The sequence below is a fragment of the Streptomyces sp. NPDC091292 genome, assembly GCF_044757265.1.
In the GTDB taxonomy this organism is placed as follows: domain Bacteria; phylum Actinomycetota; class Actinomycetes; order Streptomycetales; family Streptomycetaceae; genus Streptomyces.
In genome coordinates, this window is record NZ_JBIVUQ010000006.1 from 225,574 (window position 1) to 309,034 (window position 83,461).

Below are 83,461 nucleotides of genomic sequence, written 5' to 3' on the forward strand. Positions count from 1 at the left end.
CGACCTCCGGCGCGTCGAGCCTGACCGGGAGGATGCTGCTGTTGAAGCAGTTGTTGTGGAAGATGTCCGCGAAGCTCGGGGCGATGACGCAGCGGAAGCCGTACTCCCGCAGCGACCAGGGCGCGTGTTCGCGCGATGAGCCGCAGCCGAAGTTCTCGCCGGCGACGAGGATGCTCGCGTCCGCGTAACCGGGCTGGTTGAGGGGGAACTCGGGGTGGGGTGTGCGGCCGTCCTCCAGGTAGCGCCAGTTCGCGAACAGGTGGTCGGCGAAGCCGGTGCGGCGGATCGACTTGAGGAAACGGGCGGGGACGATGTCGTCCGTATTGACGTTGGAGCGCATCATGGGCACCGCGGTGCCCTGATGGGTGATGAATTTCTCCACGGAAGTCCTTTCTCTACACGTCGCGGACGTCGGCGAAACGGCCGGCCACGGCCGTGGCGACCGCTGTCACCGGACTGACGAGGTGGGTACGGCCGCCCTGTCCCTGGCGCCCCTCGAAATTGCGGTTGCTGGTCGAGGCGCAGCGCTCGCCCGCGGAGAGCCGGTCGCCGTTCATGGCGATGCACATGCTGCAACCGGGTTCACGCCACTCGAAGCCCGCCTCGCGGAAGATGTCACCCAGGCCCTCTTCCTCGGCCTGGCGGCGCACGCTCATCGAGCCGGGCACGACGATGGCGCGTACGCCGTCGGCGACCTGCTTCCCGACGGCGTACCGGGCGGCCTCGCGAAGGTCCTCAAGGCGCGAGTTGGTGCACGAACCGATGAAGACGGTGTCGACGGTGATGTCCCGGACGCGCTGTCCGGGCTCCAGACCCATGTACTCCAGAGCCTGTCGCATCGCGGCACGGACCGTGGGGTCGCTCTCGGCGGCCGGGTCCGGGACCGTGCCCGTGATGTCGGCGACCATGCCCGGGTTGGTGCCCCAGGTGACCTGCGGCACCAGGTCGTCCACGGTGAGGTGGTGTTCGGCGTCGAAGCGGGCGCCCGGGTCGCCTGCCAGCGCCTTCCACTGCTCGGCCGCGCGGTCGAACAGCTCTCCGGAGGGGGCGAAGCGCCGGCCGCGTACGTACTCGATGGTGACGTCGTCGGGGGCGACCATGCCCGCCCGTGCGCCGGCCTCGATGGCCATGTTGCACAGTGTCATGCGGCCCTCGATGGTGAGGGACCGCACGGCTGAGCCGCTGAACTCGATGACGTGGTGGGTTCCGACGTCCGTGCCGAGCCGGCGGATCATGGCCAGTGCGATGTCCTTCGCGGTCACCCCGGGTGCCGGTGTGCCGTCGATGCGGATGTTCATGGTCCTGGGCTTCTGCTGGAGCAGGCACTGGGTGGCGAGGACGTGCTCCACCTCGCTGGTGCCGATGCCCACCGCGAAGATGCCGAGCGCGCCGTGCGTGGAGGTGTGCGAGTCGCCGCACACGACCGTCATCCCGGGCAGCGACAGGCCCAGTTCGGGGCCGATGACGTGCACGATCCCCTGGTCGGCGTCGTTCATGCCGAGGAGCCGCACCCCGAACTCGCGGGCGTTGTCCTCCATCGTCTCGATGCACATGACGCTCTGGCTGTCCACGACGTCGATGAGCCGGCGCCCCGGCACCGTGGGCACGTTGTGGTCGATGACGGCGACCACGGTGTCGGTGCGGTGCACGGGAAGGTCGCGCTCCCTCAGCCCGGCGAACGCCTGCGGCGAGGTGGCCTCGTGGGTGAGATGCCGGTCGATGTACAGCATCGGTATCTCGCCGGGCTCGTCGCGCACCACGTGCGCGTCCCAGATCTTGTCGAACATCGTCTGTGGCATCGGGCGGTCTCTCTCCTGGGTGCGTGTCATGCGTGTCGTCATGGGGAAGGGGCGCTCGGGCGCTCAGGCTCCGTGCGGTGCGTGTGCGTGTACGTGTGCGTGTGTCTGCGCCTACGCCTGCGCCTGCGCCTGCGCCCGCGTGAAGGTCTCCTCCAGCTCCTGCGCGGTGAGTTCGCGGCCCAGCTCGTTGGCGCGGGCGAGCAGACCTTCGACGGTCTCCGGGGAGAGCGCGCCCGGGTCGCGTCCGCTGAGCATGCAGGCGAGCTTCACGGAGCTGTGTCCGCTCCACGGGCTGACGGCCACCGACGGGGCACCGCCGATGGCGGCCGGGTCGACGGCGGAGTACACGGTGCGGGACATCTCCCGCAGCGTGGCCTCCAGTGCGGGGTTCGACGCGGCACGTGCCCGGTCGGCGAGGTGGTGGGCCTTGAGGATGGCGTCGGTGTGGATGCCGGACGAGGTGTGGCTGTAGCGCTTGCCGAGCACACCGTGCTCCGGTGGCTCGACGCCGACCATCTCCTCGTAGAACGTGATCAGCTTCAGCAGTTGGGACATGTCCCAGGAGACGGGCAGGCCGGCCTCGGCCTCGATCGCGGCGAGGTTGAGGACGACCTCTTCGAGGGACGCGTTGCCGGAGCGTTCGCCGACGCCGCGTGACACGACGTGGATACGGTTGGCGCCGGCCGCGATCGCCGCCATCGCGTTGCCCAGGGCGTTGCCGGTGTCGCGGTGTCCGTGCCAGTCCACCGGGATGTCGGGCACACCCAGGGCGGCGCACTCCTCACGGATGAACCGGACCATGCGGTAGGTGCCCAGCGGCCGGATGACGCCGATGGTGTCGGCCATGGCGACGACATAGGCGCCGCTCTCGACCTGGGTGCGGGTGATCGCCCGCAGGTCCTCGGGCGAGGTCTGCGTGGTGTGTTCGGTGCCCGCGATGACGGGAATGCCCATCTCCACGGTCTTCTTGATGAACGTTTCCAGCCTGTGCAGGATGAAGTCGAGGTCCCAGCCCTGGACGAGGCGGCGGGAGGGCGCGCTGCCCATGAAGACGACGGACTCCAGGCCCGGGTGGATGTCCTTGCAGTCGCCGGTCCACTTCAGTGACTCCTCCGTGCACAGCGAGAGCACCGAGGGCACGATGCCGGGGAGTTCGTCCCGCATCCGCGCGAGGAGTTGCTTGATCGTCGCGTCGATCCGGTCGGCGTTGCCCGGGTAGATCCCGACCGTGGCGTTCTGAACGCCGAAGTCGTGGAGGATGCGCAGGTAGTCCATCATGGCGTCGACGGTCGGATATCCCGCGATTCCCTGAAGACCGTCGCGCAGACACTCGGAGAGTATCTGTGTTCTGACGACCTGTTGGGCCGATGGCTCACCGGGGATGTTCGCGGGTATCGGCGACAGCGGGCTCTCGTCCCTGTTCCAGTTGAAGTTCACCGGGACATCGAGGGAGTTGATGTCCGTCCCTGTGTTCCCTGTGATCCCTGTGTTCCTTGTGTTCTCCGCGGCTGAGTGCGTGTCCTTCTGCATGCTCTCTCTCCTTGTCGGAAGAGCCGAAAGAGTCGGAAGATGCGTCGTCTCGACGGCGCGACCACTGTCAGTCCAGGACGACCGGCAGAATGCCGACCGAGAAGCGGATGTAGTCGTCGGAATAGCCGAAGGTGGACCCGGGAATACCGGCGATCCCGGTCTTTTCGAGGACCGTGAAACAGTCCTTTCCGTCCTTGAGCCGGCTCCAGTTGTAGATCGTCGCGTCGTCGTCGAGATAGACGTGTGCGAAGAGGTCGTGCTCCTCGTTCACCCGCTCCAGTTGGTGCCGGAGCCGTGAACGGCGCAGCCCGTACAGGCCGCGGATCTTCTCGATCAGTTGAGGGTTCTGGCGGAAGAGGGCGTGGTAGGCCATGAAGCGGAGCTGCCATTCGCCGGGCAGACAGCTCACGCTGTTCATCCAGCTCGACCGCATGGCGACGGAGAACGCGGTGTCGCCGAAAACGGCCCAGCCGAAGCGGTCCCCGGTGAGGGTGTAGATCTTGGAGAAGCTGTTCACGTAGATCATCTGTCCGGCCACGTCGGTGGCCGCCGCGAGAGCGCGCATGCGCGCCGCGTCGTCGGCGGGCCGTCCGGTGCCGATGTACGCGAGGTCGGCGAGGACGTGGACGCGGCGCCCCTGGTCGGCGAAGCGTGCGACGACCGCCATCAGCGCGGAGAGTTCCGCGGGTGAGTAGGCGAAGGCCGTCGGATTGTTCGTCGCCGTGAGGTAGACGACGGTGATGTCCGGGTTCTCCTCCAGATGCCGGGCGAGGAGCGTGTCGGTGAGCTTGAACTGCTCCTCGGCCCGGGTCCGTACGCGGTGCGGCCGATAGCCGTGGGTCACGGCCTGAAGCTCCGGCATGTTGAATCCGGGAGCGGCGAACAGGACGGCGCCGGGCTGCTCGTCGCGGCGCCGGGCGAAGTGCGCGAGGCCACGGAAGATCTTGTCGATGCAGTCCGTCGCGCCCAGGCCGAGGGCCACCTGGTCCGCGGTGACGGTCAGTCCCCACTGCCGCATGTCGTCCGCGAGCCAGCCGCGCAGGACCGGGTTGCCGACGCCCTGGATGTCGTAGATACGCGGGTCGTAGCCGTCCGCGAGGAGCTGGCGTTCCGCTTCCGTCATACGGTCGCGGATCCAGTGGTAGCCCTTGCCCGACGCGGTGTAGCCGTTCAGGTCCTCGCCGGGCAGCGCGATCCCGAGTTCGTCGCCGAGGAGCCGGTAGTCGCCGGGGCCGCCCTCCTCCCCCTCGCACTCGGTGATGAGCCGCACATTGACGTCACCGATGGTCCGGTTCACGATTTCGAGCCGCGTCGCGGCGCGGTCGAACCGGCGGGCGGTGCACTCGCGTTCCAGGTCGTCCACCAGCCGTGCCATGACGCGGATCGGCGGCTCCGCCGTGTCCCCCCGCTGCGCCTGGTGGCGGCGCACCATCTCTCTGCGGGCTTCGCGGACGAGCAGACGCTGCTGTTCGAGGCCGGTGGGCGTGCCTGGTGAGGCACTCGATGAACGCGGTGACGTCATGCGCGGACAACCTCCAGTTGTCGATGGGTCGTGGGGGCGCGCGTGTGGGCGGCGGCTTGCTGCGGCTCGTGGGGAGCCGGTTCCCGTGGGGTCAGGTCTGTCGCAGGCGGTCCACGACGCGTCGGCCCATCTCCCGGGTGCCGACGACGGTGTGTCCCCCTTCGTTGACGTCCACCGTCCGGTACCCCTCGCCGACGACGGCCTCGACGGCCTCCTCGACCAGCGCGGCCTCACGGCCCAGGCCGAGGGAGTGGCGCAGCAGGAGGGCGGCGGAGAGGATCGCGCCGACGGGGTTGGCCAGGTCCTGGCCCGCGATGTCCGGGGCCGAGCCGTGGATGGGTTCGTACAGGCCGAACTTGCCGCCCGGAGTGCGGCGGGTGCCGAGGCTGGCCGACGGGAGCATGCCGATGGAGCCGGTCAGCATCGACGCCTCGTCGGTGAGGATGTCGCCGAACAGGTTCTCGGTGACGATGACGTCGAACTCCGACGGGGTCCTGATCAGCCGCATGGCGCAGGCGTCGACGAGCATGTGCTCGTACGTGACGGTGGGGTGCTTCGCCGCCACCCGCTCCACGACCTCGCGCCACAGCACGGAGGAGCTGAGCACATTGGCCTTGTCGACGGAGGTGACCTTCCGCTCGCGGTCGAGGGCGATCTCGAACGCGGCCCGCACCACCCGCTCGATCTCCTCCTCGGTGTACAGGAGGGTGTCGATGGCCTCCGTGCCCTCGGGGCCGCGGCGGATCTCGCTGGGTTTGCCGGGTACGGATTCCAGGCGCCCGTAGTAGAGGCCGGCCGACAGCTCCCGTACGAAGATCATGTCCGTGCCCTTGAGGTACTCGGGCTTCAGCGAGGACGCCGCGTACATCGACGCGGAGGGGCGTACCGGGCGCAGGTTGGCGTAGAAGCCGAACTCCTTGCGGAGGCGGAACAGGGCCTGTTCGGGGCGGGGGCCGGTGGTGCGGCGCTGGCCGGCGGGCAGGCTGCCGATCGCGCCGAAGAGGATGGCGTCGCTCCGCGCGCAGGTCTCGAAGGTCTCGTCGGAGATGGCGACGCCTTCGGCCGCGATGGCGTCGAGACCGACGCGGCCCTCGTGGATCGTGAAGTCGTGGTGGAACTGCTCCGCCACGGCGCGCAGCACGTGCAGGGCCTGGGCCGTGACCTCCGGGCCGACGCCGTCCCCCGGTAGCACGGTGATGGTGGCTTCACTCATCTGACTCACTCACCTCTCGCCAGGCTGTGGTGATGCTTTCTTGGGGTGGAAGGAGAGCAGCCGGTCGACAAGGGTGCCGCGCCAGCAGATCATGTCGTGGCCGCCCATGTATTCGCGGTAATCGACCTCGTATCCCTTTTCCACGAGGACGTCGCGCATGTTCTGATGGGTCGTCATCGGGTCGTAGTCGACGATGGCGCGTTCCAGGCTTCCGATGTCCATGGAGAATCGGAGGGGAAGCTTGGGATGCTCCTCGAACCGCCGGGTGAGCCATTCGTCCTCCAGGTCCGGGACATGGTTTCCGGGCCACCAGTACGAGCCTGACTGGGAAATCACGTTGCCGAACCTTTCGGGCGCCCGGAAAGCGGCGAAGGCCGCCGCCAGACCACCGAAACAGGAGCCGCCGACGACGGTTTTCCCGGGATCCGATGTGATGTGGTAATTCTCGTGGACCCACGGCATCAGTTCCTTGTTCAGGAATTCGCTGAAGGGCTCGTGGCAGGGCAGTTCGCGGGCGCGGACGTCCTGGTCCTCATTGGTGTGCATCACCAGGACGTACGGCGGAATGCGGCCGGTGTACATCAGGTTCTCCATCACCGTCGTGATGGCGGCGAAGTTGTGGTACGACCAGCCGTCGAAAAGCAGGAACACGTGGTACGGGTCGCCGTCTGTGCGGTATCCGGGCGGTGTATGGACGGAGACGTGGTGCCGGGTCCCCAGGATCGCGCTGTCCATGGTGTGCATCCGGCTCCGGCCCTTCGGCACCCCCTTGCGCGGGATGTTCCACGGCTGCCTCGGTGCGTTGGGCAGTTCCAGCACCGACACCTTGAACTCGTTCGGATTGCCCATGAGCGTGTAGTCGCGGGGGTTCAGCGGGTCGGTCCGGTACTCCGGGAGGCGGCGCAGCACCTCCGCGTACGACGTGACCGGCACCATCGAGTCGTTGACGGAGAACAGGTATGTCGTCCGGAGTTCCGACGGCAGGTCGAAGGAGCGGTACCAGAGGTCGGTGCCCGGCAGCCGCTCCATCCGGAAGTCGCCGAAGTCGCCGCTCGGTGCGCTGCAGAAGAGCACGATCACGTTCTCGGTGTCGCCCGGATCCCGCCACAGGAAGGTGACCAGGGTCCGCGACGCGTCGTCCCCGACCGGTTCCATCAGCGGTGTCCCGGACTCCGCGACCTCCTTCCACAGCGCGTCGACGGCGCCGGGCCGTCCCGCTTCGACGTCCGCCGCGACGCGGGCGATACGGGGGCTCGTCAGGGGTGTCTCCGTAGCGAACATGGCCTTCTCTCCTCGCTCTTCTCTCCTCGGCCTTCTCTCCTCGCGCGTCTCAGAGCAGGTCGAACAGCTCCGCCGCGTCCAGTTCCTCGCTGTCGCCCTCGTCCACGGTCTGCTCGATGACCTGGGCCAGCGCCTCGATCGTCCGGTTCTGGAACACCGTCGTGAGCATGAGCGAGATGCCCCAGCGGTCCTGGACCTCGGTCGCCATGGAGGCCACGAGGAGCGAGTGGCCGCCGAGGTGGAAGAAGTCGTCGCGGATCCCCACCCGTTCCAGCTCCAGAAGGCGCGCCCACAGCTCCGCGAGGACCGTCTCGGTCTCGGTCCGGGGAGCGACATGGGTCTCGCTTGCCTGTGCCTGCTGGACGATGTCCGTCAGCGCCGGGAGCGCCTTGCGGTCCACCTTGCCGTTGGCGCTGAGGGGAAAGGCGTCCAGCGGTACGAAGTAGCTGGGCACCATGTACTCGGGAAGCCGCTCCAGGAGATGCGCCCGCAACTCGTCCTGGGACGCCTCCCGCCCGGACTCCCAGGTGAGGAAGGCCGTCAGCCGTTTGTCGGCGGACGTGACCTCGTGCACGACGACCAGACACGACGCCACGGCCGGATGCTCGGCGAGCACCGCCTCGATCTCCTCGATCTCGATGCGATAGCCGCGGATCTTGATCTGGTGGTCCTTGCGGCCCGCGTACTCGATGACACCGTCGGCCCGGTACCGGGCCAGGTCACCGGTCGCATAGAGCCGGCCAGGGCCGAAGGGGTCGGCGACGAAACGCTCGGCGGTCAGGTCGGGGCGGGCCAGATAGCCGCGCGCCAGTTGGACGCCGCCGATGTACAGCTCGCCGATGACACCGTCGGGCACCGGCTCCATCGCCTCGTTGAGGATGTACAGCCGGGTGTTGACCACCGGGCGGCCGATGGGGACCGTGGTGGCGCCCGGGTCGTCCCCGCACTCCCAGAAGCTGACGTCGACCGACGCCTCGGTCGGCCCGTACAGATTGTGCAGCCGGGTGCCCGGCAGGGTCCGCCGGAACTGTTCCTGCACCTCCAGTGGCAGCGCCTCACCACTGCACACCACATGCCGGACGCCCCGGCACTGCGCGGCCACCGTCTGCTGCCGCAGCAGGGTCTGCAGCATCGAGGGCACGAAGTGCAGCACGCCGATGCCCTGACGTGCGATCAGCTCGGCGAGATAGGCCGGGTCCCGGTGCCCGTCGGGCCGCGCGACATGCAACTGCGCGCCGGCGATCAGGGGCCAGAAGAACTCCCACACGGACACGTCGAAGCTGTACGGGGTCTTCTGCAGGACACGGTCGTCCTCCGTCAGGCCGTACGCGTCCTGCATCCACAGCAGCCGGTTGCAGATGCCGCGGTGGGACAGCATGGCGCCCTTGGGCCTGCCGGTGGAGCCGGAGGTGTAGATCACGTAGGCCAGGTTGTCCGGGCCCACGGCGGCATCCAGTGTGTCCGGTGTGTTCGGTGTGCCTGTTGCGTTCAGTGGGTCGGGGCTCGCGTCCAGCCAGGAGGTGTCGTCACCGTCGAGTTCGATGAACGGGATGCCCCGGTCGCCCAGGCCGGCGACCGTTTCCCTGGTCCCGGGCTGTACGAGGGCGAACGCGACCTGCGCGTCCTCGGCCATGAAGGCGAGCCGGTCCTGCGGGTAATCGGGGTCCAGGGGCAGATAGGCGCCTCCGGCCTTGAGGACGGCGAGCAGGCCGGTCACCAGGTCGAGTGAGCGGTGCATGCAGACACCGACGCGGGTCTCAGGACCCACCCCGTGGTCGCGGAGGGTCCGCGCCAGCCGGTTGGCACGACGGTCCAGTGCGGCGTAGCTGAGCTGCTGGTCCTCGTAGGACAGGGCGATCCTGTCGGGTGTCCTGCGGACCTGCTCGGCGAAGAGTTCGTGCAGGCACACCGGGCGCAGCGCGCTGTCGTCGCGGGTGGCGTTCCGGGTGTCCATGATGCGTGTGCGGTCCGCGTCCGGGAGCAGCGGGAGCCGGGCCACGGGGGTGTCCGGGGCGTCCAGGGCCGCCCGGAGCAGGGTGCGCAGGTGCTCTCCCATGCCGGCGACGGTGTCCCGCTCGAAGAGGTTGGTGCTGTACTCGAAGATGTACTGCACCTCGCCGCCGCGCCGCTGGATGCTGAGGCCCAGGTCGAACTTGGCGACGCCGATGCCGTCGCCGGTCACGTCATGGATCCAGTCGGGCTCGTCCCGCGACCCCGGCAGATCCTCGAAGAGTTTGTCGAGGCCGGTGAACATCACCTGGAACACGGGACCGTAGCTCAGGCTGCGCTCGGGCTTCAGCTCCTCGACGATCCGGTCGAACGGCACCTCCTGGTGGCTCTGCGCCTCCAGGAGCCGCCGGCGGACCTGCTTCAGCACAGCGGAGAAGTCCGGGTTGCCCGCCAGGTCGACGCACAGCGCGATCGTGTTGACCAGGAACCCGATCATCGGCTCGGTCTCGATCCGGCTGCGGTTGGCGACCGGGATACCGATGACCACCTTGTCCTGGCCGCTGTAGTGCGAGAGCAGCACGGCGAACGCGCTCAGCAGGGTCACGAAGTCCGTGGTCCGGTGCTCACCGCTCACGGTTCTGACGCGCTCGGCGATCTCCGGCGGCAGCGAGCAGGTGAGGTTGGCGCCCTGGTAGTTCTGCACCGCGGGCCGGGGGTGGTCGGTCGGCAGGGAGATCAGCGCGGGCGCGTCCGCCAACTCCTCCTTCCAGTACTGGAGATGGGGCCGCAGCCGGTCCTCGTCGAGCCATTGCTGCTGCCACACCGCGTAGTCGGCGTATTGGACGGCCGGCGGCGGCTCAAGTGTGAAGGAGTCGTCCTCGCCGAGGGAGCCGACCTCGGCGAGTGTGTCGTCCGCTCCGAGTGTGTCGTAGATCCGGAGCAGTTCCTCGTTGAGGATGCGGACCGAGTAGCCGTCGAAGACGGCGTGGTGGGCGCTGAAGGCGAGCAGCGCCTCGGTGTCGGACAGGTGGACGAGGAGGGTGCGGAAGAGGGGTCCCTCGGTGAGGTCGAAGTTCCGCAGCCACAGCTCACGGGTGGCGGCCTTCACCGACTCCGTCCGCCGCTCCGCCGGCTGTCCCGACAGGTCGGCCTCGCGGAGGTCGACGGTCCCGGTCGCCGCGATCTCCTGCCACACGCGCCCGTCCCGCTCACGGAACGTGGTCCGCAGGATCTCGTGGCGCGCGATCAGCGCCGCGAGCGCGCGCCGCAGCCGCGCCGGGTCCACGGCGGTGGGCCGGTGCAGGACCCAGCCGACCGTGTAGAGGGAGCTGTCCGGGTGCAGCCGGTCCATGTACCAGAGCCGCTGCTGGTCGAACGTCGCGGGGATCGGTGCGTCGCGCGGTACGGGGACGAGCGGGACGACGGGGTACGGCTGCTGTGCGCGCAGCAGACCGTCGAGTTCCGTCGCGACCTGGGAGAGGGCGGGCTGCTCGAACAGCACCCGGACGGGCATCTCCACACCGAACGTCTGCTGGATGCGCGCCACCACCTTCACCGCGAGCAGCGAATGCCCGCCCAGGGTGAAGAAGTCGTCGAAGACACCGACGGGGCCCTGGCCCAGGACCTCTTCCCAGATCTCGGCGAGCCGCGCCTCGGTCGCCGTCCTCGGCAGCCCGTTCGCGGCCAGGGCGGGCGTCGCACCCTCCTCGGGCAGGGGAAGTGCCTTGCGGTTCAGCTTGCCGTTGCCGTTGAGCGGCAGTTCGCCGAGGTGCACGAAGGCCGAAGGCACCATGTAGGAGGGCACTTGTTCCCGCAGGTGTGTCCGGAGTACGTCGGTGGCATCCGGAGTGCCGTCGTCACCGCGCAGCACCACATACGCGACCAGGCGTTTGCTCGGGCCGTCCGGCTGGGCGAGCACCGCGCACCGGTCCACGAGCGGATGCTGTTCGAGTACGGCCTCGATCTCGCCCAGCTCGATCCGGAAGCCCCGGATCTTCACCTGGCCGTCGATGCGCTCGATGAACTCGATGTTCCCGTCGGGAAGGTGCCGGACGAGGTCCCCGCTCCGGTAGAGGCGGCTGCCGGGCTCGCCGCCGAACGGGTCCGCGACGAAGGATTCGGCAGTGAGGTCGGGGCGGTTCATATAGCCCCGGGTCACCCCGACACCACCGATGTACAGCTCGCCGGGGACACCGGGCGGTACGGGCTGGAGGTACGGGTCGAGGACGTAGAGCCGCACATTGGTGATCGGACCGCCGAGGTGGATGAGGTCCAGGTGCTCGTCTGTGTGCGTGCCGGTGGCGAAGATCGTGGACTCGGTCGGGCCGTAGACGTTGAAGAAGGTGCGGCCCGGCGCCCAGGTCCTGATGAGGTCCGCCGAGTACGCCTCGCCGCCGACGACCAGGGTGCGCAGGTGCGGCAGCGGGTCGTCCGTGGGCAGGGTGGCCAGGGCGCCCGGAGTGAAGTTCAGGCTCTCGATCGCCCGCTCGGACAGCATGCGCTGGAGGTCGGTGCCGATCATGCGGACGCCGGGGGCGGGTATGTGGAGGGTGCCGCCGGTGACGAGCGGGAGAAGGATCTCCCAGACGGAGAAGTCGAAGCTGGTGGAGGCGACTTGGAGGACGTTCTGCCGTCGGTCGAAGCATGTGTTCCGCCGGATCCACGGCACCACGTGCTGAAGGCACCGGTGGGCGACCATCACCCCCTTCGGCCGGCCCGTCGATCCGGAGGTGTAGATGATGTACGCGAGGTGCTCCGGGGTGAGGTCCGTCGTCGTGGGCGCGGTCCTCGGCTCGGCGGCGACCTCGGACCACTCGGTGTCCAGGCAGAGGGTCTTCAGATCCCCGGCCGGCAGCCCTCGCGGATTCGGCACCTTCGGCAGCAAGTGCGACTGCGTCAGCATCAGGTGCATCCGCGCGTCCTCGACCACGTACGTCATACGGTCGAGGGGGTACCGGGGGTCGATCGGGACGTACGCCCCGCCTGCCTTGAGGATGCCCAGCAGGCCGACGATGCCTTCCAGGGACCGATCGAGACAGAGCCCGACCATGACCTCGGGTCCGACGCCACGACCGCGCAGCCAGTGGGCGAGCTGGTTGGCCCGGCTGTCGAGTTCGGCGTAGGTGAGGTGCTGGTCCTCGTGGACGACCGCGACCGAGTCGGGGGTCTTGCGCGCCTGCTCCTCCATGAGCTGGTGGTAGAACGCGGGCTCGACGGGTGCCGTGGTGTCGACGCTCCACTCGTCCAGCGCCCGCGCGCGTTCGGCGTCCGTGAGGACGGGCACCTGGGCGAGGGACCGCCCCGGATCCGCCACCAGCGCACGGCAGATCTGGCGCAGATGCGCGAGCATCGCCTCCACGGTCGGGGCGTCGAACCGCCGTGTGTCGTAGAGGATGTTGATGCCGATCCGCTTGCCCACGGTGATCGCGGTGTTGATCGGGTAGTGGGTCTGCTCCCGCGACCCCAGCGCCTCCAGGCGCAGCGCGGCGTCGCCGTTCTCGTCCTCCGGGTAGTTCTCGAAGACGAAAAGGCTCTCGAAGAGGGGCGCGCCGGCGGGCAGTCCGCTCGCCCGCTGGACCGTGCCGAGCGGGCTGTACTCGTACTGCCGCATCCGCACGCTCTGCTCCTGGAGTGCGTGCAGCCATGCCAGTACGGGGCTGTCCTCGGGCATGCGCACGCGGAGGGGAAGTGTGTTGATGAAGAGACCGATCATCCGCTCGACGCCCTCCACCTCGGAGGGGCGCCCGGACACCACGGTCCCGAAGACGACGTCGTCCCGGCCGGTGTAGCGGCCGAGCAGGATCGCCCAACAGCCCTGGAGGACGGTGTTGAGGGTGAGCCGGTGCCGCTGGGCCATGTTCTGGAGTTGCGCGGTCTCCGCCTCGGTGAGGAGGGTGTCGGCCCAGGCGTAGGAGGCCGGCTCGGCCGTGGTGGCGTTCGCGGGGTCTTTGCGTGTGCCGAGGTTGAGCGGGGTGGGCTCCTCGAAGCCGTCCAGTGTGTCGCGCCAGTAGGTCTCGGCCTGTTCCAGGTCCTGCGCCTTCAGCCAGGACACATAGTCGCGGTAGGGCCGCGGGGGTGTGTGCTCCAGATGGCGCCCCTGGGTGAGGGCTCCGTACTCCTGGACGGCGTCGTTGAGGATGAGGCTGATGCTCCAGCCGTCCAGGATGCTGTGGTAGGCGCTCCAGACGAGTTCGTATGACTCATCCGCTGTGCGGGCGAGGAGCATGCGCCACTGGGGTGTGTCGTGAGGGGCGAAGCCCTGGGTGCGGTCGTCCTGGAGGTGGGTGTCCAGGAGGTTTCGCTGTTCGGCGGGGGTGTGGGAGCGCCAGTCCTCGTTCTGGAGCGGGACCGGGAGGTCGGCCCAGACCAGTTGAAGAGCTTCGTTCTCCTCGGTCGTCCAGAAGCTGGTCCGCAGGATCGAGTGGCGCCGCATGACCCGCGCCCAGCTCTCCCGGAACGCCTCGACGTCCAGCTCCTGATCGATCCGCAACACGTTCTGGACGTGGTACGTACCCTCGCCGGGTGCGTACTGGCTCTGGAACCACATGCCCTGCTGGACGGGTGTCTGCGGATAGCAGTCCTCCAGCGGGCGGGGGTGGCTGCCGGACTGCCAGGCGGGGAGGGTACGCAGGCGGCCCACGACGTCGTTGATCTGGTCCTGGGTCAGACCGCTCAGGGGGAGGTCGGAGGGGCTGTACCCGATGGTGTCCGGGCGCTTCGCCTCGTCGGCCAGCCGCCGGAGGACATCGAGTGTGTCCTCGGCGACCCGCCGGATCGTCGCCTCCTCATGGACGGCACCGCCGTACGTCCACTCCATGTGGAGTTCGCCGTCCTGGACGTGACTGACGATGTCGATGAGGTACGGGCGTGTGTTGGCGGGGTCCCAGTCGGCACCGGCGCTGCCGGAGGACGCGGCGAAACTGCCGGAGAGGGAGCCGTCGAACTGGCCCAGGTAGTTGAAGCTGACCTGGGCGGAGTGGCTTGGCGATGGGCCGGTGGTGATATCGGTGCTGGTGCCGGTGCCGGTGGTGGTCCTGGTTTGGGGGTTGTGGGCGAGGAGGCCGTATCCGATGCCGTCCCGGGGGCGCGCCCGCAGCAGCTCCTTGACCTGCTTGAGGCCGTCCGCCAGACCTTCGGGCGACGGAACCGGCAGCCGCAGCGGGGAGATCGTGGTGAACCAACCCGTCGTGCGGGACACATCCACGTCGTCGAAAAGGTCCACACGACCATGGCCCTCGACATCGACCCGCACATGACTGTCGCCCGTCCACGCGCCGAGCGCCGACGCGACACCCGTCAGCAGGACGTCATTGATACGAGTGTGGAAAGCCGCCGGAACATCCCGCAGCAACCCACGTGTCTCCTCCGCCCCTAGCACGGCGCGGTGGACACGGCTGGCCCTCACGGTGTTGTCGCCATGCGGGCTGTCACCCGAGGCGTCCAGGGGCAGGGCCAGAACCGGGGCTCCGGCCTGCTCACTCCAGTACGCCTCTTCGCTCGCGGTCGTAGCGCCGCGTGCTTCCTCGTCCAGCCGAGCGGCCCACTGCTGCCAGGAACTCGACTTGGCCGGCAGCACCAACTCCCGCCGCTGTTGGGCCTGTTCGGCCAGCGTGCCCAGGTCTTCCAGAAGGATCCGCCACGACACCACATCGACCACGAGGTGATGCGCCACCAACAGGAGGCGGTCCTTGTCGCCGCCCAGCCCGGTGAACAGCACCGCCCTGAACAACGACCCCTCCGCCAGACTCAAACTCCGCTGCGTCCGCTCAGCAACCTCCAGCAACCGCGCCTCACGCTCACCCGGCGCATGCGACGACAGGTCACACACCTGCCACGGCAGCGTCTCCGGCATACCGCAGAGTTCCGCGCGCCACTCGGCACCCTCATCCCGCAGGAACCGCGCCCGCAGACCGTCATGCTGCTCCAGCAACCGACCCACCACCCCCTCCCACAACCCCGACCCCAACCCCGCAGCCACCTCCACCACCACCGACTGATTGAAGTGATCCACCCGCACCAACCCCTGTGCGAAGAACCACCGCTGAATAGGCGTCAACACCACCGGCCCCGTCACCAACCCCTGCTCCGCCACCACCCGCGCCACATCCCGCCGCTCCACCACCCCCGCCAACTCACCAATCGACTGACACTCGAAAAGCTGCTTCACCGTGAAATACAAACCCACCTGCTTCGCCCGGAAAATCACCTGAAGACTCAAAATCGAATCCCCACCCAAAGCGAAGAAGTTGTCCCGCACACCCACCGGACCATCCACACCCAACACCGCACCCCAAATACGCGCCAACTCCACCTCCACCTCCGAACGCGGCGCCACAAACTCACCCTCACCCACCGCCGCAAAACCCTCCCACGGCAACCCCGCCAAAGCCCGCCGATCCACCTTCCCATTCGGACTCAACGGCAACACATCCAACGGCACAAAAACACCCGGCACCATATACACCGGCAACCGCTCCCCCACAAACGCCTGCAACACCTCCCCCGCCACCACCCCACGACACACCACAAACGCCACCAACCGCTTCCGCCCACCCACCTCATGCACCAACACCGCCGCACCCCGCACCAACGGATGGGACATCAACACCGACTCCACCTCCCCCAACTCCACCCGAAAACCACGAATCTTCACCTGATCATCGACCCGCCCCAACACCTCCACATTCCCATCCGGCAACAACCGCGCCAAATCCCCCGACCGATACAAACGACTCCCCCCACCACCAAACGGATTCGCCACAAACACCTCAGCAGTCAAATCCGAACGCCCCACATAACCCCGAGCCAACCCCACCCCACCAATGAACAACTCACCCGCAACACCAACCGGCTGGAGTTGGAGGCGTGAATCGAGCACGTACAGTTGCGATCCGCCGATCGGGCGGCCGATGTGGACGCGTTCCAGTTCGGGCCCGTATCGGGCGACGCTCACGGCGATGGTGGCTTCCGAGGGGCCGTAGCCGTTGAAGAACATGCGGCCGGGGGACCAGACACGGACGAGGTCGAGGGGGCATGCCTCACCGCCGACGGAGACGCAGCGCAGGTGCGGCAGGGATTCCTCGGGGAGGGTGGACAGTGCGGCCGGCGTCAGGTTGATGCTCGCGACGGCCTGCTCGATGAGTAGGTCGGCGAGATCGGTGCCGATCATTTTGAGGTCCGCGGGCGGCAGTACCAGCGTGCTGCCGGACAGGAGCGCCGCAGAGAATTCCCAGACAGAGATGTCGAAGTTCAGGGATGTGCCCTGAAGGATGCGCTGAGGAGTGTCCAGGCCGTAGTTCTCGTGCTGCCACCGGGCGATGGCGCGGAAGCCGCGGTGGGAGATCTGGACGCCCTTCGGCCGACCTGTCGAACCGGACGTGTAGATGACGTAGGCCAGGTCGTCGCAGGTGCCGTCCGACTCCGGAGCCGTGTCGGGCCACCGGTCCAGCTCGGACCAGACGTCCTCCACGGCCAGCACCACCGCATCCGTCTCCGGCAGCGCCCGGACCGCCGAACGCTCACCCAGGACGACCGTCAGCCCCGCGTCCGACGCCATGTACGCCAACCGGTCCGCCGGATACTCCGGATCCAGCGGTACGTACGCCCCGCCCGCCTTCAGAATCGCGAGCAGGCCGACGACCATCTCCAGGGAACGTGACACGCATAGACCGACCAGACACTCGCGCCCCACACCACGGTCCCGCAGCACATGGGCGAGCCGGTTCGACAGACGGTCCAGACCCGCGTAACTCAGCTGGGCGTCACCGAATGCCACCGCGACGCGGTCGGGACAGCGATGAACCTGCCCGGCGAACAGCTCGTGAAAGGGCGCCGGCTGGTCCGCCTGCTGCTTGATCTGCTGGAGTCGAAGGCGCAGGAGCGCTTGCTGCTCCGGGGTCAGGTTCTCAAGCTGAGGAAGCAGTTCACTCATGGTTCTCACTCGTCTCGATAGCCGGTGACGCACTCGGATCGACAGCCGGTGACGCACTCAGAATCTGGTCCTGGAGATCGCTGGGCGACATGCCCTGAACTTCCGCGACGAGTCGCGCCAGCAGCTCGCGCTCTTCCGCGGTCCTGGCCCCGGCCGCGAAGGCCGACAGGTCGAACTCACCTGCTTCCGACGCCTGTTGAGGCGCGGGATCGCTCTGCCGGAGGATCTGCTGACGCTCCTCCTGGGTGAGGACGGTGATGTCGCTCAGCCGTGTCTCCGGCTCCCGGGCGAGCTGGGAACAGACGCTGCGAAGATGACCGAGCATGCGCTCGACCGCATCCTTCTCGAAGCGTGCGGTGTCGTACTGCACCGTGATCTGGAGGTGTCGGTCCGGAACGGTGGCCACGATGCCGAGGGGATAGTTGATCCGCTCCTCGGAACGGGTCAGGTCGAAGCGCAGCGCGGCGGAGTCGTCCTTCTCCACGGGGTAGTTCTCGAAGACGAAGAGGCTTTCGAAGAGGGGCGCGCCGGCGGGCAGTCCGCTCGCCTGCTGGACCGTGCCGAGCGGGCTGTATTCGTACTGCCGCATCTGCACGTTCTGCTCCTGGAGCGCGTGCAGCCAGGTGAGGGCGGAGCTGTCATCGGGCATCCTCACGCGGAGGGGAAGTGTGTTGATGAAGAGGCCGACCGTGCCCTCGATGCCCTCGACCTCGGAGGGGCGCCCGGACACCACGGTCCCGAAGACGACGTCGTCGCTGCCGGTGTAACGGGCGACCAGCAGAGCCCAGCAGCCCTGAAGGACGGTGTTCAGCGTCAAGTGGTGGGTGTGGGCCAGTTGGTGCAACCGTTCGGTGTCCTCGTCGCTGAAGAGGACACTGAACTCCGCCTGACCGCCACCACCCAGCCCACCGGGTTCACCAAGTCCACCGAGCCCACCGACCGGAACGGCCCCGGCGGAGGTGTGCCGCTCGATGCTCAGAGGGGTGGCCTGCTCGACACCCTTCAACGTGTCGCGCCAGTAGTCCTCGGCCTGTTCGAGATCCTGCGCCTTCAGCCAGGACACATAGTCGCGGTAGGGCCGGGTCGGCGTCTGCTCCAGGTGCCGACCCTGGATGAGGGCTCCGTACTCGCGCACGGCGTCGTTGAGGATCAGGCTGATGCTCCAGCCGTCCAGGACGCTGTGGTGCGCGCTCCATACGAGTTGGTGCCGGTCGTCGGCGGTGCGGGCGAGGAGCATGCGCCACTGGGGTGTGTCGTGGGGGGCGAAGCCCCGGGTGCGGTCCTCCTGGAGATACGTCTCCAATCGGCTCCGCTGTTCCGTCGCGGTGTGTGAGCGCCAGTCCTCCGTCCGGAGCGGGAGCGGAAGGTCGGCCCAGACCAGTTGAAGGGCTTCGTTCTCCTCAGTCGTCCAGAATCCGGTCCGCAGGATCGAGTGGCGCCGCATGACCCGCGCCCAGCTCTCCCGGAACGCCTCGGCGTCCAGCTCCTGATCGATCCCGAGGATCAGTTGTACGTGGTAGATGCCCTCGCCCTGCGCGAACTCGCTCTGGAACCAGAGGCCCTGTTGGACTGGAGTCTGGGGGTAGCAGTCCTCCAGGGGGCGCGGGAGGGTGGTCGACTGCCAGGCGGGAAGCGCACGGAGCCGGCCGATGACGTCGTTGATCTGTTCCTGCGTCAGACCGCTCAGCGGCAGGTCGGAGGGGCTGTACCCGATGGTGTCCGGGCGCTTCGCCTCGTCGGCCAGCCGCCGGAGCACGTCGAGCGTGGCTTCCGCGACCCGCCGGATCGTCGCCTCCTCATGTGCTGCGCCGCTGTACGTCCACTCCATGTGGAGTTCGCCGTCCTGGACATGGCTGATCACATCGAGGAGGTACGGGCGCCGGGTGCCGGGATCCCAGTCGGGCCCGGCCCGGCCCGACGAGGCGGCGAAACTGCCGGAGAGGGAGCCATCGAACTGGCCCAGGTAGTTGAAGCTGACCTGCGCGGACCGGCCTGGCGAAGTGCCCGTACCCATGTCAATGCCGGAGGTAGCTTCGGGTCCGCCATAGGCCAAGAGGCCGTACCCGATCCCCTCCCGAGGCCGTGCCCGCAGCAGCTCCTTGACCTGCTTCAACCCGTCCGCCAGACCCTCGGGCGACGGAACCGGCAGTCGCAGCGGGGAGATCGTGGTGAACCAACCCGTCGTGCGGGACACATCCACGTCGTCGAAAAGGTCCACACGACCATGGCCCTCGACATCGACGCGGACATGGCCGTCGCCCGTCCACGCACCCAGCGCCGACGCGACACCCGTCAGCAGGACGTCATTGATACGGGTGTGGAAGGCCGCCGGAACATCCCGCAGCAACCCACGTGTCTCCTCGGCTCCGAGGGCAACCCGCAGGACACGGCTTTCACCCATCGTGTTGTCGTCACCCGTACCGTCCAGCGGCAGCGCGCGAGCCGGTGCTCCGGCCTGCTCGCTCCAGTAAGCGAGTTCGTCCGCCGTCGCAGTACTCCGTGCCTCCTCGTCCAGCCGAGCGGCCCACTGCTGCCAGGAACTCGACTTGGCCGGCAACGCCAACTCCCGCCCCTGCTCGGCCTGTTCGGCCAGCGTGCCAAGGTCTTCCAGGAGGATCCGCCACGACACCACGTCGACCACCAGGTGATGCGCCACCAACAGCAGACGGTCCTTCTCACCGCCCAACCCGGTGAACAGCACCGCCCTGAACAACAACCCCTCCGCCAGACTCAAACTCCGCTGCGTCCGCTCAGCAACCTCCAGCAGCCGTCCCTCACGCTCACACGGCGCGCACGACGACAGGTCGCACACCTCCCACGGCAGCGTCTCCGGCATACCGGCCAGCTCAGCCCGCCACTCGCCCGAGGACTCCCGCAGGAACCGCGCCCGCAGACCGTCATGCTGCTCCAGCAACCGACCCACCACCCCCTCCCACAACCCCGACCCCAACCCCGCAGCCACCTCCACCACCACCGACTGATTGAAGTGATCCACCCGCACCAACCCCTGCGCGAAGAACCACCGCTGAACAGGCGTCAACACCACCCGACCCGTCACCAACCCCTGCTCCGCCACCACCCGCGCCACATCACGCCGCTCCACCACCCCCGCCAACTCACCAATCGACTGACACTCGAAAAGCTGCTTCACCGTGAAATACAAACCCACCTGCTTCGCCCGGAAAATCACCTGAAGACTCAAAATCGAATCCCCACCCAAAGCAAAGAAGTTATCCCGCACACCCACCGGACGATCGACCCCGAGCACCGCACCCCAAATACGCGCCAACTCCACCTCCACCTCCGAACGCGGCGCCACAAACTCACCCTCACCCACCGCCGCAAAACCCTCCCACGGCAACCCCGCCAAAACCCGCCGATCCACCTTCCCATTCGGACTCAACGGCAACACATCCAACGGCACAAAAACACCCGGCACCATATACACCGGCAACCGCTCCCCCACAAACGCCTGCAACACCTCCCCCGCCACCACCCCACGACACACCACAAACGCCACCAACCGCTTCCGCCCACCCACCTCATGCACCAACACCGCCGCACCCCGCACCAACGGATGCGACATCAACACCGACTCCACCTCCCCCAACTCCACCCGAAAACCACGAATCTTCACCTGATCATCGACCCGCCCCAACACCTCCACATTCCCATCCGGCAACAACCGCGCCAAATCCCCCGACCGATACAAACGACTCCCCCCACCACCAAACGGATTCGCCACAAACACCTCAGCCGTCAAATCCGAACGCCCCACATAACCCCGCGCCAACCCCACCCCACCAATGAACAACTCACCCGCAACACCCACCGGGACGGGCTGCATATGTCCGTCGAGGACGAATACCTGCATGTTGTCCAGGGGCCGGCCGATCGGTATCACGGCCGGCAGTTCCGCGTCGGGCTCGATGCGGTAGCTGGTGGCGAAGGTCGTGGTCTCGGTCGGCCCGTAGCCGTCCACGACGACCAACCCGGGGCAGGCCGCGCGTACCTGTCGGACCGCCTCGGCGCGCACCGCGTCCCCGCCGGTCCACACCTCGCCCAGGCCGGCGAAGCACCCCGGGTCCTCCTCGGCGAAGAGATGGAACAGGGCCGCCGTCAGCCACACCGCCGAGACTCCGTGGGCCGCCACGCTCTCCCGTAGCACCCCGGGGGTCACCGACCCCTGCGGGGCGATCACCACGTGGCCCCCGGAGAGGAGCGGCGCCCAGAGTTCGTAGGTGGACGCGTCGAACGCCTGCGGGGAGTGCAGCAGCACGCGCTCGTGGCCCTGGGCGAAGCGGCTGTCCAGCGCCAGTGCCGCGACATCGGCCAGGGTCACGGCCACGCCCTTCGGCCGGCCCGTCGAACCCGAGGTGTACATCACGTACGCGAGGTCGTCACCGGTCCCGTCCGACTCCGGAGCCGTGTCGGGCCACCGGTCCAGCTCGGACCAGACGTCCTCCACCGCCAGCACCACCGCACCGGTCTCCGGCAGCCCCTCGACCGCCGAACGCTCACCCAGGACGACCCGCAGCCCGGCATCCGACGCCATGAACGCCAGCCGCTCGGCCGGATACTCCGGATCCAGCGGTACGTACGCCCCACCCGCCTTCAGAATCGCCAGCACGGCGGCGACCATCTCCAGGGAGCGCGGCACGGACAGGCCGACCGGACACTCCCGCCCCACACCACGGTCCCGCAGCACATGGGCGAGCCGGTTCGACAGACGGTCCAGACCCGCATAGGTCAGCTCCGATTCGCCGAAGGTGACGGCCACGTGGTCGGGGTTCCGGCGTACCTGTTCCCGGAACAGCTCGGTCGGCAGGGCCGGTTCGAGTGTCGTCTCGTCGCGGGTCCCGAAACCTGTCGCGACGAGGTGGGCGCGCTCGGTCTCGTCGACCATCGGCAGGTCCTGGACGCGCTGTCCCGGTGCCGCGAGCGCGGAGCGCACCAGCATGTCGAAGTGGTCGGCCATGCGCTCGACCGTCCGCGCCCGAAACAGGTCGGTGCTGTACTCGAATCCGTAGTGCAGGCCCTCCGGGGCGGCCTGGATCATGAGGGTGAGGTCGAAGCGCGAGACGCCGACGCTCATGCCCTCCGCGATGAGGCTGTGCATCCACGGCCTGGCCTGGACGAGCGCGGACGCGTGGTCCAGGAGGGGCAGGCTCTCGTCGGCGAACATGGCCTGGAACACGGGGTTGTGGCCGAGGCTGCGGGTCGGCCGCAGCGCGTCGACCAGCCGCTCGAAGGGGACCTCCTGGTGGCTCTGGGCGTCGAAGAGTTGCTTGCGGACCTGGAGCAGCACGTCCTCGAAGGTGGGGTTGGACCGCAGATCGACCTGGACGGCGACCGTGTTGACCAGGAACCCGATCATGGATTCCAGTTCGACACGGTTGCGGTTGGCGATCGGCACACCGATCACGACGACGTCCTGTCCGCTGTAGCGCGAGAGGAAAACGGCGTAACCGCTGAGCATGGTGATGTAGTTCGTCACCTGGTACTCGCGGCTCACCTGGACGAGCTGCCGGGTGTCGTCGGGTGTCAGTTGCCGCCGCAGGAAGTCGCCCTTGAGGCTCTGCTCGTCCGGGCGCGGGAAGTCGGTGGGGAGGGTGAGGAGTTCCGGTGCGCCGGAGAGCCGCTGCGTCCAGTAGTCCAACTGGTAGCGGAGACTGTCCTCCTCAAGCCAGCTCTGCTGCCAGACGGCGTAGTCGGCGTACTGGATCTCCAGGTCGGGCAGCGGGCAGCGCTCGCCGTCGGCCAGGGCCCGGCAGATCTCCAGGTACTCCTGGCCGAAGAGACCGATCGAGTAGCCGTCGAACACGAGGTGATGCGCGCTCAGCGCGAGGACCTGCTCGGCCCCCGACCACTGGACGAGCCGGGCCCGCAGCAGGGGGCCCGCGACGAGGTCGAAGGGCTGGTCCCACCACTGCCGGATCTCGTCCTGCGCCTGCTGCTCGCTCTGCGCCTCGGGGAGCCCGGAGAGATCGACCATCGACATGTCGACCTGTCGTGGTTCGCCGACGACCTGGAAGACCTGCCCGTCCTCCTCGCGGAAGGTGGTGCGCAGCGTCTCGTGGCGGCGCACCATCTCGCCGAGCGCGTCCTGAACCACCGTGGTCGGGACGGAGGTCGGGAGGGGGATGAGCCAGTTGACGGTGTAGGACGTGTTTCCGGGGCTGAGCCGGTCGATGAACCAGAGGCGTTGCTGGTCGAAGGTGGCCGGCAACGGGCCGCCCCGGGGAGCGGGGGTGAGGGGGCGCGCCTGCGGCTGGAGTTCTTCCTGGCGGCGCTGCACCTCGCGCGCGACCTCGGCGATCGTCGGCAGGTCGAAGAACAGGCGGACCGGCACCTCAAGCGAGAACACCTGGCGGATCCGGGCGACGAGTTGCACGGCGAGGAGCGAGTGTCCGCCCAGCTCGAAGAAGTTGTCGAAGACACCGATGGGCGCGCGGGACAGGATCTGTTCCCACATCGAGACGAGCAGCGCCTCGGTGGTGTTGCGGGCGGGTACGCGGGGCGCCGACGACGTGGACTCGGTGGTCTGCGGCAGCAGCGCGCGGCGGTCGAGCTTGCCGCTGGAGGTGACGGGCAGGGCATCGAGCGCCACCAGGTCGGACGGCACCATGTAGGCGGGCAGGCGCTCCGCGAGGTAGGTGTGGAGCTGGGGCAGCAGGAGGTGTTGGATCTCCGCCTTGAGAGGTTGATTGGCGTAGTCCGACCAGGCGGGCGTCTCGTGCTCGGGCCCGGCCTCTTGTGTGTGCTCCTGGTCGGGCAGGCGGATGAACTCCTCGTCGTCCGGGCGGAGTTCGAGCCCGGCGCGGGTCAGCAGCACCCCGTAGTGACCGTCTGCGCCGTGGCGGCTCCAGTCGAGGGTGGCCCGGTAACCGGCCTGCTCGGCGAGGTCCCGTACGTCCTCGGGGTCGATGCCCCGCGCCCTCCGGTCCAGGGCGCGCCACGCCTCGACCGTCTCCACCCCGGAGGCGCCCTTCAGCCAGCGGAGGGTGCGGACGGCGTCCTCGACGCGCGCGTTGGGGAGGTCGCGGAGCCGGAGCCGGTCGGGGCGCTCCCCGGTGAGCAGGTCGCGCAGCTTCGCCGGGGTGAGCCGTTCGGCGGTCCAGTCCAGCTCGGGAGTGTGCGGCGCCGGGTGGTCGGCGGCCGGTGCGGGGCGTCCGACGTGCAGCACCACCTGGTAGCGGAACATCGACATCTCGTTGAGGTGCCGGCCGCCCTTGGGCCGGATCTCGACCCGGGAGACCCGTCCGGTACGGGCGGCCCATTCGCGGAAGAACGCCGGGTCGAGGGTCAGCTCTTCTTCCTGCCGCACACTCTGCTGGACCCGCTGCCAGAGCTGCTGCCGACCCATGGCCCCGGGAGCGCGGTCCGCCTCGACGTCGGCGTGGAAGGCGTCGAGCAGCGGGAAGCTCCGTACGTCCCCGACGATGATCCGTCCGCCGTCGGCGACCTGGCACACGGCGCCTTCGAGGACGCGGAGCAGATAGTTGATGTCGGGGAAGTACTGGACGACCGAGTTGACGACGACCGTGTCGACGGGCTGGTGGTCGAGCCCGTCGAAGGCGTCGGCCGCTTCCCTCTGGTGCAGGACGACCGTGTCGCGCAGCTCCGCGTGGGCGTCGAGGCGGTCCCGGACGGCCTCAAGTGCCGATGCGGAGAAGTCCGTTCCGTAGTAGCGGCGGCAGGCGGCGGCGAGCGGGAAGAGCAGCAGGCCGGTACCGCAGCCGATCTCCAGGATCGTGCGCGGCTCATAGCCGTGGATCAGCCGTACGGTGTCCTCCTGCCAGGCCCGCATCTCGTCGAGCGGGATGGGCAGGCCGGTGTAGCTGCTGTTCCAGCCGGAGAAGTCGTTGCCGTCCTCGGAGCCCCGCGCGGCCGTCGGGTCGAACGCGTCGTACACCTCGCGCCAGCGGTCGATGCGCTTGCCCGCCAGGGAGTCCCCGTCGGACTGCACCGCCGAGCGGGCGCGCTGCGGGTGCAGGACCACATGCGAGACGAGGGTCCGGTCGCCGGTCCTGTCCTCGCGGACGATCGTCGCCGCGTCCTGGACGGCGGGGTGCTCGCTCAGGATGCTGTCGATCTCGCCGAGTTCGATGCGGTAGCCGCGGATCTTGACCTGGGAGTCGGTGCGTCCCAGGAACTCCAGGTTCCCGTCCGGCCGCCAGCGCGCCATGTCGCCGGTCTTGTAGATGCGTTCGCCGGGGGTCGCGGTGAAGGGCGAGGGGAGGTATTTGCCCGCGGTCAGCTCGGGTTCGTTCGCGTAGCCGGAGCTGAGGCAGAGGCCGCCGATGTAGAGGTCGCCCGGCACGTCGATCGGGCACGGGCGCAGGCTTTCGTCGAGGACGTAGTAGCGGGCGTTCTGGATGGGCTTTCCGTACGGGATGCTCGTCCAGGCCGGGTCCACCGTCCCGATGGGGAAGAAGTTGGACCACACGGTCGCCTCGGTCGCACCCCCCAGGCCGACGACCTCGACCTCGGGGAACGCCGCCCTCATCACATCCGGCGAGTGGACCGGGATCCAGTCCCCGCTCATGAAGATCAGACGCAGCGAACGGGAGACGGTCTCGTACGTGCCGTCGCCGCCCGTGGGCAGGAAGGGTACGAGCTGCATCAGCGCGGCGGGCGCCGAGTCCCAGAAGGTGATGGGTTCGTCCGCGAGATGGCGCAGCAGGTTGGCGGGTTCCTGGATGTCCTCGCCGGTGGCCACGCGGATCGAGCCGCCGGCGGCCAGGATGCCGAACACGTCGTACACGGACAGGTCGAAGGTGAGCGCGGTGACGAAGAGGACGCGGTCGTCGGCGCCCACCGAGAAGGTGTTGTTCACCCACTCGATCAGGTTCACCGCGGGGAAGTGCGCGACCTCGACACCCTTGGGCGTGCCGGTGGAGCCGGACGTGAAGATGATGTACGCGGGGTCCTCGGGGGTGCCTCGGAGGGGGAGGTTGTACCGGGGCATCGTCGCGAGGTCGGCGGGGGTGTGGACGGTGTACGGGGCGTCGGTGGCGGTTTCCGGACCGGTGGGGGTCGCGGTGGTGTCCGTCGGGTCCAGGCACACGAGGTGGGCGAGGTGCGGCAGCGGGTCCGTGGACAGGACCCGGGGTACGAGGGCCTGCTGAGTGAGGACGCAGGTCACCTTGAGGGAGTCGAGGATCCAGTGCCGGCGTTTGGCGGGGGCGTTGACGTCCAGCGGGATGTAGGTGGCGCCGGCCTTCAGGATGCCCAGGAGCGCGGGGATCATCTCCGCTGAGCGCTCCATCAGGATCGCGATCTGGTCCCCGCGGCCGAGCCCGATGCCCGTGAGACGGTGGGCCACTTGGTTGGCCCGCTCGTTGACCTCGCGGTAGGTCCAGCGCTCGTCCTGGAAGAGCAGGGCCAGGGCGTCGGGGGCTTCCGCGACGCGCTGCTCGAAGAGTTGGTGGATGCAGAGGTCGCGTGAGTACGGGGTGTCGGTGTCGTTCCACTCCTGGACGAGCTGCGTGAACTCCGCGGGCCTCAGCAGGCTCAACTCCCCCAGCGGGGCGTGGGGTTCGCGGGCCAGTTCGGTGACGGTCCTGCGGAGGTGGCCCGCCATGCGCTCGACCGTGTGGGCTTCGAAGCGGCGGGTGTCGTAGTGAAGGGTGAGCGTGAGGCGTTCGCCCGGGGTGACGACGACGCTGAGCGGGTAGGCGGCGTGGGTCTCTTCCCCTGTCCGGACCATGTGGAGGGAGTTGGCCGGGGAATCGTCGTCCTCGTCCTCGACCTCGTCCCCGGCCTCGTCCTCGACCAGCACGACGCTCTGGAAGAGGGAGTCACCGGAGCTGATGCCGCTCCACCGCTGGACCTGGAGCAGCGGGCTGTATTCGTGCTCCTGGATCCGCGCGTACCGCTGTTGCAGGTCGCGCAGCCAGTCCGCCCGGCCCATCGCGGCGGGTACGGGGACGCGCAGGGGAAGGGTGGTGATGAGGAGCCCCACCATGTCCTCGATACCGGGAAGTTCGGCGGACCGGCCCGGCGTGGTGACCCCCATGACGATCTCGTCGGCGTTCTTGTAGCGGCTCAGGAGGAAGGCCCAGGCGCCCTGGACCAGGGTGGCGAGCGTCAGGTCGTGCCGGTCGCCGGTGGCCCGTAGCGCGGCGGTCTCCTGGTCGTCCAGGACGACGGACAGTTGCTGGTACGCGACGGTCGCGGCGTCTGCTTCTGTGTCCGCCTCCTCGTCGGCGGGGATTTTGCGTTCGACGGGAAGGGGTGCGTCAGGGGCGACCGCGTCCAGTTCCGCGCGCCAGAAAGCCTCGGCCCGGTCGTCGTGCGGATGTCCCTGACCCAGCCAGTCGATGTAGGTGCGGAAAGGCGCGACCGCCGGCAGATTCAATGGCTGACCCGAGGTCAGACTCGTATAGATCTGCTCGACTTCGCGCAGGACCTTCGCCTGGCTGCGGCCGTCCATCAGGATGTAGTGGCGGCTCCAGAGAATCCGGTACCGCTCCTCCTCCAGACGGGCGATGTGGAGGCGCCACAAAGGCGCGTCGTCCACGGTGAAGCCCCGTGCGCGGTCGTCTTCGAGGAGAATCCGGTGCCGCTCGGACCGCTGGGCCTCGTCCAGGGTCCGCCAGTCCTCGTCCACGACGGGGACGTCCACGCCTTCCCAGGCCGTCTGGACGGGCACCTCACCTGGGGAACCCGTCTGGTCCGGGAAGCTCGTGCGCAGCGCCGCGTGCCTCCGCGTGACCTGCTCCCAACTCCGGCGGAATGCGTCGACATCGAGTTCCCGCGCGACCTCAAGAACCACCTGTGTGTGGTAGAACCCGACCCTTTCCCCATGCCGAGCCTGGAACAGAATGCCCTGTTGCGCGGGTGACATCGGGTAGGAAACCTCGACCCTCCCGTCCTCCGAGAAGGCAGGGAGGTCTTCTGCTGAGTCACGAGAAATACTCAAGGCCGCAATCCCCTGAAGTCATGAACAATGATGTGCGTTTCCGGCGCAGCCCAAAGGGAACGAACGCCCGCCGAACGGGGGGTTGTATTCCCTTTGTCCGGTGACAGTCGCGGGCGACTGTTCCGGAGCCGTGCACGTGGGCGTGGTCGATCAGTTCGGACCGAATCGAACCGGGCGAATACCTCGTCAGCCGCCGATGGGAGCCAGTCGGCGGACGTACCGCGTCTCCCGGGTCACAGCACCCCTCGTGGAAGGCTCTGACCTGGGCGGAGCGGTCGCATGGAGGCCGGCAGGAACGGTGGGGACACGATGGCGTACAAGGCCATGGCACACGGCTTCGACTTCGACCCGACTTCGCATATCAAGTCCCCCGGACAAGAACAGCTGAATCTGCACCTCGCAACGAGCGGGTATCTCTTGCGTACCCCTCTGATCGGGGGGCCTCGCTCGTTCACACCTTCGACATCGATCGGTATGCTCATGCACCCCGTCAGGCACTGTCAACAGCTTGTCTCAGGGCCCCCGTTGCGCGATCGGGTGTTTTACGGGACGGCCACCGCGCTTTGACCTGCAAAAAGACTCATGGAACCACCACACGTCCCCCGGGTGACCAAGGACCGGAACCCGGAGGACTAGGAAATCGCCCATTCTTTTGAAACCGGCCGAAGAGTTCGGGCGTACGTTGACGAGGCTGGACGGGTCGCCATACTTGACTACGGCGACGGCCCCGAGCACCGCGCGGCACCCCCTACGGACGGAACCCCACCGACATGGCCCTCCTGCTTCTGAACGCCGCCCTGATCCTCGCCGTACTGGCCACCGCCCACTGGTATGTGTTCCGACGGCTGGTCAAGGACGTCTCCCGCGAGGGCGGCCCGTGGCGACGCGTCGGCACGGTGCTGGTGTGGCTGCTCGTGGCGGCCACCGCCCTCGTCCTCACGGCCGGCCCCGCCGAACTGTCGTACGAGGTCCTCCGTGTGTCCTCCTGGACGGCGACCACCTGGCTGCCTCTGCTGATGTACCTGACGCTCGCACTACTCCTGGGCGAGCTGGCCCGCCCGGTGCTCCGCAGGACCCTCGCCCACCGCACCGCCCGTTCACCGGCCGAGGTCCCCGGTGCGTCCGTCACGCCCGGGACCGCCGGTGCCGACGCCTCGCGCCGGCTCTTCGTCGCACGCGTCGTCGCGATCGGCGCCACCGTCCTCGCCGCCGGAGCCGCCGCCCTCAGCAGGTCCGGCGGTTCATCCGCGCAGCGTCCGGGAGAGCAGGGAGTGGAGGTCGCCTTCCCGTTCACCGGACTGTGGCGCGCCAGGAACAGCCCGGCCCGACGGGTCCCCAGCCATGGCACCAACCTCCTGGGCGGTCGCTACGCCATCGACTTCATCGCCGTCGACGACCAGCACAGGACGACCCGCACCCGCAGTTGGCGGACGTTCTTCGCCACCGAACCGCCGCAGCTCTTCCGCGCGTTCGGCCTCCCGATCCTCGCGCCCGTCGGCGGCACGGTCGTCGCGGTCCACGACGCGGAGTCCGACCACGACGCACGGCGGTCCCAACTGGCCCTGGTGCCCTACACCTTGGGCCAGGGCGCACGACTGCGCGAGGGCGTCAACGCCATCGCCGGGAACCACGTGATCATCGCGCTCTCGGAGCAGGGGCCCTACGTCGCTCTCGCGCACTTCAAGGCCGGTTCCGTGCGGGTCTCCGTGGGTCAGAAGGTGGTCGAGGGCGAGCACATCGCGGACTGCGGCAACTCGGGCAACTCGACCCAGCCGCATGTGCACATCCAGGCCATGGACAGCGCGGACATCTCGGTCGCCCGGGGGGTGCCGATGCTGTTCCGCCGCTTCCGCGAATGGCCCTCCGGGCCGGACCGGGCACGGATCAGGGAGCGGACGGTGCCGCAGGAGGAAGCGGTGGTCCAGCCGCTGCCCACCGCACGTTCATAAGGCGTTCAGAGGCCGGCGAAGAGGTCGTCCTCGGGGAGGTCCGTGTCCACCAGCGACTTCGCCAGCTCGTACTCCTCCGTCGGCCAGCACTCCCTTTGAATGTCCAGGGGTACGTGGAACCAGCCGGCGTCGGGGTCGATCTGGGAGGCGTGGGCGGCCAGCGCCTTGTCGCGGATCTCGAAGTAGTCGCCGCAGGTCACGAAGGTCGTCAAGGCTCGATCCCCGTGCTCGAACGGCGCCATGGCGGCGAGCCAGTCGGCGCCGAGCGACCGCAGCCCGCGGGCCAGCAGTCCGTCGTGGAGCGCGCGGGTGCGGCGGGGGTTGAAGCCCTGGTTGTAGTAGATCTTCCGTGGCTGCCAGACCGGCCCTGCCGCCGGATACCGCGCGGGGTCGCCCGCGGCTTCGAAGGCGGCCATGGAGATGCGGTGGCTCATGATGTGGTCGGGGTGCGGGTAGCCACCGTTCTCGTCGTACGTGATCATCACCTGGGGGCGGAACGCCCGGACCAGCCTCACCAGCGGCTCGGTTGCCGTAGCGACGTCCTGGAGCGCGAAGCAGCCGTCGGGCAGCGGAGGCGGTGGGTCGCCCTCGGGGAAGCCCGAGTCGACGAAGCCGAGCCATGCCTGCTCGACGCCGAGAATCGCACGGGCCTCGTCCATCTCCCTGCGGCGCACTTCCCGGATGTTCTTCTCGACGTACGTGTCGCCCTGGAGCCGGGGGTTGAGCACGGTCCCGCGTTCACCTCCGGTGCAGGTCGCCACCAGTACGTCCACCCCTTCGGCCACGTACTTCGCCAGGGTGGCCGCGCCCTTGCTCGACTCGTCGTCGGGGTGGGCGTGCACGGCCAGCAACCGTCGCCGCCGGCCCACGGCGCCCGCGCCACCGGCATCGGCATCGGCATCGGGCTGAAGGAAAGAAGACATGAGGAAACCCCCGCTTCTTCATGCGTCGGGAAAGGGAAGGCGCGCGGCAGGGGCGCCGGGCGCGTGGCGCTGACGCGGCTTGACACGGCGACGCTCCTGGCCGAGGGGTCGGTCAGGAGCGTCGCCCCGGTGTCGGGTGGTGTCGGGTGTCGGTGATCCGGTGTCCGCTCGCCCGTGCGGGAGGCTCAGGGCCTGCGGGACATCATCCGGTAGGTGATGAGGAACCCGACGAGGGACCAGACCGCCAGGACGGCGAAGGGAAGGCCGGAGACGCCGTCCGGCGGGGTGTTGAGGGTGTCCCGGACGGACTCGGCCATGTACTGGAACGGGAGCACCTTGTGCACGGACTCGAACCAGTCGGGCAGCCGGGACGCCGGGAAGGTGATCGGGGAGAACATCAGCGCGACGAAGACGACCAGTTGCGACATCATGCGGGCGGCCGGCGGTGCCATCCCGTAGCCGATCCCGTAGCCGAGACCGATGGCGGTGAACGCCGTCAGGAGGATGGCGGGGACGACCAGCGGGCTGATGTGCAGGGTCAGGTCGAAGCGCAGACCTGCGACGACGAGCGCGGCCAGCATGCCGGGCAGTGCGGTGATCAGCGCGACGGTGGCGTCCGACGCGATGAGGGCGCTCCTGGGCACCGGCAGTGAGCGGTTGAAGTCGAAGATGCCCTCCTGTTTCGAGGAGGCGACCTCCTGGGGACCGATGACCATGCCGACGGTGATGAGTCCGAGGACGGGCGCCCCGGTCGCGAAGTAGAGCGCGGTGGCGTCGTCCATCTCGGGTACGAGGTAGGCGAAGCCGACGATGATGCCCACGGCGAGGCAGGTCTGGATGATGAGGTTGAGGGGCAGGGTCGCGCGGCTGCGCAGCGCGGTCCAGCCCAGCAGCAGGCCGTAGCTACGAAACCAGTGGCTCACCTTGCTCCTCCTTTCCGGTGTCGGTGTCGGCGCCACGGTGCGTGTCGGTGCTGGAGCCCGGATCGGTGTCTCCGCCGACCAGTTGGAGATAGACGTCCTCCAGGCCGACCGGCAGCAGCGCGAACTCGTCGATGTCCCCCGCCGCGCGGAGCTGTTGCGCCCAGGCAAGCGCCACCGACGCCGCGTCGGAACCGATGGGCACCACGATGCGCCGGGAGCTGCGCAGGGGCGGTCCCGCGGTGTGGAGGTGGGCGGGCAGCTCCGGGAGGCTGTCGGCGGTCGCCGCCGTCAGCTCCAGGCGGAGTTCGCCGACCGCCCGGGAGCGGAGCTGTGCCGCCGTGCCCTCGGCGAGCACCTTGCCGGCGTCCATCACGACGATGCGGTCCACGCTGCGTTCCGCCTCGATCACGTTGTGCGTGACGAGGAGTACGGCGCAGCCCCGGTTGGCGAGTGCGCGGATCTGCTCCCACAGCAGCCGGCGGCGGACGGGGTCCACGTCGTTGGTGGGTTCGTCGAGCATGACGACCCGTCCGGGCTCGGCAGCGGCCATGCCGAACGCGGTCAGCCGCCGGACGCCCCCGGAGAGGCGTTCCCCGGACGTGTCGGCCCACTCGCCGAGGTCGAGCGCGTCGATGATCTCCCGGGTCCGTACCACGGCGGTCTGCTTGCTCATGCCGCGGATGCGGGCCATCGTCCGGATCGCCTGCTGGGGTGTGACACCGGCCAGCGGTGCGTGGGCCTGCGGCATCACCGACACCATCCGGCGTACGCGGGCGGGTTCGGCGACCGGGTCGCAGCCGTCGACCCGGATCGTGCCGGAGGTGGGGAGGGCGAGCCCGGCCACCTGGTTGATGAGGGTGGTCTTCCCGGCGCCGTTGTGCCCCAGGAGGCCGACCACCTCGCCCGCCTTGACATGCAGGCTGATGCCGTCGTTGGCGCGGGTGCCGCCCCGGTAACACTTCACGAGATCTTCGGTGATCAGCAATTTCTCACCCGTCGGCTCGGCGGAGAGTGGGGGTTCCTCGGGTTGCCCGGGTGCTTGCCTGGTGGTGTCCCGGGTGGCTTCCCTGTTCGTGTCCCCGGAGCCTTCCCTGTCCGGCGGTGGTTCACCGGACCACCTGGATCAGCTTGTTGGGGCTGCCCGCCGGTACGCCGGTGAGCGCGCCCTTCACGGAGGCGCCGTCCAGGGCCTTGCCCACCTTGGCCGGTGTTGCCTTCGGATGCTGTGCGAGGTAGAGCGCGGCCACTCCGGAGACGTGCGCCGCGGAGACCGACGTACCGGAGTCGGAGTTGGTCCCGCCGCCCGGCCAGTCGGATGTGATGTCCACGCCGGGCGCGTAGAGGTCCAGTCCGGGGCCGTAGTTGCTGAATCCCGCGACCTGGTCGGCGCAGTCGGAGGTTCCGACGGTGATGCCCTCGCTGACGTGCGCGGGCGAGGAGTTGGCGACGTCGTCGGAGCTGGCGCCCGCCGACATCGCGTACGTCACTCCGGCGGCGATGGAGTTGCGTACGGCCTCGTCCAGTACCTCGCTGACGGGGGAACCGACGATGAAGTTGGCGACGGACGGTCCCTTGGCGTGTGCGGTGACCCAGTCGATACCGGCGATCACTCCGGCGAGGGTGCCGCCGCCCTGCGCGTCGAGCACCTTCACCGATATCAGCCTGGCCTTCTTGGCGACGCCGTACTTGGTGCCGCCGACGATTCCGGCCATGAGGGTGCCGTTGCCGTGCTGGTCGCTGCCGTCGCCGCCGAAGGCGTCGAAGCCGGGGGTGGCGCGGGGCCGGAGATCGGGGTGGCCGTAGTCGATACCGGTGTCGATCACGTAGACGTCGACTCCGGCCCCGGCACCGGCCGGGTAGGTGTAGGAGCCGTCGAGCGGAAGCCTGCGCTGGTCGAGGCGGTCGAGACCGCAGGACAGCGGGCCGCGCTGGGTCGCCTTGCGGTGGGAGGTGCGGTGCACCAGGGTGTTCCGCTCCACGACGCGGACGGACGGGTCGGCGGCCAGTCGCTTCGCCTGTGCCTCGCTGCCTTCGACCAGCATCCCGTTCAGTGCGTGGTCGTATCGCTCAAGGACCCGGACGCCGTAGGCGGCGGCGACATCCGTATGCGCTCCTTCTTCGAGGACGACCAGATAATTCCCGTTCGCCGCACGGGCCTGCGCGGCATTGGCATCGGTCCCGAAGTCCTGTGCGTGGCCCGGAGCGGCCGTTGTGCCGACGCTGAGCAGAATGCCCAAGGACAAAGCGGTGACGGCTTTTCCACGGCCATTGTTTGACCGGACTGGTCGCACTATTCCTCCTCGCGATGAAATGCTGGGTTTCGCCTGTGTGACCGTGCACCAGGCTGCCCGGCGGGAACGGCGGGACAAGCCTCCGTGGCTTGATTCCTGCGGTCCCGGGGCCGAAGCGCGGCTTCGCCGACCACCACGGTCCCGTTGGCGCGGGAGATCCGCTGCCCGTATCGCTCAGCACTACAAGAATTCCCAGAATTTCGGCGCCGGGGTTGCCTTGTTCGGCCGCCGGAAGGTCAGCGGTCGCGCGGACCCGGGACCGACAGCCGGTAGCCCTCGCCGTCGACGGTCTCCAGGAGTGGGGACAGACCGCGCCGTTCGCGCAGCGACGCGATGCCGCGCTGGAGCGACTCCGTCAGTGCGGCCCGGTGCGTCCGCAGGACCTCGTCGACGATCTGGTCCACGGGCAGCGTCTCGCCGGGCCGCCGGGCCAGGGCGACCAGGATGCCGAACTCGTCGTCGGGGAGTTCCGTCGGGACACCGTTGACGAGTACGGCCCGCTCCTTCAGGTCGATCCGCACCGGCCCCGCCAGGAGGAGATCGCCGGGCGGATCGGCGGCGGGCGCCGGTTCTGCGGGCCGGCTGCGGCGCATCACCGCCCGCACCCGGGCGAGGAGTTCGGCCAGGTTGTAGGGCTTGACGAGATAGTCATCCGCTCCCATGTCCAGGCCTCGGACGCAGGAGGCGTGGTCCCCGCGCGCGGTGGTGACGAGGATCGGGACGGAGCTGATCGCGCGCATCCTGCCGCACAGGGTGAAGCCGTCGCAGTCGGGGAGCCCGAGGTCGAGCAGGACGACATCGGGGCGGGCCCGCTGAAGGAGGTCGAGCGCGGCCCTGCCGGTGCTCGCGCACACGGCTGCCAGGCCCTGTTGGACCAGTGCCGCCTGGAGGGCCGCCGATACCGGCTCGTTGTCCTCGACCACGAGTACCTTCACATCGCCCCCGCAGTAGTCGGAGCCGCGGCGCGTCACGTCGCCGCCGCGGCTCACCTCACGGCAGTCGGCCACTATAACGACCGTGGTGGACCGGCTTCCAGGGCCGCGGGGAGCCCGTACGGGCGTCGCCCGCGCGACGGCTATGAGCCCTGGTGGTCGGGGCGGACGAAGTCGGGGAGGATCCTGGGGGGCCAGGAGCCGATGCTGAACATGCCCATCGAGTACGCCTTCGCGGCGAGCGCGGTGCGGTTGGGCACCTTGAACTGCCTTAGCAGCATGCTGACGTGGTACTCGATGCCCTGGCGGCTGAGGAACAGCTTGGCCGCGAGGCGGACGGTCGGGTTGCCGGCCGCCACGCCCTCCAGGACCTTCGCGCTCAGCGGCGCGAGCTGCCAGGGGGAGCCGGCGAGTGCCTGCTGGTCGTCGGGGGTCTCCTCGGGCGTGAACTGGACCATGATCATGGCGACTTGGCCGTCGTCCTCGACGGGGAACGCGGTGAGCTTGCCGGAGACCGCGGTGCGGTGGAAGCACATGACGACGGACCGGCCGACCAGCCGGGCCTGGTGTCCCTGGACGAGCCGGCCGAACTGGCGCAGCACGTGCTGCCGCACGCTCGGATGCAGGAACTCGGCGAAGTCGCGGTGCCGGATCTCCTCGGGGCGCCGGCCGCACTGGGTGCTGAGGACGCTGTTGACCGACCGCACGCGCAGGGCCGGGTCGAGGGTGGCGAGACCGATTCCGGAGCGTTCGAAGAGGGAGAGGAAGAGGTCGCGGGAATCGCCGCCGCGCATCTCCGTCTCGAAAAAAGATGAATCTATGTCGTCTAATGAGTCGAGAGTACGTACCATGTTTCCAGGAACGAAAGTTCCTCCCTTGGTTGCCTGTCGTATCTCGCTTTCCGCACCGATCTTGGCATTGACCATCTAGCCCAACCCCCGTTGTTTCTGCGTTTCTCGGCTTGGCCGTCGAGCAGCCTAATGAGGCCGTATGCCGACAGGCAATGGGGTCCGGTCGTGCCCCGCAAGACTGTGGTCGGCTGCGTGCGGTTCGGAGAGTGCGGTGCGGGAAAGACCGGTGCTTCCCCCGAGGTGACGGGGAGAGGTCGGCCGTACACCGCGCGCAGGCCCGAAGTTAACCGCAGAACCCCGGAAATGCCGCACACTCCTCAAGGCGGCCCGCACCACCAGCTGACTTACTGGTCAGTAGCCCGTTCGGTGCGCCGATCGGCCACCGAAGCCGTGCGGCCCGCCTGCGGGGGACGGGCCGGGGCGACAAGGGCGGTGATGGGCGGATACGTCCAACGGGCCGGTTCCTGGCGCGATGTCACAGGTTCCCGGCGAGCGCTCCCGAGCGGAAGGCGGCCTTCCCGGCCATCCGGCGCACCACCGGGATCAGCCCGGCCCGGCCCTCGACGTCCAGCCGCTGGTACAGCCTGGTCAGGATCTTCTCCACGGCCCGCCGGGTGACGCCCAGCGCGTCCGCCGCGTCCTGGTTGGTGTGGCCGAGCGCCACCAGTGCGGCGACCCGGCGCTCGGTGTGGCTGAGCAGTCCGCCGCCGAGCAGGTCCGCTCCGCGCGGCTCCCCTCGGTGCGGCCCGGTCCAGCACCGCAGCAGCGACTCGCCCGTCGCGTCGGCGATCCGGTCGGCCTCGGCGAGGACGTCGGCGGCGCCGGGCCGTCCGGCGGCGCGCAGCCGGTTCCCGTACGCCGTCAACGACCTGCCCAGCTCCAGGGCGTTGGCGCCCTCCCTGAGCACGGCGACGGACTCGGCGAGCAGGGAGAGCGCGTAGCGGCCCCGCAGGGCGGTGCCCCAGATGCGCAGGATCCGGCCGAACACGGCAGGCGAGCCGAACCCCCGGGCCCGGTCGCAGGCGCGGGCCAGGAGTCCGAGCGCGACCTCGGGTTCACCGAGGCGTTGCAGCAGGGGCACGCACCACAGGTCGACCGGGAACAGTGCCCGGTTCCACCAGCCCGCCGATTCGGCGCGGTCGGCGGCGTCCAGCAGGTCGGCGACCAGGGCGGCCAGTTCGGGTTCCGGGGTGAGGGGGATCCGCAGCACCCGCAGGGCGAGATCGCGTACCGGCATCCCGGTGCCTTGCTCCTCGCACAGCAGGACCCGCAGCCGGTCGGCCAGCCAGGGATCGCCCGTCTCGACCACCACGGACGTCAGGGCGAGCACGGTCATCCAGTCGTCGTCGCCCAGCGGGCCGCGTGCCGTCGCGCAGACGTCCAGCGCGTCCGACCAGGCGTCCGCGAGGCGTCCCGCGTGCAGGGCGGTCAGCGCGCGCCAGCCCAGTACATGGGTCTCCAGGCGTTCGTCACCGCGCTGCCGGGCCGTGCCGAGCGCCATGTCCAGCCAGCCGCGTACGGGTTCGTCGGCCAGGGACGCCGTCGCCGCGCAGGCGATCATCAGCGCGGGGGCCGCGTATCCGGAGGTGGCCGACGCGGGTTCGTGCTCCAGCATCCAGCGCACCAGCGGGGCGACTTCGGCGGAGGGCAGCCGGCCGCCGAGTGCACCGGCGAAGGTGAGGACCGACACGAGTTCGCGCTCCGCCGCCGTGGCGGGGCCGGGCCCGGGGTCCAGGGCGCGCAGGCGCGCGACGGCGGCGTCGGGGGCCGCCGGGTCGCTGAGCCCGAACAGCCGCACGCGGGCCTCCAGCCGCAGTCCGAGTTCTACTGCGGCCGGGTCGTCGGCGGGCGCCGGGGGCAGTGGCCCGATGTGGTCGAGCACGTCCGAGGCCGCCTGCCGGGCGGAGAGGAACAGGGTCAGCGGGACGCAGGCCACGACGGCGGCGCGTTCCCCGGCCGAACTCAGCAGGGGCAGCGCCTGGTTGACGTGGCGCAGCATGGCGGAGGTGTCGGCGTCCTGCTCCGCGTCGGCGAGTGCGGCCAGGAAGTCGCCCCGCTGCGGGCTGTCTGGCGGGAACTCGCGCAGGGCCCGGCGCAGACAGCGGATCGCGAAGGCGGAGTCCCGGCGGCGCCACGCGTCGCACGCCGCCTCACGCAGTACGGACGCGGCATCGGTCCACTCGCCGGGACCGATCTCCAGGAGGTGCGGGACGATCAGCTCGGCCGGAGCGCCGGTCTCGTGCAGCAACTCGGCCGCGCGGCGGTGGAGTCGGGTGCGGTCGGCGAGCGGGAGCGCGTCCTCGGCGATCTCCCGTACGCAGTCCCACAGCACGGGCGGCGACCAGCGGTCGGCCGCCCAGCCGAGCCGGAGCAGGGTGTGGGCCGCCGCGGTCTCCTCGGCCGGGTCGAGGTCCGCGAGACGGGCGAGGACGCGGGTCCCGGCCACCCCGCCGAGGAGGGCGACCCCGTGGGCGAACCGTCGTACGGGCTCCGGATGGCCGGCCAGGGCCGCGGCGACGCGGGCCCGCAGGGTCCAGGGCGCCGGCAGGGCGCGGGCGAGGTCGAGCAGTCCGGCGGGGGCGAGGCGGTGCGGCGTGGGCACCCGGTCGAGCAGGGAGGTGATCAGCGCCGGGTTTCCGCCCGTGGCGCGGGTCCAGGCCCGGATCGCCGTGTCGGTGAGGAGGACGCCGTACTCCTCCAGGAGCGCGCCCACGTCCTCCTCGCCGAGCGCGCCCGTCCTCATCACATGGTCCGCCGCCGTCAGGAGGTCCTGTACGCCCGGTCGTTCGGCGGTCGCCTCCCCCTCGCACACCGCGACCACCAGGAGCAGCGGGGCGGGTCTCGGATCGGCGAGGAGCCGGGCCAGCCAGGTCAGGGACGCCTCGTCGGCCCACTGCAGATCGTCGGCGAGGAGCGCCACCGGGGCCGCGGCGCCCGCCTGTTGGGCCGCGCGGGCCTCGCCGACGACCGCGTGCCGCCGTACGGCGGAGGCGAGTTCGACCCGGACGGGCACCTCGGCGTCGAGACCGGCCTGCGGAAGGAGCTGGCTGGGGACGCCGAGGGGAAGCCCTTGTTCGAGGCGGCTGCCGCGGGCCCTTCGTACGACGAAGCCGTCCTTCGCCGCGCGTTCCGCGAGGGTGTCGAGGAGTGCGGAACGGCCCATGCCCGGCGCGCCTGTGACCGTCACGAGAACGGTGTCGCCCTCCTGCGCACGGTCCATGGCCGTACGCATTGTGGCGAAGTCGTGTGTCCGGTCACGGAGTAGCACAGGTGCCCTCGTTCGGGGACGAAGCCGGGCAATCGCGGGGTGTTCCATAACAGTTCGTCCCGGTCCGCCGCCTCGGCGGCTCCATGGCCGTCCCACCAAGGAACACAGAATTATCGTATCGTAATGATTATGAGTTCGAGCCGATCAGGGCACGTGCGTCCCCCTCTCTCGTGCCCGGCTTCTCGATCCATCTCCCCCACCGCCTCCCCCGCCACGGCCCCCTCCGCCCCTGCCGCTTCGGACAGGTCCGCGCCGTCGGGCGCGTCGGTCTCCCCGGTTCCCGCCGACTGCTTCGAAGCGCGCTGCGTGGTGCTGCTCGACTCCCCCGCCCCCACCCCCTCCGCACCGCTTTCTCCCTCCTCCTGTTGCTCCGCCGTGGACGCGATCGTGCGTCATGTCGGCGACAAGTACGGGCGGGAGGTGAGTCTGCGCCGTGTCGCCTGCCGCCGCGACGAGGCCCGTGTCGAACACTCCGCGCTGCGGCGGCTGCTCACCTCACCCCACACCTCACCCCACGGCTCACCCCACGGCGAACCGCTCCCCGCCCACCAAATAGCCGTCGCGGCCCGCGAGTTGGTCGACGGGCTGCTGACGCGCGGCCCCCTGGTCATCGCCATCGGCGACGCGCAGTGGTGCGACGACGGGACACTCCGCTGTATCGACCGGGTGCTGCGCGAGGCGGCCGGGGAGCCGCTGACCGTCCTGCTGAGTCTGTCGCCCGGCCTGCTGGCCGTCGCCGCCGCCGGTTTCCACGGGCTCCTCGCGCGCGACTACTGCTCGGTCGTCGACACCGCCGACCTCTGGCCCGCCGACACTCCGCGGCCGGCCGCCGGGAGCCTGGACGATCTCGGCCGCCGCGAGCCCGGACTGCTGCGGGTCGCCCAGGCGGCGGCGCTGCTCGGCACGTGCGACGCGGACCTCGTCGGCGCCCTCGCCGGATTTCCCTCCGGGGTGGCGGGCCAGCTCCTGGAGTCCGCCCGGGGCCTCGGGCTGGTCCCGGGACCCGTACCGGCACAGGGTGGCGCGCCGCATCTGGAGACGCTGCTCGACGCGTTGCCGGGGGCAGGGGACGAGCGGATGCGCGCGCAGGCCGCCGAGATCCTCAACGACGCGGCACGCCCGGCCGGTCAGGTGGCCGACCTGCTGCTCGGACAGTCCACGCTGGACCGGCCGTGGATGCGGACCATCCTCAAGGAGGCCGCCACCGCCGCGCGGCTCGACCGCCCGGCGTCCGCGGTGTCCTATCTGACGCGGCTTCATGAGGCCGACCCCGACGACGCCGCCGTCCGCACGGACCTCGCGACCGTGCTGCTCGACATCGATCCGACGGCCGCCGGGACGCACCTCCGGGGCGCGCTGTCCCGCACGGACGACCCGCCGACACGGGCACGCGCCACAGGGCCCCTGCGGCTCACCGCCCTCATGACCCACCGCTCCCCCGACACACCCGACGCACTCGGTGCGCTGCTGCACGAACTCGATCCCGGCCGGCCGGAAGACCTGCCCGGCGACCGGTCGCGGCCCGCCCAGGTCGGCGCGTCGCCCGTGCCCGGCGGCGATCCCACCGAGCACCTGGTCCTCGCGGCCCGCGCCCTGCGTACCGCGCTCACCGGCACCGATACCCGCGCGGCCGTTGTCGACGCGCGTCACGTCCTGCGCTCCTACCGGCCGCCCCACGCCTGGGCCAGGGTCGCATCGGCCCGGGTGCTCGCGCTGGCCGACGACACGACGACCGCGCTCGACCAACTGCGCCGGACGGTCGCGGACAGCCAACGGCGCGAGGAGGTGTGGGCCGAGCGGCACGCCGGAGCGGCGCTGGCGCTGCTGCTGCTCGAATCCGGTCGGGCCGCCGACGCGGCCGATGCGGCGCTCGCCGCGTCCCACCTCACCGGGGGGCGGTCGGGGCAGCCGGGGCAACGGGCGGGACGGCCGGGACAGGACTGGGCCGGGCGGACCCGTCTGGCGCCGATCGCGCTGGCCCTGGCGCTGGTGGCCCGCGCCGATCTCGACCGCGCCGAGGACGTCCTGCGCCGGGTCGACGGCCACCGCCTGGAGGGTTGCGTCTGGGAGTACCACCATCACCTGACGGCCTGCGCCCTTGTCGCACACGGCCGTGGCCGCGCCGAACACGCCCTGGCCCTGCTGGAGCGGTGCGGGGCGAGTCTCGCCGCCGCCGGTGTGCGGAACCCGGTGTTCACGACCTGGTGGGTGCACAGTACGTATCTGCTCATGGAGTTGGGCCGGGTGAGCGCCGCGACGGAGCGGGCCGAACTCGGCCGGGAATTGGCCGAGCGGTGGCCGACGGCCCGCAGCACCGGACTGAGCCTGCTGGCCCGGGGCCTGGTGGCCACCGCCGCCGACCGGGTGGAACTGCTCACCGAGAGCGTGCGCGTGCTGGCGGACAGCTCCGACCGGTACGCCCACGCCCTCGCCGAACTCCGCCTCGGCACGGCGCTGTTACGGCTGGGGGACGAGAAGGCGGCGCGGAACCGTCTGCACGCCGCACGGGCCACGGCCGTGCAGGGCGGTCTCACGATCGTGGCCGAACAGGCACGCATCGCCCTCGGCGCGGCCGGCGGCAGGCCCGCGCGTGCGGCGCTCAGTGACGCCGAGCGCCGCGTGGCGGAGATGGCGGCGGCCGGCGCGACGAACCAGGCCATCTCGGACGCCCTCTGTCTGACGGTGCGTACGGTCGAGTACCACCTGACGAAGGTGTACCGGAAACTCGGCCTCGCCGGGCGCGCCGAACTGGCGCACCGGGTCTCGTCGCGGGGGTGGCTCCCGTCCGGGTGCGTGCCCGGCGAGGCACGTTGACCCCGCCGCCCGCCCTCGCCCCGGCCGCTCCACCGTGCGGGCTCCTTGAACGGTCGCGGGAGCTGGGGCTGTTGGAGCTGGCGGTGCGTGAGGTCGCGGACGGCGGCTCGGCGACCGTCGTCGTGCACGGGCGGCCGGGCACCGGGCGCAGCGCCGTACTCGCCGAGGCCGCCGCGCTCGCCCGGCGGGCCGGACTGCGGGTCGTCACGCCGCCCGTACGGCCCGATCCGGCGGAGGCGGCGCGCGGGCTCCGCGACACGCCCGTGGCGGTCGTCGTCGACGATGCCCGGGGCGCGCCCGTGGTGGACCCGTCGGGATCCCTGTGCTGCCGCGCGGACCACCCGCCACTGCTGCGGGTGATCGCCGTCACCGGCCCGGACGTGCTCGTGGGCCCCACCGCCACCGTCCCTTCGGCGCGCTCCGCCCGGTCCGGCCGCTCCGCCCGCGCCGGCCGGTACGAACTGGCCCTGCGCCCCCTGAGCGCCGACGCCGTACGGGTGCTGCTCGCCGCCGCGTACGGCGAGGACGCCGCGGAGCCGCTGGTGCCGACCGCCGTCGCCGCCACGGGCGGCAACCCGGCGGTCCTGTGCGCCACGCTCCGACGGTGGCCCGCTCCCGCGCCCTCTCCCGACGCGCTCGCCGCGCTCGCCGACCAGGTGGGCCGGCATCACCTGCGGAGCGCCCTGGCCCGGACGTCGGAAGGGACGGTCGCGCTGGTCGCGGCGAGCGCGCTGGCGGCGGGGGACCTCTCCTTCGGCCAGGTCTGCGAACTGGCCGGGATCCCCTCGGCGCGGCGCGAGTGGGCCCGCGCGGAGTCGGCGGGTACGGGGCTGCTCGCCCCGGGCGCGCTCGCCCCGGACAGCCGCCCGCTGCTGTACGACCCGCTGGTGGCCGAGCGGGTACTCGGGCTTCTGGACGACGGCCGGCGCCGCGAACTCCATGAGCGCGCGGTACGCCTGGCGCGCCGCGACAGGCTCCCGGAACCGGTCGTCGGCCGGCTCGTCGCACGGACCCGGCTCACCGGCCCCTGGGTGCCCGGCGCCCTGTACGCGGCAGGCACGCATGCCCGCCGGTCCGGCGACGCCGCCGCCGCGGTCACGCTCCTCGAACAAGCGGTGGACCGCGGAGCGGATGGCGGGCTGCGCTCGGACGTACTCCTCGAACTCGCGAGGGCGCAGTCGTCGCTGCGGCCCGAGGCCGCCGACCGCGGGTTCCGCCGCGTCCTGGCGGAGACCTCCGCCCCGGACCGGTCGGCGGCGCGGCTGCTCGCCGCCGACCTGCTGACCCTGCGCGGCGGCGGAAGCGACGTGGCGACGGCGCTCGGGCCGGCGGCGGCGCGCGACGGGATGTGCCCGGCGGAGAGGCGCGCGTTGCTCGGTCTGCGGGAACTGGCCCTGGAGTCCGGTACGTCGGCTCCTGGGGCCGTGACATCCGCCGTGGCGACATCCGGCACTGTGGCATCCGGTGCCGCGGATTCCGGTGTCCTGGCACCGGGCGACGCGGTCGAGGCCGCGGCCGTCGCCTGGCGGCACTGTCTGGCCGGGCGGGGCATCGACGAGGCGCGTCGGCTCGCCGGCGCCGTCCTCACGGGGACCGAGGCGGGGTTGTTCACCCCGCGCCTCGTCGCCGCGAGGGTGCTCACCGTGACCGAGGACGTGGACCTGGCGCGGGACGGGCTCCGGCGGGTCGAGGCCGAGGCCCGGCAGCGGGGCGTGGGCTCGGCGATCGGGCAGGCCCTGCTCAACCTGGCCGAACTCGCGCTGCGGACGGGCGCACCGGACGAGGCCGGTGACCGGCTGGCCGAGGCCGTCGCGGAGGTGCCCCGGCGGCACTGGCATCCCCGGATGCTGCCCCGGCTGACCGCGCTGGAGGCGCTGGTCGCCCTGGAGTCCGGGCGGCCCGACCTCGCCGAGCGCACGGTGTCGGGGGCGCCGCCGGACCGGCACGAGCACAGTCTCGGACGGACCCAACTCCAGTTCGTCCGGGGCGTCGTCGCCCTGCGCGCCGGGCGGATCCCCGAGGCCACGGCCCAGTTGCGCGAGTGCGGCCGGATCCTGCCGGCCCTCGGCTGCGCGAATCCCGCCGTCCTGCCGTGGCGCCCGCTGCTCGGCCTGGCACAGGCCGCCGGGAACCCCGAGGCAGCAGCCCATGACCTCGCCGAGAGCCTGGCGGCGGCTCGGGCCTGGGGCGCGCCGGCGGCGATCGGCGCGGTCCACCTCTGGACGGGCCTCGCCCTGGGCGGCCCGACGGCGCTGGGACATCTGCGGTCATCGGTGCGTGTGCTCACCGGTACGGGCGCCCGCCGGCAGCACACGCGTGCCGTGGCGGAGCTGGCCGCCGCGCTGCTCGACGCCGGGCGGTCGGCGGAGGGGAGGCGCCTCCTGGACGAGGCCGTCGCGGCGGGCCGGGCCGCCGGGGACCGTCCCGTGCCGCGCGCCGATGAGGTCGCCGCCCGGTTCGCCGCGCTGCCCCGGTCGAGCCGGGCGCTGCTGAGCCCGGCCCAGCTCCGGGTGGCGCTGCTGGCCGCCGACGGCCGGTCGAACAAGGAGATCTCCGCGGAGCTGTCGGTCAGCGTGCGCACGGTCGAACTCCGGCTGACCCATACCTACCGGGCCTTGGGCATCGGCGGACGGGCCGACCTCGCGGTGGTGCTGGGGCACGGATAGGACGGCCGCCCGACCCGCGCGGCCCTCCCGACCGCGTACGCAGCACGCCCCCCTCTACGTACGCGGCACACCCCTTCTACGTACGCAGCGACTCCCCCGTCCCCACCAGCCCCTCCCGCAGGGCGACCGCGACGGCGTAGGTGCGGTTGGGGCAGTTCAGTTTGGACAGGACGAGTGCCACCGTCCGCTTCGCGGCGTGTTCGGAGACGCCGAGCGCCTGGCCGATCTGACGGTTGCTCAACCCGCCGACCAGCAGCTCAAGGACCTGCCGTTCGCGCTCGGTGAGCAGCCCCGCCACGGACCCGGCCCGCGCCCCGGTGTCACCGTCCCGGAGCTGGGGCGGCATCACGCGCGGAGTCTGCTTCGGCAGCAGCCGCTCGCCGTGGGAGATCCGGTGCAGCGCGTCCCCGAGCCCCTGGGTGGTGAGGGCGTCCTGGTCCAGCACGCCGTCCCAGTGGACGCCTCCCTCGACCGCGATCCGCTGTGTCTCGGCACCGGGCAGCACCAGCAGGACGCGGATTCCGTTCCTGCGGACGACCGCCGCCAGTTCGGCCGCCCACGCGTCCTCGCCCCTGCCGGAGCCGTTCACGCACCACAGCAGCAGGACGTCGCAGGAGAGGATGAGCAGTTGGATGGCGTCCTCCGGCGAGGCCGCCGTGAACTCCTCGGGGTCGAAGACGGCGAACTGCCGCACATGGTCGGCGTCCGCCAGGAGGGCGGCAAGGCCGGCCCGCGCCACCTCTCCCCGTGCCACTACCACGACTCTGACCGATCCCGTGTCCATGCGGCTCCCCCGTTCGTCGAAACGACCGACTGCGATTATGTCCCCGCGGAGTCCATTCCCGGCCACTCCTGCGCAGCCGCGGACGGTCATGTCGGTGTCCGGTGCAGGGAACCTCCGGCACGCGGCCCGGACTCGCACACCGGCAGCCACCCGTGCGTCCCGCACCCCGCTCGCATCCGGTACTTCTGCGGGGCGTAGCAAGCAGAAGGAGCAGAAGAACGATCTACGGTCTTTTGCCGCGACGGCGTGGCCCGGTGGGGCGGCCTGAATCTAGCGTCCCGGACGGCAACACGGCACAGCGCGGTGCGCGGCTCCTCCCCGGGCCCGTGCCGCGTGCTGTGCCGTCCGGATCCCCTCGGGAGAGCATCGATGAAACGCACGGTTCGCGCAGTGACCGCACTGGGCATCGCCGCCGCGCTGGCGACGGCGGGAACCCTGACGAGTACGGCCAGTTCCGACCACTCGGCCGACGCCCTGACCACCTGGGCCGTCGCGCCGCAGCACAAGGTGGTCCCGCAGACCGCCGAGCAGGACGAGTACAACAAGGCGCACGGCCGCCCGCTGCCCACGCCCGAACTCCTTCAGCCGTCCCTCGATCCCTCGCTCGCGAACTACCGTGCCCGGCCGAAGAATTCACTGCGCGGCGACTACCAGTGCGGGGCGTCCGACGTGCTCGCCGACCTCTCCAAGCGGTGGATCAAGGAGTTCGAGAAGCAGTACCCCAAGGTCCATATCTCCGTGAACCCGCCGTACGCGGGCAGCCTCGGCGCGCTGGAGCTGATCAAGGGCAACCTCGACTGCGTCTTCGTCTCCCGGGAGCTGAAGCCCAGCGACATCGACGGGTTCCACGACGCGTTCGGCTACGACCCGCTCAGCATCCCCATATCGGGGGGCAGTTACCGGCACTTCGGCTTCCTGGACTCGGTCGGGTTCGTCGTCAACAAGGACAACCCGATCGACAAGCTCTCCTTCGCCCAGCTCGACGCGGCCCTGTCCACCACCCGCAACCGGGGCGGCGCGGCGGCCACCACCTGGGGTGATCTGGGCGCGAAGGGCGAGTGGGCGGACAAGCCGATCCACATCGTGGGTCTTCAGCCGTGGAACGGGTTCGAGGAGTTCGTCCGGCAGCGGGTGCTGGGCTCCGACGGCAAGCGCGGCGAGTGGCGCCCCGGCGCGGCCGACGGTTCGACTCCGGCCGACCCGGACGTGCGCTGGGAGAAGACGGTCTTCAACATCGCCAAGGACGTCGAGGAGGACCCGTACGCCATCGGGTACACGGGCATGGCCTATGTCGACCAGGCGGTCAAGGTCCTCTCGCTCAGCCGGGACGCCAACGGCCCGGCATACGCCCCGACGTACGAGAACGTCGCATCGGCCGACTACCCGCTCAGCCGTCTCACGTATCTGAACGTCAACAAGCGGCCGGGCAGGCAACTGGACCCCGTCATGGAGGAGTTGGCCCGGTTCCTGCTCAGCAAGCAGGGGCAGCGGACGGTCGGCGGGCAGCAGACGTTCCTGCCGCTCCGCGCCGACCAGGCCGCCGCGAGCCGCCGGGCGCTGGACAGCGCCCCCTGACGGGCCCGGTCACTTCTGGCTCCCCAGCAGCGCCGCGCCGAGCGGCGTGAGCGCGTGCAGGACCGCGCCGCCGATCCGTGTCGTCGACACCAGGCCCGCGTCGCGCAGGACAGCGGTGTGTTCGCTGGCCGTCGACGGGGAGACGCCGACGCGTTCGGCCAGCGCGGTCGTGCCCGCGGGGTGGCGCAGACCCGCGAGGACCCGGGCCCTGGTGCGTCCGATGAGCGGGGTGAGGACATCCACGGAAGGGCTCGGTCCGGCCGCCTCGGGCATGGGGTAGAACAGCACGGTCGACGCGGCCGGCCGGTACATGAACAGTGCGGAGGACGCGAAGTACGAGGGCACGAGCAGGAGCCCGCGTCCGCACAGCTCCACGTGGTACGAGCGGGGCGACGGTATGAGCAGGTCGGGCGGCTGCCACTGCCAGCGCGGTCCGAGGGTGGCGAGCAGGGCGTCGACCCCGCCGCGTAACAGGGTCTCGGCGCGCAGTGCGCGGTCGGCGACCCCGGTGGCCCGGATGCGGGGCCACAGGGGCGCGACGGCCGTCCGGTGGTAGTGGTGAAGGTCCCGGGCCAGCTCGCGTCGGGCGTCGGTGCCGCCTTCCGCGAGGTCCCGGGCCCGTGGCCCCGAGGTCACCACCGTCCCCAGTTCGGTCAGGTCCTCGGCGATCCCGGCGTCCGGCGTGAGCATGGCGAGGTCCACGGCCGAGCCGAAGTCGTCGGTGGACAGCTGGAAGAGGAAGTCGGGGACGAAGGTGTCCGCGGACACCAGGTCGTACAGGATTCCGGCCCGCCCGGCCAGTCCCGTACGCATCGTGCGGCGCCAGGTGCCGAGCCCCGGTCGGGTGCGGTCGGCCGGCTGCCGGTCGCGCAGGTGGCGCACGCTCAGCGCGGTCTCGCCCAGGGCGTCGGGTGCGGGCGCCAGGGTGATCCGGCGCAGATCGGCGGCGGTGAAGCGCAGTCTGATCACCCGCCGATTATCCGGGGCCCCCTCCCCTTTCGGCCAGGACCGAAAGGGGAGGTGAAGGGGGCGGGCACTGAGGCAGGCTGCACGGGACGGGCGCGGCCCCTGTGCTGCCGGCCCGCGGGAACGGGGGTTCCGCGGGCCGGTCCCGTACCACCGGCGTACCACCGGCGCACTCCTGGCACCACGGCGCACTCCTGCCGACGCACTCCCCGCCACCCCCGCCACGGCTCGCTCCCCCCGCCATAGGGCCACCCCGCACTTACCCCGGAGGACAGGCTCGCGGTATCCAGGAGAGAGGCTGTTTGTCCAGTGATGCCTGGATTGAGCCGATCTCTGGATTGAGCCGATCCCCAGGAGTCCCTAGGAGTGCTCATGGACGCCCCGACCGCCACCACGGCCGACACCGCCGTGCGGGACGAAGCGCAGGAGGAGCCGACCGTACACATTCTCTGGATCAATGCGGGGCTGAGCTGCGACGGGGACTCGGTGTCCCTCACCGCCGCGTCCCAGCCGAGCATCGAGGAGCTGGCACTCGGCGCACTGCCGGGGCTGCCCAAGGTCGCCGTGCACTGGCCCTTGATCGACTTCGAGTGCGGGCCCGTACAGGGCGCCGACAATTTCGTGGACTGGTTCTTCAAGGCCGACCGCGGCGAGCTGGAGCCCTTCGTCCTCGTGGTCGAGGGCTCGATCCCGAACGAGCGCGTCAAGCCCGAGGGCTACTGGTGCGGCTTCGGTGACGACCCGGAGACGGGCCAGCCGATCACCACCAGTGAGTGGCTGGACCGGCTGACCCCCAAGGCCCTGGCCGTCGTCGCCATCGGCACCTGTGCGACGTACGGCGGCATCCACGCCATGGCCGGCAATCCGACCGGGGCGATGGGGGTGCCGGACTATCTGGGCTGGGAGTGGAAGTCCAAGGCGGGCATCCCGATCGTGTGCATCCCCGGCTGTCCGGTCCACCCCGACAACGCGTCGGAGACCCTGCTGTATCTGCTGTACCAGGCGGCGGGCGCGGCGCCCATGATCCCGCTGGACGAGGAGCTGCGTCCGACGTGGCTGTTCGGCGCGACGGTGCACGAGGGCTGCGACCGTGCCGGGTACTACGAGCAGGGACAGTTCGCCGAGGAGTACGGATCCCCGCAGTGCCTGGTCAAACTCGGCTGCTGGGGCCCGGTGGTGAAGTGCAACGTCCCCAAGCGCGGGTGGATCAACGGGGTGGGCGGCTGCCCCAATGTGGGCGGTATCTGCATCGCCTGCACGATGCCGGGCTTCCCCGACAAGTTCATGCCGTTCATGGACGAGCCGCCGGGCGGGCATGTCTCGGCGGCGGCGAGCGGTGTGTACGGCTCCGTCGTGCGGCGGCTGCGGCACTACACCGAGAAGACCGTGGAGAAGGAACCGAAGTGGCGCACCAAGGGCGATCTGCTGAAGACCGGCTACCGGCCCCCGTGGTGACCCCGGCTCCCGACCCGGGCTCCCGGCGGGTGGTTCCGGTTCTCCGCTGAGGTCCACACTCGACAGGAAGGCGGCGCGACACCATGGCGACGGTGACGGACAAACCGGCGAGTGTCGGTCTCACGGAGATGTCGTGGGACCCGATCACCCGCATCGTGGGCAGCCTCGGCATCCATACGAAGATCGACTTCGCCGCGAAGCGCGTCGCGGAGTGCTACAGCACCTCGTCCGTGTTCCGCGGGTACAGCGTGTTCATGCGCGGCAAGGACCCCCGGGACGCGCACTTCATCACCAGCCGGATCTGCGGCATCTGCGGCGACAACCACGCCACCTGCTCGGTGTACGCGCAGAACATGGCGTACGGCGTCGCGCCCCCGCACCTCGGCGAGTGGATCATCAACCTCGGCGAGGCCGCCGAGTACATGTTCGACCACAACATCTTCCAGGAGAACCTGGTCGGCGTGGACTACTGCGAGCGGATGGTCCGCGAGACCAACCCCGGTGTCCTGGAACTCGCCGAGCGCACCGAGGCCCCGCACGCCGGTGACCACGGCTACCGCACGATCGCCGACATCATGCGCTCACTCAACCCGCTGGAGGGCGACTTCTACCGCGAGGCCCTTCAGGTGAGCCGCTACACGCGCGAGATGTTCTGTCTGATGGAGGGCCGCCATGTGCACCCCTCCACGCTCTACCCGGGAGGCGTCGGCACGGTCGCGACGATCCAGCTCTTCACGGACTACCTGACGCGGCTGACCCGCTATGTGGAGTTCATGAAGCGCGTCGTACCGCTCCACGACGACCTGTTCGACTTCTTCTACGAGGCGCTGCCGGGCTACGAGGAGGTTGGCAGGCGCCGCGTGCTGCTCGGCTGCTGGGGCGCGCTCAACGACCCGGAGTACTGCGACTTCCAGTACGCGCACATGGAGGACTGGGGCCGCCGGATGTTCGTCACGCCCGGCATCATCGTGGACGGCAAACTGCTCACGAACAGCCTGGTCGACATCAACCTCGGCATCCGTATCCTGCTCGGCTCCTCGTACTACGAGGACTGGGCGGGCCGCGAGAAGTTCGTCGAACAGGACCCGCTGGGCAACCCGGTCGACGAGCGGCACCCGTGGAACCAGCACACCATCCCGGCCCCGCAGAAGCGGGACTTCGAGGACAAGTACAGCTGGGTCATGTCGCCGCGCTGGTTCGACGGGACGGATCACCTCGCCCTGGACACCGGCGGCGGACCGATCGCCCGGCTGTGGTCGACGGCGCTGTCGGGCCTGGTCGACATCGGCTATGTGAAGGCCACCGGACACAGCGTGCGGATCAATCTGCCGCGCACGATGACCAAGCCGGAGATGGCCCTGGAGTGGAAGATCCCGGCGTGGAGCAACGCCATCGAGCGCAACCGGGCCCGTACGTACTTCCAGGCGTACGCGGCTGCCTGCGCGCTGCACTTCGCGGAGCAGGCGATGGAGGAGGTGCGCGCCGGACGGACCCGGACCTGGGAAAAGTTCGACGTGCCCGACGAGTCGATCGGCTGCGGCTTCACCGAGGCGGTGCGGGGTGTCCTCTCGCACCACATGGTGATCAGGGACGGCAAGATCGCCAACTACCACCCGTATCCGCCGACGCCGTGGAACGCCAGCGTGCGCGACAGCTACGGCACACCGGGCCCGTACGAGGACGCGGTGCAGAACACACCCATCTTCGAGGAGAACCCGCCCGACGACTTCAAGGGCATCGACATCATGCGGGCCGTCCGCAGCTTCGACCCCTGTCTGCCGTGCGGTGTGCACATGTACGTCGGCGGCGGCCGGACCATCGAGGAGACCCATCTCCCGACCGGGCTGAGCGGACTGGCCGGCTGACTCTTCGTACGCGCACGAGTCCGAGGGGTCCCGCACAGGAGAGGGCGCGCCGATGGCCGGACAGGAGACGGGCGAGCGGATCGCCACGCTGCTCGACGAACTGGAGCGGCAGGCAGGACCCGGGGCACGCGACACGGCGGACGAACTCGTGCGCAGTGTCGTGGAGTTCTACGGCGAGGGCCTGGCGCGGACGGTGCGGCTGCTGAAGTCCGCGCCGGCCGGGGCGGATCCGGTCGCGGTGCTCGTCGCCGACGAGCTGGTCGGCGATCTGCTGATCCTGCACGACCTGCACCCCGAGGACACGCTGACCCGGGTGGGGCGGGCGCTGGACAAGGTGCGCCCGTACCTCGGTTCGCACGCGGGTGATGTCGAGGTCGCCGGGCTCGACCTGGACGCCGCCGACGGGCCGGCGCTCCGGCTGCGCTTGCGCGGGAGCTGCGACGGGTGTCCCTCGTCCACCCAGACCGTGCGCTGGACCATCGAGGAGGCCGTCGCCCGGCTCGCCCCCGAGGTGGCGCGGATCGAGGTCGAGGGCGTCACCGAGGACACCCCTCAGGAACAGCCCCTGTTGCAGATCCTGCCGCACCGGCCGTCCGACGCCCCGGGCGGACCGGACGTACCTGAAACACACGGGCCCGTCCAGTGGCACACCCTGAGCCCGCAGTCGCTGCCGCCCGCGGACCGCTCCACCAAAGTCGCCGAGGTCGGCGGACATCCGCTGCTGCTGATACGGCTGCCGGGGAACCTGTACGCCTACCGCGACCACTGCCCGTCCTGCGGCGCGGGGCTCCGTACCGCCGTGCTCGAAGGTGAGTCGCTGCGGTGCGCGCGGTGCGCGGCGGAGTTCGACGTCAGGCGGGCGGGGCACGGGGAGAGCGGGCACCTGGAGCCCGTACCGCTGCTTGAGGAGGGCGGGGCGGTACGGGTCGCTCTGCCCGGGGAGTTGCTGGGGGCGCGGCCATGACGGCGGACGTGCTGAAGCAGTTCACGCGCCGGCCGCCGCCTCCGGGTGAGCGGTGCGAGCTGTGCGGGGAGCCGCTGCCGCCCGAACACCGGCATCTCGTCGACACCACGCGGCGCTCCCTCAAGTGCGCCTGCCCGCCCTGCCATCTGCTGTTCACCCGGCCCGGCGCGGGGCAGGGCCGCTTCCGCGCGGTGCCATCCCGCTACCTCACCGACCCGGGCTTCACCCTCGACGCGTCCGACTGGAACCGGCTCCAGATCCCCGTGGGCCTCGCCTTCTTCTTCCGCAACTCCGCGCTCGACCGGCTCGCCGCGTTCTACCCGAGCCCGGCGGGCGCCACCGAGAGCGAACTCGACCCGGAGACCTGGGACGCGGTGATCGGCCGCACCCGGCTCGCCGGGCTCCTCGAACCCGATGTCGAGGCGCTGCTGCTGCACTACGAACGCGGCACGCCCGTGACCTGCACGCTCGTCCCGGTCGACGTCTGCTACGAGTTGGTCGGCCGGATGCGGCTGCACTGGAAGGGGTTCGACGGCGGCGCCGAGGCCCGTACGGATCTCGCGGAGTTCTTCCGGCGGATCGACGCGGCGGCCCGGCCCCTGGCCCCGGAACCGGTCCCGGACCCGGGAGGCACCGCGTGACCGATCTCCACTTCACCTGCACCGGCGTACGGCCCGAGCCCTTCGGTGCCGGACCCACGCTGCTGTTCGGGCTGCGGATCGAGGAGTCCGACCACCAGCCGGTGCACGCGATCGCGCTGCGCTGCCAGATCCGTATCGAACCCGCGCGCCGCGGCTACGCGCCGGAGGAGGTCGGCATGCTCGGTGACCTGTTCGGGGAGCCGAGCCGGTGGAGCAGCACGCTGAAGCCGCTCCAGTTCGCGCACGCCTCGATCACGGTCCCCGGCTTCACGGGCACGACCCACGTCGATCTGCCGGTGCCGTGCACCTATGACACCGAGGTCGCGTCCGCTTCGTACTTCCGTGCCCTGTCCCGGGGCGAGATCCCGCTGCTGCTGCTGTTCTCCGGCACGGTCTTCACCGGCCGCGCCGGCTTCCGCGCCGAGCCCATCCCCTGGCACAAGGAGACCCAGTACCTGATGCCCGTGGACGTGTGGCGGAGCATGATCGAGGAGTACTTCCCGGGTACGGGCTGGCTGCGGATCCGGCAGGACTGTCTGGAGTCGCTGCGCCGCTACCGTTCGGCGCGCGCCCTGCCGTCCTGGGAGCGGGTCTTCGAGGAGCTGCTTTCCACGGCGGACTCTGCGGACACGGCGGACGCCAAGGGCGGTGACTGAGATGACGCACCCCCGGCGCCCCCTGAACCCCTTGGCCGACGGCTTCGACCGGGCCCGCGCGGTCGCCGACGCGGTGCTGTTCGAGGGGTACGTCCTCTACCCGTACCGCGCGTCGGCCGCCAAGAACCAGGTGCGGTGGCAGTTCGGCGTCCTGGTGCCGCCCGCGTGGGCGGGGACGGGCGGCGAGCACGACGTACAGCGCACGGAGTGCCTCCTTGAGCCGCGCGACGGGGACCGGCTCCATGCCGAGCTGCGCTTCCTGCGGGTACGGCGGCGTACCGTCGAACGGCTCGCGGACGACGGCACGTACACCGAGGTGCCCGACCTTGAGCTGCCCGACCGGGTGCTCGTGCCCTGGGACGAGGGGACCGAGGAGCGCGTCCTGATCCACACGCCCCTCGCCGAGCTGACGGAGGATCAGGCGCACGCGCGGGCCGTGACCTTCGACCTGCCGCCCGCCACCTCCCACGAACCGGTGGTGGACGAGGCGGGTCGCACCGTGGGAAGACTGGTCCGGCGCGCGGCACGGCTCAGGGGTGAACTCCGGCCGCTGGTCGAGGAGTTGCCCGGTCCGTACCGGGTGGTGCGGCTCACCGTGACCGTGCACAACACCACCCCGGTCCCCGGCACCGTCGGCGCCGGGCGTGAGGCGGCGCTCCCGCACAGCATGGTCGGGACGCATCTGCTGCTCGGGGTGCCCGGCGGGCGGTTCCTGTCGATGACCGATCCGCCCGAGTGGGCGCGCCCCGCCGCCGACGCCTCGCACAACGACGGCGCCTGGCCCGTCCTGGCGGGCGAGCCCGGCGACGACGACATCGTGCTGTCCTCGCCGATCATCCTGGAGGACCACCCGGCCCTCGCCGACGAGAGCCCCGGACCGCTCTACGACGCCACCGAGATCGACGAGATCCTGTCGCTGCGCACGGCGGCGCTCACCGAGCGCGAGAAGCGCGAGGCACGGGGCACGGACGCGCGGGCCGCCGAGGTCGTCGATCTGGTCGACAGCATGCCGGAAGCGGTACGGGAGCGGCTGCACGGAGCGATCCGGGGGCTGCGCGAGGTGACCGGCGGCGACGCCCGCGCGGACGCCCCGGCTGCCGGGCTGAGCCTGCCGGACGGCTCCGGGCACCCCTGGTGGGACCCGGCGCAGGACTCCGAAGCCGACGGGACAGCGGTGACGGTCGTCATCGACGGCGAGACCGTCGGCGCCGGAAGCCGCGTCCTGCTCACGCCCGGAGCGCGCCGCACCGACGCGCAGGACGCGTTCCTCCTCGGCCGCCACGCCACCGTCGAGACCGTGGTGCGCGACCTCGACGGCGAAACTCATCTCGCGGTCGTCGTGGACGACGACCCCGGCACCGATGTCCGCCGCGACCAGGGCCGGTTCCTCTACTTCAAGCCCGACGAGGTGGCCCCGCTGAAGGAGGCGCCATGACCACCCCCGACGAGCCGCGCCGGGTCCTTGTCGCCGGTGTCGGCAATGTCTTCCTGCAGGACGACGGTTTCGGTGTGGAGACCATCCGGCACCTCGCCCGTCTGGACGCCTCACGGCTGCCGCCCGGCGTGGAGCTGATGGACGCGGGAATCCGCGGGGTGCACCTCGCCTACCGGCTGCTCGACGGCTACGAAACCCTCGTCCTGGTCGACATCGTCAACCGGGGCGGCCCGCCCGGCACCCTCTACACCATCGACGTCGGCCCGGAACGGCCTGGCGCGCGACCGGCGGAGGATCCGGAGGAGCAGGGCGCGGGACCGCTCGAAACGGGACCGCTCGACACGCACGCCATGGACCCGGCGAGCGTCCTCGGCCTGCTGCACGATCTGCACGCCGGAGCGGGCGGCTCGCTGCCCGACGAGGTGTACGTGGTCGGCTGCGAACCCCGTGCCACGGACGAGGGCATGGGCCTCACGCCACCCGTGGCGCAGGCCGTGGAGACAGCGGCGGACCTGGTCCTCGACCTGGTGCGCCAGGGCTCCTCCGTACCCCGGAGAAGCTGAACCGATGGAGGCAGGCATGGAATGGACCTGGATCGGCGTCGCCGCGGGCCTCGCCGTGGCCTACGGAGTCGCCAGGAATCTGCCCGACGTACGCCGCTATCTGCGCATGCGCCGCATGTGATCGAGGTACGCGGGGCCGCGAGCGGCACCGGGGTCGGCGTCGGGCCCGAATCCGTCGCCGCCGCCGATGGCGTCGAGCTGGAGATACCGCTCAAGGAAGAGATGGAGGGTGCCGTGCAGCTCCCCCAGCCGCACGAACCAGAGGGCGAGGTTCATCGCGCCCTGCTGCGTGATCACGTAGACGCGGCGCGCGGGGCCGCTGTCCGACGCGTCCCAGTGCGAGGTGACCTCGCCGCAGCTCTCCATCCCCCGCAGCAGCCGGTACACATGGGCCGACTCGGCCTCCGCGCAGCCGAAGGCGCCCAGCCGCTGCACCAGTTCGTACCCGTGGCCTTGGCGCTCGGCGAGGAGCAGGAGCAGCACCGGGTTGAGCAGAGCGCGCCGCTCGACCTCGTGACCAGTCATGGTTCTCCCAGCGTAGCCAGCCTGGGCCCGCCCGCACGTCCGGGCGGTGATCAGCGTGCATGAGCTGTCCCTCGCGATGGCCGTCGTCGACCAGGTCCAGGAGGCCGTCGGCGCGGACGGGCGGGTCACGTCCCTGACGCTGCGCATCGGCGAGCTGGCGGGGGTGGTGCCCGAGGCGCTGGACTTCTCTTTCGACTTGGCGGCGGACGGCACCGCGCTGGCGGGGGCGCGGCTGCTGATCGAGACTGTGGAGGGACGGGCCCACTGCGACGGCTGCGGCCGGGACGTCCCGACCGGAATGCCCCCGGTCCTCTGGTGCGCCGACTGCGGCGCGAACCTCACCCTGCTGGCCGGCCGGGAACTCGACATCGTCAGCGTCGTACTCGACGAGGAGACGAGCCATGTGCCGAACGGTTGACCTCCATCAGGCCGTCCTCGCCAAGAACGACGAGCACGCACTCGCCCTGCGCCGCTATCTGGCCGCGCGCGGCACGGTGGCCGTGAATCTGCTGTCCAGCCCCGGCAGCGGCAAGACGGCCCTGCTCGAACAGCTGCTGACCAGGGCGGTCGCGGCCGGGACGCCCGCCGCGGCCGTCACGGCCGACCTGGCCACCGAGAACGACGCCATGCGGCTGGCCCGCTCCGGCGCCCCGGTCCGGCAGATCCTCACGGACGGGCTCTGCCATCTGGAGGCGGGGATGCTCCAGCGGCGGCTGGAGGGCTGGCTGCCCGAGGGCACCCGGCTGCTGTTCGTGGAGAACGTCGGCAATCTCGTCTGCCCGGCCTCCTACGACCTCGGCGAGACCGTGCGGATCGCGCTCGCGTCGGTGACCGAGGGTGAGGACAAGCCGGTGAAGTATCCGACGGCCTTCGGTCTCGCGCAGGTCGTCGTGATCACCAAGACCGACCTCGCGGACGCCGTGGGCTTCGCGCGCGAGGAGTTCCTGCGCGGGGTCCGGCAGGTCAACCCGGGTGTGCCGGTCCTGGAGACGTCCGCCCGCACCGGGGACGGTGTGGACGCGCTGCTCGCCCACCTCATGCGGTGCGCGGACGGAGCGGAGCCGCACACGCCCGTCCTGGCGCAGGAGCACGAACGGTATCTGCACAGCCATGAGCACGCCGAGGGGCATACGCACGACCACGAGCGGGTGCCCGTCCGCGACCAGGGCGCCCATCACCGGGACGCCGTGTCATGACCGGGGCCACGGACGTCATGACCGGGGCCGCGGACCGCGCGCGCCGGCACGTCACCGTGCGGGGCGTGGTCCAGGGCGTCGGCTTCCGGCCCTTCGTCTACACCCTCGCCGAGGAGTTCGGTCTGACCGGCTGGGTCACCAACAACGCCCAGGGGGTCGAGGCCGAGGTCGAGGGCCCGGCGCGGGCCGTGGCGGAGTTCTGCGCGCGGATCGGGACCCGGGCGCCGCCGCTCGCCGTCGTGGAGTCCGTCGAGGAGCGCGGTGTGCCGCTGGAGAACGACGGTTCGGGGTTCACCATCCGGCCCTCGTCGGGCGGCCCGGGACGCACCCTGGTGTCGCCGGACACGGCGACCTGCGCGGCCTGTCTGGGCGAGCTGGCGGACCCGGCGGACCGGCGCTTCCGGCACCCGTTCATCACGTGCACGCACTGCGGCCCCCGGTTCACCATCGTGACCTCGCTGCCGTACGACCGGGACCGCACCACGATGGCCGGCTTCCCGATGTGCCCGGACTGCGCCCGTGAGTACACGGACCCGGCGGACCGGCGCTTCCACGCGCAGCCGGTCGCCTGCCCGCACTGCGGCCCCCGCCTCACCCTGCGCACCGTCCCGCACGGAGCCGAGGCTCCCCGGGACGCGGAGGCCCTGGCGCTGGCCCGGCGGATGCTCGCCGAAGGGGCCGTCGTCGCGGTGAAGGGCATCGGCGGCTACCACCTGGCCTGCGACGCGGGCGACCCGACGGCGGTACGGACCCTGCGCAAGCGCAAGAACCGGGGCGGCAAGCCCTTCGCGGTGCTGGCCGACGGGCTGGAGACGGTGGAGCGGGTCGCCGTGGTCGGAGATGCGGAGCGGGAGCTGCTGCTCGGCCCCCGTAAGCCGGTCGTCCTGCTGCGGCGGCGGGCCGCTTCGGCTCCCGAGGTGGCCCCGGGTGTCGCGCCGGGCAGCCCCGATCTCGGTGTGATGCTGCCGTACACCCCGCTGCACCGGCTGCTGCTCGGGCTGGACGGGGATCCGCCGGGCCCTGCCGTCCTGGTCATGACCAGCGGCAACCGCTCGGGTGAGCCCATCGTCACCGACGACGCCGATGCGCTGACCCGGCTCGAAGGGCTGGCGGACGCGTGGCTCGTCCACGACCGGCCCATCCACGTGCCGTGCGACGACTCGGTGGTACGGATCTGCGCGGGCGCCGAGCTGCCGGTGCGCCGCTCGCGCGGGTACGCGCCCTTCCCGGTCGCGCTGCCGGTGCCCGTGGTCCCGGCGCTCGCCGTCGGCGGCGATCTGAAGAACACGTTCTGTGTCGGCGACGGCCGCTACGCGTGGCTGTCCGCGCACGTCGGGGACATGGACGACCTCGCCACGCTGACCGCGTTCGAGAAGGCCACCGCGCATCTGACGGACCTCACCTCGGTCGATCCCGGGCTGCTGATCGCCGACCGGCACCCCGGTTACCGCTCCACCCAGTGGGCCCGCAGGACCGCCGAGGCCCGCGGGCTGCCGCTGCGGCAGGTCCAGCACCATCACGCCCATGTCGCGTCGGCCATGGCGGAACACGGTCTGGACGGCTCGGCGCCGGTGATCGGCGTGGCCTTCGACGGGACGGGATACGGCGACGACGGGACCGTCTGGGGCGGTGAGGTGCTGATCGCCGACTACGACGGATACCGCAGGTTCGCCCATCTGCGGCCGGTGCCGCTGCCGGGCGGTGACGCGGCCGTCCGCAACCCGTACCGGATGGCCCTCTCCCACCTCGGCGCCGCGGGCCTGCCCTGGTCGGACGACCTGCCGTGCACCGCCGCCGCCACACCGGAGGAGCGGCGGCTGCTGCGGCGCCAGCTGGAGCGCGGGCTCGCGTGCGTGCCGACGTCCAGCATGGGCCGCCTGTTCGACGCGGTGTCGTCCCTGGCGGGCGTCTGCCACCGCGTGGAGTACGAGGCGCAGGCCGCGATGGAGCTGGAGAACGCGGCCCTGTCCGAGGCGCCGGGACCGGTCGGTGACGACGCGCGGAACGGTGCGTACGGGTTCATCCTGGGAGCGGAGCCCCAGGGTTCCGCGGCGCCACCGAGGGACGATTCCGCGCCCCTGATCGCCGATCCGGCGCCGGTCCTGGCCGCCGCCGTCGCGGACGTCCGGGCGGGTGTTCCGGCCGGGGTCGTGGCCCGCAGGTTCCACGGGGCCGTGATCGCCCTGGTCCAGGAGGTGTGCGCGGTGGCACGGAACCGTACCGGCCTCACGACGGTGGCCCTGAGCGGCGGGGTGTTCTGCAACGCGCTGCTGACCGAGGGCTGCACCGCCGTCCTCGAAGGCGACGGCTTCACCGTGCTGCGCCACCGCAGGGTGCCGCCGAACGACGGCGGGCTGGCCCTCGGGCAGCTGGCCGTCGCCGCGCGGGACACCGCGTCCCGAGCCACCGATTCCCTGTCCACGGGGTGAGCGAGGAGCGAGCCATGTGTCTGGCCGTACCCGGCCGAGTGCTGGAGATCGAGGAACGTGACGCGACGCGGATGGCCAAGGTGGACTTCGGTGGCGTCGTCAAGGACGTGTGTCTGGAGTACGTACCGGACATGCGGGTCGGGGACTACGCGATCGTCCATGTCGGGTTCGCCTTGCAGCGGCTGGACGAGGAGTCCGCGAAACAGACCCTGGAGCTGTTCGAGAACCTGGGCGTCCTGGAGGAGGAGTTCGGGGACGCCTGGTCCAGGGCCGCCAGGGACGCGGGCGCCGAACGCCCCGCAGGAACCGGGCTCCCGGGGGACAAGGAGGCGCGCTCATGAAGTATCTCGACGAGTTCAGTGATCCGGCACTCGCCAAGCGGCTCTTCGACGACATCCGGGCCGTCACCACACAGCCCTGGTCGCTGATGGAGGTGTGCGGCGGTCAGACCCACTCGATCATCCGGCACGGCATCGACCAGCTGCTGCCCGACGAGATCCAGCTGATCCACGGGCCGGGCTGCCCGGTCTGTGTGACCCCGCTGGAGATCATCGACAAGGCCCTCGACATCGCGTCACGGCCCGACGTGATCTTCTGCTCCTTCGGCGACATGCTGCGCGTGCCCGGCAGCGGGCGCGATCTGTTCAAGGTCAAGAGCGAGGGCGCGGACGTACGGGTCGTGTACTCGCCGCTGGACGCCCTGCGGATCGCGCAGCAGAACCCCGAGCGTCAGGTCGTCTTCTTCGGTATCGGCTTCGAGACCACGGCGCCGCCGAACGCGATGACCGTGTACCAGGCGAAGAAGCTCGGCATCTCCAACTTCAGCCTCCTGGTCTCGCACGTCCGGGTGCCCCCGGCGATCGACGCGATCATGAACTCGCCGGACTGCCGGGTGCAGGCGTTCCTCGCCGCGGGCCATGTCTGCACGGTGATGGGCACCAACGAGTACCCCGAACTGGCCGAGCGGCACCGGGTCCCGATCGTCGTGACCGGCTTCGAACCGCTGGACATCCTGGAGGGCATCCGCCGGGCGGTACGGCAGTTGGAGGCCGGGGAGCACACGCTGGAGAACGCGTACCCGCGCGCGGTCCAGGCCGACGGAAGCCCCGCGGCCCGCGCCATGCTGGCGGACGTCTTCGAGACGACCGACCGGGCCTGGCGCGGCATCGGCATGATCCCGCAGAGCGGCTGGCGGCTCTCCCCCAAGTACCGCGAGTACGACGCGGAGTACCGCTTCTCGGTGACCGGCATCGACACCCAGGAGTCGACGGTCTGCCGCAGTGGTGAGGTGTTGCAGGGCCTCATCAAGCCGCATGAGTGCGCCGCCTTCGGCAAGGAGTGCACCCCGCGCAATCCGCTCGGCGCCACGATGGTGTCCAGCGAGGGCGCGTGCGCCGCGTACTACCTGTACCGGCGTCTGGAGGCACCGAACAAGGAGGCGAGTTCCGTTGGCTGACACCGCTTCGGCCCCCGCTTCGGCCCCCGTCGACTTCTCCAGTTGGACCTGCCCCGCGCCGCTGCGCGACCACGACAGGATCGTGATGGGGCACGGCGGTGGCGGCACGCTCTCCGCCGAGCTGGTGGAGCATCTGTTCGCCCCGGCCTTCGGCAGCGACGTCCTCGCCGAGCTGGGCGACTCGGCCCATCTCACCCTGGGCGGCGCCCGGCTGGCGTTCTCGACCGACTCCTTCGTCGTACGTCCCCTGTTCTTCCCGGGCGGCAGCATCGGTGACCTCGCCGTCAACGGCACCGTCAACGACCTGGCGATGGTGGGGGCCGTGCCCTCGTACCTGTCCTGCGGTTTCATCCTGGAGGAGGGCGTCGAACTGGCCGTCGTGGGGCGGGTCGCCGAGGCCCTGGGCGCTGCGGCGCGGACGGCCGGCGTGGTGGTGGCGACCGGCGACACCAAGGTCGTCGACGCGGGACACGGTGACGGAATCTTCATCAACACCGCCGGGATCGGCCTGATCCCGGACGGGATCGACCTCCGCCCGCAGCGCGCGGCGCCCGGTGACGTGGTGCTGGTCAGCGGCCCGATCGGGGTGCACGGCGTGGCGATCATGAGCGTGCGTGAGGGGCTGGAGTTCGGGGTCGAGATCCAGAGCGACACCGCGTCGCTGGCGGGTCTGGTCGCCGACATGCTCGCCGCGCACCCCGGCATCCACGTACTGCGCGACCCCACCCGTGGCGGCCTGGCGACCTCGCTCAACGAGATCGCTTCGGCTGCCGGTGTGGGCATCACCCTGGACGAGCGCGCCCTGCCCGTCCCGGACACCGTCGCGAACGCCTGCGCCTTCCTCGGGCTCGACCCGCTCTATGTCGCGAACGAGGGCAAGTTGGTCGCCTTCGTCCCGCCGGAGCACGCCGACGCGGTTCTGGAAGCGATGCGTGCCCACCCGCTGGGCAAGGAGTCGGTGCGGATCGGCCACTGTGTCCCCGACCATCCGGGCATGGTGGTCGCGGCCACCGGGCTCGGCGGTACGCGGGTGGTGGACATGCCGCTCGGCGAGCAACTGCCGCGTATCTGCTGACGATCGCCCACCACGCTCCTCACCCACCGCCCGCTGCAACCTTCTCGCAACCTGACGCGTGCTCGACTGGTTCCCATGGACCGTCACGAGACCACGGACCGGGACAGCGGTGCCGCGAAGGTGGAGCTGACCCCGGCGGCGGCCGAGTTGCTGCGCCGGCTGCGCGAGGCCCACGGGCCGCTGATGTTCCACCAGTCCGGCGGCTGCTGCGACGGCAGCGCGCCGATGTGCTACCCCGAGGGCGAGTTCCGCACGGGCGCCTCCGACGTGCTCCTCGCGGAGCTGGCCGTGGACGGCGTGGCGGAACCCGTCACGTTCTGGATGTCGAAGAGCCAGTACGCGGTGTGGAGCCACACCCGGCTGATCGTCGACGTCGTCGAGGGCCGCGGCAGCGGTTTCTCGCTTGAAGCACCCGAAGGGGTACGTTTTCTGATCCGTTCCCGGCTTGTCGGCACGTAGCCACTGCCACGGCCACCTCCGTCTGATGGACTCTCTCCTTCTGAACTGCGCGCCTTCCGCTGCCGGTTGACCATCGGCGGGGCGGGCGGCGGCAGCCGGCCGGAGCGGAGAGGGCGGGCCCTGTGGTGGCAGGTGCGGCGGTACGCAGACGGACACTGGCGTCGGGGACACCGACAGAACGGGCGTCGGAGGGACGGGCGCCACGACGACGGGCACGGGTGGGACGCGGACAGCTCAGAGCGGCACTGACCGTACTGGGGGTGTCCGGCGCGCTGGCCGGTGCGACGCTGACGGGGGCGGCGCCCGCCACCGGTCTGGAGCGTCAGGCCGGGCCGCCGGGGGTGCGGGTCGCTCCCGGGGTGACGTACCGCGAGTTCGACATCGCGGCGGCGAAGGGACCGACCCACGCGCATCTGCTGACCGTCGACCTGCGCGACCGGCGCGTGAAGGTGGATCTGCTGCGGCCCCCGGCCGTGGGCGCGCGCGCCACGATCTCCTCGCTCGCCGACTCGGCGGGGGCGGTCGCGGGTGTCAACGGCGACTTCTTCAACGTCAGCGAGGCCCAGCACCCCGGCGTGGCGGCGACCGGCGCGGCCGTCGGGCCCGCGATCGGCTCGGGGCGCGCCCTGAAGGCCGCGGTCCCGAACGGGCAGCGCTTCGGCCCCGCCCTGCCGCCGGGCACGACCACCGAGGACGTCCTCGGTGTCGGTGTCGACGGCCGCGCCCGCCTCGACCGGATCGCGCTGGACGGCTCGGTCACCACGCCCACCACTCGGCTGCCGCTGCGCGGGCTCAACCAGTACGCGCTGCCGGTGGGTTCGGTGGGCGCGTTCACCAAGGACTGGGGCAGCGTGTCGCGCGTGCGCGCCACGTGCGGTACGGACACCGACCGGGCGGCGCCGTGCAGTACCGACACGCACGAGGTGACCGTGCGCGACGGAAAGGTGGTCGCGTCTTCCGACACACCGGGCAGCGGCGCGGTTCCGGCCGGTACGACGGTGCTCGTGGGCCGTGAGGCGGGCGCCCAGCAGTTGCGGAAGCTGTCGCCGGGCGACAAGGTGCAGGTCCGGCACCAACTGGTCGCTGCCGGTTCCCGGGTCGCGTACCGCTTCGCGATCGGTGGCTTTCCGGTGCTGCGGGGCGGGGTGCCGCTGCCGGGTCTGGACGCGCGGACGTCGGCCGTGCGGACGGCGGCGGGCATCGCCGACGGCGGACGGCGGCTGCTGCTGCTCGCGCTGGACGGCGCCCCTTCGTCCCGCACCGGGTTGAGCGTCGCCGAAGTCGCCGACGTCATGCGGGGGTTGGGGTCGCAGGACGCGTTCAACCTGGACGGCGGCGGCTCGTCGACGCTGGCGGCGCGCGCACAGGGTGCGGCCACCGTGTCGGTACGCAACCATCCGAGCGACGGCACGGAACGAGCCGTGGCGAACGGCATCGGGGTCTTCTCCCAGAGCTGATCTCCCGGCGCCCCGGCAGAACACCGACCGAACGGATCGTCGTACCGCACCATCACGGCACTCGCCTACGATCGACCGCGTGTGCGCATACGTCATGGTGGCCGAGGACGACGACAAACAGGCCGAGCTGGTCCGTCGCTATCTGGAACGCGAGGGGCACTCCGTCGCGGTGGTACGGGACGGGCTCGCCGTTCTGGAGCAGGTCCGGCAGAGAGAGCCGGACCTGCTCGTGCTCGATGTGATGATGCCCCGGGCCGACGGTCTGGACGTGGTCCGGGTGCTGCGGGCCGAGGAACGGGAGCTGCCCGTCCTGATGCTGACGGCCCGCAGCACGGAGGACGATCTGCTGCTCGGGCTCGATCTGGGCGCCGACGACTACATGACGAAGCCGTACAGTCCCCGCGAGCTGATGGCGCGCGTACGGACGCTGCTGCGGCGGACCCGGCGGACGGGCCGGACCCCCGAGCCCGCGGAGCCGGCGGCACCGTCCGAGATGACCGTGGGGGCGCTCGTCGTGGACCCCGACCGGCACGAGGTGCGCCTCGGCGGGGAGCCCGTCGACTGCACGCCCGGTGAGTTCCGGATCCTCGCCGCGATGGCCGCCGAACCGGACCGCGTGTTCACGCGGCAGCGGCTCCTGGAGGAGTTGCACGGATTCGACCGGTACATCAGCGGGCGGACCGTCGACGTCCACATCATGAATCTGCGGAAGAAGGTGGAGCCCGCGCCGCGCAGTCCGGTGCGGCTGCTCACGGTGTTCGGGGTCGGCTACAAGCTGACGGATCCGGACCGGGCGCGGTTGGCAAGGCTTCCGGCGCGGGGCGGGCGCGATGCGTCGCGGTGACGCGGACGGCCGCTCCGGCTCCCGCCTCCCGTTGCGCAAGAGCCTGCTGGGCCGGTTCCTCGCCGTGTCGGCGACCGCCGCGGCCTGCTCGGTGGCGGCGACGGCCTGGATCGCGGCGCAGACCACGTCCGGGGCGATCCGGCAGGAACAGGGGCAGAACCTCGCCGACGACACGCACATCTACACGACCCTGCTCGGGTACGCGGCCACGCATCCGGACTGGGACGACGTCGGGAGCACCGTCGAGAAGCTGGCGGACCGGACCGGGCGCCGGATCACGGTGACCACGCAGAACCGCCGGCCGCTCGCGGACTCCGGCGCCGAAGCGACACCGTCCGCCCTGCCGCGCCGGGTCTCGGCGGTGGTCGACCCGCTGTCCGTGGACACGGCCCTGTCCGCGTCGGGCGCAGAACTCTCCGATCCGCCGGCCGGCGTCTCCTGGGCGGCCGGGGCGTTCAAGTCGGCGACACCGACAGTGGCGCCGCAGCCGGTGGCGAGCGCCCCGCCGGCCTCGGTCCCCGGCTCCCGTGGGCCGGCCGCCCCCGCAGAGACCCCCGATATCCGGAACAGCCCCACCACGCCGCCCTCCGACGCACCGGGCACACCGCCCGCCGACGCACCGGTCACCTCGACCGACCGTATCGACCCGCGTGCCGTGGGCCCCTTCAAGTTGCCTGCGGCGGAGCGGAAAGCTCTGGGCCTGGTCGCGAAGCGGGAGGCGGAGTGTCTGAGGGGCAACGGCGTGGCGGTGGACGTCGTCGCCGCCCCGAACGGGCGCCCCAGACTGCGGACCGCCGACGACTCCCCCCGGGTGTCGGAGGCGGTCCAGTCCCTCGCCTACCAGTGCGCGGTGGCGGACGCCGACAAGCCGACCCGGACCGAGGCCAAGGCGCTGACCGCGCTCACCCATCTGACGAACCTCTGTCTGGCGCGCGGAAACCATGAGGACATCAAGCTCAACCTGGACCTGACCTGGTCGACGCCGGGCGCGGCCTATGAGGTGCGCTCCGAGGCCGACGGTTCGGCCGTGGCGTCCTGTGTCGGCACCGCCCGCCGGGAACAGCTCAGCACCTATGTGGCCGCGCCCGCACTGCTGTTCATCGCGGATCCGGGCGGCGCCACCGTGCCCGGCTTCGACCTGTCCCCCGGCTACGCCGCCCAGATCGCGGGCGCCACCGCCCTGGTGCTCGCCCTCACGGTCGGTGCGTCGGTGCTGGCGGGCAGGCGGCTGGTCCGGCCGCTGCAAGCGCTGACGGGTGCGGCGCAGCGGATGAAGGACGGCCTGGACACCCAGGACACCGTGCCGGTGGCGGTGGCCGCGGACAACGAGATCGGGCGACTCGCCGCCGCCTTCAACGACATGGCCGAGCACCGCGCCCGCCTGGAGCGGCAGCGGAAGGTGATGGTCAGCGATGTCGCACACGAGCTGCGCACGCCGCTGAGCAACATCCGGGGCTGGCTGGAGGCGTCGCAGGACGGCATCGCCGAACCGGACGGCCCGTTCGTGTCCTCGCTCCTGGAAGAGGCCGTCCAACTCCAGCACATCATCGACGACTTGCAGGACCTGGCCGAGGCCGACGCGGGAGCGCTGCGGCTGCACCCCGAACCGGTACGCGTCGACGACCTCGTCGGACAGGTCGCGGCGGCGCACCAGGCCCAGGCGGACACGGCGGGGGTCACCCTCACGGTGTCCGTCCCGCCCGCCGACGACCTGCCCGTCCTGACGGCGGACCCGGTCCGGCTGCGGCAGGCGATCGGCAACCTCCTCTCCAACGCGGTACGGCACACGCCGTCCGGCGGCGAGGTCACACTGCGGGCGGTACGGGACACCGGAGGCGACGGTGAGCAGGACAGGACCGGTGTCGTCGTGGAGGTGCGGGACACCGGTGTGGGCATTCCGGAGGCCGATCTCCCGTATGTCTTCGACCGGTTCTGGCGGGCCGAGAAGTCCCGCAGCCGACGGACCGGAGGCAGCGGTCTGGGGCTGGCGATCGTCCGCAAACTCACCGAGGCGCACGGGGGAAGCGTGCGGGTGTCGAGCGAGGTGGGCGTGGGCTCGGTGTTCTCGCTGCGCCTCCCGGCCGACGGGACCGGCACGGGCGGGGACGTGGTCGGGGATGCCGACGGATCCGGGGAGCGGGAGCGGTCCGGGGCTGATGCGATGACCACAGCGATCTGACAGGTTCTTCATAACTTCACGCCAGCCTTGCGGTCATGCCCGAGGCGGCGGTTCACGCCGGTCGCGGGCGCCCCACATTGCCCAGCTGGAATGGAGCCACCGTCATGTCCCACCGCCCGTCCCTGCGTACCATCGCGCTGCTCAGCGCGACGGTCGGCGGCGTGCTCGTCCCGTCCACCGCGGCCTTCGCCACGGACTCGCCCAGCCCGACGGTCACCGAACGGCCGGAGGCGACCCCGTCGAACGCGCCGACGGACGCCAAGCAGTCGAAGGCGACCCCCTCGAAGGCGCCGACGGCCAGTCCTTCCGTCCCCACGGACCGCTCCGCGGCGCCCGCCCCGGCCGTCACCGCTCCGCGCGGCGGCGTGGCCGCCGGTGAGCGTCCGGCCGACACCGGGTCCGCCACCGGAGCGCTCGCCGGTACGGCGGCGGGGGCCGCGCTCCTCGCGGGCGCCGGCACCTTCGTGATCCGCCGCCGCTCGTCCGCCGCCCACCGCAACGGCTGACGTTCCGACCGGGTGGCGCCGTCCGGGCCGTCCGCGCCGGGCGGCGCCACCCGACCGGCCACCACGTCTTCTGGAGATCCCGAGAACCGATGCCCACGCCTCTCACCGCAGCCCCCGCAGGGCGCTTCGCGGGTGCCGCAGTGGCGGCGCTCCTGCTGCTCACCGGCTGTTCGTCCAGCGCCGCCGACACATCCGCCGCATCCAATAGGTCCAACGGGTCCGACAGCTCCAACGGGTCCGGCGGGTCCGCCACTTCCGACGCGCCGCCGGCGCCCGAGCGCGAGAAGGAGTCGGGCACCTCCGAGTCCCCGCCCCCCGCGGCCGACCCGGCCCATGTCGCCATCCCCTCCCTCAAGGTGTCGAGCACCCTGATGCCGCTGGGGCTCAACAAGGACGGCACGGTCGAGGTGCCGCCGGCGGAGAAGGGCATGACCGCGGGCTGGTACACGGGCGGGGCCAAGCCCGGTCAGCGCGGGCCCGCCGTCATCATCGGCCACAACGACACCCGGTACGGACGCGCCGTCTTCCACGACCTGAAGAACATCGCCAAGGGCGCGGACATCGCCGTACGGAACAAGAAGGGCGCGACTCTGCACTTCACGGTGGTGGGGACCGAGACGGTGAGCAAGACGGCGTTCCCGACCAAGAAGGTCTACGGGGCGACGGAGGGGCCCGAGTTGCGGCTGGTCACGTGCGACGGCGCGTTCGACGCGCAGGGGCATCCGGTGGACAACCTGATCGTGTACGCGACGCTCAAGTCCTGAGACTCATTGGGACGTGACGCCGCTTCGGGTCTCATCCCGCCTCAGGGTTTCAGGCTGCTGACGATTTCGGTGGTCGTCGTCAGGCCCTCGTGGATGGTCGGCGCCATGCTCGAACTCGCGAGGTAGAAGCCGAGCAGGACGCAGACCAGGGCGTGCGAGATCTTGAGTGCGCCGTTGCGCAGGAAGACCACGGCGAGGATCAGCAGAAGCAGCACCACAGAGATGGAAATGGCCATCGGTCACCCTCCTCCGCCACGTCGGCACCCGTGGCTTTCGGCCGCAAGTGTGGCGTAGCGGAGGGCTCGTCCGGGCGAGTGGCGTGTCCGCCGAACGTGTGTTGACTGGGTGTGACCGTCCGCCAGGACAGAGGCCCCGGCGGGATGTGAGAGGGCGGGGCCCGGTCGGCTACCGCTTGTCGTGGGTGTCGAGGAACGCCTCAAGGCCCGCCAGGTCGTCGGTGTTGAGGAAGTCGACGTCGGCGGCGAGCAGTTCGGACCAGAGGGCGTCGCGGGCCGGTCCCGCGAGGTCGGGCGTGGCCCAGAAGCGGACCTGCTGGCCGCGCCGGTGGGCGTCGGAGACGATGCCGTGCAGCTTGGCGCGCTCGGCGGCCGGGAAGGGCCCGGTGCCCTGCCAGGTGAAGTTGTTGCCCCAGTTGTCGCTGATCAGCGACACGAAGGAGGCGGGCGCCGCGGTGCCCAGGTCGGCGAGACGGCCGTCGTAGAAGGCGTACCGGGTGCGCTGCGCCTCCATCGGGGCGCGGGCGGCGCGGTCGCCGGAGATCACGGCGGTGACGGCTCCCTGGCGTACCCGGCTGTTCACGTAGCCGGTGAGGATGTGCCGGTACGGGCGCAGTCTCCGGTCGAGTTCGCGGTAGGTGGACGCGCCTTCGGTCTTGATGTCGATGAGGAGTTGCAGCGGGGTGCGCGAGCCCCGGTACACCGAGCCGTGGTGGGCTCGTATGCGGGCGGCGAGCGGGTCGAGGTAGAGCGATTCGAGGGTGCGGGCCGGGTCGAGGTCGACCGCGTCGTGGGCGACGAGGAGTTCGCCGTCGACCAGCCAGATGTCCGCCTCGACGCTGCCGAAGCGGTGGTCGAGCGCGTCGAACAGGGGCCGGGTGTGCTCGTAGTCGTTGTGGGCGTGCGCGCGGCGCAGCGGACGGGGTCCGTGTCCGTGCCCGGGTCCTTGTCCGCTGCTCTGGGCGAAGGCGGTGGGCGCGGCGAGGGTTCCGGCGAGTGCGGCGCCGAAGGTGGTGAGGGCGGCGCGGCGGGTGGTGAAGGCCATGTTCTGCTCCCGTGGGGGTGCCGTACAGGTCGCCAGTGAGTATGCGGTCACCGGCCGCCGATCGGGGCGTCCGCGGCAAGGAGTTGGCGTGATCGCCACCCTTGATTCACCGCGCCGCCCCGAGTGCACCGCCCCCGTTCCCGCTCTCGCCCGTGAGTTCCGCCCAGTGCGCCGTCCGCCCGCACCAGCGTTCCAGCAGGGTGCGGTCGTGGCCGACGGCGAGGAGGGCGGCGCCCGTCGCGCTCCGGTACTCCTCGACGACGGCGACCAGCGCGGCTGTGGTGGAGGCGTCGAGCATGGCCGTCATCTCGTCGCAGATCAGCAGCCGGGGCCGCAGGACGAGGGCGCGGGCCAGGCAGGCGCGTTGCAGCTGTCCGTCGCTGACCTCGTGGGGCCGGCGGCCGAGCAGGTCCTCGCCCAGGCCGACGGTGTGCGCCAACTCCCTTGCCCGGTCGGCGACTTCGGAGGAGCGGCCGGTGGCGCGCAGAGGTTCGGCGATGAGGTCGGCGAGCCGCAGGCGCGGGTCGGCGGAGAGGCGGGGCTGCTGGAAGACGACGCCGATGGCGGTGCGCCGGGCGCGGGGCGCGCGGTGGCGCCAGCCCAGGACGGGGGTGCCGTCGAGGACGACGTCGCCGGAGTCGGGGCGGTGCAGCAGCGCCGCGACGCGGGCGAGCGTGGACTTGCCGCAGCCGCTGGGGCCGAGCAGCCCCACCGACTCGCCGTCGCCGACGCGCAGCGAGACGTTCCGTACGACGGGGGCGCGGCGGTCGTATCCGGCGGTGAGGGAGCGGAGTTCAAGCACCGGGCACCTCCGACGCCACGGCCGCCTCACGGGCCACCAGGGGATGGTGGCAGGCCACGTCCTTGAGGACCGGCAGGGTCTCGCAGATGTCCGTGGCGCGGGTGCAGCGGGCGGCGAAGGCGCAGCCGTCCGGCAGCGCCGACAGCTCCGGCGGCATCCCCGGTATCGGCACGAAGTCCCGCTCGGGCAGCGCGTTCAGCAGGCCGCGCGCATAGGGGTGCCGGGGGCCGGGCGTGCCGAAGAAGGCGGGCGCGTCGGCGATTTCCACGATCCGGCCCGCGTACATCACGGCGACCCGGTCGGCGATGCGTGCGGCGGCCGACAGGTCATGGGTGATGAGGAGCAGCGCGCGGTGGTCGCCGGTGTGGCGGCGCAGTTCGTCGACGGTGCGGTCCACCAGGTCCCGGTCGAGGCCGGTGGTGGGTTCGTCCGCGAGCAGCAGCGGGGCGTCACCGACCAGGGCGAGCGCGGTGGCGGCCCGCTGGGCGAGCCCGCCGGAGAGTTCGTGCGGGTAGCGGTCGAGGTGGTCGGCGGGGAAGGCGGTCCGCGCCGCCGCCGCTCCGACGGCGTCCCGCAACTCCGCCTTCGGGACGCGCGCCACCTCCCGCAGTGTCTCCGCGAGATGCGACCGCACGGTGCGTACGGGGGTGAGATGCGCGGCGGGGCTCTGCGGTACGAGGCCGACGCGGCGCCCTCGTACCGTACGCGCCAAGGTGTCTTCGCCTGCGGTGAGCAGGTCGGTGCCGTCGCCGATGAGGGCGGAGCCGGTGGCCTCGGCGTTGCCCGGGAGCAGCCCGAGCAGGGCCGATGCGAGGACGGACTTGCCGCAGCCGCTCTCGCCGACGAGGGCCAGGCACTCCCCCGCCGCGAGGTCGAACCGGGCGTCGGTGACGGCGCGCACGACGGCGCCCTCGCGCATCCGGAACCGTACGGAGAGGTCCCGTACGGACAGGACCGGTGGCGCCGGGGCGGTGGGTCTGTCGGTGGAGGCGGTGGTCACAGCATCAGCTCCGATCGGCGCCGTGGGTTGAGGCGTTCCCGCCAGGTGCCCGCGAGGCCCGCGATGGCGAGGGTCGGCACGATGATGAAGAGGCCGGGGAAGAGGGTCGGCCACCAGTCGCCGGCGAGCAGGGAGCCGCGCGCGGACTGGACGAGGCCGCCGAGGCTGGCCTGGTGGGTGGGGAGGCCGAGGCCGAGGAAGGACAGCGCGGACTCGTGCCAGATGGCGTGCGGCACCATGAGGACGGCGGCGAGTCCGGCCTGCGGCAGCACTCCGGGCAGCAGATGGCGCACGGTGACGCGCCACCGTGACGCGCCACCGGAGATCGCCGCGTCGACGTAGGGCCGGGCGCGCAGGGACAGGACTTCGGCGCGGACGATCCGGGCGGTCGACAGCCAGTGCGTGAGGGCGACGGAGACGACGACGGGCCAGACGCCGGGCCGGAACATCGCGACGATGAAGATGCCGAGCAGCAGATGCGGCACCGAGGCGAACGCGTCGACCAGTCGCATCACGAGCCGGTCGACCCAGCCGCCGCAGGCCGCGGCCGTCGCGCCGACGGCGGTGCCGATGACGGTGGCGACGACGGCGGCGACCACTCCGACGAGGAGGGACACGCGCAGCCCGTACACACAGCGCAGGAGCAGGTCGCGGCCCACGTCGTCGGTGCCGAACGGGTGGGTCCAGGACGGTGGTTGGAGCTTGTCGGCGAGGTGGACGGCCTGTTCGTCGAGGTCGGCGAGTGGCGGCACGAGCAGCACGGCGAGGAGCACGGCGGCCACGATGACGGCCGAGGTGCCGACGCGCCACGCGCGCGGGGTGCGCGGGACACGGATCGGAGGGGGAGTGCGGCTCGGACGGGGAGTGGGGCGGAGTGTGTCAGCCATCGAAGCCCACCCTCGGGTCGGCGAGTCCGTACAGGAGGTCGGCGAGCAGGTTGCCGACGAGGACGGCGGCCGTGGCGAGGACGGTGAGCGCGGCGAGCAGCGGGAAGTCGACGGCGGTGGCCGCCTCGACGGTCGCGGCGGCGATGCCGGGCCAGCTGAAGACGGTCTCCACCAGGAGGGCGCCGGTGATGAGTTCGGGCACGCGGGAGCCGATGAGCGTGAGCACGGGCAGCATTCCGGAGCGCAGGGCGTGTCCGATGAGGACGGTGCGTTCGGCGAGGCCGCGCGCGCGGGCGCCGCGCACCGGGTCCTCGTCCAGGGCGTCACCGACACCTTGGCGGACGTACAGCGCGAACCAGGGCAGTTGGGAGATCGCGAGTACGGCGGCGGGCAGGATCAGATGGCGGGCGACCTGTCCCGCCGTGACGGTGTCGCTGCCGGTGTCGGTGAGTCCGCCGGCGGGCAGGACACCGAGCTTGAGCGCGAACAGCCAGACGGCGAGGAGCCCCAGCCAGAACGGGGGCGCCGCCTCCAGGGTGTAGGCGAGGGAGCTGACGGCGCGGTCGACGAGGCCACCGCGCCGGCGGGCGGCGAGCACGCCGAGGAGGGTGCCGAGCAGGATCGCGGCGGCGAACGCGGTGGCGGCCAGGAGCACGGACCAGCCGGCGCGTTCGCCGATGACCTCGGCGACCGGCTGTCGCAGGGTGCTGGAGTCCCCGAAGTCGCCTCGGACCGCCGAGGTCAGCCAGTCCCACCAGCGGGCGACGAGCGGCTGGTCGACGCCGAGGTTGGCGCGCAGTTCGTCGAGGTTCTCCTGCGAGGCGGTGAGCCCCGCGGTCCCGGCGTACGCCTTCACGGGGTCGAAGGGGGACACGGCGGCGATGGCGAACACGCCGAAGGTGACAGCCGCCAGGACGGGCACGGCGAACAGGGCCCGCCGTCCCGCGAGGCGGCCCATGGGCCCCCAGGGGAGCCCACGGACACGGGAGTTCACGGCTTCGGCTGCCAGTGCTCGATGTTCCACCAGGGACCGGACGCGAGCCCGTGGTCGTGCGGCTCGACCTGCGTGGTGAGCGAGCCGAACCGCTTGTCGGTCACATAGAGGTGGTCGATGTGGGTGAGGAAGGTGTAGCCGGGGTTCTTCACCAGCTCGCGCTGCACGGTGTCGTACGCGGCCTTCCGTGCGGCCTTGTCGGCGGTGCGGCGGGCGTCGTCGAGCGCGCGGTCGACCGCCGGGTTGTCGTACCAGGCCATGTTGTTGAAGCCGTCGCCCGCGAGGTCGGACTTGAGGAGCGTGTACTGGTCGAAGTCGGGGTCGGCCGGTGAGCCGCCGCCCGCGAGGACCGCGTCCTTCGGCATGCGCGGTTCGATGACCTCCCAGGTGCCCGCCTGGACCTTGATCTCGATGCCGAGCTTCTTGGCGTCGGACGCGTAGGCGAGGGCGTGGTCCTGGCGGAGCTTGTCGCCGGAGACGTACCAGAGGGGGAAGGCGGCGCGGACGCCGTCCTTCTCGCGGATGCCGTCCTTGCCGGGCCGCCAGCCCGCACCGTCGAGGATCTTCTTGGCGCGCTCCGGGTCGTGGGCGCGTTCGGTGCCGGGCGTGAACCACTCGCTGTCGGTGGGGACCGGGCCGTAGGCGGCCTTGCCCGCGCCGTTGAGGATCGAGGCGACCATGGCCTCGCGGTCCACGGCGAGGTCGAGGGCGCGCCGCACGGCCGTGTCCCCGGTGGTCCTGTTGCCGGTGGGGAGGGTGACGACGCGGTAGTCGAAGGTGGTCGCCGCGTACGTCTTGCGGTTGTCGTCCTTGGCGAAGGTGCCGGCGAGCGCGGGCGGCAGGATCGCGGCGTCGAGGTCGCCGGAGCGCAGCCGGGTGGCGCGGATGTCGTCGTCCTTGATGATCGCCATGGTGAAGTTCTTGATGTCCGGCGCGCCGCCCCAGTACTTCGGGTTGGCCTTGAAGACCAGCTTCTCGCCCTTGGACCAGTTGACGAGCTGGTAAGGGCCTGTGCCGACGGGCTTGGTGGTGAACGGCCCGGTGTTGACGTCCTGCCTGCCCGCTATGTGCTCGGGCGCGATGGGCAGCACGGTGCGCTCGGCGAACGGCGCGTAGGGGTAGGCGAGCCGGAAGACCACGGTGTCGTCGCCGTCGGCCTCGACGCTCTTCAGGGCGTCGAGTTCGGTGCGCGAGGCGTTGTTGGTCTTCTTGTCGAGGATGGTCTCGTAGGTGAAGACGACGTCCTTGGCAGTGAACGGCTTGCCGTCGCTGAACTCGACGCCCTCGCGCAGCTTGTAGGTGTAGGTGCGGCCGTCCTTGCTCACCTCGGGCAGCTCGGCGGCGAGCGCGGGCCGCAGGTTCATGTCGGCGTCGCGGGTGAGCAGCCCGTCGAAGATCTTCGAGTTGCCGTCCTTGCCGTAGCCGAGCAGCGGGCTCAGACTGTCCGGTTCGTACGCGATGCCGACGACCGCCGAGTCCTTCGCGCCGTCGTCGCCGTCGCCGGGCGCCGAACACGCCGTGGCGGCGACCGTCAGGGCGACGGCCGCCGCCACGGTGCCCGTTCCCCGTATCGCTCGGGCCTTGCTGCCGGCTCGGGCCTTCATGCCAATCCACCCCTACTGAAGATCACACGTTATTGCGAACGGATCGCAATTATGCCTCATGTAATAGGTGAGTAAAGCCCCTGGTCCGTACGGCACGGAAGATCGGCCGCGTAAGAAACAGGAGGTGGCGCGGTATGTGCCGGGGGGTGACGGTCAGGGTGCCGCGATGTCGACCAGGTCGCCCACCGCCTCCCGGTGCCGCCCTGCCGTGCCGAGCGCGATCGAGTCGGCCTTCGCGCGCTTCAGATACAGGTGCACCGGGTGCTCCCACGTCATCCCGATGCCGCCGTGCAGTTGAAGCGCCTCTTCGGCGGCGTGGACGGCGGCGGGCGACGCGTACGCCTGGGCGACGGCCACGGCGAGCGCGGTGTCGGCGCTGTCCGTGGCGAGGGCGTCGGCGGCGGCGCGGGCGGCGGCCCGGGTGCCGACCGTGTCGAGCCACACCTGCGCCATCCGGTGCTTGAGCGCCTGGAAGGAGCCGACGGGACGGTTGAACTGGTGGCGTTCGCGGGTGTAACGGACGGTCTCGGTCAGACACCACTCGGCGATCCCGAGCTGTTCCGACGCGAGCAGTCCGGCGCCGGAGCGCAGCGCCCGCCGCACGGCCCGGTCGGCGTCGTCGGTCAGGAGCCGCGCGGGCACCGCGTCGAACCCGATGTCGGCGAGCGGCCGGGTGCGGTCCAGGGAGGTCCGTGGGGTCACGGCGGGTCCGGTACCGGCCGATGCGCCCGCGTCCACCGCGTACAGACCGCCGTCCGCCGCCGGGACGAGCAGCACATCGGCGGCCTCCGCGTCCGCGACACCGGTGACCCGGCCGTGCAGGGCGCCGCCCTCGTACCGGACGGTGGCGGCCACCGGTCCCGGCGCGGTCGGCAGGGGCACGGCGAGGGCCGCGACGGTACGGCCCGACGCGACGGCGGCCAGCAGTTCACCGGCCGTGTCGCCCCCGCAGGACAGCAGCGCCTCGGTGGCGATCACCGCGCTCGTCAGATACGGCACCGGCGCCACCGCGCGGCCCAACTCCTCCAGTACCACGGCGGCTTCGCGGTGCGTGGCGCCCTGGCCGCCGAGCGCTTCGGGCACCAGGAGTCCGGCGAGGCCCATGCCCTCGGTGAGCGCCTTCCACAGCTCACGGTCGTGCGGTGTGCCGGACTCGGTGCGGGCGAGTACGGACGCCGTGTCGCAGTGGTCGGTGAGGAGATCGCGTACCGCCGAGCGCAGCGCCTCCTCCTCTTCCGTGCAGAGGAGGTCGGGGGACGTGTCGGCGGGGTCGGGGGCGGTGCTCATCGGGCCAGGTCCTTCCAGGCGACGTCCTTGTCGGTGCGTGGCTCGGGCGGCAGGCCGAGGACGCGTTCGGCGACGATGTTCAGCAGGATCTCGCTGGTCCCGCCCTCGATGCTGTTGCCCTTGGAGCGCAGATAGCGGTAGCCCGCCTCGCGCCCTGTGAAGTCGACGAACTCCGGGCGGCGCATCGTCCAGTCGTCGTACAACAGCCCTTCCTCGCCGAGGAGTTCGACCTCCAGGCCGCTGATCTCCTGGTTGAGGCGGGCGAAGGCGAGTTTCATGCCGGAGCCCTCGGGTCCGGGCTGTCCCGCGACGAGTTGCTGGCGCAGCCGCTCCCCGGTGAGCCGGGCCACCTCGGCCTCCACCCACAGGGTGAGCAGCCGGTGCCGCAGTTCGTGGGTGCGCAGGTCGGGGCGTTCGCGCCAGAGCCGCGAGACGGGGCCGATCATGCCGCCCTCGCGGGGGATGCGGGCGCCGCCGATCGAGACCCGCTCGTTCATGAGGGTGGTCTGCGCGACGCGCCAGCCGTCGCCGACCGCGCCGAGCCGGTGGCGGTCGGGGATACGGACGCCGGTGAGGAACACCTCGTTGAACTCGGCCTCGCCGGTGATCTGCCGCAGCGGTCTGACCTCCACACCGGGGTCGGTCATGTCGCAGATGAAGTAGGTGATGCCCTGGTGCTTGGGGACGTCCGGGTCGGTGCGGGCGATGAGGATCGCCCAGCGGGCCAGGTGGGCGCTCGACGTCCACACCTTCTGTCCGTTCACCACCCAGTCGTCGCCGTCGCGGACGGCGCGGGTGCCGAGCGCGGCCAGGTCGGAGCCCGCGCCCGGTTCGCTGAACAACTGGCACCACACCTCCTCACCGGTCCACAGCGGGCGCAGGAACCGGTGCTTCTGCTCGTCGGTGCCGAAGCCGAGGATCGTCGGCGCGGCCATGCCGAGGCCGATGCCGATCCGGCGCGGATCGTTGTCGGGGGCGTCGGCGGCGGCGAGTTCGGCGTCCACGACGCCCTGAAGGGAACGCGGCGCACCGAGGCCGCCGAGCCCTTCCGGATAGTGCACCCAGGCGAGTCCCGCGTCGAACCTGGCCTTGAGGAAGTCGGTGCGGTCGGTGTGCGCGGGCGGATGGGCGGCCAGCAACTCGGCGGTGCGGCGGCGCAGTTCGGCGGCGTCCGTCATACGGTTGCTCCTTCCGGTACGGAGGCGGTGTCACCGGTTCCAACGGATTCCGGGACCACGACGACGCGGCCCGTGGTGACCCCGTCCGCGACCCGCTGGACGGCGTCGGCCGCACCCTTCAGCGGAACACGCTCGCTGACCAGCGGCTTGATCGCTCCGCGCGCGGCGAGTTCGGTCAACTGCGCGTGACAGCGCGCGATCGATCCCGGGTCCTTGGTGGCGTACAGGCCCCAGTGCAGGCCGAGGATCGAGTAGTTCTTCAGGAGTACGTGGTTGAGGGGCGGCGCCGGTACGGTCCCTCCGGCGAAGCCGACGACGACGATCCGTCCCTCGAAGGCGACGCACTTCGTGGACTTGGCGTACGCGTCCCCGCCGACCGGGTCGTACACGACGTCCGCGCCCCGGCCGCCCGTCGCCTCCTTCACCACGGCGACGAAGTCCTCCGTACGCCGGTCGACCACCACGTCACAGCCGAGGTCGCGGGCGACCCGGGCCTTCTCGGGCCCGCCGACGACTCCGATGACCCGGGCGCCCGCCGCCTTGCCCAACTGGACGGCCGCGCTGCCGACGCCGCCGGCCGCCGCGTGCACGAGCAGCGTCTCGCCGGCCTGGAGGTGCGCCCTGCGGTGCAGGCCGAACCAGCCGGTCTGGTAGCCGATGTGCAGGGCAGCCGCCTCGGCGTCGTCCAGGGCGTCGGGCGCGGGGAGCAGGGCCGCGGTGTCGGCGAGCGCGTACGCGGCGAAGCCGCCGTGCGGGAGCGCCGGGTTGGCGATGACGCGACGCCCGTCCTGTGTCTCGCCGCAGATCTCCACGCCCGGCGTGAACGGCAGCGGCGGCCTCATCTGGTACTGACCCCGGCACAGCAGGGCGTCCGGGAAGTTCACACTGGCGGCCCGCACCCGGAGGAGCGTCTGCCCCGCGGCGGGTACCGGAGGCTCGATCTCCACCAGACGCATCACCTCGCCCGGTTCGCCGGTCTCGCTTACCTGCCATGCCTGCATGTGCCCTCCAGGGACCGGGGAGTCGGTGCGGGGTTGGTCCGGTGTTGGTCCGGGGTCGGTGCCGGGTCTCCTTCCGCATACTAAGCGGTTGCTTTGACTGGAGGGAACAGGCCCCACGCCTCGTTCGCCTTCAGCCAGGACCCCGCGTCTCTGGAAGTTTGCGGGTCCGGGCGGTATCGAGTGCGGCATGACGGACGACGACGAGTACACGACGACGCCCTGCCCCGGACTGCCCGCCCCTCCCCCGCCGGGCGCGAGCGCGCTGCCGCCCGGCACCTTCGACGGAACCGCGGTCCTGGTCACGGGCGGAGGCACCGGTCTGGGCAAGGCGGTCGCCGCCGAATTCGCCCGCCTGGGCGCCGACTTGGTGATCGCGAGCCGGTCGCCCGAGCATCTGGACGCGGCACGGCGTGACCTGGCGGACGTGGGCCCCGGCCGGGTGGTCGTCGCGCCCTGCGACATCCGTGAGCCGGAGCGGGTCGCCGAGGTCTTCGACGTCGCCGAGCGCGCGGTCGGCCTGCCCGGGGTCCTGGTGAACAACGCGGCGGCGAACTTCCCGGTGCCCGCCGAGGACATGTCCCCGAACGCCTGGCGCGCGGTGGTCGACACCACGCTGACGGGCACCTTCTTCATGACGCGTGAGTTCGGCCGCCGCCATCTCGCCGCGGGCACCCCGGCCTCCGTGATCGACGTGGGCGCCTCGTACGCCTGGACCGGCGGTCCCGGCTTCGCCCACAGCGCCGCCGCCAAGGCCGGAGTGGAGAGCCTGGTACGGACGCTGGCCGTGGAGTGGGGCCCGTACGGCATCCGGGTCAACGGGCTCGTGCCCGGTCTGATGCCGCACGACGACATGACGGCCGACATCCGGGGCGCCCTCGACCGGGCCGACGACCGGGACGCCCGGCAGCCGGCGCTCCGGGTCGGGGCGCCGCGTGAACTGGGCTGGGCGGCGACCTTCCTGGCCTCGCCGTACGCCCGTTTCATCAGCGGTCACACACTGGTGGTGGACGGTGCGAACTGGCAGCGCCGGGGTGTGGTGAGCCCGCCGGTGGAGACCGTGCGGGAGCAGTTGGGGCGGGGGCCCTTCACGGGCTGAACCAACCTGTCGCGCGCGGTCGGGGTCAGTGCCCTTCGAAGCGCGGTGCCCGCCGTGCGGCCTTCGCCGCGTACCCCTCCCGCGAGTCGTCCGATGTGAGGGTGATCGCGGTGGCGAGCGCGGCGCGGTCCAGGGCTTCGGGCATGCCCCGGTCCGCGTAGGCGTCGATGTCGCGTTTGACGCCCTGGACGGCGAGGGGCGCGTTGGCCGCGATCTCGGCGGCGATCGCACGTGCCGTGGCCTCCAACTCTCCTACGGACGTGACGAGTTGGACGAGGCGGAGGCGTTCGGCGGTGGCGGCGTCGATCCGGCGGCCGGTGAGCGCGAGCAGCTTCGCCCAGCCCGCCCCGGCATCACGGGCGATCCGCATGTCGCCGCCCGCGTCCACGGCGGCCCCGACGCCGGTCTCCGGCAGGGCGAACACGGCGTCGTCCGCGGCGACCCTGATGTCGGCCATGAGCGCCAGTTCGAAGCCGAAGCCGAGGCAGTGGCCCTGCACGGCGGCGACGACGGGCTGCGGCAGGCCCGCGACGACACGGAAGCGTTCGTGGACCCAGCGGATGCCCTCGTAGTAGTTGCGGACGCGTTCCGCGCCGGAGCGGCCGGTGATGGCGCCGCCGGGCGCGGTGACGTCGATGCCCGCGCAGAACGACCGCCCTTCGGCGCGCAGCAGCACGGCCCGCACCCGGTCGTCGAAGCGGATCCGGTCGGCGAGCAGGCCGAGTTGGCGCGTGGACTCCCAGCTCCACGCGTTGAGCTTGTCGGGGCGGCAGAGGGTGAGGACGGCGAGCCCGTCCGCACCGACGTCGAGCCGCAGCCGCTCCTCGCCCTCCGCGATGTCCGTGCTCGTGGTGTCGATCACCGGACCCCCTCAGCCCCACCGGCAGCCATCTGACGTACCGTCAGAATAGTTCAGAGTGGCAACCGGATTCCAGCTAAGGGTGGTAGCTGGGATCCAGCCGGTAGAGCGTGATGCCCACATCCGTCATCCGGGTGTCCGCCGAACCCTCGCAGGCGGTGGCGAGACCCGCCTCGAAGCGGGTGCTTCCGTCGTCGGGGGCCCGTCCCGTCGCCCCGTCCTTCTCTCGCGCCTCGGTCAGCAGGTCGGATGCCATCACCCACCGCTGATGGTCGCTCATCTTCGTCAGGAAGTCCGCGCAGGGCGTATCGGCGTACGCGGACTTCCAGGTCTGTTCATAGGTGCCCGCACTGCTGCCCGCCTTGGGCGAGGGAGGTTCGGTACGGGTCGGACTGGTGTCGGCCGCCGGTGCGGTGGTGTCGGACTGGACGGTTCCGGAACCGGTACCGGAGCCCGTGCCGCCGCACGCGACGACTGTGGCGGCGAGTGCCGCGACGGCTAGCAGAGCGGGACTGATGCGCATGACGCCCCCCAAGGACGGTGCTGTGATCCGTCATTGTGGAGGGGAGGTGAAGGCACGGTCATCATGCCCGAACGCTTCGTGTCCGACCCGTAACGGATCACGCCGCCCGGGACGGATCAGGCCACCCGTGACCGGTCACGCCTCGTCGCGGGTGAGGGCGAGCAGCCGGTCCAGGACGCGGGGGCCGCTCGCGCGTACGCCGTCGTGTTCGTACTCGTCCGTGACCCAGGTGCGCAGCCCCCGGATCGTGCGGGCGGTCTCCAGGGAGTGCGCGGTGTCCACGTACATGTCGTCGTGGTACACGGCGGCGGCGACCGGGACCTCGTTGTGGGCGAGGCGCGCCGCGTCGTACAGCGGGGCCCAGTCGGTGCGCTCGGCGAGCAGGTCCGCGGTCTCGCGCAGCGGGCGCAGCGCCGGGTCGCAGTCGAAGGTCCAGGGGTGCACGGACTCGCCGGTGAACAGCAGCGGCCCGTCACCCTCCAGGGTGCGCGCGGCGTCGAACTGCGGGAACTCGGCGCGCACCCGCTCGGCCGACCAGGCGGTGGGCTGCGCGCCCTGGGCGTAGCAGGCCTCGTGGACCAGGGCGTAGAGGGGGTGTCCGGCGTAGGAGAGCGCGGCTTCGGTGTCCTGCTGGAAGGCGTCCGACAGGGCGGTCCCGGCGGGGGTGCGGACGAAAGCGTTCTCCAGGAGGTAGTGGAGCCGGTGGCTGCCGTCGCCGCCGCCGAGCATGGCGCCGAGGGACTGGAACGCCTCGACGGTGAGCCGGTAGCCGCCGGGCAGGACGGTGTCGTTCTCGGCGAGGTGGGTGGCGATGCGCCAGGCGCGTTCGACGTCCATCGGGTAGCGGGCGTAGTGCGCGGCGACCTTGCGCTCGATGCGGGGGTACGCGGCCCGGTAGACGTCGTCCGCGTGGCCGTCCAGGCTGGGCAGGCCGCCGGTGATCACGGCCGCACGCAGGCCCTCGGGCGCCGTCGACAGATAGTGCGTCGTGCAGAAGCCGCCGAAGCTCTGGCCGAGTACGGTCCAGGGCGCGCCGCCGGTCAGGGCGGGCCTGATCCACTCGCAGTCGCGGACGATCGAGTCGGCGCGGAACCTGGCCAGGTAGTCGGCCTGCTCGCGGGCCCCGCCGCGCAGCGGGAGCGTCTGCCGGTTCGCCGGGGTCGAGCGGCCCGTGCCGCGCTGGTCGACCAGGAGCACCCGGAACTCCTGGAGGGCGCGGCCGAGCCACGCGGCCTTGCCGGCGAACCGGTTGGCGCCGAAGCCGGGGCCGCCCTGAAGATAGACGAGCCAGGGCAGGTCGGCCTGCTCCTTGCCGGTCGCGACGGCCTCGCGCGCGTACAGCTCGATCTGCTCCCCCGACGGGTCGTCGTGGTCGAGGGGCACGGTGAAGTGGTGGTCGGTGAGGACGACGCCCGGCTGGCGGTACGAGACGGTCAAGGCTGCTCCTGTGCCGTGTTCGGTATGCGGACTCGGAGTGTCAGTTCAGCACAGGGATCGCGGCGCCCGGCACCCGAGGTCACCTGGGTCGCAGGGTGGTCGAGTTGCGTACCACCAGCTCCGGCTGGAGCACCACGCGCCGGTGCTCATGGGCGCCGGGCCGCGCCGCCTCCATCTCCTCCAGGAGGAGTTCCGCGGCGAGGGCGCCCATGGTGACGGCGGGCTGCCGCACCGAGGTGAGCGGCACGGCGGCGGCCGACGCGAACTCGATGTCGTCGTAGCCGACGATCGCCAGTTGGTCGGGGACGCTCACCCCGGCCGCGAACACGGCCTGGAGGACGCCGAGGGCGAGCAGGTCGTTGGCGCAGAACACGGCGGTCGGCCGGTCGGCGAGGCCGAGCAGCCGGGCGCCCGCGTCCCGGCCCGCGGCGACGTCGAGACGTTCGGTGGGCAGCTCGCGCAGCGTGCTCTCGGGCAGTCCCGCCTCGGCGAGCGCCCGCAGGGCGCCGAGCCTGCGGTCCCGCACCTGGTGGAGTCCGGCCGGGCCGCTGACGTACGCGATGCTGCGGTGCCCGGCGTCCACGAGGTGGCGTACGGCGAGCGCGCCGCCGTTGACGTCGTCCACGGAGACGGAGCACTCGGTGGTGCCCTCGGCGACGCGGTCGACGAGGACGAAGGGGATGTCGTGGCGGCGGAACGCCTCGATGTTCTGGCCGGTCGCGTCGGCGGGCGTGAGCAGGACGCCGCGGACGCGCTGTTCGGCGAAGAGGGCCAGGTACTCGGCCTCCTCGGCGGGGTTCTGGTCGCTGTTGCAGACCATGACGCCGAGCCCCGCGTCGCGGGGGGGGGGGGGGGGGGGCCCCGCCCCCCCCCCCCCCCCCCCCGCGCCGCCCCCCCCCCCCGCCCCCCGGCCCCCCCCCCGCGCCCCCGCCGCGCCCCCGCGCCCGCC

56 protein-coding genes and 1 pseudogene (1 of these 57 cut by a window edge) are annotated in these 83,461 nt (G+C 71.1%); 25 read left to right on the forward strand and 32 right to left on the reverse strand.

The window, feature by feature from the left end:
* The 8 genes from leuD to ACIQNU_RS19495 all read right to left on the reverse strand — a co-directional run.
* Positions 1–382, reverse strand: partial view of a 3-isopropylmalate dehydratase small subunit gene (leuD, locus tag ACIQNU_RS19460; RefSeq protein WP_401367645.1) — the 5' portion only. The gene continues 233 nt to the left of window position 1, outside the view; 382 of the gene's 615 nt are visible here — the first part of the coding sequence; it begins with the start codon at positions 380–382; its stop codon lies off the left edge, out of view.
* A 13-nt stretch (positions 383–395) separates the two neighbouring features.
* On the reverse strand, positions 396–1,799 hold the full coding sequence (leuC, locus tag ACIQNU_RS19465) for a 3-isopropylmalate dehydratase large subunit (protein ID WP_401367647.1): 1,404 nt from the start codon (positions 1,797–1,799) through the stop codon (positions 396–398).
* 111 nt (positions 1,800–1,910) lie between these two features.
* Entirely contained in the window at positions 1,911–3,329 is a 1,419-nt protein-coding gene (locus tag ACIQNU_RS19470; RefSeq protein WP_401367650.1) for a hypothetical protein, read from the reverse strand.
* Positions 3,330–3,396: 67 nt separating this feature from the next.
* Positions 3,397–4,851 carry a pyridoxal phosphate-dependent aminotransferase gene (locus ACIQNU_RS19475; RefSeq protein WP_401367652.1) on the reverse strand — a complete coding sequence of 485 codons (1,455 nt, stop codon included), beginning with the start codon at positions 4,849–4,851 and terminating at the stop codon, positions 3,397–3,399.
* 91 nt (positions 4,852–4,942) lie between these two features.
* Entirely contained in the window at positions 4,943–6,064 is a 1,122-nt protein-coding gene (gene leuB / locus ACIQNU_RS19480) for a 3-isopropylmalate dehydrogenase (RefSeq protein ID WP_401367655.1), read from the reverse strand.
* Between the two features lie 9 nt (positions 6,065–6,073).
* The gene (gene fes / locus ACIQNU_RS19485) at positions 6,074–7,345 is read right to left on the reverse strand and encodes an enterochelin esterase (protein WP_401367658.1); all 1,272 of its coding nucleotides are present in this window, start codon (positions 7,343–7,345) and stop codon (positions 6,074–6,076) included.
* A gap of 49 nt (positions 7,346–7,394) precedes the next feature.
* Complete coding sequence (locus ACIQNU_RS19490; protein ID WP_401367661.1) at positions 7,395–17,225, reverse strand: amino acid adenylation domain-containing protein; 9,831 nt, start codon at positions 17,223–17,225, stop codon at positions 7,395–7,397.
* Positions 17,218–28,077, reverse strand: coding sequence for an amino acid adenylation domain-containing protein (locus ACIQNU_RS19495; protein ID WP_401367663.1), 10,860 nt, complete (start codon positions 28,075–28,077; stop codon positions 17,218–17,220). The genes ACIQNU_RS19490 and ACIQNU_RS19495 overlap by 8 nt, the downstream gene beginning before the upstream one ends.
* A gap of 845 nt (positions 28,078–28,922) precedes the next feature.
* Between ACIQNU_RS19495 and ACIQNU_RS19500 the strand changes: the two genes are divergently transcribed.
* Positions 28,923–30,101: a M23 family metallopeptidase gene (locus tag ACIQNU_RS19500; protein WP_401367666.1), complete on the forward strand. Its 1,179-nt coding sequence runs from the start codon at positions 28,923–28,925 to the stop codon at positions 30,099–30,101.
* 5 nt (positions 30,102–30,106) lie between these two features.
* Here ACIQNU_RS19500 and mca read toward each other — a convergent pair whose 3' ends face one another.
* The 7 genes from mca to ACIQNU_RS19535 all read right to left on the reverse strand — a co-directional run bounded on the left by mca (position 30,107) and on the right by ACIQNU_RS19535 (position 39,337).
* Positions 30,107–30,949: a mycothiol conjugate amidase Mca gene (gene mca / locus ACIQNU_RS19505; RefSeq protein WP_401368068.1), complete on the reverse strand. Its 843-nt coding sequence runs from the start codon at positions 30,947–30,949 to the stop codon at positions 30,107–30,109.
* A gap of 260 nt (positions 30,950–31,209) precedes the next feature.
* A complete protein-coding gene (locus ACIQNU_RS19510; protein WP_401367668.1) occupies positions 31,210–31,947 on the reverse strand; it encodes an ABC transporter permease in 738 nt (245 codons plus the stop codon).
* Positions 31,928–32,932 carry an ABC transporter ATP-binding protein gene (locus ACIQNU_RS19515; protein WP_401367670.1) on the reverse strand — a complete coding sequence of 335 codons (1,005 nt, stop codon included), beginning with the start codon at positions 32,930–32,932 and terminating at the stop codon, positions 31,928–31,930. Before ACIQNU_RS19515 ends, ACIQNU_RS19510 begins: the two co-directional genes overlap by 20 nt.
* A gap of 121 nt (positions 32,933–33,053) precedes the next feature.
* Complete coding sequence (locus ACIQNU_RS19520) at positions 33,054–34,184, reverse strand: S8 family serine peptidase (RefSeq protein WP_401367672.1); 1,131 nt, start codon at positions 34,182–34,184, stop codon at positions 33,054–33,056.
* 290 nt (positions 34,185–34,474) lie between these two features.
* Entirely contained in the window at positions 34,475–35,245 is a 771-nt protein-coding gene (locus ACIQNU_RS19525; RefSeq protein ID WP_401367675.1) for a response regulator, read from the reverse strand.
* A gap of 68 nt (positions 35,246–35,313) precedes the next feature.
* Positions 35,314–35,964 carry a LuxR C-terminal-related transcriptional regulator gene (locus ACIQNU_RS19530; RefSeq protein WP_401367676.1) on the reverse strand — a complete coding sequence of 217 codons (651 nt, stop codon included), beginning with the start codon at positions 35,962–35,964 and terminating at the stop codon, positions 35,314–35,316.
* Between the two features lie 532 nt (positions 35,965–36,496).
* Entirely contained in the window at positions 36,497–39,337 is a 2,841-nt protein-coding gene (locus ACIQNU_RS19535; RefSeq protein WP_401367679.1) for an AAA family ATPase, read from the reverse strand.
* Positions 39,338–39,676: 339 nt separating this feature from the next.
* Between ACIQNU_RS19535 and ACIQNU_RS19540 the strand changes: the two genes are divergently transcribed.
* Positions 39,677–42,103: a LuxR C-terminal-related transcriptional regulator gene (locus ACIQNU_RS19540; protein WP_401367681.1), complete on the forward strand. Its 2,427-nt coding sequence runs from the start codon at positions 39,677–39,679 to the stop codon at positions 42,101–42,103.
* Entirely contained in the window at positions 42,100–44,769 is a 2,670-nt protein-coding gene (locus ACIQNU_RS19545) for a LuxR C-terminal-related transcriptional regulator (protein WP_401367684.1), read from the forward strand. Before ACIQNU_RS19540 ends, ACIQNU_RS19545 begins: the two co-directional genes overlap by 4 nt.
* Positions 44,770–44,845: 76 nt before the next feature.
* Here the strand turns inward: ACIQNU_RS19545 and ACIQNU_RS19550 are convergent, their stop codons facing one another.
* A complete protein-coding gene (locus tag ACIQNU_RS19550) occupies positions 44,846–45,523 on the reverse strand; it encodes a response regulator transcription factor (protein ID WP_401367687.1) in 678 nt (225 codons plus the stop codon).
* A gap of 420 nt (positions 45,524–45,943) precedes the next feature.
* Between ACIQNU_RS19550 and ACIQNU_RS19555 the strand changes: the two genes are divergently transcribed.
* Entirely contained in the window at positions 45,944–47,128 is a 1,185-nt protein-coding gene (locus ACIQNU_RS19555; protein WP_401367690.1) for a PstS family phosphate ABC transporter substrate-binding protein, read from the forward strand.
* Between the two features lie 9 nt (positions 47,129–47,137).
* Here the strand turns inward: ACIQNU_RS19555 and ACIQNU_RS19560 are convergent, their stop codons facing one another.
* Entirely contained in the window at positions 47,138–48,097 is a 960-nt protein-coding gene (locus ACIQNU_RS19560; protein ID WP_401367692.1) for an ArsR/SmtB family transcription factor, read from the reverse strand.
* A 369-nt stretch (positions 48,098–48,466) separates the two neighbouring features.
* Between ACIQNU_RS19560 and ACIQNU_RS19565 the strand changes: the two genes are divergently transcribed.
* From ACIQNU_RS19565 to ACIQNU_RS19600, 8 genes are all read left to right on the forward strand, one after another.
* Positions 48,467–49,549 (forward strand): hydrogenase expression protein HypE, encoded by a 1,083-nt coding sequence (locus ACIQNU_RS19565; protein ID WP_401367695.1) that lies wholly within the window; start codon positions 48,467–48,469, stop codon positions 49,547–49,549.
* A gap of 83 nt (positions 49,550–49,632) precedes the next feature.
* On the forward strand, positions 49,633–51,414 hold the full coding sequence (locus tag ACIQNU_RS19570) for a nickel-dependent hydrogenase large subunit (protein ID WP_401367698.1): 1,782 nt from the start codon (positions 49,633–49,635) through the stop codon (positions 51,412–51,414).
* A gap of 52 nt (positions 51,415–51,466) precedes the next feature.
* The gene (locus tag ACIQNU_RS19575; protein WP_401367701.1) at positions 51,467–52,378 is read left to right on the forward strand and encodes a NifU family protein; all 912 of its coding nucleotides are present in this window, start codon (positions 51,467–51,469) and stop codon (positions 52,376–52,378) included.
* A complete protein-coding gene (locus ACIQNU_RS19580) occupies positions 52,375–53,019 on the forward strand; it encodes a DUF5947 family protein (protein ID WP_401367704.1) in 645 nt (214 codons plus the stop codon). Before ACIQNU_RS19575 ends, ACIQNU_RS19580 begins: the two co-directional genes overlap by 4 nt.
* The gene (locus ACIQNU_RS19585) at positions 53,016–53,675 is read left to right on the forward strand and encodes a DUF6084 family protein (protein WP_401367706.1); all 660 of its coding nucleotides are present in this window, start codon (positions 53,016–53,018) and stop codon (positions 53,673–53,675) included. Before ACIQNU_RS19580 ends, ACIQNU_RS19585 begins: the two co-directional genes overlap by 4 nt.
* Position 53,676: 1 nt before the next feature.
* The gene (locus tag ACIQNU_RS19590; protein WP_401367709.1) at positions 53,677–55,110 is read left to right on the forward strand and encodes a hypothetical protein; all 1,434 of its coding nucleotides are present in this window, start codon (positions 53,677–53,679) and stop codon (positions 55,108–55,110) included.
* Positions 55,107–55,673 (forward strand): hydrogenase maturation protease, encoded by a 567-nt coding sequence (locus ACIQNU_RS19595; RefSeq protein WP_401367712.1) that lies wholly within the window; start codon positions 55,107–55,109, stop codon positions 55,671–55,673. The genes ACIQNU_RS19590 and ACIQNU_RS19595 overlap by 4 nt, the downstream gene beginning before the upstream one ends.
* 16 nt (positions 55,674–55,689) lie before the next feature.
* Positions 55,690–55,794 (forward strand): DUF6893 family small protein, encoded by a 105-nt coding sequence (locus ACIQNU_RS19600; RefSeq protein WP_401367715.1) that lies wholly within the window; start codon positions 55,690–55,692, stop codon positions 55,792–55,794.
* Here ACIQNU_RS19600 and ACIQNU_RS19605 read toward each other — a convergent pair.
* Complete coding sequence (locus ACIQNU_RS19605; RefSeq protein WP_401367717.1) at positions 55,770–56,198, reverse strand: helix-turn-helix transcriptional regulator; 429 nt, start codon at positions 56,196–56,198, stop codon at positions 55,770–55,772. The genes ACIQNU_RS19600 and ACIQNU_RS19605 overlap by 25 nt on opposite strands.
* Before the next feature lie 55 nt (positions 56,199–56,253).
* Here ACIQNU_RS19605 and ACIQNU_RS19610 point away from each other — a divergent pair, with 55 nt between their 5' ends.
* The 12 genes from ACIQNU_RS19610 (at position 56,254) to ACIQNU_RS19665 (ending at position 68,563) form a co-directional block, all read left to right on the forward strand.
* The gene (locus ACIQNU_RS19610; protein WP_401367720.1) at positions 56,254–56,616 is read left to right on the forward strand and encodes a hydrogenase maturation nickel metallochaperone HypA; all 363 of its coding nucleotides are present in this window, start codon (positions 56,254–56,256) and stop codon (positions 56,614–56,616) included.
* On the forward strand, positions 56,600–57,394 hold the full coding sequence (gene hypB / locus ACIQNU_RS19615; protein WP_401367723.1) for a hydrogenase nickel incorporation protein HypB: 795 nt from the start codon (positions 56,600–56,602) through the stop codon (positions 57,392–57,394). The genes ACIQNU_RS19610 and hypB overlap by 17 nt, the downstream gene beginning before the upstream one ends.
* Positions 57,391–59,823, forward strand: coding sequence for a carbamoyltransferase HypF (hypF, locus tag ACIQNU_RS19620; protein ID WP_401367726.1), 2,433 nt, complete (start codon positions 57,391–57,393; stop codon positions 59,821–59,823). Before hypB ends, hypF begins: the two co-directional genes overlap by 4 nt.
* A 14-nt stretch (positions 59,824–59,837) precedes the next feature.
* Positions 59,838–60,164 carry a HypC/HybG/HupF family hydrogenase formation chaperone gene (locus ACIQNU_RS19625; protein ID WP_401367728.1) on the forward strand — a complete coding sequence of 109 codons (327 nt, stop codon included), beginning with the start codon at positions 59,838–59,840 and terminating at the stop codon, positions 60,162–60,164.
* Positions 60,161–61,279 carry a hydrogenase formation protein HypD gene (hypD, locus tag ACIQNU_RS19630; protein ID WP_401367731.1) on the forward strand — a complete coding sequence of 373 codons (1,119 nt, stop codon included), beginning with the start codon at positions 60,161–60,163 and terminating at the stop codon, positions 61,277–61,279. Before ACIQNU_RS19625 ends, hypD begins: the two co-directional genes overlap by 4 nt.
* Positions 61,280–61,364: 85 nt before the next feature.
* Positions 61,365–62,354: a hydrogenase expression/formation protein HypE gene (hypE, locus tag ACIQNU_RS19635; protein WP_401368071.1), complete on the forward strand. Its 990-nt coding sequence runs from the start codon at positions 61,365–61,367 to the stop codon at positions 62,352–62,354.
* A gap of 75 nt (positions 62,355–62,429) precedes the next feature.
* The gene (locus ACIQNU_RS19640; RefSeq protein ID WP_401367734.1) at positions 62,430–62,813 is read left to right on the forward strand and encodes a DUF779 domain-containing protein; all 384 of its coding nucleotides are present in this window, start codon (positions 62,430–62,432) and stop codon (positions 62,811–62,813) included.
* Positions 62,814–63,067: 254 nt separating this feature from the next.
* On the forward strand, positions 63,068–64,270 hold the full coding sequence (locus ACIQNU_RS19645) for a phosphodiester glycosidase family protein (RefSeq protein WP_401368074.1): 1,203 nt from the start codon (positions 63,068–63,070) through the stop codon (positions 64,268–64,270).
* Positions 64,271–64,364: 94 nt separating this feature from the next.
* Positions 64,365–65,114, forward strand: coding sequence for a response regulator transcription factor (locus ACIQNU_RS19650; protein ID WP_401368077.1), 750 nt, complete (start codon positions 64,365–64,367; stop codon positions 65,112–65,114).
* Positions 65,101–67,293 (forward strand): ATP-binding protein, encoded by a 2,193-nt coding sequence (locus tag ACIQNU_RS19655; protein WP_401367735.1) that lies wholly within the window; start codon positions 65,101–65,103, stop codon positions 67,291–67,293. Before ACIQNU_RS19650 ends, ACIQNU_RS19655 begins: the two co-directional genes overlap by 14 nt.
* A gap of 104 nt (positions 67,294–67,397) precedes the next feature.
* Positions 67,398–67,799 (forward strand): LPXTG cell wall anchor domain-containing protein, encoded by a 402-nt coding sequence (locus tag ACIQNU_RS19660; protein ID WP_401367737.1) that lies wholly within the window; start codon positions 67,398–67,400, stop codon positions 67,797–67,799.
* Positions 67,800–67,888: 89 nt separating this feature from the next.
* The gene (locus tag ACIQNU_RS19665) at positions 67,889–68,563 is read left to right on the forward strand and encodes a class F sortase (protein ID WP_401367739.1); all 675 of its coding nucleotides are present in this window, start codon (positions 67,889–67,891) and stop codon (positions 68,561–68,563) included.
* Between the two features lie 41 nt (positions 68,564–68,604).
* Here ACIQNU_RS19665 and ACIQNU_RS19670 read toward each other — a convergent pair whose 3' ends face one another.
* The 10 genes from ACIQNU_RS19670 to ACIQNU_RS19715 all read right to left on the reverse strand — a co-directional run bounded on the left by ACIQNU_RS19670 (position 68,605) and on the right by ACIQNU_RS19715 (position 78,597).
* Positions 68,605–68,799 carry a hypothetical protein gene (locus ACIQNU_RS19670; protein ID WP_401367741.1) on the reverse strand — a complete coding sequence of 65 codons (195 nt, stop codon included), beginning with the start codon at positions 68,797–68,799 and terminating at the stop codon, positions 68,605–68,607.
* Between the two features lie 169 nt (positions 68,800–68,968).
* Positions 68,969–69,844, reverse strand: a complete 876-nt coding sequence (locus ACIQNU_RS19675; protein WP_401367744.1) for a phosphatidylinositol-specific phospholipase C/glycerophosphodiester phosphodiesterase family protein — start codon at positions 69,842–69,844, stop codon at positions 68,969–68,971.
* Positions 69,845–69,950: 106 nt separating this feature from the next.
* A complete protein-coding gene (locus tag ACIQNU_RS19680) occupies positions 69,951–70,646 on the reverse strand; it encodes an ABC transporter ATP-binding protein (protein WP_401367745.1) in 696 nt (231 codons plus the stop codon).
* Entirely contained in the window at positions 70,639–71,565 is a 927-nt protein-coding gene (locus ACIQNU_RS19685) for an ABC transporter ATP-binding protein (protein WP_401368079.1), read from the reverse strand. Before ACIQNU_RS19685 ends, ACIQNU_RS19680 begins: the two co-directional genes overlap by 8 nt.
* 77 nt (positions 71,566–71,642) lie before the next feature.
* Positions 71,643–72,533 carry an ABC transporter permease gene (locus ACIQNU_RS19690; RefSeq protein ID WP_401367747.1) on the reverse strand — a complete coding sequence of 297 codons (891 nt, stop codon included), beginning with the start codon at positions 72,531–72,533 and terminating at the stop codon, positions 71,643–71,645.
* A complete protein-coding gene (locus tag ACIQNU_RS19695; RefSeq protein ID WP_401367749.1) occupies positions 72,526–73,491 on the reverse strand; it encodes an ABC transporter permease in 966 nt (321 codons plus the stop codon). Before ACIQNU_RS19695 ends, ACIQNU_RS19690 begins: the two co-directional genes overlap by 8 nt.
* 32 nt (positions 73,492–73,523) lie before the next feature.
* Positions 73,524–75,131, reverse strand: coding sequence for an ABC transporter substrate-binding protein (locus ACIQNU_RS19700; protein WP_401367752.1), 1,608 nt, complete (start codon positions 75,129–75,131; stop codon positions 73,524–73,526).
* A gap of 153 nt (positions 75,132–75,284) precedes the next feature.
* Positions 75,285–76,418 carry an acyl-CoA dehydrogenase family protein gene (locus ACIQNU_RS19705; protein ID WP_401367755.1) on the reverse strand — a complete coding sequence of 378 codons (1,134 nt, stop codon included), beginning with the start codon at positions 76,416–76,418 and terminating at the stop codon, positions 75,285–75,287.
* Positions 76,415–77,596 (reverse strand): acyl-CoA dehydrogenase family protein, encoded by a 1,182-nt coding sequence (locus tag ACIQNU_RS19710; protein ID WP_401367757.1) that lies wholly within the window; start codon positions 77,594–77,596, stop codon positions 76,415–76,417. The genes ACIQNU_RS19705 and ACIQNU_RS19710 overlap by 4 nt, the downstream gene beginning before the upstream one ends.
* The gene (locus ACIQNU_RS19715) at positions 77,593–78,597 is read right to left on the reverse strand and encodes an NADPH:quinone oxidoreductase family protein (RefSeq protein ID WP_401367760.1); all 1,005 of its coding nucleotides are present in this window, start codon (positions 78,595–78,597) and stop codon (positions 77,593–77,595) included. The genes ACIQNU_RS19710 and ACIQNU_RS19715 overlap by 4 nt, the downstream gene beginning before the upstream one ends.
* Positions 78,598–78,784: 187 nt before the next feature.
* Here ACIQNU_RS19715 and ACIQNU_RS19720 point away from each other — a divergent pair, with 187 nt between their 5' ends.
* On the forward strand, positions 78,785–79,693 hold the full coding sequence (locus ACIQNU_RS19720) for an SDR family oxidoreductase (protein WP_401367762.1): 909 nt from the start codon (positions 78,785–78,787) through the stop codon (positions 79,691–79,693).
* Between the two features lie 25 nt (positions 79,694–79,718).
* On the opposite strand, the gene ACIQNU_RS19725 is transcribed toward ACIQNU_RS19720, so the two are convergent.
* The 4 genes and pseudogenes from ACIQNU_RS19725 to ACIQNU_RS19740 all read right to left on the reverse strand — a co-directional run.
* Complete coding sequence (locus tag ACIQNU_RS19725) at positions 79,719–80,555, reverse strand: enoyl-CoA hydratase/isomerase family protein (protein ID WP_401367764.1); 837 nt, start codon at positions 80,553–80,555, stop codon at positions 79,719–79,721.
* 73 nt (positions 80,556–80,628) lie between these two features.
* Positions 80,629–81,075, reverse strand: a complete 447-nt coding sequence (locus tag ACIQNU_RS19730) for a hypothetical protein (protein ID WP_401367767.1) — start codon at positions 81,073–81,075, stop codon at positions 80,629–80,631.
* Between the two features lie 135 nt (positions 81,076–81,210).
* Positions 81,211–82,512 carry an alpha/beta fold hydrolase gene (locus ACIQNU_RS19735; protein WP_401367769.1) on the reverse strand — a complete coding sequence of 434 codons (1,302 nt, stop codon included), beginning with the start codon at positions 82,510–82,512 and terminating at the stop codon, positions 81,211–81,213.
* A gap of 79 nt (positions 82,513–82,591) precedes the next feature.
* Positions 82,592–83,461, reverse strand: a pseudogene (locus ACIQNU_RS19740) (substrate-binding domain-containing protein); the annotation flags it as partial.

What these genes read in the sequence shown, in the direction of transcription:
- ACIQNU_RS19595 (WP_401367712.1), top strand. Translation starts at nt 55,107, where the DNA reads ATGACCACCCCCGACGAGCCGCGCCGGGTCCTTGTCGCCGGTGTCGGC.
- ACIQNU_RS19600 (WP_401367715.1), top strand. Translation starts at nt 55,690, where the DNA reads ATGGAATGGACCTGGATCGGCGTCGCCGCGGGCCTCGCCGTGGCCTAC.
- ACIQNU_RS19650 (WP_401368077.1), top strand. Translation starts at nt 64,365, where the DNA reads ATGGTGGCCGAGGACGACGACAAACAGGCCGAGCTGGTCCGTCGCTAT.
- hypB (WP_401367723.1), top strand. Translation starts at nt 56,600, where the DNA reads ATGTGCCGAACGGTTGACCTCCATCAGGCCGTCCTCGCCAAGAACGAC.
- ACIQNU_RS19575 (WP_401367701.1), top strand. Translation starts at nt 51,467, where the DNA reads ATGGCCGGACAGGAGACGGGCGAGCGGATCGCCACGCTGCTCGACGAA.
- ACIQNU_RS19625 (WP_401367728.1), top strand. Translation starts at nt 59,838, where the DNA reads ATGTGTCTGGCCGTACCCGGCCGAGTGCTGGAGATCGAGGAACGTGAC.
- ACIQNU_RS19605 (WP_401367717.1), bottom strand. Translation starts at nt 56,198, where the DNA reads ATGACTGGTCACGAGGTCGAGCGGCGCGCTCTGCTCAACCCGGTGCTG.
- ACIQNU_RS19580 (WP_401367704.1), top strand. Translation starts at nt 52,375, where the DNA reads ATGACGGCGGACGTGCTGAAGCAGTTCACGCGCCGGCCGCCGCCTCCG.
- ACIQNU_RS19700 (WP_401367752.1), bottom strand. Translation starts at nt 75,131, where the DNA reads ATGAAGGCCCGAGCCGGCAGCAAGGCCCGAGCGATACGGGGAACGGGC.
- ACIQNU_RS19470 (WP_401367650.1), bottom strand. Translation starts at nt 3,329, where the DNA reads ATGCAGAAGGACACGCACTCAGCCGCGGAGAACACAAGGAACACAGGG.
- ACIQNU_RS19705 (WP_401367755.1), bottom strand. Translation starts at nt 76,418, where the DNA reads ATGAGCACCGCCCCCGACCCCGCCGACACGTCCCCCGACCTCCTCTGC.
- ACIQNU_RS19695 (WP_401367749.1), bottom strand. Translation starts at nt 73,491, where the DNA reads ATGGGCCGCCTCGCGGGACGGCGGGCCCTGTTCGCCGTGCCCGTCCTG.
- ACIQNU_RS19640 (WP_401367734.1), top strand. Translation starts at nt 62,430, where the DNA reads ATGGACCGTCACGAGACCACGGACCGGGACAGCGGTGCCGCGAAGGTG.
- ACIQNU_RS19670 (WP_401367741.1), bottom strand. Translation starts at nt 68,799, where the DNA reads ATGGCCATTTCCATCTCTGTGGTGCTGCTTCTGCTGATCCTCGCCGTG.
- ACIQNU_RS19660 (WP_401367737.1), top strand. Translation starts at nt 67,398, where the DNA reads ATGTCCCACCGCCCGTCCCTGCGTACCATCGCGCTGCTCAGCGCGACG.
- ACIQNU_RS19715 (WP_401367760.1), bottom strand. Translation starts at nt 78,597, where the DNA reads ATGCAGGCATGGCAGGTAAGCGAGACCGGCGAACCGGGCGAGGTGATG.
- ACIQNU_RS19730 (WP_401367767.1), bottom strand. Translation starts at nt 81,075, where the DNA reads ATGCGCATCAGTCCCGCTCTGCTAGCCGTCGCGGCACTCGCCGCCACA.
- leuC (WP_401367647.1), bottom strand. Translation starts at nt 1,799, where the DNA reads ATGCCACAGACGATGTTCGACAAGATCTGGGACGCGCACGTGGTGCGC.
- ACIQNU_RS19490 (WP_401367661.1), bottom strand. Translation starts at nt 17,225, where the DNA reads ATGAGTGAACTGCTTCCTCAGCTTGAGAACCTGACCCCGGAGCAGCAA.
- ACIQNU_RS19535 (WP_401367679.1), bottom strand. Translation starts at nt 39,337, where the DNA reads ATGGAACACCCCGCGATTGCCCGGCTTCGTCCCCGAACGAGGGCACCT.
- ACIQNU_RS19590 (WP_401367709.1), top strand. Translation starts at nt 53,677, where the DNA reads ATGACGCACCCCCGGCGCCCCCTGAACCCCTTGGCCGACGGCTTCGAC.
- ACIQNU_RS19500 (WP_401367666.1), top strand. Translation starts at nt 28,923, where the DNA reads ATGGCCCTCCTGCTTCTGAACGCCGCCCTGATCCTCGCCGTACTGGCC.
- hypE (WP_401368071.1), top strand. Translation starts at nt 61,365, where the DNA reads ATGGGGCACGGCGGTGGCGGCACGCTCTCCGCCGAGCTGGTGGAGCAT.
- fes (WP_401367658.1), bottom strand. Translation starts at nt 7,345, where the DNA reads ATGTTCGCTACGGAGACACCCCTGACGAGCCCCCGTATCGCCCGCGTC.
- ACIQNU_RS19685 (WP_401368079.1), bottom strand. Translation starts at nt 71,565, where the DNA reads ATGCGCGAGGGCGCCGTCGTGCGCGCCGTCACCGACGCCCGGTTCGAC.
- ACIQNU_RS19530 (WP_401367676.1), bottom strand. Translation starts at nt 35,964, where the DNA reads ATGCGCGGCGGCGATTCCCGCGACCTCTTCCTCTCCCTCTTCGAACGC.
- ACIQNU_RS19690 (WP_401367747.1), bottom strand. Translation starts at nt 72,533, where the DNA reads ATGGCTGACACACTCCGCCCCACTCCCCGTCCGAGCCGCACTCCCCCT.
- ACIQNU_RS19720 (WP_401367762.1), top strand. Translation starts at nt 78,785, where the DNA reads ATGACGGACGACGACGAGTACACGACGACGCCCTGCCCCGGACTGCCC.
- ACIQNU_RS19495 (WP_401367663.1), bottom strand. Translation starts at nt 28,077, where the DNA reads ATGTCACCCGCGCAACAGGGCATTCTGTTCCAGGCTCGGCATGGGGAA.
- ACIQNU_RS19710 (WP_401367757.1), bottom strand. Translation starts at nt 77,596, where the DNA reads ATGACGGACGCCGCCGAACTGCGCCGCCGCACCGCCGAGTTGCTGGCC.
- hypD (WP_401367731.1), top strand. Translation starts at nt 60,161, where the DNA reads ATGAAGTATCTCGACGAGTTCAGTGATCCGGCACTCGCCAAGCGGCTC.
- hypF (WP_401367726.1), top strand. Translation starts at nt 57,391, where the DNA reads ATGACCGGGGCCACGGACGTCATGACCGGGGCCGCGGACCGCGCGCGC.
- ACIQNU_RS19655 (WP_401367735.1), top strand. Translation starts at nt 65,101, where the DNA reads ATGCGTCGCGGTGACGCGGACGGCCGCTCCGGCTCCCGCCTCCCGTTG.
- ACIQNU_RS19675 (WP_401367744.1), bottom strand. Translation starts at nt 69,844, where the DNA reads ATGGCCTTCACCACCCGCCGCGCCGCCCTCACCACCTTCGGCGCCGCA.
- ACIQNU_RS19475 (WP_401367652.1), bottom strand. Translation starts at nt 4,851, where the DNA reads ATGACGTCACCGCGTTCATCGAGTGCCTCACCAGGCACGCCCACCGGC.
- ACIQNU_RS19665 (WP_401367739.1), top strand. Translation starts at nt 67,889, where the DNA reads ATGCCCACGCCTCTCACCGCAGCCCCCGCAGGGCGCTTCGCGGGTGCC.
- leuB (WP_401367655.1), bottom strand. Translation starts at nt 6,064, where the DNA reads ATGAGTGAAGCCACCATCACCGTGCTACCGGGGGACGGCGTCGGCCCG.
- ACIQNU_RS19570 (WP_401367698.1), top strand. Translation starts at nt 49,633, where the DNA reads ATGGCGACGGTGACGGACAAACCGGCGAGTGTCGGTCTCACGGAGATG.
- ACIQNU_RS19565 (WP_401367695.1), top strand. Translation starts at nt 48,467, where the DNA reads ATGGACGCCCCGACCGCCACCACGGCCGACACCGCCGTGCGGGACGAA.